At 45.9% G+C, this 115,343-nt stretch carries 127 protein-coding genes and 3 tRNA genes (2 of these 130 cut by a window edge); 46 read left to right on the top strand and 84 right to left on the bottom strand.

The window, feature by feature from the left end; translation table 11 throughout:
• The 4 genes in view from speA to H5647_RS16945 are tightly spaced (at most 37 nt apart) and all read left to right on the top strand, a layout consistent with a single transcriptional unit that may run on beyond the window.
• Window positions 1-1,866, top strand: partial view of a biosynthetic arginine decarboxylase gene (gene speA / locus H5647_RS16930; protein WP_045860237.1) — the 3' portion only. It extends 54 nt beyond the left edge of the window; 1,866 of the gene's 1,920 nt are visible here — the last part of the coding sequence; its start codon lies beyond the left edge, outside the window; the stop codon is at window positions 1,864-1,866.
• Window positions 1,867-1,877: 11 nt separating this feature from the next.
• Entirely contained in the window at window positions 1,878-3,077 is a 1,200-nt protein-coding gene (locus H5647_RS16935; RefSeq protein ID WP_045860239.1) for a saccharopine dehydrogenase family protein, read from the top strand.
• Entirely contained in the window at window positions 3,078-4,268 is a 1,191-nt protein-coding gene (gene nspC, locus H5647_RS16940; protein ID WP_045860241.1) for a carboxynorspermidine decarboxylase, read from the top strand.
• Between the two features lie 37 nt (window positions 4,269-4,305).
• Complete coding sequence (locus H5647_RS16945; protein ID WP_045860242.1) at window positions 4,306-4,989, top strand: GGDEF domain-containing protein; 684 nt, start codon at window positions 4,306-4,308, stop codon at window positions 4,987-4,989.
• A gap of 21 nt (window positions 4,990-5,010) precedes the next feature.
• On the opposite strand, the gene msrA is transcribed toward H5647_RS16945, so the two are convergent.
• Together msrA and H5647_RS16955 are read right to left on the bottom strand one after the other, a co-directional pair.
• On the bottom strand, window positions 5,011-5,571 hold the full coding sequence (gene msrA, locus H5647_RS16950; protein WP_408034006.1) for a peptide-methionine (S)-S-oxide reductase MsrA: 561 nt from the start codon (window positions 5,569-5,571) through the stop codon (window positions 5,011-5,013).
• A gap of 285 nt (window positions 5,572-5,856) precedes the next feature.
• Entirely contained in the window at window positions 5,857-6,495 is a 639-nt protein-coding gene (locus H5647_RS16955) for a class I SAM-dependent methyltransferase (protein ID WP_052692130.1), read from the bottom strand.
• Window positions 6,496-6,662: 167 nt separating this feature from the next.
• Here H5647_RS16955 and H5647_RS16960 point away from each other — a divergent pair, with 167 nt between their 5' ends.
• The gene (locus H5647_RS16960) at window positions 6,663-8,147 is read left to right on the top strand and encodes a Ppx/GppA phosphatase family protein (RefSeq protein WP_045860248.1); all 1,485 of its coding nucleotides are present in this window, start codon (window positions 6,663-6,665) and stop codon (window positions 8,145-8,147) included.
• Window positions 8,148-8,156: 9 nt separating this feature from the next.
• Window positions 8,157-8,897, top strand: coding sequence for a J domain-containing protein (locus tag H5647_RS16965; RefSeq protein WP_045860249.1), 741 nt, complete (start codon window positions 8,157-8,159; stop codon window positions 8,895-8,897).
• Between the two features lie 104 nt (window positions 8,898-9,001).
• Here H5647_RS16965 and H5647_RS16970 read toward each other — a convergent pair whose 3' ends face one another.
• The 15 genes from H5647_RS16970 to H5647_RS17040 form a co-directional block, all read right to left on the bottom strand.
• A complete protein-coding gene (locus H5647_RS16970; RefSeq protein ID WP_045860250.1) occupies window positions 9,002-9,409 on the bottom strand; it encodes an MAPEG family protein in 408 nt (135 codons plus the stop codon).
• Window positions 9,410-9,476: 67 nt separating this feature from the next.
• Window positions 9,477-10,754, bottom strand: coding sequence for a hypothetical protein (locus H5647_RS16975; protein WP_162926428.1), 1,278 nt, complete (start codon window positions 10,752-10,754; stop codon window positions 9,477-9,479).
• Window positions 10,755-10,768: 14 nt separating this feature from the next.
• Complete coding sequence (locus H5647_RS16980; RefSeq protein WP_045860252.1) at window positions 10,769-11,461, bottom strand: ABC transporter ATP-binding protein; 693 nt, start codon at window positions 11,459-11,461, stop codon at window positions 10,769-10,771.
• Window positions 11,462-11,471: 10 nt separating this feature from the next.
• Entirely contained in the window at window positions 11,472-12,707 is a 1,236-nt protein-coding gene (locus H5647_RS16985) for an ABC transporter permease (RefSeq protein ID WP_045860253.1), read from the bottom strand.
• Between the two features lie 9 nt (window positions 12,708-12,716).
• Window positions 12,717-13,952, bottom strand: coding sequence for an ABC transporter permease (locus H5647_RS16990; protein WP_045860254.1), 1,236 nt, complete (start codon window positions 13,950-13,952; stop codon window positions 12,717-12,719).
• Window positions 13,953-13,957: 5 nt separating this feature from the next.
• Complete coding sequence (locus tag H5647_RS16995; protein ID WP_236074948.1) at window positions 13,958-14,752, bottom strand: outer membrane lipoprotein-sorting protein; 795 nt, start codon at window positions 14,750-14,752, stop codon at window positions 13,958-13,960.
• A gap of 462 nt (window positions 14,753-15,214) precedes the next feature.
• Entirely contained in the window at window positions 15,215-15,694 is a 480-nt protein-coding gene (locus H5647_RS17000; RefSeq protein WP_045860255.1) for a DUF2799 domain-containing protein, read from the bottom strand.
• 75 nt (window positions 15,695-15,769) lie between these two features.
• Complete coding sequence (locus tag H5647_RS17005; protein ID WP_045860256.1) at window positions 15,770-17,131, bottom strand: tetratricopeptide repeat protein; 1,362 nt, start codon at window positions 17,129-17,131, stop codon at window positions 15,770-15,772.
• A 32-nt stretch (window positions 17,132-17,163) separates the two neighbouring features.
• Window positions 17,164-17,838, bottom strand: a complete 675-nt coding sequence (locus H5647_RS17010) for a hypothetical protein (RefSeq protein ID WP_045860257.1) — start codon at window positions 17,836-17,838, stop codon at window positions 17,164-17,166.
• Complete coding sequence (locus H5647_RS17015) at window positions 17,831-18,244, bottom strand: ExbD/TolR family protein (protein WP_236074950.1); 414 nt, start codon at window positions 18,242-18,244, stop codon at window positions 17,831-17,833. Before H5647_RS17015 ends, H5647_RS17010 begins: the two co-directional genes overlap by 8 nt.
• A complete protein-coding gene (locus tag H5647_RS17020) occupies window positions 18,231-18,635 on the bottom strand; it encodes a MotA/TolQ/ExbB proton channel family protein (RefSeq protein WP_045860258.1) in 405 nt (134 codons plus the stop codon). Before H5647_RS17020 ends, H5647_RS17015 begins: the two co-directional genes overlap by 14 nt.
• Before the next feature lie 9 nt (window positions 18,636-18,644).
• On the bottom strand, window positions 18,645-19,967 hold the full coding sequence (locus H5647_RS22230) for a MotA/TolQ/ExbB proton channel family protein (RefSeq protein WP_045860259.1): 1,323 nt from the start codon (window positions 19,965-19,967) through the stop codon (window positions 18,645-18,647).
• 10 nt (window positions 19,968-19,977) lie between these two features.
• Window positions 19,978-20,757: a DUF3450 family protein gene (locus H5647_RS17030; RefSeq protein WP_162926429.1), complete on the bottom strand. Its 780-nt coding sequence runs from the start codon at window positions 20,755-20,757 to the stop codon at window positions 19,978-19,980.
• Between the two features lie 540 nt (window positions 20,758-21,297).
• Window positions 21,298-21,888 (bottom strand): proprotein convertase P-domain-containing protein, encoded by a 591-nt coding sequence (locus tag H5647_RS17035; RefSeq protein WP_045860261.1) that lies wholly within the window; start codon window positions 21,886-21,888, stop codon window positions 21,298-21,300.
• A gap of 570 nt (window positions 21,889-22,458) precedes the next feature.
• A complete protein-coding gene (locus H5647_RS17040) occupies window positions 22,459-23,049 on the bottom strand; it encodes a PEP-CTERM sorting domain-containing protein (RefSeq protein ID WP_045860262.1) in 591 nt (196 codons plus the stop codon).
• 478 nt (window positions 23,050-23,527) lie between these two features.
• On the opposite strand from H5647_RS17040, the gene H5647_RS17045 reads away from it, so the two are divergent.
• The 3 genes from H5647_RS17045 (at window position 23,528) to H5647_RS17055 (ending at window position 28,492) form a co-directional block, all read left to right on the top strand.
• Window positions 23,528-24,022, top strand: a complete 495-nt coding sequence (locus tag H5647_RS17045; protein ID WP_045860263.1) for a TIGR00645 family protein — start codon at window positions 23,528-23,530, stop codon at window positions 24,020-24,022.
• Between the two features lie 402 nt (window positions 24,023-24,424).
• Window positions 24,425-25,912, top strand: a complete 1,488-nt coding sequence (locus H5647_RS17050; protein WP_045860264.1) for a glycosyl hydrolase — start codon at window positions 24,425-24,427, stop codon at window positions 25,910-25,912.
• A gap of 285 nt (window positions 25,913-26,197) precedes the next feature.
• Window positions 26,198-28,492: a YfiR/HmsC family protein gene (locus tag H5647_RS17055; RefSeq protein WP_045860265.1), complete on the top strand. Its 2,295-nt coding sequence runs from the start codon at window positions 26,198-26,200 to the stop codon at window positions 28,490-28,492.
• Here H5647_RS17055 and H5647_RS17060 read toward each other — a convergent pair.
• Window positions 28,470-31,007: a two-component system response regulator gene (locus H5647_RS17060; protein ID WP_045860266.1), complete on the bottom strand. Its 2,538-nt coding sequence runs from the start codon at window positions 31,005-31,007 to the stop codon at window positions 28,470-28,472. The two genes, H5647_RS17055 and H5647_RS17060, sit on opposite strands and share 23 nt — an antisense overlap.
• Before the next feature lie 424 nt (window positions 31,008-31,431).
• Between H5647_RS17060 and H5647_RS17065 the strand changes: the two genes are divergently transcribed.
• From H5647_RS17065 to H5647_RS17075, 3 genes are all read left to right on the top strand, one after another.
• A complete protein-coding gene (locus H5647_RS17065; protein ID WP_045860267.1) occupies window positions 31,432-31,890 on the top strand; it encodes a GNAT family N-acetyltransferase in 459 nt (152 codons plus the stop codon).
• A gap of 70 nt (window positions 31,891-31,960) precedes the next feature.
• Window positions 31,961-32,257, top strand: a complete 297-nt coding sequence (locus H5647_RS17070) for a putative signal transducing protein (protein ID WP_045860268.1) — start codon at window positions 31,961-31,963, stop codon at window positions 32,255-32,257.
• A 120-nt stretch (window positions 32,258-32,377) separates the two neighbouring features.
• A complete protein-coding gene (locus tag H5647_RS17075) occupies window positions 32,378-32,818 on the top strand; it encodes a YqaA family protein (RefSeq protein WP_045860269.1) in 441 nt (146 codons plus the stop codon).
• A 142-nt stretch (window positions 32,819-32,960) separates the two neighbouring features.
• Here H5647_RS17075 and H5647_RS17080 read toward each other — a convergent pair whose 3' ends face one another.
• From H5647_RS17080 to H5647_RS17125, 10 genes are all read right to left on the bottom strand, one after another.
• A complete protein-coding gene (locus H5647_RS17080; RefSeq protein ID WP_045860270.1) occupies window positions 32,961-33,227 on the bottom strand; it encodes a hypothetical protein in 267 nt (88 codons plus the stop codon).
• A 321-nt stretch (window positions 33,228-33,548) separates the two neighbouring features.
• Window positions 33,549-33,779 (bottom strand): hypothetical protein, encoded by a 231-nt coding sequence (locus H5647_RS17085; protein WP_045860271.1) that lies wholly within the window; start codon window positions 33,777-33,779, stop codon window positions 33,549-33,551.
• 76 nt (window positions 33,780-33,855) lie between these two features.
• Window positions 33,856-34,251 carry a DUF3465 domain-containing protein gene (locus H5647_RS17090; protein WP_045860272.1) on the bottom strand — a complete coding sequence of 132 codons (396 nt, stop codon included), beginning with the start codon at window positions 34,249-34,251 and terminating at the stop codon, window positions 33,856-33,858.
• A gap of 56 nt (window positions 34,252-34,307) precedes the next feature.
• The gene (locus H5647_RS17095; protein ID WP_045860273.1) at window positions 34,308-34,787 is read right to left on the bottom strand and encodes a GNAT family N-acetyltransferase; all 480 of its coding nucleotides are present in this window, start codon (window positions 34,785-34,787) and stop codon (window positions 34,308-34,310) included.
• Window positions 34,788-34,896: 109 nt separating this feature from the next.
• The gene (locus H5647_RS17100; protein ID WP_082087097.1) at window positions 34,897-35,400 is read right to left on the bottom strand and encodes a cytochrome b; all 504 of its coding nucleotides are present in this window, start codon (window positions 35,398-35,400) and stop codon (window positions 34,897-34,899) included.
• A 580-nt stretch (window positions 35,401-35,980) separates the two neighbouring features.
• Window positions 35,981-36,226: a hypothetical protein gene (locus H5647_RS17105; RefSeq protein WP_200911599.1), complete on the bottom strand. Its 246-nt coding sequence runs from the start codon at window positions 36,224-36,226 to the stop codon at window positions 35,981-35,983.
• A gap of 347 nt (window positions 36,227-36,573) precedes the next feature.
• Complete coding sequence (locus tag H5647_RS17110; RefSeq protein ID WP_162926430.1) at window positions 36,574-37,098, bottom strand: S41 family peptidase; 525 nt, start codon at window positions 37,096-37,098, stop codon at window positions 36,574-36,576.
• 488 nt (window positions 37,099-37,586) lie between these two features.
• Complete coding sequence (locus tag H5647_RS17115) at window positions 37,587-37,907, bottom strand: hypothetical protein (protein WP_045860279.1); 321 nt, start codon at window positions 37,905-37,907, stop codon at window positions 37,587-37,589.
• Window positions 37,908-38,060: 153 nt separating this feature from the next.
• Entirely contained in the window at window positions 38,061-38,807 is a 747-nt protein-coding gene (locus tag H5647_RS17120; RefSeq protein ID WP_045860281.1) for an SDR family oxidoreductase, read from the bottom strand.
• A 198-nt stretch (window positions 38,808-39,005) separates the two neighbouring features.
• Window positions 39,006-39,164, bottom strand: a complete 159-nt coding sequence (locus tag H5647_RS17125; protein WP_200911600.1) for a hypothetical protein — start codon at window positions 39,162-39,164, stop codon at window positions 39,006-39,008.
• Window positions 39,165-39,382: 218 nt separating this feature from the next.
• Between H5647_RS17125 and H5647_RS17130 the strand changes: the two genes are divergently transcribed.
• From H5647_RS17130 to H5647_RS17165, 8 genes are all read left to right on the top strand, one after another.
• On the top strand, window positions 39,383-39,712 hold the full coding sequence (locus tag H5647_RS17130) for a winged helix-turn-helix domain-containing protein (RefSeq protein WP_045860285.1): 330 nt from the start codon (window positions 39,383-39,385) through the stop codon (window positions 39,710-39,712).
• A 98-nt stretch (window positions 39,713-39,810) separates the two neighbouring features.
• On the top strand, window positions 39,811-40,260 hold the full coding sequence (locus H5647_RS17135; RefSeq protein ID WP_236074954.1) for a hypothetical protein: 450 nt from the start codon (window positions 39,811-39,813) through the stop codon (window positions 40,258-40,260).
• Window positions 40,261-40,738: 478 nt separating this feature from the next.
• Complete coding sequence (locus tag H5647_RS17140) at window positions 40,739-41,017, top strand: site-specific integrase (RefSeq protein ID WP_052692139.1); 279 nt, start codon at window positions 40,739-40,741, stop codon at window positions 41,015-41,017.
• A gap of 532 nt (window positions 41,018-41,549) precedes the next feature.
• Window positions 41,550-41,783, top strand: coding sequence for a hypothetical protein (locus H5647_RS17145; RefSeq protein ID WP_045860287.1), 234 nt, complete (start codon window positions 41,550-41,552; stop codon window positions 41,781-41,783).
• A gap of 66 nt (window positions 41,784-41,849) precedes the next feature.
• Window positions 41,850-42,800 (top strand): AcrVA2 family anti-CRISPR protein, encoded by a 951-nt coding sequence (locus H5647_RS17150; protein WP_045860289.1) that lies wholly within the window; start codon window positions 41,850-41,852, stop codon window positions 42,798-42,800.
• Window positions 42,801-42,890: 90 nt separating this feature from the next.
• Window positions 42,891-43,145 carry a hypothetical protein gene (locus tag H5647_RS17155; RefSeq protein ID WP_045860290.1) on the top strand — a complete coding sequence of 85 codons (255 nt, stop codon included), beginning with the start codon at window positions 42,891-42,893 and terminating at the stop codon, window positions 43,143-43,145.
• 52 nt (window positions 43,146-43,197) lie between these two features.
• Window positions 43,198-43,416 (top strand): helix-turn-helix domain-containing protein, encoded by a 219-nt coding sequence (locus tag H5647_RS17160; RefSeq protein WP_045860292.1) that lies wholly within the window; start codon window positions 43,198-43,200, stop codon window positions 43,414-43,416.
• A gap of 375 nt (window positions 43,417-43,791) precedes the next feature.
• Window positions 43,792-44,181, top strand: coding sequence for a transcriptional regulator (locus H5647_RS17165; protein WP_045860296.1), 390 nt, complete (start codon window positions 43,792-43,794; stop codon window positions 44,179-44,181).
• Here the strand turns inward: H5647_RS17165 and H5647_RS17170 are convergent.
• The 28 genes from H5647_RS17170 to H5647_RS17305 form a co-directional block, all read right to left on the bottom strand.
• Window positions 44,178-45,704, bottom strand: coding sequence for a tail fiber protein (locus H5647_RS17170; protein WP_052692141.1), 1,527 nt, complete (start codon window positions 45,702-45,704; stop codon window positions 44,178-44,180). The genes H5647_RS17165 and H5647_RS17170 overlap by 4 nt on opposite strands.
• Before the next feature lie 15 nt (window positions 45,705-45,719).
• Complete coding sequence (gene gpJ, locus H5647_RS17175; protein WP_052692143.1) at window positions 45,720-50,906, bottom strand: TipJ family phage tail tip protein; 5,187 nt, start codon at window positions 50,904-50,906, stop codon at window positions 45,720-45,722.
• Window positions 50,907-50,918: 12 nt separating this feature from the next.
• Complete coding sequence (locus H5647_RS17180; protein WP_045860298.1) at window positions 50,919-51,377, bottom strand: tail assembly protein; 459 nt, start codon at window positions 51,375-51,377, stop codon at window positions 50,919-50,921.
• Window positions 51,370-52,113, bottom strand: coding sequence for a Mov34/MPN/PAD-1 family protein (locus H5647_RS17185; RefSeq protein WP_052692146.1), 744 nt, complete (start codon window positions 52,111-52,113; stop codon window positions 51,370-51,372). Before H5647_RS17185 ends, H5647_RS17180 begins: the two co-directional genes overlap by 8 nt.
• A complete protein-coding gene (locus H5647_RS17190) occupies window positions 52,106-52,813 on the bottom strand; it encodes a phage minor tail protein L (protein WP_045860300.1) in 708 nt (235 codons plus the stop codon). The genes H5647_RS17185 and H5647_RS17190 overlap by 8 nt, the downstream gene beginning before the upstream one ends.
• Window positions 52,810-53,154 (bottom strand): phage tail protein, encoded by a 345-nt coding sequence (locus H5647_RS17195; protein WP_045860302.1) that lies wholly within the window; start codon window positions 53,152-53,154, stop codon window positions 52,810-52,812. The genes H5647_RS17190 and H5647_RS17195 overlap by 4 nt, the downstream gene beginning before the upstream one ends.
• 3 nt (window positions 53,155-53,157) lie before the next feature.
• A complete protein-coding gene (locus H5647_RS17200) occupies window positions 53,158-55,296 on the bottom strand; it encodes a hypothetical protein (RefSeq protein ID WP_045860304.1) in 2,139 nt (712 codons plus the stop codon).
• Window positions 55,296-55,667, bottom strand: a complete 372-nt coding sequence (locus tag H5647_RS17205; RefSeq protein WP_045860305.1) for a hypothetical protein — start codon at window positions 55,665-55,667, stop codon at window positions 55,296-55,298. Before H5647_RS17205 ends, H5647_RS17200 begins: the two co-directional genes overlap by 1 nt.
• 44 nt (window positions 55,668-55,711) lie before the next feature.
• On the bottom strand, window positions 55,712-56,020 hold the full coding sequence (locus H5647_RS17210) for a hypothetical protein (RefSeq protein ID WP_045860307.1): 309 nt from the start codon (window positions 56,018-56,020) through the stop codon (window positions 55,712-55,714).
• 2 nt (window positions 56,021-56,022) lie between these two features.
• Window positions 56,023-56,454, bottom strand: coding sequence for a hypothetical protein (locus H5647_RS17215; protein ID WP_045860308.1), 432 nt, complete (start codon window positions 56,452-56,454; stop codon window positions 56,023-56,025).
• A gap of 19 nt (window positions 56,455-56,473) precedes the next feature.
• A complete protein-coding gene (locus tag H5647_RS17220; RefSeq protein WP_045860310.1) occupies window positions 56,474-56,851 on the bottom strand; it encodes a hypothetical protein in 378 nt (125 codons plus the stop codon).
• A gap of 2 nt (window positions 56,852-56,853) precedes the next feature.
• Window positions 56,854-57,411: a phage tail protein gene (locus tag H5647_RS17225; protein WP_045860311.1), complete on the bottom strand. Its 558-nt coding sequence runs from the start codon at window positions 57,409-57,411 to the stop codon at window positions 56,854-56,856.
• Window positions 57,411-57,725, bottom strand: coding sequence for a hypothetical protein (locus tag H5647_RS17230; protein ID WP_045860313.1), 315 nt, complete (start codon window positions 57,723-57,725; stop codon window positions 57,411-57,413). Before H5647_RS17230 ends, H5647_RS17225 begins: the two co-directional genes overlap by 1 nt.
• Window positions 57,726-58,055 carry a DUF2190 family protein gene (locus H5647_RS17235; RefSeq protein WP_045860316.1) on the bottom strand — a complete coding sequence of 110 codons (330 nt, stop codon included), beginning with the start codon at window positions 58,053-58,055 and terminating at the stop codon, window positions 57,726-57,728.
• Window positions 58,056-58,149: 94 nt separating this feature from the next.
• Window positions 58,150-60,369 (bottom strand): head maturation protease, ClpP-related, encoded by a 2,220-nt coding sequence (locus H5647_RS17240; protein ID WP_162926431.1) that lies wholly within the window; start codon window positions 60,367-60,369, stop codon window positions 58,150-58,152.
• A complete protein-coding gene (locus H5647_RS17245; RefSeq protein WP_045860320.1) occupies window positions 60,329-61,843 on the bottom strand; it encodes a phage portal protein in 1,515 nt (504 codons plus the stop codon). The genes H5647_RS17240 and H5647_RS17245 overlap by 41 nt, the downstream gene beginning before the upstream one ends.
• On the bottom strand, window positions 61,840-62,037 hold the full coding sequence (locus H5647_RS17250) for a phage head-tail joining protein (RefSeq protein WP_045860322.1): 198 nt from the start codon (window positions 62,035-62,037) through the stop codon (window positions 61,840-61,842). Before H5647_RS17250 ends, H5647_RS17245 begins: the two co-directional genes overlap by 4 nt.
• Entirely contained in the window at window positions 62,037-64,040 is a 2,004-nt protein-coding gene (locus H5647_RS17255) for a terminase gpA endonuclease subunit (RefSeq protein ID WP_052692147.1), read from the bottom strand. The genes H5647_RS17250 and H5647_RS17255 overlap by 1 nt, the downstream gene beginning before the upstream one ends.
• Complete coding sequence (locus tag H5647_RS17260; protein ID WP_162926432.1) at window positions 64,024-64,533, bottom strand: hypothetical protein; 510 nt, start codon at window positions 64,531-64,533, stop codon at window positions 64,024-64,026. Before H5647_RS17260 ends, H5647_RS17255 begins: the two co-directional genes overlap by 17 nt.
• Before the next feature lie 117 nt (window positions 64,534-64,650).
• Window positions 64,651-65,010 carry a hypothetical protein gene (locus H5647_RS17265; protein WP_045860327.1) on the bottom strand — a complete coding sequence of 120 codons (360 nt, stop codon included), beginning with the start codon at window positions 65,008-65,010 and terminating at the stop codon, window positions 64,651-64,653.
• Entirely contained in the window at window positions 65,010-65,384 is a 375-nt protein-coding gene (locus H5647_RS17270) for a hypothetical protein (protein ID WP_045860329.1), read from the bottom strand. The genes H5647_RS17265 and H5647_RS17270 overlap by 1 nt, the downstream gene beginning before the upstream one ends.
• A gap of 3 nt (window positions 65,385-65,387) precedes the next feature.
• Complete coding sequence (locus H5647_RS17275; RefSeq protein ID WP_045860330.1) at window positions 65,388-65,618, bottom strand: hypothetical protein; 231 nt, start codon at window positions 65,616-65,618, stop codon at window positions 65,388-65,390.
• Between the two features lie 2 nt (window positions 65,619-65,620).
• Window positions 65,621-67,570: a hypothetical protein gene (locus H5647_RS17280; RefSeq protein ID WP_045860332.1), complete on the bottom strand. Its 1,950-nt coding sequence runs from the start codon at window positions 67,568-67,570 to the stop codon at window positions 65,621-65,623.
• Window positions 67,570-67,878, bottom strand: coding sequence for a hypothetical protein (locus tag H5647_RS17285; protein WP_045860333.1), 309 nt, complete (start codon window positions 67,876-67,878; stop codon window positions 67,570-67,572). The genes H5647_RS17280 and H5647_RS17285 overlap by 1 nt, the downstream gene beginning before the upstream one ends.
• Before the next feature lie 92 nt (window positions 67,879-67,970).
• On the bottom strand, window positions 67,971-68,198 hold the full coding sequence (locus tag H5647_RS17290; protein WP_045860334.1) for a hypothetical protein: 228 nt from the start codon (window positions 68,196-68,198) through the stop codon (window positions 67,971-67,973).
• 266 nt (window positions 68,199-68,464) lie between these two features.
• Complete coding sequence (locus H5647_RS17295; protein WP_045860335.1) at window positions 68,465-68,860, bottom strand: antiterminator Q family protein; 396 nt, start codon at window positions 68,858-68,860, stop codon at window positions 68,465-68,467.
• A gap of 12 nt (window positions 68,861-68,872) precedes the next feature.
• Window positions 68,873-69,745, bottom strand: a complete 873-nt coding sequence (locus tag H5647_RS17300; protein ID WP_045860336.1) for a DnaT-like ssDNA-binding domain-containing protein — start codon at window positions 69,743-69,745, stop codon at window positions 68,873-68,875.
• A gap of 129 nt (window positions 69,746-69,874) precedes the next feature.
• The gene (locus H5647_RS17305) at window positions 69,875-70,180 is read right to left on the bottom strand and encodes a helix-turn-helix domain-containing protein (protein WP_045860337.1); all 306 of its coding nucleotides are present in this window, start codon (window positions 70,178-70,180) and stop codon (window positions 69,875-69,877) included.
• 166 nt (window positions 70,181-70,346) lie between these two features.
• On the opposite strand from H5647_RS17305, the gene H5647_RS17310 reads away from it, so the two are divergent.
• On the top strand, window positions 70,347-70,751 hold the full coding sequence (locus H5647_RS17310) for a helix-turn-helix domain-containing protein (RefSeq protein ID WP_045860338.1): 405 nt from the start codon (window positions 70,347-70,349) through the stop codon (window positions 70,749-70,751).
• Entirely contained in the window at window positions 70,738-70,986 is a 249-nt protein-coding gene (locus tag H5647_RS17315; RefSeq protein ID WP_045860339.1) for a hypothetical protein, read from the top strand. The genes H5647_RS17310 and H5647_RS17315 overlap by 14 nt, the downstream gene beginning before the upstream one ends.
• Here the strand turns inward: H5647_RS17315 and H5647_RS17320 are convergent.
• The gene (locus tag H5647_RS17320; RefSeq protein ID WP_045860340.1) at window positions 70,983-71,297 is read right to left on the bottom strand and encodes a helix-turn-helix domain-containing protein; all 315 of its coding nucleotides are present in this window, start codon (window positions 71,295-71,297) and stop codon (window positions 70,983-70,985) included. The two genes, H5647_RS17315 and H5647_RS17320, sit on opposite strands and share 4 nt — an antisense overlap.
• Window positions 71,298-71,436: 139 nt before the next feature.
• Between H5647_RS17320 and H5647_RS17325 the strand changes: the two genes are divergently transcribed.
• The 19 genes from H5647_RS17325 to H5647_RS17415 all read left to right on the top strand — a co-directional run bounded on the left by H5647_RS17325 (window position 71,437) and on the right by H5647_RS17415 (window position 80,395).
• Window positions 71,437-71,778, top strand: coding sequence for a response regulator transcription factor (locus H5647_RS17325; protein WP_045860341.1), 342 nt, complete (start codon window positions 71,437-71,439; stop codon window positions 71,776-71,778).
• Window positions 71,775-72,017 carry a hypothetical protein gene (locus H5647_RS17330; RefSeq protein ID WP_045860342.1) on the top strand — a complete coding sequence of 81 codons (243 nt, stop codon included), beginning with the start codon at window positions 71,775-71,777 and terminating at the stop codon, window positions 72,015-72,017. Before H5647_RS17325 ends, H5647_RS17330 begins: the two co-directional genes overlap by 4 nt.
• A 19-nt stretch (window positions 72,018-72,036) precedes the next feature.
• On the top strand, window positions 72,037-72,291 hold the full coding sequence (locus H5647_RS17335; RefSeq protein WP_045860343.1) for a hypothetical protein: 255 nt from the start codon (window positions 72,037-72,039) through the stop codon (window positions 72,289-72,291).
• A 2-nt stretch (window positions 72,292-72,293) separates the two neighbouring features.
• Entirely contained in the window at window positions 72,294-72,875 is a 582-nt protein-coding gene (locus H5647_RS17340; RefSeq protein WP_045860344.1) for a deoxynucleotide monophosphate kinase family protein, read from the top strand.
• Entirely contained in the window at window positions 72,851-73,294 is a 444-nt protein-coding gene (locus H5647_RS17345; protein ID WP_045860345.1) for a hypothetical protein, read from the top strand. Before H5647_RS17340 ends, H5647_RS17345 begins: the two co-directional genes overlap by 25 nt.
• Window positions 73,295-73,417: 123 nt before the next feature.
• The gene (locus H5647_RS17350) at window positions 73,418-74,245 is read left to right on the top strand and encodes a hypothetical protein (protein ID WP_045860346.1); all 828 of its coding nucleotides are present in this window, start codon (window positions 73,418-73,420) and stop codon (window positions 74,243-74,245) included.
• Window positions 74,242-74,523, top strand: a complete 282-nt coding sequence (locus H5647_RS17355) for a pyocin activator PrtN family protein (RefSeq protein WP_045860347.1) — start codon at window positions 74,242-74,244, stop codon at window positions 74,521-74,523. The genes H5647_RS17350 and H5647_RS17355 overlap by 4 nt, the downstream gene beginning before the upstream one ends.
• A gap of 1 nt (window position 74,524) precedes the next feature.
• A complete protein-coding gene (locus tag H5647_RS17360; protein WP_045860348.1) occupies window positions 74,525-74,767 on the top strand; it encodes a hypothetical protein in 243 nt (80 codons plus the stop codon).
• 109 nt (window positions 74,768-74,876) lie between these two features.
• Window positions 74,877-75,119, top strand: a complete 243-nt coding sequence (locus H5647_RS17365) for a hypothetical protein (RefSeq protein WP_045860349.1) — start codon at window positions 74,877-74,879, stop codon at window positions 75,117-75,119.
• Between the two features lie 99 nt (window positions 75,120-75,218).
• The gene (locus H5647_RS17370) at window positions 75,219-75,515 is read left to right on the top strand and encodes a hypothetical protein (RefSeq protein WP_045860350.1); all 297 of its coding nucleotides are present in this window, start codon (window positions 75,219-75,221) and stop codon (window positions 75,513-75,515) included.
• 45 nt (window positions 75,516-75,560) lie between these two features.
• The gene (locus tag H5647_RS17375; protein ID WP_045860351.1) at window positions 75,561-75,788 is read left to right on the top strand and encodes a hypothetical protein; all 228 of its coding nucleotides are present in this window, start codon (window positions 75,561-75,563) and stop codon (window positions 75,786-75,788) included.
• A gap of 194 nt (window positions 75,789-75,982) precedes the next feature.
• Entirely contained in the window at window positions 75,983-76,288 is a 306-nt protein-coding gene (locus tag H5647_RS17380) for a hypothetical protein (protein WP_045860352.1), read from the top strand.
• 284 nt (window positions 76,289-76,572) lie between these two features.
• Window positions 76,573-77,145: a hypothetical protein gene (locus tag H5647_RS17385; RefSeq protein ID WP_052692149.1), complete on the top strand. Its 573-nt coding sequence runs from the start codon at window positions 76,573-76,575 to the stop codon at window positions 77,143-77,145.
• Between the two features lie 199 nt (window positions 77,146-77,344).
• Window positions 77,345-77,677: a hypothetical protein gene (locus tag H5647_RS17390; RefSeq protein ID WP_045860354.1), complete on the top strand. Its 333-nt coding sequence runs from the start codon at window positions 77,345-77,347 to the stop codon at window positions 77,675-77,677.
• 76 nt (window positions 77,678-77,753) lie between these two features.
• Window positions 77,754-77,957: a hypothetical protein gene (locus H5647_RS17395; RefSeq protein WP_045860355.1), complete on the top strand. Its 204-nt coding sequence runs from the start codon at window positions 77,754-77,756 to the stop codon at window positions 77,955-77,957.
• A gap of 84 nt (window positions 77,958-78,041) precedes the next feature.
• Window positions 78,042-78,374 (top strand): hypothetical protein, encoded by a 333-nt coding sequence (locus tag H5647_RS17400; protein WP_045860356.1) that lies wholly within the window; start codon window positions 78,042-78,044, stop codon window positions 78,372-78,374.
• A gap of 193 nt (window positions 78,375-78,567) precedes the next feature.
• Window positions 78,568-78,813 carry a hypothetical protein gene (locus H5647_RS17405; RefSeq protein WP_045860357.1) on the top strand — a complete coding sequence of 82 codons (246 nt, stop codon included), beginning with the start codon at window positions 78,568-78,570 and terminating at the stop codon, window positions 78,811-78,813.
• A gap of 113 nt (window positions 78,814-78,926) precedes the next feature.
• Entirely contained in the window at window positions 78,927-79,178 is a 252-nt protein-coding gene (locus H5647_RS17410; protein WP_045860358.1) for a hypothetical protein, read from the top strand.
• Between the two features lie 5 nt (window positions 79,179-79,183).
• Window positions 79,184-80,395, top strand: coding sequence for a tyrosine-type recombinase/integrase (locus tag H5647_RS17415; protein WP_045860359.1), 1,212 nt, complete (start codon window positions 79,184-79,186; stop codon window positions 80,393-80,395).
• Window positions 80,396-80,471: 76 nt separating this feature from the next.
• On the opposite strand, the gene H5647_RS17420 is transcribed toward H5647_RS17415, so the two are convergent.
• The 9 genes from H5647_RS17420 to thrS form a co-directional block, all read right to left on the bottom strand.
• Window positions 80,472-80,548, bottom strand: a tRNA-Pro gene (locus tag H5647_RS17420).
• A gap of 138 nt (window positions 80,549-80,686) precedes the next feature.
• On the bottom strand, window positions 80,687-81,046 hold the full coding sequence (locus H5647_RS17425; protein WP_045860360.1) for a MerR family transcriptional regulator: 360 nt from the start codon (window positions 81,044-81,046) through the stop codon (window positions 80,687-80,689).
• A complete protein-coding gene (gene ihfA / locus H5647_RS17430; RefSeq protein ID WP_045861497.1) occupies window positions 81,030-81,353 on the bottom strand; it encodes an integration host factor subunit alpha in 324 nt (107 codons plus the stop codon). Before ihfA ends, H5647_RS17425 begins: the two co-directional genes overlap by 17 nt.
• Window positions 81,337-83,730, bottom strand: a complete 2,394-nt coding sequence (gene pheT, locus H5647_RS17435) for a phenylalanine--tRNA ligase subunit beta (protein ID WP_045860361.1) — start codon at window positions 83,728-83,730, stop codon at window positions 81,337-81,339. Before pheT ends, ihfA begins: the two co-directional genes overlap by 17 nt.
• Window positions 83,731-83,891: 161 nt before the next feature.
• Window positions 83,892-84,881 (bottom strand): phenylalanine--tRNA ligase subunit alpha, encoded by a 990-nt coding sequence (pheS, locus tag H5647_RS17440; RefSeq protein ID WP_045860362.1) that lies wholly within the window; start codon window positions 84,879-84,881, stop codon window positions 83,892-83,894.
• A gap of 356 nt (window positions 84,882-85,237) precedes the next feature.
• Complete coding sequence (gene rplT / locus H5647_RS17445) at window positions 85,238-85,597, bottom strand: 50S ribosomal protein L20 (protein ID WP_045860363.1); 360 nt, start codon at window positions 85,595-85,597, stop codon at window positions 85,238-85,240.
• A 34-nt stretch (window positions 85,598-85,631) separates the two neighbouring features.
• Window positions 85,632-85,826, bottom strand: coding sequence for a 50S ribosomal protein L35 (rpmI, locus tag H5647_RS17450; protein ID WP_082087101.1), 195 nt, complete (start codon window positions 85,824-85,826; stop codon window positions 85,632-85,634).
• Between the two features lie 187 nt (window positions 85,827-86,013).
• Window positions 86,014-86,556 carry a translation initiation factor IF-3 gene (infC, locus tag H5647_RS17455; protein ID WP_082087102.1) on the bottom strand — a complete coding sequence of 181 codons (543 nt, stop codon included), beginning with the start codon at window positions 86,554-86,556 and terminating at the stop codon, window positions 86,014-86,016.
• Between the two features lie 117 nt (window positions 86,557-86,673).
• Window positions 86,674-88,587: a threonine--tRNA ligase gene (gene thrS / locus H5647_RS17460; RefSeq protein ID WP_045860366.1), complete on the bottom strand. Its 1,914-nt coding sequence runs from the start codon at window positions 88,585-88,587 to the stop codon at window positions 86,674-86,676.
• Window positions 88,588-89,024: 437 nt separating this feature from the next.
• Here thrS and H5647_RS17465 point away from each other — a divergent pair, with 437 nt between their 5' ends.
• From H5647_RS17465 to H5647_RS17485, 5 genes are all read left to right on the top strand, one after another.
• Window positions 89,025-90,548: a capsule assembly Wzi family protein gene (locus tag H5647_RS17465; RefSeq protein ID WP_045860367.1), complete on the top strand. Its 1,524-nt coding sequence runs from the start codon at window positions 89,025-89,027 to the stop codon at window positions 90,546-90,548.
• A 73-nt stretch (window positions 90,549-90,621) separates the two neighbouring features.
• The gene (locus tag H5647_RS17470) at window positions 90,622-93,144 is read left to right on the top strand and encodes an SLBB domain-containing protein (RefSeq protein WP_082087103.1); all 2,523 of its coding nucleotides are present in this window, start codon (window positions 90,622-90,624) and stop codon (window positions 93,142-93,144) included.
• A gap of 268 nt (window positions 93,145-93,412) precedes the next feature.
• A tRNA-Val gene (locus tag H5647_RS17475) sits at window positions 93,413-93,489 on the top strand.
• 108 nt (window positions 93,490-93,597) lie between these two features.
• Window positions 93,598-93,673, top strand: a tRNA-Asn gene (locus tag H5647_RS17480).
• A gap of 588 nt (window positions 93,674-94,261) precedes the next feature.
• Complete coding sequence (locus H5647_RS17485; protein ID WP_045860368.1) at window positions 94,262-95,536, top strand: SGNH/GDSL hydrolase family protein; 1,275 nt, start codon at window positions 94,262-94,264, stop codon at window positions 95,534-95,536.
• Between the two features lie 196 nt (window positions 95,537-95,732).
• Here H5647_RS17485 and H5647_RS17490 read toward each other — a convergent pair whose 3' ends face one another.
• The 18 genes from H5647_RS17490 to H5647_RS17575 all read right to left on the bottom strand — a co-directional run.
• A complete protein-coding gene (locus H5647_RS17490) occupies window positions 95,733-96,899 on the bottom strand; it encodes a nucleotide sugar dehydrogenase (protein ID WP_045861499.1) in 1,167 nt (388 codons plus the stop codon).
• A 432-nt stretch (window positions 96,900-97,331) separates the two neighbouring features.
• Complete coding sequence (locus H5647_RS17495; protein WP_045860369.1) at window positions 97,332-97,745, bottom strand: WbuC family cupin fold metalloprotein; 414 nt, start codon at window positions 97,743-97,745, stop codon at window positions 97,332-97,334.
• A gap of 1 nt (window position 97,746) precedes the next feature.
• Entirely contained in the window at window positions 97,747-98,964 is a 1,218-nt protein-coding gene (locus H5647_RS17500) for a glycosyltransferase family 4 protein (protein WP_200911601.1), read from the bottom strand.
• Window positions 98,949-100,079, bottom strand: a complete 1,131-nt coding sequence (wecB, locus tag H5647_RS17505; protein ID WP_045860371.1) for a non-hydrolyzing UDP-N-acetylglucosamine 2-epimerase — start codon at window positions 100,077-100,079, stop codon at window positions 98,949-98,951. The genes H5647_RS17500 and wecB overlap by 16 nt, the downstream gene beginning before the upstream one ends.
• Window positions 100,080-101,183: a UDP-2-acetamido-2,6-beta-L-arabino-hexul-4-ose reductase gene (gene wbjC, locus H5647_RS17510; protein ID WP_045860372.1), complete on the bottom strand. Its 1,104-nt coding sequence runs from the start codon at window positions 101,181-101,183 to the stop codon at window positions 100,080-100,082.
• 3 nt (window positions 101,184-101,186) lie between these two features.
• Window positions 101,187-102,221, bottom strand: a complete 1,035-nt coding sequence (locus tag H5647_RS17515) for a polysaccharide biosynthesis protein (protein ID WP_045860373.1) — start codon at window positions 102,219-102,221, stop codon at window positions 101,187-101,189.
• 3 nt (window positions 102,222-102,224) lie between these two features.
• On the bottom strand, window positions 102,225-103,670 hold the full coding sequence (locus tag H5647_RS17520; protein ID WP_045860374.1) for a hypothetical protein: 1,446 nt from the start codon (window positions 103,668-103,670) through the stop codon (window positions 102,225-102,227).
• Window positions 103,670-104,566, bottom strand: a complete 897-nt coding sequence (locus H5647_RS17525) for a hypothetical protein (protein WP_052692158.1) — start codon at window positions 104,564-104,566, stop codon at window positions 103,670-103,672. The genes H5647_RS17520 and H5647_RS17525 overlap by 1 nt, the downstream gene beginning before the upstream one ends.
• 56 nt (window positions 104,567-104,622) lie before the next feature.
• On the bottom strand, window positions 104,623-105,678 hold the full coding sequence (locus tag H5647_RS17530) for an EpsG family protein (protein WP_162926433.1): 1,056 nt from the start codon (window positions 105,676-105,678) through the stop codon (window positions 104,623-104,625).
• Window positions 105,679-105,727: 49 nt separating this feature from the next.
• Window positions 105,728-106,885, bottom strand: a complete 1,158-nt coding sequence (locus tag H5647_RS17535; protein WP_045860376.1) for a glycosyltransferase family protein — start codon at window positions 106,883-106,885, stop codon at window positions 105,728-105,730.
• Window positions 106,860-108,164, bottom strand: coding sequence for a lipopolysaccharide biosynthesis protein (locus H5647_RS17540; protein ID WP_045860377.1), 1,305 nt, complete (start codon window positions 108,162-108,164; stop codon window positions 106,860-106,862). The genes H5647_RS17535 and H5647_RS17540 overlap by 26 nt, the downstream gene beginning before the upstream one ends.
• Window positions 108,165-108,302: 138 nt before the next feature.
• Complete coding sequence (gene kdsB / locus H5647_RS17545) at window positions 108,303-109,034, bottom strand: 3-deoxy-manno-octulosonate cytidylyltransferase (protein ID WP_045860378.1); 732 nt, start codon at window positions 109,032-109,034, stop codon at window positions 108,303-108,305.
• Window positions 109,031-109,696 (bottom strand): HAD family hydrolase, encoded by a 666-nt coding sequence (locus tag H5647_RS17550; protein WP_045860379.1) that lies wholly within the window; start codon window positions 109,694-109,696, stop codon window positions 109,031-109,033. The genes kdsB and H5647_RS17550 overlap by 4 nt, the downstream gene beginning before the upstream one ends.
• On the bottom strand, window positions 109,683-111,302 hold the full coding sequence (locus tag H5647_RS17555; RefSeq protein ID WP_045860380.1) for an aldolase catalytic domain-containing protein: 1,620 nt from the start codon (window positions 111,300-111,302) through the stop codon (window positions 109,683-109,685). The genes H5647_RS17550 and H5647_RS17555 overlap by 14 nt, the downstream gene beginning before the upstream one ends.
• A 240-nt stretch (window positions 111,303-111,542) precedes the next feature.
• Window positions 111,543-112,592 (bottom strand): Wzz/FepE/Etk N-terminal domain-containing protein, encoded by a 1,050-nt coding sequence (locus tag H5647_RS17560; protein ID WP_082087104.1) that lies wholly within the window; start codon window positions 112,590-112,592, stop codon window positions 111,543-111,545.
• A 90-nt stretch (window positions 112,593-112,682) separates the two neighbouring features.
• Entirely contained in the window at window positions 112,683-113,024 is a 342-nt protein-coding gene (locus tag H5647_RS17565; protein WP_045860381.1) for a MarR family EPS-associated transcriptional regulator, read from the bottom strand.
• Window positions 113,025-113,122: 98 nt separating this feature from the next.
• Window positions 113,123-114,196: an undecaprenyl-phosphate alpha-N-acetylglucosaminyl 1-phosphate transferase gene (locus H5647_RS17570; protein ID WP_045860382.1), complete on the bottom strand. Its 1,074-nt coding sequence runs from the start codon at window positions 114,194-114,196 to the stop codon at window positions 113,123-113,125.
• Window positions 114,197-114,315: 119 nt separating this feature from the next.
• Window positions 114,316-115,343: the 3' portion of a mannose-1-phosphate guanylyltransferase/mannose-6-phosphate isomerase gene (locus H5647_RS17575; protein WP_045860383.1), read on the bottom strand. Its footprint extends 361 nt past the window's final position; the window shows 1,028 of its 1,389 coding nt (coding positions 362-1,389); the start codon falls outside the window, past its right edge; the stop codon is at window positions 114,316-114,318.

Consider the following 115,343-nt stretch of genomic DNA (forward strand, 5'->3'; position numbering starts at 1 on the left):
GGTGTCCGAGATTGGGGCGTTGGTTACTATGACGTCTCTGACAAAGGCCTTCTCACCGTTTCGACAGGTGACCCCGATTCACCCGTAACAGCACCGCTGCTGAATATAGTGCAGGACATTCGTGAGCGAGGCTTAGATGCCCCGGTACTTATTCGGTTTGAAGATATTTTGGAGCAGCAAATTGGCAGGCTCAATATTGCCTTTAAAACGGCAATCGATAGCGCCGGCTATAACGGCCAGTACCGTGGTGTTTTTCCTATTAAGGTGAATCAGCAATGCCATGTAATTGAAGAAATCGCTACGGTTGGCGCTCAGTACGGGCACGGCTTAGAAGCCGGCTCCAAGCCAGAGCTTATTATTGCGCTTGCACATTTAGAGTCGCCAGACGCTCATATTATTTGTAATGGATACAAAGATCAGGAGTTTATTGACCTAGGCTTGCAGGCAACAAAAATGGGTTACAGCTGTTTCTTTGTTATTGAAACACCGAGCGAGCTGCCCATTCTTCTCGAGCGCAGCCGTGCACTTAACATTAAGCCCCTGATTGGGGTGCGAGTTAAGTTAGCCTCCGTTGTTGGCGGGCATTGGAATGCCACGAGTGGCGATCGCAGTATTTTCGGTTTATCCATCGCACAACTCATTGAAATGATCGACACTTTAAGAGAAGAGGCAATGCTCGATTGCCTTCAATTACTGCACTACCACTTAGGCTCGCAAATCCCTAATATTAGAGATATTCGCTCAGGTGTAGTTGAAGCCTGCCAGGTGTACATGGAGTTATTACGCGAAGGCGCCGACATGCAGTTTCTAGATCTCGGTGGCGGCCTAGCGGTGGATTATGACGGTAGCAAAACCAACCATATCCATTCCAAAAACTACACGGTAGATGAATACTGTGCAGATATCATCGATGTTGTGATGAGCACTCTAGACCCCGAGGGTATCGAACACCCCACCATCATTACCGAATCGGGGCGCGCTACCATCGCCTACTCCTCGGTACTTATTTTTAATGTATTGGATGTTGCCAGTTCAGCACCCGGTGCTATTCCCGACAGTATCCCAGAAGACGAACATCCGCTGCTGCACAGCATGAAAGAGACGCTCAATAATCTTTGCGAGAAAAACATGCAGGAATGCTATAACGATGCGGTGTTCTACCGAGATGAAGTGCGCGATATTTTTAAACGCGGCCAAATTGGCTTACGTTCACGGTCACTCGCCGAGAATCTATTTCTGTTAGTGATGAATAACATTTTAGCGCTGTCAGAAACTGCTGCACGCCCATTGCAAGAAATCGACATTTTACGCGAGCAATTATCCGATATCTATTACGGAAACTTTAGTTTATTTCAGTCGCTACCCGATGTATGGGCTATTGATCAAATATTCCCAATTGCACCTATTCATAGGCTAGATGAACGGCCAACACGCGAAGCCATTATTGCCGACATTACCTGTGACTGCGACGGTAAGATTGATCGTTTCACTAATATGCACGAAACCAAAAAAACCATTGGCCTTCATCCCCTAAAAGACGATGAAGACTATTTTATTGGTGTCTTTTTAGTAGGCGCTTACCAAGAAACTCTCGGTGATTTACATAATTTATTTGGCGACCCCAATGTCGTTAGCGTGCGTTTACATACCGATGGCTCCTACGAATTTGCAGATGAAATTGAGGGCGACAGTATTAGCGATGTACTGAGCTATGTAGAGTATCAGCCGCAACAGCTACGTGAACGCTTTAGGAAAATTGCCGAGCGCTCCGTACGCCAAGGGCAGATCACCGCTTCTGAGCGACAAACCATTATGAAGGCCTTTTCTGCAAGCATGCAGGGCTACACTTATTACGAGAAAGATTAAGGAACTTACCCATGAGTAAAGTCATTATTGTTGGAGCAGGCGGTGTTGGTGGTGTTGTCACTCATAAATGCGCACAACTACCAGAAGTATTCACTGATATAATTCTGGTCAGCCGCAACGAAGCAAAGTGTAAAGCCATTGCGGCGCAAATAGAGCGCCCCATTCGAACCGCGCAAGTCGACGCCGACAATGTGCCGCAAATGACGGCACTGCTCGAACAAGAAAAGCCCGATCTAGTGATTAATGTCGCGCTGCCCTACCAAGACCTACACATTATGGATGCGTGCCTGAACGCCGGCGTAGACTACCTCGATACCGCCAATTACGAGCCTCCTGAAGAAGCAAAATTTGAGTACAAATGGCAATGGGCCTACCAAGATAAATTCGTTTCCCAACGCCGCATGGCATTGTTAGGCAGCGGTTTTGACCCCGGTGTAACAAACGTTTACACGGCCTATATTCGTAAACATTACCTCGATGAAATTCACGAACTCGATATCATCGACTGTAATGCGGGCGATCACGGCCAACCATTCGCAACCAATTTTAATCCCGAAATTAATATTCGAGAAGTCACTGCGAAAGGCCGTTATTGGGAAAATGCCCAATGGCAAGAAACGGATCCGCTCTCAGTAAAAGATACCTACGATTTCCCCGAAGGTATTGGCCCAAAAGATATGTACCTTATGTATCACGAGGAACTGGAATCTCTCACCAAGCATTTTCCCGAAATTAAACGTGCTCGCTTTTGGATGACTTTTTCTGAAAATTATTTAAAACATTTAGAAGTGCTTCAAAATATAGGCATGACCGGTATAGAGCCGGTAAATTATAACGGTACCGAAATTGTACCCTTACAATTTTTAAAGGCGGTACTACCAGACCCTTCTAGCCTAGGCCCTTTAACGAAAGGCCTTACCTGCATAGGCTGCGTTGCAAAGGGCATTAAAAACGGTAAAGAAAAAATCGTGTATATTTACAACATTTGTGACCATGAGAAATGCTATGAAGAAGTTCAATCACAAGCTATTTCTTATACCACGGGTGTGCCCGCTATGATTGGCGCAAAAATGATACTAGAAGGCAAATGGAAAGCGGACGGTGTGTGGAATATGGAACAATTTGACCCTGACCCCTTTATGGAAGACCTTAACCAATACGGTCTCCCTTGGACAGTCGTTGAACTCGACACTACAGGACTCGCCAGCTAAATGAGCCCATTATCACCTGCTAAAAACGAGCCGTCATTCGGCTCGTTTGACCCCTCTCGCGTTCCTAGCCCCTGCTATGTCGTGGATGAAGCCAAAATTGAAGCCAATTTAAAGATTATTGACTATGTGCAGGCCGCGAGTGGCGCGAAGATATTACTCGCGCTAAAAGCCTTTTCTATGTTTTCGCTTGCTCCGCTCCTTATGCGCTACTTAAAAGGCGTATGTGCCAGCGGCCTGAACGAAGCCAAACTTGGGCGAGAAGAATTCAATAATGAAGTACACACCTATTGTGCCGCCATTCGACCCCATGAATTTGACGAGTTATTAACGCTCTCAGATCATTTCATTTTTAATTCTGTTAGCCAGTGGCATCACTACCGTGAACGCGCATTAGCTTATCGTGAAAAAAGTGGGCGTACACTTGAGTTTGGTGTTCGCATTAACCCCGAACATTCGGAAGGCGAAACAGCACTATACGATCCCTGTGCGCCCTGCTCACGCATGGGTATTCGAGCCGAGGATTTCAGCCAGCTTAATCTCGAAGGCATTAGCGGTTTACATTTTCACACCCTTTGCGAACAAGAATTTGCACCGCTGGCCCGTACTCTCGATGCGGTTGAGAAAAAATTTGGTGAAACCCTACACCGCTTAAAGTGGGTAAATTTTGGTGGCGGCCATCACATTACACGTGCAGGCTATGATGTTGACGCACTTATTGAGCGAATTAAACATTTCCAAAGCACTTACAATGTACAAATTTATTTAGAACCAGGAGAAGCAATTGCACTCGATGCCGGTGTACTTGTAACCGAAGTTTTAGATACACTCCATAACACGATGGATCTCGCGATATTGGATGCCTCTGCAACCTGCCATATGCCTGATGTTATTGAAATGCCGTATCGCCCAAGACTCACGGGTGCCGGCGAGCCCAGTGAAAAAGAACATACGGTACGCCTAGGAGGCCCAAGCTGTCTTGCGGGAGACGTAATAGGAGACTATAGCTTTGACCAGCCGCTGGAGATTGGCCAACGCCTATTATTTGAAGATATGGCTATTTATACTATGGTCAAAAACACAACATTTAACGGTATAAACTTACCCTCTATTGCGGTCTGGAATAGCGACAATAATGCACTAAAAATAATAAAACATTTTGGCTATACCGACTTCAAACAACGCTTATCCTAACCTTTTTCTCATAAAGAATAACGCATGAAAACGAGCTATGAAAAATAATAATAGCACTGAAACGCCCGTACAATGCCCTAATGGTACAGACCTTTGCACGCTCGCTGAAGAAGTTACCACGTTGCGCGCCACCGTGACTCGCCTGGAGCAAGAAGCGCACACCGATAGCCTAACAGGGCTATACAATAATCGTCATTTCCAACAGGTACTACGACAAGAAATTGAACGAACTCAACGCACAGGGCAACCCACAACATTAATATTAGTTGATCTTGATCACTTTAAAAAAATTAACGATACGTGGGGCCATGTGGCTGGCGATAAAGTATTACAAAAAATCGCCAGTATTTTTACCGAATCTCTTCGTAAACTCGATATACCCTGCCGTTACGGTGGAGAAGAGTTTGCGATTTTACTTCCTTCCACGCCCATACTGGTCGCGGTACAAGTGGCGGAGCGCCTGCGATTTAAAATACAAGACAGTACTTTTATGCATGGCGAACAAATAATTCCTGTTACTGCCAGCATGGGTCTCGATAGTTTTACAGAAAAGCACCCGCCTTCGCCGTTGGATTTTGTAGAGCGTGTCGATCATTGGCTTTATCACGCAAAAAATAGTGGTAGAAATTGTATTCGCCACGGCACAATACTCCACCGAGAAGCCCTTTCGGTAAGCGCCTCCGAAAAAGAAGCTTTACATCAACCGTTAGATAAGAAATAGCGTTATTGGAGGCAGAGCAATCTACTCGCCATACGAAACACCTGTACCCCCCAACCCGCAGTAGCCCCTTGGGTTTTTGGCAAGATACTGCTGATGGTAATCCTCTGCATAATAAAAGGGGCTCGCTTCTTTTATTTCGGTCGTGATTTTACCAAAATTGTTAGCCGCTAATGCTGCACCGTAAAGTGCCCGTGACCGCTCAGCCACGGTCTGTTGCTCCGCCGACCCCACATAAATACCCGACCGGTACTGAGTGCCCGTATCGTTACCTTGACGCATGCCTTGAGTGGGGTTATGAGACTCCCAAAAACACTGCAACAGCTTTTCCAGCGGGAGTTTTTCAGGGTCGAATACGACCAGCACTACCTCGTTATGGCCCGTATGCCCGCTGCACACCTCTTCATAGGTTGGGTTTTGCGTATGCCCCGCTGAATACCCCGCGGCAGTCGTAAAAACGTGGTCTAGCTGCCAAAATTTACGCTCAGCCCCCCAAAAGCAACCTAAACCCAAAATGATGGATTCAAGACCCTCAGGGAAAGGCGGTGTAAGTGGGGTTTTCAGTACTACATGTTGATGGCTCACAAGTATATTGCTCTCTATTACGGGCAAACATCGCCTCGTTTGATTAATACCACGATTTAGAATAAACGCTTACTCTCGGTATTGAACGTTGATACTGAAAACCAACGTTCAAAAGCGCAGTGTTTAATAACCAGTGCTTAATAACCACATTTTCACCCGAAAGCAGCCTCATTCGAAGACATACACCCGCGTGCTCGCGCTTTCATTCGACCAGCATCACCGATTGGAGCCAAACCACAACCGATACTCCAGTGACGGACTAAACCCTACTATCGATGACACACATCAACTCGCTGGAGCGCAATCAAAAACCCAACCAGACGCACGATGAGGGTGTGGCGCCGACCACGGCTCTAATAAAGCGTCGAAGGCCTCTACGCAGCGTTCAGCCATGTCTTCAAATGTTGGCCTTCCTGGGTCTGTTATAACCACCCGCACGCCCTTCGCCTGCTGTGTTCTGCGTACTAGGTTAGCTAAGGGCGTAACCATTTCATCCCAGAAGCAAATGTCTGCCGCTATCACTACGTCAAATTGCTGCAAATCAACTTTACGTATTTTTTCGTAACGACATCGCCAGGTTTCTACCTTCACCCCATTTAACGCAGCATGATGCTCGCAATACGGAAACACGGTGTCGTCAGCGTCCAAACAGGTAACCTCGGCTTTAAACGCTTTTGCACAAAAAATGCCGGCAAGGCCCCAACCACATCCTATTTCCAGTATACGCGGTGGCCGAGATGGCCCCGATACACCCTGCAACAAGGGGGGAAAGGCGCTTAAGTAGTCAATCAATAGCAGGGACGATTTCCAGAATTTGTTGCCATGAATATTGGGTATTCCGGTCGCATGGCGTAAGCGCTTGATGTCTTTGTGACTGTTGGTCAATATACGCAAACCAAAAGAGTGTCGCTCATGAATAGGCACGAAACTAATTCCTCTGTTAGGGCTAAAATAACAATGTTAATCAGGTAATATTGTGTCAAAGTCACCCCAAATAGTGAACAACCGAAACAGACAATCCACAAGTGTCACCCTTACCGAATAATTCGCTCAAACCATAACCAATAACAGCCCGATCATTGAGTTTATTTATGCCACAATTTGAATCACCTTATTTTGCCGCTATCGATCTCGGCTCAAACAGCTTTCATATGCTCATCGTGCGCTTCACCGATGCGCGAATAGAGATTATTGATAGAGAAAAGCAAATGGTTCAAATTGCGAGAGGCTTACGCAATACCGGTAACCTCGATAACGAATCTCAAACTCGCGCCATAGAGTGCCTGAACCGTTTCGCCGAACGCTTGCGAGATATACCCAAAGCGCAGATACGCGCAGTAGGAACAAAAACGCTGCGCTCTTCGCGCAATTCTAAAGAGTTCTTAAAAGCGGCTGAAAACGCGCTTGGTATACCCATTCAAATTATTTCTGGCTACGAAGAAGCCCGCCTCGTGTACACGGGGCTATCCCATACCATTGTCGACGACGAGCAACAACGTTTAGTAATCGACATTGGCGGCGCCAGTACCGAGTTTATTATTGGCCGAGCTTACGAAACATTTTGCATGGAAAGCCTGAGTATTGGCTGCGTTACCTACACCGAAAGCTTTAAACTCGACCCCGACAATTTAAGCCGCACGGCTATGCACCAAGCCTATTTAAGTGCTTGTGGAAAACTCGAGCAAATACGCAGAACATACTTACAACAGGGCTGGAAAATCGCCTACGGCACATCTGGAACCATACGTGCCGTAGCCGAGCTATTAAACGCGGATGAAAACTCAGGCGTGATTACCCGTAAGGCGTTAGATCGCTACATAGAAACCGCATTATCCGCCGGCGCCATCAACGCCCCTGGGGTTGCAAAATTAAGACGCAATGTTTTACCTTCCGGCCTCGCCTTGCTTCAGGCAATTTTTGATCAATTCAAAATAGATAAGATTCACGTCGCCGATGCCACGTTAAAAGAAGGCCTAATTTACGACAGTATCGGCCGATTCAGCAATCACGATACACGCGTACTCACCGTTTCGCAGCTCCAAGAAAAATACCGTATTGATACGCCCCAAGCCGACACTGTCACCGAGACAGCCTTGCATTTATGGGAGCAAATCGACAGCAAGCGTCTAATCAACGGCGTTTCGCGTACCAAAATTTTAGGGTGGGCGGCCAAACTACACGAAACCGGCATCAGTATTTCGCACAACAGCTACCATATGCACGGCTATTACATCTTGCGGCATTCAGACCTCGCCGGGTTCAGCCGATACGAGCAATACATCATGGCAAACCTCGTACGCTTCCACCGTAAAAAAATTCTTCCCGAACGTTTTGTGGATATGGACAAAGAAGCGTTACGTGCATTCACTCCTGTACTGTTATGTTTAAGAATCGCAATTCTATTGCACCGTAGGCGCGAGCTAAACTCCATTTTACCCATCTTTACGCGAGCCAAGCATCGCTATGAGCTAACGCTCGATAAAGAGTGGTTAAACAATCACCCCTTAACCCGTGCTAGCTTGCAACAAGAAATTCATCAAGTGAGTAAAATAGGCCTCGAACTCACGTTTCAATAGACAACCACTATGCAATTTCGATTAGTTTTAGCACTCTTAATTATTGTCGGCGTATATTGGTTGATGGCGAAGTACCGCCGATTACCCGCGAATAAGCGCAAGCAATGGTTATTTAAGGTGGGCGTGGGTACGGCTATAGCGCTAGTCTTGCTTGCCGTAGTCGCAGGTCGTGTTCATTGGTTAGGCGGTGTGGCCGCAGCGCTCGTAGGCTTTGCAAAATTTGGCGTAACACGCTTACTGCCTCTCATGAGAATAGTTAATGGTCTCGGCGGTAACCTTAAAAACACGCCCTTCGGTAACCCCGTTTTTTCGACACCGTTTCTGCGGGTGCAGCTTAACCTACACATGAAAAGCATGACCGGAGAGGTTATTGAAGGCCCGCACAAAGGCGCCTCGTTAGCGCAATTAACCCCATCAGAACTGACGGAACTTGAAGTTCACTACGAACAGAAAGATGCACGCTCATACTACTTAATTCGCGCGTTTAGACAAACATTTAACCAGAATAAGTCGCAACAACCCCCGCCGTATAATCCGCCATCGGTAGGCGAACCCACCTACCAGGAAGCCTTATTGATACTCGGGTTAGACAGTTTTTCTGAACAAAATTTACCCGATAAAAAAACGGTGACGCTGGCTCACCGCAGGCTCATGCAAAAAATTCACCCCGACCGAGGCGGAAACGATTACCTAGCCTCTCGCGTGAATATCGCAAAAGAGGTAGTACTAAAAACATTAGCTAAAGAATAATACCGGCCGATTCTCTCCAGTGTTATAAGCAACATTACGTGTTTAACTGTTACCGGTAATACCACATTCCTTACCGCCAATAATGGAACACTAAAACAAAGTTTTTATGTGTTCAGGTAGTGTACGCAATACATTAGCCACATCCCCAATACCGCTGAAAAATTGACTGAAAACACCAAACCTCTTAGCCGAATATTCGTTGTCAAAATCTGAACGCCACTATGTACAATTCGGCCCGCAACAAAAACCCAAGCCAACCCCACATACCAAACGCTGTTAACCACCTCACTCGCCAAGACAATAACGCCTATCACATAGAAAAACATAGGCCATTCGAATTGATTAGAAAGGTTAGCGCTGGTTCGCTTTTCTATGTCCGTTAACGTGTTTTCATAATGTTTACGACGCCCCACGCCCCATACCGCAGGTGCGCGCAGCAAGGTAAGTACTACATACAAAACGACTGTCCAGATCATATGAACAAACATAGGGAGAAACAGAGGGTGTTCCATTGTTATAATCCACTTTAATGGGGTAAAACTGAAATATGCAAAAGCAACAACTAAGGGCGTGATGCCTTTAAAAATACCACGCTAGCTGCGCTGTAACGCTCGGCCCTCGGCTTAAAGGTTGCCCGATCAATGTCGCGTTTATTCCACCGTACTCAGTGCCCTCATTCCCCGTTGGTACATTGGCGGACAATAATAGCCGCGCACTTTCATGAAGGTCATGCGAGGACAAAAATTGCAGCATAGCCGAATGGTCCTCTATATTTACGATGAACAAGGGCGTGAGTAGCCATAGAGGATGTAGCTCGACGGTCGCCGACATTCCAGCGTAGTGGCGACCAATATTAAACACTTCGCCGCGCGCTAAACGCTGGGCAAGTGCGGGATTTTGCATGATACCTACGGTGGAATAATCGCCCTGTTCAAGGCCATATCCATTGAAGTAGTATTCGCCCGAGGCGGATACATTTTTGCCCATCATATTCCAAGAGTAGGAAAGATTTGCAACGGCACTAAAAACCGACTTTTCTTCTCGATCAGTTACCACAACATCTGCACGCGCAATAGCCCCGCCAATACTCCAAACCGTACCGAAGGCTGCCACCCCTTCACCGAAATGCTCGGCCAACAAAAGGTCGAACTCTTGCACGCCCCAAAAGCCGTGATACTTCACGGCCGAAGAGGTTACGTCTTGGGTTACTGCATGATCTTCATCTCGGCGCGCAACCCATACCGCTTGCACATCATGCCCTGAGGGTAATAAATACTGGCCATAGAGCATATCATCACCGGTTTTATACTCGGTATCGATAGCAGTGGGGTCGAAGGGATTCACAATATCCATGGGATTAAAAATAAGCCCATTCCCCCAACTGATAGCTTGCCTCCCCACTTTCAAAACCGTGGACTCGCCGCTGTAGGTTGCCGAGAACCGATCAATGCGATGCGTAACGGTGCTTGTGTCGTTACGTACCATAGTATCGGATAACGTCATTAAACGGTGGGCGTCTTCAGTATGTAAACTCGAGGCATCTCGGCTCTGCTCACCAAGGAGGGTGAGAGACGGTTCGTGGTTCGCATTCGCTTGATAGTGGAGCGCATAGCGCCAATGCCCATGAGACACATCGAGGGTAAAACGACCTACAGCATTATGCGTATAAGAAGGTGAAGTACTTAAAAGCCGGTAAGCGCTATTGCTGGGGACTATCGAAACCGATGGTTGATATTTTAAAAAGCCCGACCATTCTAATGATGGTTCCTCTGCAATACTGCTACACACTCCGCCGCACGCCAGCATCAATATACCGGCGAAAAAAAACCACAAGAATGGTCGACTTACAGCTCTCATTAACGCGCCCTACATTATGAATTTTTCTGACATGTATCGTTAACGATCTTGCCGTCTTCCATCGCGACGAGACGTTTGCAGTGCGCCATGACGCGTTGATCGTGAGTAGCAATCACAAAGGTGACAGTGCGGCGAGCATTTAATTCTGAAAATAATGTCATAAGCTGTTCGGCCGTTTTTGAATCCAAATTTGCGGTAGGCTCATCGGCCAATACCAATCTCGGGTTACTCGCTATGGCGCGAGCAATAGCGACACGTTGTTGCTGGCCACCCGATAGCTGCGAGGGTAACCTATCCCCCATTCCCGCCAACCCCACCTCTTCCAATGTTTCACTTACCCGTGCAACGCGCTCAGCCTTTGAAGCGCCCTGTACTTGCATTACAAACTCAATATTTTCACTCGCACTTAACACAGGAATTAAATTGTAGGCTTGAAAGACAAAGCCAATATTATTGAGACGCATATCGGCTAGTGCAATTTTACTGAGCAAGTCGATGCGTTGCCCGCCCACCCACACCTCACCGCTATCGGGCGTATCCAAACCACCCATCGCATTTAGCAGTGTTGTCTTTCCCGAACCGGAGGGGCCCGACAAGCAAACAAATTCGCCCTCTTCCACGCCTATAGAAACCCGATCAAGCCCCACAATAGTGGCTCCACCTTGGCTAAACGTTTTGCATAGTTCTGTACAGACAATCGCGGTCATAGAGACGCCCTTAATGTTTATTTAACGCGACAATCGGGTCGTAGCGTGCGGCTTTCCAAGCGGGCAAAATACTAGCGGTAACGCCCAACACAATAACAACTACGTTAGCGGTAATAAGATCCTTTGCCGACAGCACGGGCGTTAAGATACTATTGGCGCCCATCATCTCCATTCCTGCAGCCACCGAAGAAATATCAATGCCCGATTGAAACGGCAATACCGTTAATAATGCAGCAGCATTGCCAATGCATAACCCTATCATCAATAGAAAAAAAGCCTCGCAAACTATTTGCAAAATTATTGCCGTAGGCTTCATTCCCAATGCTTGCATTAATCCAATTTCTCGAACGCGCTCAAAAACCGCCATCACCAACGTGTTGACCAAACCAAATGACAACGCCACAAAAATAACCAGCACCCAAATAAGAACAAAGCCGTCCATTACCTTCATCATGGTGCCCAGGTAGGGCTCTGCTTCGCTCCACGAAAGTACCGACACATTACCCTCCGCTAGGGGCGAGGCCGACACAAACGAAAGTAAAGGCTGCGTATTGCGATAATCGCGGCCTTGAAAAACAATTTCGGACACACGGTTTTCGGCCTTCAGGAGCGTTTGCAATGTTCTTAACCCGCCGTATACCGTGCGCTCTTCGGGCAAGGCAACATCGTTCGCTTCATAAATACCCACAATACGAACACCGCGTTCTGCGATGGCATTGTGAATATCTTGGCTCATCACAACTACGCGTTTACCTAAACCTGTTTCCAAACGCTTAGCCAGCTTCGCGCCTATAACAATACCTTGGTCATTAACACCGGTTAGCCAGCGCCCCTCTGTTATTTGGCCTGTATCAAAAGAAAGTGCCACTTCGTTCTTGGGCTCTACGCCTAAAAATGTTACCCCACGCACGTCCCGTTCGCTGGACACAACTGCCGATACTTTTAAGCGCGAGGCAATATGAACAACTTCGTCATGAACTAACTCTTTTGCCATCGACGACGTTAAGGCCGCTATAGAATGCAGTATATTCGGATCGTCTCGGTAAGCGGCATGCTGAACTTGTACGTGACCAGGCAATTGACGAATACCGCTTTCAATCATATCGTCGACCATTCCCCGCATTAAAGCGGACATAACAATCATCGCCCATACACCTATGCCTATCGCCGACAACATAATTAGCGTACGACGATAATTTCGCCATAAATTTCGCCACGCAAGTGTAACCGTTACTGACAATGTCATAGCTTCACCCTAAACAGCACGCATAGCCATAACCGGCTGTAACGTGTGGATTCTCCCTGCGGGATAAATTGACGCGAGCAACGACCCTACAAAGACAAACGACGGCCCTAGCAATAAAGACAAAGCACTCACGGTGGGGAAAATTTCACTCGGCATATTAAATTTACTCGACATTTCTTCCATGCCTGGATAGGTAAAACCACTGTAGCTCAAAAATAAAATGAGACAAAAACCTATTAACACACCGATGACTAACCCCATCAACGACAGCAGTAATGTTTCACTTACAACTAACAGGCTAATCCGACTCGACCTTAAACCCAGCGCCAGCATAATGCCAAATTCTCGAGTACGCTCAAGAACAGACATCAACTGCGTATTTAAAACACTGAACGCAACTAGAATCACCAACACAAAATACATAAAAGCAGCACTCGACATGTCGGCCTTTATCGCCTGCTTTAGGCCTGGCTGCAGCTTATCCCAATCGAGTACAGCTAAGGGCATATCGGCGGCCAAAAGAGACTGCACCTCGCGCTGCCACAAAGGCACTATAGGTAAATTGGGTGCGGCAATAACAAGGCTATGCCCTGCGCTTCCCATAGAAAATACCGTTTGGAATGTGTTAAGCGGTAATTGCGCTAGAGAGCGGTCTAAATCCTTTATTCCGGAATCAAAAACACCAACCACGGTGACAATATCGGCCGCAATAGAACCATCATACCCTCCCCCCAATAACGTGATTTCGTCTCCTACCGTCACATTTAAGTTACGCGCAAGCACCGTTCCTATAACAATTTCGTGAGTATTTACACCGGTAAAATAATCTCCCTCTTTGACCAAACCGGGAATACTCGACACGAGTGGTTCGAACATGGGCTGAACACCGGTAACCTGAATACCAAAAGAACGCTCCTCACTCGAGGCCATGGCAAACCCTATCGCTCGCGCCGCGACCGTATCGGTGGACAATTGTTCACGCACTGTTACGGCGAAATTTTCAATATCGGGCACTACCATGCGCATTTTTTGCTCTTCTTGATAACCGTTTGCCTGCACTTGTATATGCCCACTTAAGGCGCGCAAGCTGTTATCAATCATCATGCTGTAACTGCCCTGTTGGAGTGCAATCATAAAAATTAGCAATACATTGGAAAAGACCATCGCACCCAGTGTTAGCCACGTACGACGGCGGTGTCTCCACAGGTTTCGCCATGCGAGTCGAAGGCTGATATTTGTCGCCATATCCTTTACCTAGGGTTACGTAAATTCGACAATGTAAAAAGACTTTCGGCCAATTCAGTATCGAATTGAATTGAGAGGGTATTCATTTCTGTCCATTCGTTATCGCTTTCGGTGTCCGCCATTCGCATGCGTTTTGCGACCGGCCGGCCACCCATTTCCACCACTTCAAGCGTCGAAAGTGTTTTAACTAAACGATTATCTTGGTCCCAGAATTGTTGTTCCATTACGATAAAATCATCACGCACCCAATAGAGTTCACGCCCCCAGACAACGGCCGCATCTTCATGCGGAATAGCTTCTACCAGATAAAGCGTGCGCTCGCCCTCACGACGAACATCCAACAAACGATGATCATACTGGTCCAGTACGTCGGTCGATTTACTAATATCCTTATTGGTAAAATCACTGCCCATCCAACTTTGGCCCATCATCGAGGAAGGAATTTTAATAACGCGATTTATTTTCGGTGAATAACTCCAAAGCGCGTCATCAATCAGCAAGGTACCATTGCCCACATCTTTCTTCGGGCCCGTTACACGGACTAACGATTGACCTTCGCCCTTTGTCCATGCCTTCATAGACATGGTTCGCTGCCACCCAACGCGCTTTATCGTCATTTGTAATTCGGATATGGAAGACGAACCGCGCCATAAATTCATAGCCTCACGAATAAGGTTCTTCGCATCAACACCCTGTGCTGAAGGCGGTAACACGTGTGGTGTTGCAGGTACCGATTCAACAGCAAAAGACGCCGGCGCAACCAACAGAACAAGCAAACAAAACATTCGTGCGCAATTCACAGAGTTCTCCAGACCTTAATAAGAAGCGATAGTTTACCGTTCGATGGTACCACAAGCATAGAATCGGATTGAGATCGGTTACTGGATTTAAGCGGCAAACACGCGTATTGGCGTTTATATAGAGGAACACACACATTCATACCACCCATTACTAAAGAGCAAACAATGAAGGTGATAATGACAGTAGGCTGTGAAGGGGCCAGAGACGAAGGGTTAAGAAACAGCCCACATTAAACGCAGAAATGATTAGACGACAACGGTTTCGCAATCGACACGACACGTTCGAAACCTAACCTTATAATCTACAGACCTTAGCAAATAAAGGGCTACGAACAAAAACGTACTATAAACAATTAAGCGCTCAACCTTGAACAGACAAACCCCTAATACATTACGAGCATCGGTCTGGCCAAGCTTGAGCAACGACAGTTTGAGGCGATTACACCTTCGAGCTACGAAAAATCAATGCTCGGGAGAATTCGGCGACCGAACGCTCTCATCCATCCCTCCGCCGCGCAACCGATTTTCATTATCGTCCTGCTGCCGATGAAGCTTCGCCAATCGCTCTCGTAATACCGCCGCGCCTCGAAGGTAACCTTTATCAAACTCCGCTCTAATTTCCAGAGGGCAACTGGTAGGTTTTTCAATACTTTCCAAGCCCAACTCATAACCATTATTAAAGGTGCAGAACTCAAATATACCTTTCGTGTAACCTTTCACAAAGGCCGTTTGCTGTGGTTTGCCGAGGGTACTGCCACACGCCGCTTTAAAGGTGTCAAAAGTTCGTACAGATTTACCTTTTAACGCTGTTTTATAGCCAACCTCTGCCCAATGGTCTTCAGTACCATCACACACCAGAGACTGTTTTATTCCACCACCGCAGGCGGAAACAACACTAATAACGCCACCCATTACTACACATATTAACGCTTTTTTATTCATATTAATTTCCTCGCATCAGGCCAATAACTTCACCTGACTAACATTAATTAAAACACCACCTTTACAACACCCCACCTAAATTTTTATACTTTTATTCGCGCGAATAATATTTTCCATTATTTCAATATTATCGCGAACACCTGGGCTATCGGGGTATAAGGTTAATACATTCCTCAGCAAACCAAGCGTAGATTCGTATTCTTTAGACAGTAGATAAAGCTGAGCACGGCCTAACATCGCACGCTTTTCACTTCCCTCAATTCCTTCTGCGCGACTATAGAGCAACTCGGCTCTAACATAGTCTTCGCTATCAATTAAATATTTAGCATACAATAATAATGCCTCACCGTTTGTTGGGTCGAACACTAAAGATTGTTCAAAAAATACTTTCGCCTCTTTCGAACGAGATTGAATCGTTTCGATACGGGCGCGGTGCATATAAAAGATACTTTTATCATGACTATCCAACGCCTTTAACCGGCCTTCTAACTCATTCAATAGCTCCGCGGCCTCGGACCAATACCCCACTTGGCCCAGCCATGTTAAATATTGATTGACCGTTGCAATATCAATTTTCGATCGGTCGACACTGTCTTTCATCAATGCGTAAGCGCGATCATAGCTGCCTAACTGCAAATGTAACTGGGTTGCCGTACGTATATTTTTGGGCGCGGTATCACCGAGCAGCATCGCCATTTCTATACTGGCTAACGCCTCTAAAGAGTTCGATAATTGTAAGGCTATGGCAGCCTTATTCAACCAGAGCGCGCTATCATTTGGCCGGGCATTTAACATCTCTTTTAGCAGCGCCTGCGCAGATTCATACATTTCAGCTTGTGATAACGACGCTAACAACCCTTGTTGCCACTGAATGTTTTCTGGCTCTAACGCCATTGCCTGTTGATACTGGGCGATAGCACTAAAGGCACCGTGCAACGTTAAATTCAAATACCCCAATTGGCCATGAATAATGGCTTCATTCGAGCCCAGAGATATAGCTTTAGCAAAATGCTTTCGAGCCTTAACGTAATCCTCTTTCACAAGATAGAGTTGACCAATATCACTGTGCGCGCGAATCAGTTGCGGCTTACGTGCCAGCACAGCTAAAAATGTGTCTTCCGCTTGGTCAAGCATCTCTAACGAGAACAAAACCTGAGCCTTGAGTATTAGCATTGCAGCGCTTAATTCTAGATCGTAAAATTCATTCAACTTTACCAGTACAGCGGCCTTATCTTTTTTATCCAATAGCTCTCGAAGTGCATCAGCCATCTCATACTCTTCTGGGGCAATCGATGCGGCGCGGTCGCTATACGGGCCCGCAAAAACCGGCAACACAAAATTCGGATTATCGACATTAATCTCTAACTGAATATTTGAGGCTTCAACTGTACCTATTGCCGTAAAAACACCAAGAAAACACCATTTTATCCACGCCATAATACGTCCTTTTTCCTTGTAGGCTATTGTGTTTACACCCTAACAATAAACTTTATGGTATAGAGATATACCGCTTGAACCGGCTGACCATTTTTTGTAGGAATAGTAAATTGAACACCGGCCACCCAATCTCGAATAACCGACATCATTTCGGGATAAACCGGATCAACAATTTTTTTAACGTACGCTTTTCCTTTTTGATCAATTATTATTTCTACCTTCGTATCAACACGTTTAATCCCACGGTTAACGAGCGATCGCGGATAAATAACACGCTTATAAGACGTTGCTTTTGGTACAGAATCCAGATTCTCTACCGCCAAGGTAGGAATTTCGAATGACAACGTTTGCCTTAAATCGAGCGGATCCAAATCCATGGTGGGACGCTCTACCGTCTGCATGTTACTCACACTCAACTCAGGCTTATCGGAAAACTGCATTTGCGGCCCAGTACTAGACCCCATTAAATCAATGCTAGGCATGGGTGTATTGTCTTGCGGGGGTAACAACGGGGGCGGAGGTGGCGGAGGCGGTGGAAGCGCAACATCGACCTTTCTCACCGTAACGGTTTCTTCTTGAGTAAAATCCCCCGTTTGTAGCAACAACATAACAAAAAATAAACCCATAACGGCTCCAACGCTAATAACCCACGCCAGTAACGACCGAAGCGTTAGGTAGTCGTCTACCACATCCGCCGCCTTACTCATTGACCGTCGCGATGCTAACACTAGAAACTCCCGCGAGCTTAGCTTGATCGATAACGTTCACTAGAAGCTCAGCAGACACTTTTTTGTCGGCTTGAATCACCAGCGGCCGCTCGCGTTTTTTAATAAGATGCATAAGCGTACTCCTAACACCTTTTACGCCAATATTACTCCCTGCATAAATAACTTCACCCCTATGGCTTATAGCCAGTAATAAAACCGATTTTTCCAATTTTTTACTCGAAATAGCCGTGGGTTTATCAACCTCTATACCGGTTTCGCGTACAAACACGGTTGTTACGATAAAAAATATGAGTAAAATAAAAACCACATCCAACAGCGGCGCAAGGTCAATTTCCTGTTTACCGGCGTCTTCAAACTTCTGCTCTATTCGGCTATGCATGTTCATAGAGTAATTTCCATTTTTTTCGACGAGAATTCAAATAGGCCAGCATTAACAAACCAGGCACCACCATCACTAATCCCATTTGCGTTGTAAACATAGCCTCAGCTATACCCCCGCTAATCACTTCCTGTAACGAAAACGATTTATCAGATGCAATATTTAAAAACGTTTTTAAAAGCCCACTAATGGTGCCCAGCAACCCGAGCAGCGGTAACGTTGCCAACATCGTTTTTAAACTGCCCAGCCAGTTCTCCGTTCGCTGGTACCACTGTTCATTAGCGCGTGCCATAAAGCAGAATTCGATCAGCAGCCCATAAGCCACAATTGCGACGAGAAAGATTGCCCACACAACAAAATTGTTCAGTAAAAAAACATGATCACTTAGCGGCTCCATCTCACTGCCTCACAATGCAATTTTACTAAGCTTCACAGCTACCGTTTCTAGGCTTGCACTGTAACTGCGTGTTTTTCGCGTGAGTAATGCACTGATTATTAACGACGGAATGGCCACAATAAGCCCCAGCTCTGTTGTTACCAATGCCTCACTAATGCCTCCAGATACCGTGGAGGCATCGCCAGCGCCAAATATAGTCATCATTTTGAATGTGCTGATCATGCCAGATACCGTCCCTAACAATCCCAATAAAGGCGCAATAGCCGCGACCGTCGCAACAACGCCAAGGTAGCGCTCAGTATGGTGCTTGCTTTCCATAACACACGCGACCAACAGATCATCTCTTTGAGGTGACACTGTTGAGCCCACCAATATTTCAATCAGCCTTTCTTGCGTGCCCTGTAGTGACTTGCATAATGCTACGATGCGATTATTTTGTTCTTCTACCGGCATTTTTGTTAACGCTATTAATCTCTCAGGGAGCCGTACATCCACCTTTGGCAATTTTAAAAACTCAATTGCTTTGAGTATGGCCACGATTAACGACAGCGCACCGAAAAACAAAATGGGAATAGCCCAGACACCGCCTTTCCCGACATGATCTGCAATAGTGTTGTTGTGCTGACTCAGCTCATAGGCATTGCCTAACGTGGGGTCGAAAACTAAATAACCTGCACCCGACTCGTTTAATAATTGCAGCTCGCCCGACTCTTTTCGGCCGAAAATACCGCGCAGTAATGGTTGCTGATTAAGCGTTTGAACCAGAGGGCCCGCCTCGCCTGTACCGGGATTAAACGCGACCTGAACAGGGCCAACCGATAACGTGGGAAGCGTTAGAAGGCGCCCCGACTCCATCACAATATCTTGCGTGCTCCAGCTCGGTTGAAGTAACTCATTTACTGCGGCAAGAGCACTATCCAGCATAGAAGCGTCAACCTTTAATGCGCCTTCGTGCACCCATTGATCACTAACAATGAGCTCTGACACTTCCACAAACGCCGCTAACAGGTGTGCTTGATACTGACTCTGCGTTTCCCATTTTTCTACACGCGATTCAAGCACTTCCAAGCCAAGTGTTTTTTCTTCTGCTGCGCGTTGCACTGCTGCAGCATTTTTACGTAATACCGCAATCTCGCTTTGAATAAGGTCTAGCTTTCGCGCATAGGCGCGGCTTTCTTGCGTAATCGTTGCTTCGATTGCGTCAAGTTCTTGAGTCGATGTATCGATACGTGACAACAAGGTTTTACCGAGGTCATCATTCGTCGCATGGGAGGCAGTGCTGGCAAACAACATCACTGTGATGAGAAATACAAGCGTTAGGCTAGTCGACATAGCTTTCTCCTTAAAGCTTAATGGGTAGCGATAGATAGGCGGCGGCCGTCGGCGTTTCAAGCATATTTTTCAATGCCACAATATCGTCTACCTCTAGCGTTCGCCCCAACTCTTTAGACGCATCACGGCCTTGCCACCACTGCCAACCCAATATCGTTGAGCGGCCATAACCATAGACCGTCGCATCGTCACTCACGTACCAAGCCTGGTTAACACCCAAATACATTTGGTTGACGACCACCTTCTGCGTTTCCGTATCCGTTATTGCGGCCTCAATAACAGAACGATGCATGGCAACCCGGCTATTAAACTCTTCCGCCGATTGTAAAAGTTGTAAGAGGCGTTCTAGTTTTTCGCTATTCGATACATTTTCTTCACCTAACAACGCCATTTTAGCCACCCACTCTTGTTGCAGGGGCGGTGGTAGGCGCTTCGCCATTAACTGTAAAGTTGTGCTCGCTTTGGCAATGGATGCACTTACAAGGACCTGCTCTTGCTCTAACTTTTCCTGTGCACGCGCAAGCTCCATCCGCTTAACATCGACATCATTGCGAACATTGCCCGCAGATTCGATCACTTTTTCCAATGCTGTTTTTTCTGCGTCAAATAAACTAATTTTTTCATCTAATTGCTGCTGGCGTTCAGACCAATTTTTTTGCACGTGCCCCTTTTGGCTTTCCAAACTTAACCATGTGGCCATCAATTCATCGAGAGGCGCTCGCTCCGCCTGAACGGTTAAAACGGCAAACAACAAGCCTATAACCGTAAACACATTGAATGTTAGTCTCACATAACCTCCCTGTTTTATGACCGAAGCCGCATAAGAATATGATGCTCAACAGTCAAGTACGATAAGCCTCGTACTATTACACAAAAAGTTGTGATCGCAAATGGAATTTACAAAAAACTAGTTTTATCGTGACAAGATCACTCTAGAAAAAGAGTGCATAGAGATGAGTCAAGACGGATTGTGTGCCATACGTATCTTTTGTGCGTTACGTAACGCCCGGTTAGTGCTTTTAGACATTTATGTTTAAGGGCAAGGTCCCACAGCTCAAAAAGCCCCGCCATTCATTTTTATCGCTTTACCGGCAATGACAATAAAATTTGGCGCATTGAAGCAGCCCCTATATCACAGTTTGAATTGCCCAACATATTCGCCACAGCCAGCCTTTCCCCACAGTTTCTCGGGCTACACGTGAGCGAATAGCCCCAGCAGCACAGGGGGCTTACGAGAAAATAGCCTAATGCCCGTCACACACAATACAACATCATGTTTAGTCGTTAAATATCGCATGGCCGCTAGTGCAGCCACGCTTATTGCGCCGGTTTACATATGACGCTTTCGCGCCAAGCTAATACCCAGAAGACCCAAACCGATTAAAACAAGGTTGCCAGGTTCTGGAACATCGGCCGTTTCACCACGAATACCCCAATTCCATAAAGTGCCTACATCGGCATGGTAATTATCGACAATCGTTAGCTCCCAAACACTCGCTAATGAAAGCCCGTCAAAAGCCGTTAAGGACTGAACACCACGAAAAGTCCCCGGCCCAAACGGCGCATCGGCACTGGAAATAACCGTAGCCGCTTCGTCGTCAAACGTAACACCGGTAATATCATTACCGCTACCACCGTGCTGATCAAATAAGTGGACAGTGGTGCCGGTTAATAAGTCGCTGATATAAATATCCAGATCACCTGTCCACGTATGATCAATATCCACATAAACATTTAAGTCTGAAATTATACCTGCGGCACCTATCGTCATCATATAAGAATAAGTATTCCCCAACGTAGTCGTGGGGTTTTCCGGGATATCTTCCGGCACATCATGTGAATTAAAACTAAAAGGCAAAGCCGATGCGCTATTCACGCACCCGACCAACAGCAAGCCCATCACCACTTTAATCATCTGCATCACTTAACTCCCTCGTCGTTTAAATATGCAAACGAGGTAGAGCACAAAACAAGCCAATAATACTTTTGCCTTAACTCTCATAAACTTACAAATACATTAGAGAAGGGTAATTCATTAAACTGTATTTTTTACCGACACTTAATTAATTTTAGCGCCACAACGATACCTTCAATAAGGCTATAACGGCCTGACTGATCTAAAACTAAACAATAAAACTAGGGGCCAACGCGCGGCCTTAATTGCTCGTGAGCACTTGCTCCCATAAAAATTATTACAATTGAAGCAATATCCCAGCTCTAAAATCAACCAACCTTACTTTGTAGTGGCTCACCCAAAATCGGCTGAGACGTGAGACGGACGCTCCTACGTAGAAATCGCGCCCATAAAAAAAGCCCCCTCTTTTTATAGAGGAGGCTTTTATAAGGAGTAAAAGCAGTGAAACAATCGTTAGCGCTCTCTCAAGCAAATAGAGTATCTCGACAACATAAACTAAGACGTACGCCCCTTGCCCACTACACTTACTCCACCGTCACCGCTTAGCAATCAATGACGGCGAATGTACACTCAATGCTACACACGCTTACGACGAGATAACCCAAGGCCAACAAGACCAAGACCAATCAACGCCAAACTACCTGGCTCAGGTACATCCGTAGCGTCACCACGAATACCCCAGTTCCATAAGATACCAGTATCCGCCGTATAGTTGTCGACAATCGTTAATTCCCAAACACCACCAAGAGACAACCCGTCAAATGCTGACAGAGATTCAACACCTTGGAAAGAACCAGGACCGAAGGGCGCTGAAGCACTTGCGATTGACGTTGCTGCTTCATCATCAAATGTAACGTCGATAATATCGTTGCCGCTACCACCGTGCTGATCAAACAACTGAACAGTAGTGCCGGTTAATACATGGCTAATAAAAATATCAAGATCAGCTGTGTACGTATGATCAATATCAAGGTATACATTTAGATCAGTAATCTGACCAACAGCACTAATACTCATTAGGTATGAATAGGTATTACCACTGGTAACCGATGGATCTTCAGGAATGTTTTCCGGAACATCGTGTGAATCGTAACTAAAAGGAATGGCTAAAGCACTGGACATAGATACGGCCAGTACAAAACCAACGGCTATTTTTAACATTTGCATAAGTAAACTCCATTTGGCACTCAATATTGCATATAGCTATTAGCACAAACCAAGCCAACATTTATTTGTTTATGTATTTCAATAACTTATGGTGTTCGCCAGATTTGAATAAGTGCTTAATGTAAGTTCTGCCGACACGAGAAAGTCTAACGCGACACGGCAAGCCATACTAAAGAGCCATTAATTAAGGGATAAATAAAACATAACGAATACGCAAGTGTTGCGCGTGCCACACCTAAATAATAAGTGCCAAATTTAGCCGACGCCGTCTTACCATTGGTTCACCGTAAATGGGACAACTGCACGCGCCATCCACTTCAAGCCCGGGTTTAGCTCTTCTACCCACTACACCAACGCGAGGCTTTCATGGAAAAGCCTCGCCGCATGCTTGAATTTGGTCAAGCGACCCACATATCGTTCGCCTCAGTTACATTTACTACACATTCACAGCGCCAAAGAGCCAACGGCTGGAGATAACATGGAAAAATTCTTCGAAACGCTTATGTATCGTTCACGATGGGCACTCGCCCCTATCTATCTCGGGCTGAGCCTCGCGGTTATTGCGCTCGGCATAAAATTCTTTCAAGAAGTTGCCCATTTATTACTGCATATATGGGAAATGAAAGAAGCCGACACAATTCTCGTGGTGCTATCGCTCATTGATATCTCAATGGTGGGCGGCCTCTTGGTCATGGTCATGATGAGCGGTTATGAAAACTTTGTAAGCCAGCTCGATTTAAGTGGCGAAGAAGAGAAGCTGAGCTGGCTAGGCAAAATGGACTCCTCGTCACTCAAAGCCAAAATCGCAGCATCTATTGTGGCAATATCGTCTATTCATCTACTTAAAGTGTTTATGGCAATTCAGCATACACCCGACAACAAACTCTATTGGTACGTTATTATCCACTTAACCTTTGTCGCCTCTGCATTTGCCATGGGCTTTTTAGATACTGTGTCGAAAAAATCCAATTAAACGGCTCCCGACTCCACACGCGCGCTAACCCCCTGATGGGCGCATAATAACGGCCCCCATCAGTTCTAACTCAATGGTTTTTCCTTCCTCTATATACACCCTACGCTAGGTAACCATCAAAATGTCGTCGCAACATTACTAAACAATCCCGCCACCCATTCGTCAAAAGCAACCTGTAAGCTAGCCAAAGGAACACTTCTGACGTTATATTGACGTACAAAAACGTACTCTATTAATAACGTTGCCTTACCTTAGCGTCAACTTACGCAGCCGACTGTAACCGGTTACTTTTTTTGACTTAGCCTATCGATTTTTATTCGGTCAAAGTATACACTCCTAAAAAGATTGGAACGCCAAATGACTACCTGTCGGCCCATTACACCTATAAAAGTGAGTAAATGAATGAAACCCAACCTGTTGGCCCTATTAATAACGTGCACCCTTGTACTTGCAGCCTGCGGTGGCGGCTCCAGTGGTGGCAACTCGAGCTCTAGCTCCTCTTCATCTAGCTCATCTAGTAGCAGTTCAGAAAGTAGCAGTGAAAGTAGCAGTGAAAGTAGCAGTGAAAGCAGTTCAGAAAGCAGTTCAGAAAGCTCTTCTAGCAGCTCTAGCGCCCCTGCTGTATTTATTCCAAATGCTGACTCCTCTGGCAGGCCCTATTGCCGCTATTCAAATCCGGCGAGCGGCTGGGGTTGGGAAAACGAGGCGACATGTGTTGTGTATCAATCATCTGTTGATCCCGGTGTAGGCACGTTAAATAACTGCAGGATTGGGAGCGACGCTATTACCTTTTGCGCAACCGATACCGGCAACTGGGGCTACGAAAACAACGAGTACTGCATTAGTGAAAGTTTTTGCCCCGGCAAAATTGAATCTACCCAAACGGCATTATCCGATACCTTAGTAAACAGCAATGCTGACGCAACTGCGCAAGCGGTTTACACCTACCTTAAAGGTATTTGGGGCAACCACATGCTCTCGGGCCAGCAAGACCTGACCTGGAGCGACTCTACCGACATGTATCAACGTGTTATAAACGATACCGGAAAAGCTCCTGCCATCATGGGTTACGACTACATGAATTACGGTGTTTACAACGGCGGTTCTGGTTTATCACAAACAGAAGAGGCCATCGACCACTGGGACTTAGGTGGGCTTGTCACTTTCTGCTGGCACTGGCGTGACCCTTCCGGTGAGACTAACAATTTCTACTCCAACCAAGACCAAGATAGCAAGAATACGGCATTCGAAATCCCCATGGCCAATGGTGCACTCGATACAAACAGTGCGGCTTTCACTGCAATTACCGCCGATATCGATCTTATCGCCGGTGAACTACAAACCCTAGAAGATGCCGGCACAACCGTTTTGTGGCGTCCACTTCACGAAGCCGCTGGCGGTTGGTTTTGGTGGGGACGTAGCCGAGCAGACGATGCGCCTGCGGGCTACGCACAAATTTTATTGTGGCAATATATGTACGACCGCTTAACCACGCATCACGGCCTAAACAACCTTATCTGGGTTTGGAATGGACAAAACGGTTCTTGGTACCCTGGTGACAACTATGTCGATATTGTCAGCCATGACATCTACGACGGGCGCAACAATTACGCATCGCAAATAGGGACTTACAACGCTGCGAAAGCCTACCCTTCACAAAGCAAGCTAATCGCACTTAGTGAAAACAGCAATATCCCTGACCCAGACGCAATGCAAGCCGATGGTGCCTGGTGGTTGTTTTTTGTTGTATGGAATGATGGCTCCGCTGGTGAAGGTGTAACCGATCCTAATAATTTTTGGACTGGTGAATACTTCAATTCTGACGCACACAAGAGCCACGTTTACAATCACGAACTCGTGATTACATTAGACGAACTACCTGCGTTTTAATGCCACTGCTACAGTGAAAACACCTAAAGCCTGGCATTCGTGTCAGGCTTTTTTTGTGTAATTGAATGTTGTGACGCAATCGCTTCCCCCTCTATAACCCCATAAAGTCAACTTGAACAACACATCGGACTAGCCTCGGCCACCTGCAACGCCGCCCGGCCTATAAACGGTAATAGTGCTCGAAAACGCCCCGCCCCCTCCCAAAAGTACGCGCCAACACTCAAAAAAGGTCTACACTGGATAAACGAACGGACTCAACAGAGGAGTCTTACGACTTGGTCAATTATGAGGATCAATAAACTCCGCCCCCCCTCATTGTTAACATTTATGCTGTGTATCGGTTTAGCGATCGAAACCCTGTCACCCCCTGCGTGGGCATTTAGCCGCGATGAGATAATTGCGTCCTACCTCTATAATTTTATCAAAACGATTGAATGGCCCGAACAGGGCACATTGCAGACTATTACTGTGGGCGTTTATAAACCCATAGACCCACTCTTACCTTCACAATTGCAAAACCATTTTAAAGGCGCACTGATTCACGGTCTCCCCATAAAAATTGAATCTATCTCAAGTGACGAACGCCTAGGTAGCCTGCAAATGCTCTACATAGAGGAAAGCCATAACAACGCGCTAGAATCGCTGTATAGAGCACTCGGCAGCTCTTCGACGGCTCTGGTAACCAACAACTACCCGGCCAAACAGTGGGTAATGATAAACCTCTCAACCACACCAGATAACCGAATTCAATTCGAAATAAACAAGGCCAACATGCTCGTTCAAGGCCTAACGGTATTACCTGACATTATATTAAATGGTGGCTCCGAGATTGATGTTGCTCAGCTATTTAAGGCGGGGCAGGCGTCGCTCATTAAAGTGCAACAAAACCTACGCGATAGAGAGGCCCAATTAAAACAACTCGAAACCGGTGTAAAAACACTCCGCTCAGAAAACACCAGCTTAAATACAAACCTTAAGGTACTACAAGATAATATTAGCCACACACAGGCTCTGCTTAATGAACAAAAATCGCTTATTACAAAACAGCGCGCAACACTAGAGAAAACTAATCGAGAACGCCTACGCTTAACCGAAGACGTAGAAAAAAAGTCGCAACAATTAGTCAATCGTCAGTACCTTCTAGAGGACATAGGCCAAAAAATTGCCGCCCGAGAAACTAAATTAAAAGACCTTAACGACACACTACTCAAACAAAAAACAACCATTATTGAGCAAGACGACACCATTACCACACAAGGTATTGTGGTCAACAATCTCATCGCACTCGTATTTCTCGGCTTAATATTGGTGGGCGTTGCAGTATGGGCCTATGTCAATAAGAAGAGAGATGCCGAACGGCTAGAGTTACGCGGTCGCGAATTAAGTGTCGCACGCGATAAGCTAGCGACGGCTAAAGCACGAGCAGAAGACGCCAATCAAGCAAAAAGCGAATTTTTATCATTAATGAGCCACGAGCTTCGCACGCCCTTACAAGCTATTATTGGCTACGCCGATGTCGTGATAGAAGATCTAAAATTAGAAGGAAAAGATACGCACGCAACCGATTTAAACCGCGTTATTACTAACAGCGAACGATTATTAAGGCTAATTAACAGTGTTTTAGACTTAGCCAAAATAGAATCTGGCCGGATGGACATCAATCTTCGCCCCGTTGACCTCGAATCTATTGTAGCCGACGCTGTTGCCAATATTCGACCACAATGTGCTGCCAAACGCCTAGAACTTATTGTAAGCGCTAGCAATGGCATTGCCTTGCCCATTGCCGACTCCGAAAAACTATTACATATTATTCTTAATTTGTTGAGCAATGCCTGTAAATTTACTAATTCAGGCGTTATAAAAATAGTGGCAGAAAACCGCGAAAAAGCGATTTATATTTCTGTTCAAGACACCGGCCCCGGTATTAGCACACAGCAACTCCCGTTCGTTTTTGACCGTTTCCAGCAAGCCGACGCCTCCACCACTCGACAACATCAAGGTAGCGGTTTGGGCTTAGCCATTACCAAACAATTTTGCGAATTAATGGGTGGGAACATTGAAGTTCACAGTGAGCTTCTTATGGGAACAACCTTTACTGTTCTTATACCTCAGCCTATTCACACCGCCGAAGATGTAAACGAATTATCTTCGGCAAAGATCCGGGAAACAATTAAAAACGAAAAAATAATCAAGGGAAACGATACTATCGGAACAACTATTCTGTTAATTGATGACGACGATGAATTTATCAATATAATGACTCGAACATTAAGCCATGAACACTACAGCGTTTTTTCCGCTAGTACGGCAAATGAAGGGTTACTCTTAGCAAAAGAATTGAATCCTAGCATTATTATCATAGATCTATTACTGCCCGACATGCATGGGTGGGAACTATTTAAAGCACTAAAAGAAACGCCTATGCTTGCCGGCACACCGCTACTGGTAGCCTCCGTTTTAGATGAAAAATTACAGAGTGAATTGATGGGAGCCGACGATTTTTTAACGAAGCCGGTTTCGAGAAAAACGATTGTTAAGGCGGTAAAAAAATATACCACTAACGAGGCAGAACACCCATGACATCTAAATTATCATTACGGCTGTCATAAGTCATGTAGGACGCTAATACGTCGTCAACTGCAAGCGCCTTGCCAATATAGTTGCCCTGCACGTAATCTATACCGTACTCCACTAACAACTTCATCACTTCTTCATTTTCAACATATTCAGCAACTGCTTTTTTACCCAACGCTTTCACTACTTGAATCAACGATTTCACTAGGGCCTTATCCACGTCATCTACATGCAACCGGCAAACAAACGAGCCATCCAGTTTAATAAAATCAGCCGGCAACTCCTTTAAATACGAAAAGCTACTAAACCCAGAGCCAAAATCATCAATGGCAAAACTACAACCAATATCGTGCAACTGATCAATCACACGCGTTGTTACATTTAAGTTAAACAAACTTGCGCTCTCAGTAAGCTCGAACGTAATCGCAGAGGGATCGACTAAATTGGCAGACAGCGACTCTTTTATAACCGGCACCAAATTATCATCATTAAACGCTTGCGCCGAAAGGTTGATGGCAATTTTTCTAAGGCTTGGGGTTTTTCGTAACTGCTCGACGGCGAGCTTTATCACCCAACGATCAAGCAAATGCATTTCGCCCGTTTGCTCCAACGCCGATATAAATTTTTCGGGGTAAATTAACGCACCATTTTCATCAATCAACCGAACTAAGGCCTCGTAATACCCATACTCTTCTTTTTTTACATCAAAAACAGGCTGAAAATGCAGTACAACGCGATTACTCGCAATCGCTTGCCGAACACGCTGCGCCCAATTTATTCGGCTGCGTAGCTCCTCGCTTTCGTTATCCCTAAGATCATAAGTATGAACAATATTGCGGCCTCGACCTTTTGCCACATAAAGCGCAATATCGGCCTGCATCAAATACTCTTCAGCACACCCCAACTTACCGTCCATAAGGGATACACCAATACTACAGCCCATATTCACCTGATGGTTTTCACCATGGTACGTATAATCATTTACGATTTTTTGAATGTCCTTCGCAATATCATATAAACCTTGCTCATCGATATCGTGTACTAATACCGCGTACTCATCACCTCCTATTCTGCATAGCATATCGGAGGCCCTAACCCTTCGGCTCATAGATTTCGATATTTCCCTCAATACATTATCGCCTTCGCGATGCCCGAAGGTATCGTTAATCACCTTAAAATGGTCAAGATCAATATACAACAGCCCGTGCTGGCGCTTACTTCTAAGCGTATCTGCATACAAATGTTTTAAAGATTCTTCAAAATAATGACGGTTGAATAACCCTGTTAAAGCATCGTGCATTGCAATATATTCAAGCTCTTCTTGGGCCTGCTTACGCTTTGTTATATTATCTAGGCAGATAGTCAACGAAGATATATCGCTATGGATAACTCGCCGCACCTTCATTTGTGCCCAAAGGCGCTGGCCACTATCATCCAACAAGCATAATTCCAATTCGTAGCTCAGTATTTCGCCCGTTAACACACTGCACAATTTTTTCTGAAGCGCTACATAATCCTCTCGATTTTCGGTCGGTAAATAGTCACAAATAGATTTACCTATTGACGCTTGAATGTCATACCCCATCAACACTTTCCAAGGATAATTGAGGTACGTAATATTCAATTCATCATCAAGTTCCATAACCACTGTTTGTAAGTTATGCAATAATTGCTGGTGTTTCTCCGAAATATTTCGGTATTCCCGCTCACTTTTCTCTAGGTATTTAACTTGATCGGAAAATTGACGATTACTCAACATAAAATCTTCTCGCCTTACCGCTAACTCACACACATGCCGTAGCTGCTCTGTGCGAAACGGTTTGGGTAAAAAATCTGTTGCTCCTAGCAGCATAATCTTCTCGGCGAGATTACGGCTTGAATGTGCGGTCATCAAAACCACCGCTTGTTCAGCGTTTATCGCCAATATAATCTTAAGAATCTCCTCGCCAGACATATTAGGCAACATATAATCCAACAACACCAAGCTATGTCGATACTGCTTCCACAGCTGGATACCATCCTCACCATTATCAACAACATCAATCCTATACTGGCGGTCCAACACTCGCCGAATAAGATCGGCAGTATCAGCAGCATCTTCGATGACCAAAAGTCGCGGCTTGTTAAACTTACTCGGGCGATCAGATAGACACTTACCAACCTCCTCCGCTATAGCACTTACATCACTATAAGCTAGCAGTCGATTGACACCATATTCACGCGCTGTGACTTCCGCAATACGCTGGCTCCAGACATCGGTCAGCACAATGATAGGCATGGACGCGTTACAATTTAACGCGCCACAACGGACAAGACGGGCCAATCGCCAGCCATCGAGATCGCTTAAATCCATTGTGGTCACAAGGCAACGGATGGCGTGCGCGTCCAATAACGCTAACGCCTCTTGGGCTGAACGTGCCAGATGAACGCTACGGTAACCGCCATCGTCCAAACGGCTCACCATTAGGTTCAATGTTTCTTCAACATCACACGCGACTAATATCTGGTTATCCTGATGCATCAAAAGGCTTTCCCTGCGTCATAAATAGCGCCCACTCAACGGTGGGCCTCTTTAAGGCTCGATATTCTTTAGCTTAGCCCAATCCATGGGAAATACATGGCACCTGCATTTTTTAAGTGACAAATAACGCGCGTGTTTATTTGATTAACCTATTCATCTAAAACCCGTTAGAACACAGTACGAACCCTTGTATCGCACACTGTAGTGACCAATATCACACGCATCGTTACACCATGGTTACATCCAATCTTTACGCGATAAGGCGCACTACCATCACCGCCAACACTGTCAATGAAAAATTGGCATAATGCTGTCAACCATAACCCCTTAACTGTCACCAATATTCCTTGCTTCCGTCCGCGGCTAGGCTGCGTACGCACCGTTTTTCGAGGATATTCTTGTCTAAAATTAAGTGAAAAACACCATGGACATAGCCATAGACGATTTAACCAACGCTAACATTATTGCCTTTTTACAAGAGCATCTTCACGATATGCACGCAACCTCACCGCCCGAAAGCGTGCATGCACTCGACTTAGCAGCGCTTAGTGCTACCGAGGTCACATTTTGGTCGGTATACTCCAATCAAAATATCCTGCTCGGCTGCGGCGCCTTAAAAGATTTGGGCGCATATCAAGGTGAGATTAAATCCATGCGTACCGTGAGCGCCGCACGAGGAACCGGCGTTGCCTCAACCCTTTTACAGCACATACTTACCATAGCCCGCACCCGAGGCTATAAAAAAGTATTTTTAGAAACAGGTTCCATGGCCTTTTTTAAACCCGCTAGGCAACTATATAAAAAGGCAGGGTTTACACCGTGCGAGCCTTTTGCAGACTACACGCTAGACGAGAACAGCGTATTTATGACGCTAGACTTATAACAATCGTCAAATCACAATGTTTGCGCGCTTTCCCCAATTAAAATCACGATAACTGTACTCAGGAATCAGCATGAAACTTGTCTTTACCCATGAAAATAAAATAATTGTAGAAAACGCCAAAGCTTTATTACAGGAACAAGGGATCGAAGCCATTATTAAAAACGAATTCGCCTCAAGCGGGCTAGGTGAACTTTCAGCCATAGATACCTGGCCAGAAGTGTGGATACTAAACAACAGCCAACTCACTGCAGCAACAACGCTAATAGAAGGTCTATTAGCCCCATCTAAAGGCGAAATATGGCAGTGCAAGCATTGCGATGAGCAAAACGAACCTACCTTTGAGATATGCTGGAATTGCCAGCACTAACACGTCTTGTGGCTTACCCTGCACCCTCTATACGCACAGCACACAACTACACGAGCATTCGCCAGCCCTTACAAAAGGGTTTGACCGAACGACAGCAACCTACTCAAGCCACAGCCTTTTATGGAATTTTTTACAGAACACGGTTACCTCGGGCTTTTTATCATCTCTTTTTTAGCCGCCACACTACTACCTTTAAGCTCTGAGCTCGTCTTAGTGGCCCTATTGCTCACCGGCATGCACCCCGTTGTTCTCATAGCCGTGGCTAGCACAGGCAACATACTAGGCTCCATAACAAACTACACGCTAGGCTACTGGGCGAGTACCGGCTTAGTACCCAAATGGTTACGTATGTCAGAAACCGAATTCGCGCATGCAAAAAAGCGATTTACACGATACGGCATGTTCTCGTTATTACTGGCCTGGGTGCCCGTCATTGGCGACCCGTTAACGGTAATCGCCGGTATTCTACGCGTACGCTTCCATTGGTTTTTATTGCTAGTGAGCACCGGAAAACTGGGCCGCTACTGCGTAATCACCTACATTACGCTGTACGTAAATTAGAGAATCACTAACAAACCCCAGCGGGGTTAAAGACGGTTCATCCGCCCGCAGTCTATTCTCGATCAACCATAAAAAAAACCTCGTGATTTAGGCCTAAACCACGAGGTTTCTGAGTAACGCACATCAATGTAATTTGGGCTGATCAACCTAAACAACGGATAAAGCGTTTATAGCTTTTCATCCAGGTTTTAACCGCAGCGCCATCCTTATATTCTGTATATTTTCGCGTTTCATAGCGATACCGCACACGGTCCGATCCTCGGCCCATACATCTGTTTTCGTAAGCATTACTCACATCTGACTCATAAGATTCCACAACATCATACGTTGTACCGCTCACACCACCGGCCTGCACCCCACACGCGGCAAACGCTAACAGAAAAAAAGCAATTCTCATTTTAGTATTCATCTTGGCCCTCTCCTAAAGATACGCTAAAGGTAAAAAACATCGTCGTTACGACTCACATACCCTATTAGACGGACACCATAAGAAAAGTAACCATGAATACTGTAGAGAAACTAAAACACTTCCAAAGACCACCTCTTAAAGGCCTCCTTTCAACGTCTCGCGAATAGCATAGCCTGTACCATATAAACCAAGTCAAAACTCAACAGCTACTGGGTTTTACGTAAAGACTGAGCATAGCTAGAAAAGTATAGTGGAACGCCTTTATTGGAATCACCTAAAAGTGGCGATTGACGAGCAGCATTTATCACCAAGACAACTGTATTACTGTACTGCGGTTACACCCTCGCCATTACCGTAGCTTTCGATTGAATCTAAAATGGCCACATACATAAAAAATGGGCTCGCACTGTATGGCCGGTTTTCCCATACATCGGCCATATCCCAACATTCGAAAGGAATAATGCTAATAAATATAGTTATTCGAAAAAAGAACATCAACGTAATTAAATCCACTACGAGAATAACAACCCTATCCCCCTGATCGTAAGTCAATACCTTCCCCTGTGTGGCTACGTTCAATCACCGTTAAATAGTACGAGGCCTGGTATTCGTGATATTTTATGGGTGACTATTCGTATTTTCTGGTGTTATACCGCAACCAGCCACCCACATGTTTATTATTCGGGTCTCGATGTGTCCAGTGAATTACACCGCCTTTTGAGTTCCATTCATACTCGCCATAAAATTCAACTACATCAGTCTCTTTTAATGCCTTCAACCTCGGCGCTAAATCGATATTGTGCGCGATCAACAATGTATGGCCACTATCAAGTCTCAGTATAAATTTTTGATGTCGACTGCCCTTCGTATCATCTGGTAGAACCTTTACCACTACACCCCTGCCAAAAACCTGAACATCACTTTGCTGATTATCATATAGCGCCGCTATGGTAGTATCATTGCCCCAACAGTAGGCCACAATAAATAGCATTAACACTAACAACACTCTCAATATACTTTTCATAGGCTGCCATTTATAGATGTCATTTAACGGCTAGTGTAAACCGTATATCTAGACCTTTACGCGCCGAGCTTCTTTTGCATATTAACACCCGTTACTTCGTAACCAAGTTTGCGGTAAAGCGCTTGAGCCGCTGAATTAGCACTAAAAACATGCAGCCCTATACTATCAATACCCATACGAGCAGAAACAATTTCAAGTTCGCAAAAGGCCGCAACGGCATACCCTCTTCGGCGACATTCAGGTTTTATTGCTATGTCGTATACGAACATAGATTGATGCCCATGCTTTTCTTCGGTTGCCGCCCAAAGATAACCGACAGACAAATCATTACTCAATGTTTTTATATCAAACAAATAGTGACCGGGAGTTTCTAACCCCTGCGGCAGATTACTCATTGTTTCAGCTCTGGATTTTTTTATGGACTCATTTACGGTCCAACGCCCCGCATCTACCCCCTCCTGAGCATAACCCGCTACCGCCGCTTCGATAAACAAAGAGTAGTCGGCCTCTTTCATTGGCTCAAGTAAAACGTTCATAAATGGCTCATACCCCTAACGGCTTTCTCAGTTAAATTTGAGTTGTAATGAAACTTCTGGCCCGTTTATGCTATAGACATCCAAAACCCGGCACACGATGACAAGTGGCTCAGCCCCTACCCAGCATTCGTTTTAATGTTGAATCTTTATCAAATAAATGGTGCTTAAATGCTCCAGCAAAATGAAGAACCACAGCCACGACCATTATATGGTCAATCCAAGTATGAAGTGCGTAGCCAATATTCATCCAATACTTGTTATAGGGTTCTACATCACTCGGTAGCCTACAACCTAGAGTGTCGAGCGAAAACGTCTCCACAAGGTTAGCTGGAACGAGGGTGATTAATTTAACGATTCCAAACCCGTGCCCGCTAGCGCCTGAAGCCAACATACCGAATATAGGCTGTGCAACAGATCCAACCAAGAGTATCCAGTGGGTAATCTTGGCCAATTTAAGCTCATAGTGGTTATGCTTGCCCACGGGTTCTGGCCAACCCTTCCTAACTCTCCAACCATTATTAGCCCACCAGCCAATTGAAAGATGATTAGCAATGCGACTAACCAATGGAAAATAACGGTGCCTCGACGAAAGTTTGACGGTGTATTCATACAAACTTCTCGTTACAAACTAGTGATAACGGGAGACTAACACGAATATTTAAGCCTCTGTTCTGGTCAACTTATGGGGATCTGGGAATAGACATCTAAATACAGAAGGCAGTGAATCATGGAATAAGCGAGTGTTAGGCAGAAAAATGCCACTCCAAAAGCAGCGTTTGGCATTCTCTGAACCCAGCCTCTAATCGTTAACATTGCGCAAATTACCTACATTGCGAAAACCACTCATTGCATAAAGTAATTTTCTATTCATTAAGCCTTGTAACGAGGCTACACCCGCGCAACTACAGAGCTGGAAAACTAAGTTTTTTAGGCTAGCGTGATGAATACAGGGAAAGTGGCGGGTACTTAAATCGTTGAGTAAGAACGTTTATTTGGCAGAATGGCCGCATTTTAACCGACCACCATCAAAACCAGTCACTCAATGTCTAGGCCATTTATCCCACTCATGTCGGGGCTCCTATGTATTCAATGTATAACGCTGCCCTAAAAGAGCTATCTAGAGCGAAGCGGCGTTGAAATAAAGCGCAGCGTAACAACATTTCGAATTTATGGCCTTGTGAGCAATTTTCAGTTTAATTAAACTGTATAGGTTCTCCGCCTCGGTTAAACGCCACATATTTTGACAGGTCTCCTCCCTGCTGTACGGTTTCCACCATTTTTTTCAAAGAAAATTCCACCTCTGTGGAATCTGGTACAACGCCATTCCTACCCGAAAGGCAGGCTATTAATACTATTTGCCAATCTTGTTCCAGCGACTCCGACTCCTTCACCAAATCAGAGAATACGCCCAATTCTTCCAGTGTTTTATCTACACACATCACAGGCTCTAATGTGCCACCCTGACCAGAGTCAAAACGACTTTTTTCTTCATCTTTATGATCTGCAGGTAAAGATGCCTTTAAAAAAACAAATAATAGGCGTTGTGGCTCGGTTTGTTGGCGAGCGGCATTTAAAAGAGAGTCGTAATCGATAATATTAATTTTTTCTTACTCCTGTATTACGGTATAGGTACTAACCACAAAAAAAGTAAACCCGAATTAGGCGTACTCATCGTGACAATAATGTTCATACGCAGCTGTACGTACAACGCCACTTATTTTACCCAATATATAAAAAGAAGAAAAACCACATTGAATACATCCTCAAGTATCGTATAACACTGTATTCAGCGGCTAGCCCCCTGTAATGCGGCATTATACGCAGTTTTTCTACCCGCGATATCATTTAAAATCCACTCCAATTGACGATCATTATTCTCGATATAATCGCTTATAGAATGCTCAATCAAAATATCCGGGTATAAAGCATCCTTATCGTCTTTTGTTAAAATGATACAAACGCTTGGAATAAGTAACTTTAAGCTTAGAGCTGGGCAGCTTAAACTGCCCCATATCTTGGTAGCCGCACCCGCTGGCTCGCCCACCAACTGAGCATTAAGCAATTGAGGAAATTGTGCAGCATTACGCATGGCAGCCGAAAAAGTCACATTATCAATAAGAACATAAACACCCGTTTTCCAATCGATAGCGTCCGTCAGCACCAACAACTGAGCAAGTTTTAGCCCAACAAAAAAATCCCCTCCATAATTATATCTAAGATCAATTATCACATTTCTAGAACAATGAGAGTTAATAAACGCAAGCAAGGCCATCCATTTTGGGCATAGCTGTATATCGGCGAAATTTGACATAGACCGTTTTATTATCAACTGATGGGCCAAACCACAAACCTGAATTAACTTTTTTGTACGGTAGAAAATTTTTTCCTGCCGGTAAGATAAAACCTCACCCACTCAGTCATTGAAAATAAATCTAATAAATAGAGTAGAGCCAGTGCCAATACCTTTTTTATCATTGATCGAAATATTTCTTAGCAACGTGACCATCTCATTTCGTTTTGGCAAAACCATGTTTGGCGAATTTAAATTATTTAGCTGTACCGCTTACACTCAGACTGCCAGCTAGCCTGGCCTTCACACGGTTGCCTATAATAAAAGCATTACCAACACTTACAACCAATACCGTAAAATGCGGTAACCAACAAGCCCCAACATGCGGCTATAGTAAAAACACCAAAAATCAAATTCGAAAAATCTACACCACTGCACAGCGGCCATAGTGTAGGCGCGAAGCGCCGGAACGGAGGCACAACCCCAAACGCCGGCTAAACATGTTAAAATTAGTGATGCAAATAAACGACACCACAACGATTACCATCTCCCTCTTTATACCCGATATTCAGAGGCTCTCCAGTTGCTCTGGCTGCTAACAACATTGAAAGCCATTCTTTTCCAACTGTATCAGTCGTATTAAAAGTATAAGGCCAACTCGAATCGCTACAACCTTCGGGAAGAGATACAGTATCTCCAAGCTTAAAAAGAACAACAGCATCTTCTCTTACGTAAAGTTTAGTTACCTTGCCTCCAGATTGAGGTGCAGCAAATGAAAAAGAGGATATTAGGGTTACCGTCCCCAATATCAGTTTAAATAATTTATTCACTCTTACTCCTTTTAGTTTTAACGCCGAGTCAACCGAACCGACCTATTTTGGCAGATTTTCCTATTATGGGCGCTGCCCATGCAAGATTTTCCAAAAATAGGTCGGTTCCAGTGAGCATGTTATTGCGAACGAGGTTGAACGCTTTGTTCGGCATTACCGGCCGCCAGAGATCTCGATAAAAGAACCAGTTGTATAGCTCGATTTTATAGACGACAACCAAGATATTGCTTCCGCGACATCCTCAGGCTTTCCACCACGCTTCAGTGGTAAATTACTTTTCAGGCGATCAACTCTATTAGGTTCACCGCCACTTCCATGCATTTCTGTATAAATGAGTCCGGGTCGAACACCATTAACACGTATACCCTGATCTGCAACCTCCATAGCAAGCCCAATGGTTAACGAATCCACTGCACCCTTTGATGCAGCATAGTCAATATATTCATGTGCCGAGCCAATACGGGAAGCGGCCGATGAAACATTCACTATGACCCCACCACTACCTCCATGTTTATGAGACATCCTCTTTACCGCTTCCCTACAACACAGAAAATAACCAGTGACATTAGTTTTGAGTGTGCTGTTAATTCTTTCAGCAGTCATGCCCTCGATATCCGTTTGAGCAAATAGTATTCCAGCATTATTAATAAGGAGATTGATGGGCCCTAACCTAGTGTCAATCATACTGAAGAGACCCTCAACTTCATTCTCTTCCGATACATCAGCTTGAACGGCTAAAGCGATACCACCAGATCTCTCAATTTTTGAAACGATACTTGAGGCTGATCTTTTATCGGAAAGGTAATTTATACAAACTGAATACCCTTCACTAGCAAGTTGAATTGCAGTTGCCGCACCTATACCTCTTCCTGCCCCAGTCACTAATGCTACTTTAGTCATTAACAGCTTCCTACTTTAGCCGAACGCCCCACTAATCTGCATTTTTTAAGTGGATAATTTTGTGTTATCAAACACAAAATTCGGAACGAAAAAATGCAGATTAGTGGCTTGTTATATTTTCCCCATATATTTGAAGTAATGATAAACCCAGCCAAAAATAAAAAGTAGGCTGCGGACGTAAATATTACCTCAACTAAGTTAATATTTCCGAATATTGATTTCGTATCCATGCCAGCAATCATAACAAAAATCACCATAGTCGAGTTTTTTCTCATATTTTTCTCCATCGAAAATTTCCCCACCGTGTCCGATTATTTCATTTCGGGTCATTAACATGGGTGTCCGATTATTTCCCATATCCTACTCAACCAACCAGAGTTTACTAACAGCAATTTTAAAACTATTAAGCGACTTCCGGTTACCGTTAACATGGGTGTCCGATTATTTCTGGATGCAGTGGCCCTGATTGGGTGACGCATCAATATGATTAAATAACCACCCACCTATAGACATACCTACAAAGTAGGTATATAAACCTATATTGTAGGTTTTATCACCTTGATAGTAGGTTATTTATGATAGAAGCAATCGTTGGCTCTACCAGCGCAGAACGGGTGTTGATGTTTATCACCGCTCGTGAGTCGGGGTATGCAGCCGAAATAGCAAAAGCTTTCTCAACGGATCTAAGCCCAATTCAAAAGCAACTGGATCGACTGGAACGGGACGGCTTACTCATTAACGAGAAAATAGGCAGAACGCGGTTGTATAAGTACAACCCGCGCTACCCTTTTGTGCCTGAACTAAAAGCGCTTATTGAGAAATCTCTAACGATGGCTCCCGAAGCCCTACAAGAAACACTGCTCTACGATCGACGACGGCCACGCAAAAAAGACAAGCCACTATGAAAAACCTAAAAGGATTGTCTCGCTTAGAATAGGCCGCACTCATTGCAGCGGAACTTAGGGCCAAAGACATCGATGTTGTGCTGTCGGGAGGCTCATGTGTGTCTATCTATTCTTCCGAAAAGTACGTTTCCAAGGACTTGGACTTCATCGATATCAGCCTAAAAAGCAACCGACAAATTGCAAACGCCATTCACACCCTTGGCTTTGAAAATCAGCCAAAGAATAGCCGACACTTTGTACACCCAGATACCGAATTAACGGTAGAATTCCCTTCTGCTCCGCTGACCGTTGGCGATGAGCACATCCCTTCGACAGCCGTACACTTCATTACAACAGATCAAGGCACATTACGACTGCTCACCCCAACCGACTGCGTAAAAGATCGCCTAGCTAACTATTACTACTTCCGAGATAAACAGAGCCTTGAGCAAGCCGTTTTAGTTGCAAAAGCTCACCCCATTAACTTCAAATCGCTTGAAACATGGCACAACAACGAAGGGCAACAAAAGGGGTATCAGCAATTCCTAGAGCGATTGAAAAACGCCTAACCCTTCCGCTGCAAGTAAATTTAGACCGATTAAACAACGTAACCACTGCTTGGAGAAACATACTCAAAGCAGCCAATATTGATGCGTATTCCGACCCAAGCTGATCCCGCGTTGCGATTCAACCTGATCAGTCATTGCGATTGAAAGTGATCACTTTTCGACAGTTATCGCAATGGTTGACCACCATCACTTACCACCTCATTTCATGCATTGAAATTTATCCTGTCATGCACGTTATCGTTGCCATTTTTGCACTGGGACGACGATGCCAAACACAAGATTATCAATGCGACATATCAAAGGAATTCTTCGCCTTAAGCTTGAGGCAAAGCTCAGTCACAGGCAGATCGCTCGCAGCCTCGGGGGCTACGGCAAGCGCGCGTCTGCGCTGGGCCTTACAAGCTACTCCACGAGCTCATCAACAGAGGCCGCAACTACCGCAGCCTCCTAAATCAACATAAAGCAACATAAAGGCCAGATGACAAAAGAAAGATTCGCTGAGCAGTTTCGGGCTGCACGTAACGCAACGAACATATGGAACGACATATCAGAGAACAAAACACCCCCTACATTCCACGAGATTCGATCACTCGCCGACGCGACAGAAACAACCGCCGGCTACCAAACAAGCCAAATTCAGCTAGCAATGGCCCATAGCGACGAAGCACAAACGTTACAATATTTGGCAGAGCACGAACTAAAACACGATGCAGTAGAAGTGGTATTGGCTGAAGGTATGATCGGCGGGAAGTTTTAGAGAAAGAGTTTTTCTACGGGGTTTTTCTACGGTTTTTCTACGCTTAGTAACCGCTAACCCCGCAAGGCTGGGGAATTGGTCGGAGTGGCCGGAATTGACTCGGCGCGTCCTGCGCCTCGGGCTTCGCCCGCCCTGAAGGGCGCCCAAATTCGTTCCCGACGAATTAGTGACCCGAGGTCTAAGAACGAAAGTCCCTCACTTCTGCCGGTTAAACAAAAAAGGCCACCCATTAGGGTGGCCTTTTTTGTTTAATTGGTCGGAGTGGCCGGATTTGAACCGACGACCACCACACCCCCAGACTGGACAGTAGAGAAACACAACCCCTTGTTTTTATTGGTTTTACTCAACATTAAGCCCGACCGGTTTCCCAACATCAGAAGCTAAAGCCCACACAAGCCACAACCAAAAAAACAGGCGCCAAACTCAACAAACCGAAAACATACGCTTGAACCGATCCGGTTCTAGCGTATAATTGTAATCACTGGAGGCAATAACGCCGACAGGTAAATCACGAATTGAAAGGTGAACGAAATTGAAAACAACACAATTTGAAGATTCCGAGAACGCAAAAACTAGAAAAACTGATTGCGTGGATACCGCAATCACCCGGGCAGTAAAAGAGCGTTATGGAAAAAACGCGGAATGGTTCGAGAATAGTGAGATCAGCAACGAAACTAGAAAATTTGGACAGATTGGAAAACCCTGCTCAACCGGCGGCTACAATATGATAACGAAAACCACCTACATTGATGTAGAGCCTGCATAACAACCGATTTTTTTACCCAAGCCCCCGCAAGGGGCTTTTTATTCTCGAAACGAAAGGAGAACCGAAATGCAACCTCGACCACTCAACCACCTAAATGCGGCCGCAAAACTCTACCCGAACGCGTGGAAACAAATCGAAACATTCCGCAGCAGCAAAGGCCGCGACCTGCCAGACTGGCCCAACTGGTGCTTTCTGCCGTTCGCCGCCTGGTACGCAATTGTGAGCGAGGGCGGCAACATGCCAGCCCATTTACTGCCCGATGTTTCGCGTCTCGCGGCGCTGGGGACATGGCGTTACAGCCAAGGCGTTTACACATTCAACGAGCACGCACTAGCCGCAATTGCCGAAACGATTCCCAGCGGTGACATGCCGTGTGATGTTTTGCACCGGCTGCCAGAGTGGTGCCTCTACATCGAGACGCCCCAAAAAAAATGGTTAGGCGATACGCTACACGGTTTTTTTGCCAGCCTCGAATTTGACATAAACAAAAAAACGCCCGAATTACGGCTATTGCTCGACACCGAAACCGCGCTAACCCCTCTGCCCATCCATATGGGCCCATGGACAATTACCGAAGGCATCGACCGCGCAATACAACAATCGCAAGATTTTGGAGCGCCCAATATTGGCGACATCACAACCCCCATCGCTGCCGATGTTTACGGCCTAATCTCGCTATTACTCTACATTTGCAGCGACGAGCCAGAAATTGACAACGACAAAGAGCCGAACGCAACCCCACAAAGACCCAGGCCAAAAAAAACAAAACGCGGCTGGCAATTATTTCCCGCGAAAAAACCACGCATTTGGAAAGTCGGCGAGAAAATTGGGGAAAATTTAGCGAAGGAGCACACGAACGAAGGCGGGGCAAAATCGCCACACCTGCGCCGCGCGCACTGGCATGGCTTTTGGAGCGGCCCACGCGAAGGCGAGCGGCGCTACCACTACAAATATTTACCCCCCACTTTTGTGCGAGGGTCGAAAAAACAGGCGCAAGAATCAACAAATAAAGGATAAACACTTGAACCGATCCGGTTCTAGCGTATAATTGTAATCACTGGAGGCAATAACGCCGACAGGTAAATCACGAATTGAAAGGTGACTAACATGAGCAAATTTATTCGATCAATTGGCAAGTGCGCAGTAAACGGTATCGGTTTTGATATTTACGAAAACAAAAACGGCAGCGCTACAATTAGACCCACAAAAATGAACAGTGATCTACCCAGAAAGTTTTGGAAAACTTTCGACGGTGCAGACAAACTAGAGTCATTTATTGATCAACACGACAATCAACATCTCACCGGGGCCGGCCTTGTTCAAGCGTTAAAAGACGGCCCATTCTCCTGGATTTTTGATTAAGCCGCAGCGACACCAACACCCAAGCCCCGCCAGGGGCTTTTTGAGATAAAAAATGACAGAAAAAACCCAAACAACCCTAGCCCGCGAATCGCTCGAATTAGAGCGTGACGAAATGGCCGCAGCCCTAAACGTTCACCGCATGACACTAGCAAAATGGGAGCGCGGCGAACACAAACCGCCGGCGGCAGCAGTGCGCGCTACAGAACTTTTGCAATTTCTGCACAAAAAAAACTTGCTGCGCGAGTTTATTGAAACACAAACAACTAACTAGCCGACAAAAACAACCGCTCGCTCACGCTCAACCGCTCGCAACAAGCAACAAAAACGCTCACGCGAAAACCACTGCGGCTCCCGCCCTGCGACACAAAACAAAACCCCCGCGCGACACAAAATCAACCGACTCTCGCCACTTAACCGCAACTCAAACCGCTCGCCCGCCAACTCCATTGACATACAACTATTTGCCACCCGCCTCTCTCCTGAAAACCCCTACACTATCCTGCGCTAAGACCGCTTAGCAGCGAAAAAAAAATATTAATAGCCATTGACGCTAAAAACAACAAGCAAAACACCGCACTTTTGCCAATACTGCAATATATAGATAAATAGTTTTGCATATTCTGCAAACCCCAAACCTACACACAAAATGAAAACACCACACGAATTTCTACGTACAGAACGAATGCGGCAAAAACTATCGCTAAAGGCAACAATTTACAAAATTGAACGGCGCTATACAGGCGAGAAACCCCTGCGGATTTCAGCCTCAAAATTAAGCCGAATGGAAAATGGACTACTCGAAATATCCACCCGCATACTGCAACCGTGGATGCTGGCACTAAACGTAACCGCAAATGAGGTTTTCTACGATGGCTGGGACGACCAACAAACACTATTACCGCCCGCACAAATCAGCCCAAAACACTGGGAGCTACTAATACAACTAACAGACGACGGACGACAACACATACAAATCGTCCTCGAAAACTTTTACCAATTCTGCAAAGACAACGACCGACTAAAAAAAAACCATTAACCCGTGGCAGACACCGCAATATAACCACCAGAGCTGAGCGTCGTCGTCGCACCACTACTCGCCGCCCACCTCAACTGCAAATCACCCGCCGCAGCCAAATAAATCCAACCTTTGACCAGCACAACATGAGAATAACTATTATTCAAAGTCACAGTAACAACAGAGGTTGCAGACACCTGCTCAATATCAATAACTTCGGAGGACATACCCAACGCCGTATATGTCATAGCACTATCGCCCACATTGCCGCTGTGCGAAAACTGCAAACGCACACCCGTAGCGCCAGCAGCAACACGCAACAACCCATCAATCCACACGAAACCGGCCGACATCGAATAATTCGCCAAGTGCGGATCGGCCGTTAGCGTAGTAGACGCTCGAGGCGTAGACTCAGGCTTACGCTTAAAAACCGGCCCCCCAGCAATAGCATCAACAGCCGACCCAATATCCCCCACAGTACCAGCCAAAACGCCTAACGCATCATTCACCGCCTTCACCGCCGCAGGCGTGGCCGCCAACGTGCTCGACGTACTGCCTGTAGACGAACTTAACTGCACTACACCCTTGGCGCCGGTACTGGCACTCGGCAAGTCACCCGTGCTGTGCGAGTGCGAACTGTTCGCTTTACTCGCCGCTAAATCATAAGCTGATTTTACTGCGCTTGGCGTAGCCGCTTGCGACGTTGACGTACTGCTCGTAGACGAATTTAACTGCACCGCACCCTTGGCGCCGGTGCTGGCACTCGGTAAGTCGCCCGCGCTGTGCGAGTGCGAACTGTTCGCTTTACTCGCCGCTAAATCATAAGCCGATTTTACCGCGCTTGGCGTAGCCGCTTGCGTCGTTGACGTACTACTCGTAGACGAACTTAACTGCACCGCACCCTTGGCACTGGTGCTAGCGCTCGGCAAGTCACCCACGCTATGCGAGTGCGAGCTGTTCGCTTTGCCACCCAGCGCATCCATTACCGCCTTTACCGCCGCAGGCGTGGCCGCCAACGTGCTCGACGTACTGCTTGTAGACGAACTTAACTGCACCACACCCCTAGCACTGGTGCTGGCGCTCGGCAAGTCACCCACACCATGCGAGTGGGAGCTGTTCGCTTTGCCACCCAAGGCATCCATTACCGCCTTTACCGCCGCAGGCGTGGCCGCCAACGTGCTCGACGTACTGCTTGTAGACGAACTTAACTGCACCACACCCTTAGCACCGGTGCTGGCATTCGGCAACCGCGCCAAGGGCACCGCTCCCGCATTTAAGTTATTAGCATTGCGATAATACGATGACGATTGCCCCGCAAAAGTACTCACATTAATATTATAAGTGACCGCCAACGGCCCCCAACTACCGCCACCCTCGCTCCAAATCTCAAAACGATTATTCGCAGCACTCCACCGCACACACCCGTCAGGAACACCACTATCGCTGTCAAACACCATGCGCGCAACAGACCGAATCTTGCCATTCAAAATACTTAACACATCAACTTTTGGCGTCGCCAGCACCGGCTTACTAAAATCAACCATTCCTAAAACTCCACATTAATAACCACTTGCCGACCAACTAAAATCACCCGACACACGACCACCATTACTATTAAACAAGTACACATCAAAATACTCTGGATTGGGCGTATCAGAAAAATCATAAACCGGCACAATAGACTGCACACCCCGAGGTGAAACAATAATGGATGTCACATCAATAAAAGGCGTCGAAAAATACACACGCGTACCAGCAGAATCGGAAGCGTTAGCCACCCCGCCCCCTGCATCACTGCGCAATTTCCTATCTAGGCGCACCTGAATATCTTGTATTTCTACAAGATCATCACCGTCACCACTAAATTCACCCCGAACTTTTACATAACGAAAATTACTACCGTACACCTGCAACTGGTTAACATCGCCATCTGTCCACGTGCTACCGTCAATGCTATAACTCAAGATCACACTGGCACCCAACGTACCACTAACCAAATCCGGCGATGCACTAACAGTAATCAAACTACCGACCAATAACGCACCGTAATCTATAACTTTCTCATAGCTACCCACGCTAGGACCCGGCAACGCAAACACATTAAAACCTGCATCCACCTCGGCCTGCAGAGTGGCATACCCATTACCAACATAATCCTGCCACGTTTCAGACACATCCACAGGCGCAAGCATAGTGTTATCCTGCGTTAAAACCGCATCACTAAACGTACCCTCCCACCCCTGTTCACGCTCCGAAAAATAGGCAAACAAAACATAATCGGGCGGCTGAGAAACCGTTGCAACCGTGGAAACCGCATCCCCCTCATTACCCGCAGTATCGACCGGCACCAACCAATAAGTATAAATACCCGCCGCACTCTCAAATAATGTGGTAAACGTAGAATTGCCCGCCTTTACCGCAAAAGGCACAGCCGAATCCAACTCGGCCCCCCTTTTTAACTCGTAACGATCAACCGGCAAACTACCGGCATTCGCGCCGTAGCGAAACAGCACATTATTATCAATAACCTCACTCACAATACTCGCAGAAGAGGGTGACACAGGGGCAACGGTATAACGCCCAACCGCGCCCGCATTACCCGCCGTATCATACGGAGTTACACTAATCTCACGCGCACCAACCCACCCCACTTCAGCAACAAAATTTGGCTGCGTAACACGACTCAACTCCACGCCGTTTTGCACCGCATAATACGCAACAGGCAAGTCACCCGCACCAACAGGCCAAGCCAAACGTATATTGCGATCAACAAACGCGCCAACAATATCCGGCGACAAAGGCAACCCAGGGCTAACGGGTACAACAACAACACCACTAACATTACCCACGGCATCAACAGCACGAAAACTAAACTCCCGCGAACCCTGCCACGCCACTTCAAGTGACCAACCATCAGCCGCCACCGACGCCAGCAACACTGCCCCATCAAACACCTCAACACGATCAACCGGCAAACTACCAGCACCAACATCTATTAAAAAAACCACTCGCCCAGCTTCAAAAACATAACCAACATCCAGCAACGCTGGCGGCTCAACACCCACCACCACCGCGCTTTCAACACCACGGTTACCCGCAATATCAACAGCGGTAACACCAAAAGTTTTGCTGGCACCCCAATTAACCGGCAGCGTAAAAACAGTAGCATCCACCTGCGCTACAACCACACCACCATCGCTAATATCGAAATAACTAACAGGCAAAGAACCCGCCTCGCACGACCACGACAGCACAAGATCGCGCCCCTCAAAATCAGCAGCAACTAACGGCTGTGACGGCGGGTTAACAACAACCGTCGCTACAGCCAAATTACTCACACTACCCGCCGTATCGACAGACCGCACAGCAAACTGCCGAGCACCCACCCAGCCAATTGCAAGCAATAAAGATTCTGCATTGACGCGATCAACCACAACCCCTTCCGAGAGCACCTCATAGTGTTTTACAGGCAAATCTCCCGCGCCATTCGACCAACTCAACCGCACCGAACCACCCTCTATAGCGGCCGACAATTCCGGCACCAAAGGCCCGCCAACCGCTACAGACAACACCCCAGCATCACTGGTATTGCCTGCGGTATCAAACGCAAATACCTCAAAATTTTTAACACTACTCCACGTAACAGGCAGCAACAGCGTTGCAGCACTCAACGTTTCAATAAGCTCACCACCCACCCACACCTCATAGTGCCTTACAGGCAAAGACCCCGCACCACTCGACCAACTCAAACGAATATTAGCCCCCTCCAAAACAGAGGCGACAACAGGGGCGCTAGGCGGCACAACAGCAACAGACACGCTACCACGCGCACCCTCATGCCCCGCAACATCCACAGCCGTAACGCCAAGCGTTTGCGAACCACCCCAGCTAACCGACAACCAACAAGCGGTACTCACAACACGCTCAACCTCAACGCCAGCACGATCCACAACGTAATACTCAACAGGCAAATCCGTGGCAACATCACCCCAACTCAACCCCAACCGCCCAGCGTTAAACACCGCCTCCACCGAGGGCTGATCCGGCGGCGATACCTGCACCTCTACGCTCGCCACCGCACTCCGATTACCTGCAACATCCTCTGCAATCAACGTAAAGGTGCGCGCAGATTCAAAATTAACCGGCGCACGAAAATGCGTTGCCAACGTCTCGCTAAGCACAACATCGTCATAACGCAGCGTGTAATGTCGCACCGCAAAACTCGACGCAACCGGCGACCATTCCAACACCAGATCGCCCCCCTCAAAACGATGCACGATAACCGGCTGCGCTGGGGCAGCAACATCAACAGCTATAGAAACAGGCTCACTGGCACGACCGCCCGTGTCATAATCTACCACCCACAACGTATAACTACCCGCCACCACGCGAGCCCACACGTACTCGCTGGCAGCACTACGGTGCAACTCAACAGACGACTCATAATCACCGCCCAAGCGCCAAACCGTTTCTTTATAGTCCACATCCGGCGACGGCTCTTTAATTAGCCGCACACCACCTTCTGGCAAAATAACCGCCTGCACCGACGCTGGCAGCGTAGGCGGCACCAACTTGCCTTGCACCTCGTAAACGTCACCACCCAGCCAGCGGCTTCTTTGACCAAGCCGAGACACCGCCCGCGCGCGCACCCGTATACGCTGACCATCTCGTAACTCTCGCAACTCCAGCAACGGCGACGAATCAACCGGCCCACTTTGCCAACCTGCCTCATCGGCCAACGCATATTGAAATTGGATATACCCAACACGCGAATCATCCGGCGCAGTAACAGAGGCCGTAACCGCCGTTTTAATCGCCGCATTATCACGATACAAGACCTCATAAAAAGAAAGATTACTAGGCACAGAAATAGGCCCATCGGGCAGCAAAGTAAAATCGGGGTTATCAAACACCAACCCCTGCTCTATACGAGCATATTTACTAGGGTCGTAAAAATCAGCCTCTACCGAATACTCACCACCCTCACCACGCACCAACGAACGCACGCGGTACAAGGGCAACTCAACCTCAGCAGCAGACAACACCCACATCGCCCCTACAACCACATCCCCCAAGGCCTCATCAACCGTTATTTCTCCGGCAGCAACATCAACACCCTCAACAGCACGCTCATTAAGCACGCCATCTGCACCCACATAGCGCAGCACATAGCTATACGCCAGAGGCAAATCACTAGGCAAACTATCGACCGTCAACACCAAGCCGCCAACAGAACGTACACGACCCCCCAAGCGCAGCCCCGCCACCATTGGGTCTTGCACTCCTATCACATCGCCCGGACGCACAAATAACTGATCCAAACCACAGCGATACGTCACGCTGCGCGCAACAGACTGCCCCGCATCAACTTCAAAACGACCCACTCGGCGCGCCTGCCCCGCACTGTCACACCCAAACGCAACAATATCTTTTTGTCGCCAACCAAAACGGGCAACCGCATCCGAATCTTCCCAAATATCAATGGCGGGCCGCCCACCATCAGCAGGGTTGCTGTACGTCGTCAATACCGCTGTTGGGCGACTCTTTAAACTTTTACTGCTATAACGAAATTTACCCTCAACCACATTGGCCGGCATCACAACGCCCACTGCATCCGAAGGCGCATCTTGCGCAAAATTAATGGTGCCACTGCCGTAATAATTAACGGCACGAAACGCACTGGCCACTTTGCGCAATAGCGTGTACGCCTCATCCTGCGTGCGAATTTGCCCATTAAACGTGTAACGCGGTTGCTGCCCACCCATACCGTCATCGACCAATTCATCATTGTATTGGGCAATTTGATACAGCGACCCTTTATTAATGCGCGCCACATCCACGTACGCCCCCAAACCGTAACGATCATTTGCAATAAGGTCGTACAGCACCCACGCGGGGTTATCTGTCCACGCAAGCTTAAACGTACCATCCCACACACCACTGTACTCTCGCGTTTGAGGGTCGTAATTCGTGGGCACCCGCACAATCAAGCCGCGCACATCATAACTACGCTTTGGCACCTTATCGCCGAACTGGTCGGCATCAATAGTAACGGCGTAGTACGCACTGCTGGGGTAACTCAACTTAGCGTCGATAATTTCCGTGTAACTGGAAAAAAACGTTTGATCCTGAATAGCCGCATCGTCACCATGATCATCCGACACCCGCCGCAAACGAAACAACCACGGCACACCACCCACAGGCTTTTCAACCCTAAACTGACGCTCGTAATCAGCCGTAGTCTTACCCTGAATCTTGGCCTTTATCGCCTCTACCCAAGCGCCACCATTAGCTTGCACATCTACCGCAACCTGCACACTGTAACCATGCAAATCACCATCATCTTTATCTTGTTTGGTTAGCGCCGGTATAACCAACTTTACTCGCACCGCATCTATATCAACATCCGTTACCGTGCGCTCCACTGGAGCGGCCTGCAGCACCTCTTGATCAACTACCACCTCACCCTCTACGGCCGAAAACCCTGCTACAGAGGGTTGCGACAAGGCGCCCGTGCGCTCATCTACCTGCACACCATCAAAATTAAAACTGCCATCCTCATTTTGTACAGGTACACCGTCAAAAAAAACCGACTTTAAACCATCAACTAACCCTACAATCTCGCCTTCCGAAACAAAATCCATAATGCGAGCCGTTGCCACACTACGCAGCGTGTTGGGGTCTTCCTCTGCTGCACGCGCAGAACCACCGCCACTTTTACCACCCTTTGCACCGACTAAACGCATACGAAAATAACCCTAACCACTATAGCTTACCTGTTCACTATTAATGCCGGCCGAAATAACAGCCGACCCCGCATCACGCACCCGACCATAAATTAACGGCCGACAAACACCCTGCTCTGTTGTATTTAACGCACCACTAAATAAAGCCGATAAATCACCCTCTCTATCCTCGTACGCGCTTGCGTTAGGCGCCATAGCACCTGCATCATACCCCGCTTTTCGCCCTTGCACCTGCGGCAAGATATGCAATTGCGACTGCCCGCCAAACCCCAAACGCAAACAATTTTCAGTAATGGGTAGCGCATCTTTTTCGAGCGCCAAAAAATAACGGCCCGCCCTAAATTCTTTTTTAAAGCCCGGCAAAACAGACTCCAAAAACAACACCGCATCCAACGGCGCCTTAACATCTATTACATGCACAGCACCCTCAACCAACTTGGCCAAGCCACCGTAAAAAAATACTTTAATCATGGCGCAACCACATTCTTATTTTGCTTTTCCATAAATGTAACGGCCCACGACGCGACAAAAGCGATTCGCTATACCCACCTCGAATATCCCCCACTTGATGGCCAATTAAACCGCCACCCTCATAAACACCTGCATGATTAATAACGGCACTACGCCCAAACTGAGCCAAAAAACAATCCCCTTTTTGCACATCACTAGACTGAATCTCATAAAAACCTTGCGACTTAAAATTTTGTGTATAAAGGTCTTGACCGCCCTGCCACCAATCCCAATCACGCGGAAACTCATCAAGCAGCAAATTACGATTAAGACGAAACCAATCACGTACATAGCTATAACAGTCGGTAATGCCGTGCTGAAAAGGCCGCCCAATAAGCGGCACAATAGGAAGAGAATCACCCCAAAAAAAAGGCTCCACCGGGGAGCCTTTTTCAACATAAATAATTCCCCAAGGCACACCCCAATCGAGTTGCCCGCGCATATCGGATGCACTGGGATAATAAGGGCCATCGGGATGGGAATGAATAACCGCCAGCACTTGGCCACGGTATTTTTTGACTTGGTGGCGCGCCACCGAAAACGACGCGCGCGGATTACTGGCAACATTTTTTAGCGGTACATAACCCTGCTTAGTAACAAAGCCAACGCTTTCATTTGGGTACGACGCCTGCGCATGAGCCATGGCAATTTTTATTGCCTCGCTATCAAACTCACCTTTATTATTTACGCTAGCCATTTTCACGCACTCTCGCGGCACCGGGGAAACCATCAAAAGGCAACTCTGCATGCTCACCAAAACGCAACCGGCAACCACTCAACGTTTTCGAGCACTTATCATCTACCGCCGCGCACGGGGCATTCTGCTCATCAAAATAATTCTCCCCAACATAGGGGCACGTAGCCTGGCTATAATCAAACTCGCTACTAACATAACGCCGATACCGCGCAACACACACATCACGCAATATTTGCCTGCGCGGCAATTTAACGCCACGCTGATCGAGCATAGGCGACAACTGCCAACGCACACTAACGTTGCTCCATTCCTGCAACTGGTCGATAACAAAAAATTCATCGGGCAACCGTTGATCCGGGTCGGGCGTTGCCCCCGCATCTAAAAAATCGGCAAAGGTCTCAATAACCGTTACCTTTGCACCCACCCAATCGTCCAACGCCAACAGAGCCGAAATAAACTGCCCCTCAATATTCGAAACTTCTAGCACTGGTCGCGGCATACCGCCCTTGGCAGACCAACTTAAACCGCTTATTTTTAGCGGTATTGGCACATACAACTCACCATCAAACGACACCGCAGCACCATTAAACGGCGCTGGAGCCAAACGCATTACCTGCCCCCCCAGCTCGGTTGCATCAATAATTAACAACTGCACTTTTGCACCGTAAACGCTCTGCTGAATAATGCGCTCTACCGTCATAAATCAAATACCCGCTCAAAAGTACACGTTAATTCTGAATGGGTTGGCCCTATTTTTTTAGGGCCACTATAACCCTTACACAAATAAGGCGTAGCGGCGACATTGGGCGGCCCCCACAAAAACGGCTCTACACCCGCGTGCTCATCCAAAAAAGCCACCACACTCGCAATATCGGCGTGCGGCAACGCAAACGTAAGTGGCCAAACAGTACGCCGCGCATTTAAACCATCTTGTGTACGCTGACTATAACCATCACCAAATTGCACACGCCGCGTGCGAAATTCAATACTAGGATTAACGCCGCGACGCGGCACGAAAGGAGGGAACGATTGCAAAGGCATAAACTACACCGCATAAGAATTTAACAAACCACCCGGCTCTTGCTGCAAAGCAATTTCATCATGCACAAGACCACGCACCAACTGACGAATAACCACCACTTGCTGGCCATTTTCTTCGTAACTTTCCACACTATTTTTAACGCCTGCCGCCTCGTGAATATGCACCACAACACCAGCAGAAGACTTTTTACGCTCAGAAATAAAGCGGGTAAAATCGCGGTTTTGATTGGGGCTAAGCACACGCTCATTACGCTGCAAAACGTAGGTGCTTTCTTCTGGCACATTGGTTAAACCACCGTGCGCAATACCGGCCACTTTCGCCCCATAGGTAGCACCCGTTGCCAACACAGCCCCCGCCGCAATTACACCCAACGCAGGCCCAACATACGGTATAGCGGCCATTGACTTGTACGCTTTTATCGCCGTTTCATACGTGTGAATAGCAATTTTTTTTATCGAATTTCGCTTTTCGTCATCTAACAGCGTTTTACCAATTTGAATCGCCAAGCGCGCGCGACCCGCTTCTTTGGAATTGACACCATCGTAATAAGCCCCAGCAATATCGAGCATGGATTCCATACCCTTTGCCAGCGATTTACGGCGCTCATCGTCGGCCTTTTCCTGCAACCTCTGCGAGAGATCGGCGTAACGCGCCTCGGTAATTAACTTGTTATCGAGTGCGCTTTGTAGCATTTGCTGGCGATTCGCATAGGTTTCAGCCAGCTTTTCCTCTTCGGTTTTTAACTCACTTTCAAACGATGCTATTCCGGCCAGCAACTCTGCATTGCCCGCAAGCTTATCCAGCTCGGCCTGCTTGGCAACTAACAAATCAATTTGCTTGGGCACCAAGCCTTCAATTAAACCGTTCTCCAATTGATAGCGCAGCCGCGCCGCTTCTGTGGTTTTACTATACAAGGCAATTTGATCGGTTAACGTTTTGGTAAGCTTTTCGTACTCGCCCACCACACCAACACCAGAACCCGCATCACCCGCACCAGAAACCACACCACCAACAGCCGAAGAACCCGGCTGAACTTTTGGCGGTTTTATTGGGGCCGCCAATTCTTTCGACAAACGAATACGCTCACGCAATAGCGCCAACTCTTTCTCACTATTGGCCAACTGCGATGCTACACCCCTATCGTTAGGACGAGACTCAGCAACCCCGCGCAAAATTTCTACAGCCTTAGCAACCTTTTCATACCGCTGCTCTAAACGTACCAAATCACCAATTGCAGGCCCATGAACTTTGGCCGCCAAACTTTCAGCCATGTGCCGAACAACATCAACAGTGCCGGTCACCGCCTTAGTGACCGCAGCAAAACCACCAACCAACGCATTCGCCAAAGAAGCCGCCGCCTCTTTTGTTTTTTCATCTTGCAACAAAAGCGTAAGCTGCTCGATATTATCGGTTGCACCGGCAAGATTATCGGCCTCTAACAAATCACCCGCAGCATTTCCTAACGATTTTAATGCGCCCCCAAAGGTATCGCGCGCAGCGCGTGCCGAACCACCAAACTGTACCTCTAACTCCTTTAAAATAACTCGCTGAGCTTCTGCCGATTTGCCCGACTCCCATAACGATTTAATAACCGCCTTTTGATCATCGGAAAATTGAATACCGGCCCGCGACAACGCCCCTAAATTCGCAACAGGATCATTTAACGCCTTAGCCAACTGCACCGTTGCCGACGTTAAATCAGTTTCCATGCGCACAGCCAAATCGGCTGCTGCTTCTGTGGTACGTAAAAATTCATCACCCGTTATGCGCGTAAACGTTGCCAGCTTCGATTGAGCACTTAAAAATTGCTCATCACCAAAAGAGGTGACATTCTGCAATTCAGCCGCGTGCCGCGTTAACTCTTGCAACGTAAAACCCACTTGACTACCCGTGGTTTTTAAACCCTGCTCCAACTGCTTTACCGCACGCTCCTGCTCGATAGTGGCAGCAATAACCTTGCGCTGCAACGTAACCACACCACCAACCGCCAAACCGGCAGCCCCCGCAACCGCAAGCTTGCTAATACTCATTTGCCAGCTTTTTGTTGCCTGCACATTCGCCTGCAACTTACGACGCATTTTTGCATCATCAACCGTAAGCTCGGTTACCAGTCTTTCAATAACTTTTTTTGGGGCGCCCATTAACTCATTCTCGCTTTTGCACTTTCGACAATTTTACGGTCGTAACACTCCGCTTGTTCCGGTGTAAGCAGGGCATACTGTTCGCAGGTTAACTTTGCATAACCCACGTACACCTCCCTCTCTACCTCGGACAGCCGTTCAAACTCTTGCAACGATAAATCACCCGTTTCAAACGGATCACACTGCATTAAACTACGCTCGTGAACACCATCTTTAAGACCACCCGTTGCGCCCATCACATTCACCGCCGTGCGGCTATGCAAATAATCTTGACCCTCAAAATCCCACGGCATTTGCCGATAAATTTCTCGCCATTGCGGCCACTCTTCGGCTGGAATAATTTTACCTACCGCATAGAGCGGGCACCGCATCAGAATGGCCAGCTTTACACGTAGACGATAATCGCTATCCAGCCTCAGCTTTTTTTTGGGTCGTCTTCTCCTGCAGACACACAACCATTCACCCGCATACCCGCCTGATAAATTTGGACAATCTGGTCGGCACCAATTTTACTTCTGAGCGCACCCAAGTCTTCCGACGTATGACTGTAATTTTTATCATTCACAAAATACAACGCCGCTTCTTCTACCGTTAGCTCGCCCACTTTAGGCAATAACACCTCACGCATATGGTCAAAACTGAACCGCGTAATCTGCACCGGGCTGGACAACCCCTCAATAGGAATAACAGCGGGCTCTAACTCAACTCTATTTAAAAAATCCATTTTTAACTAGCCTCCGTCCATACAGATTTCCCGCTTTGCTTAGCGTAAACTTTCATTGTGTTTTTTTCTTTACGTTGCGCCGCCGCCATTTTTTTACCCAACATCAACACCGGAACAGTCGCCACATCACCTGTTTTATAGGTAACGCGCATTTTTACCGTTTCCTTGGCATCAACCAAACCCATAAACGCCTGGTAATCCACTAACGACGGAATATGGTTAAATGAATACTCTAAATCTGCTCCCGCTTCTGGCCCAGCCGAATAAATATCCGTCTCATCAACCAGCGCCGACACATCATTAGCATCGCTAACTTCACCCACTTCACCAATGTCAACCACGTTCGGCAAGCCAACATAACTATCCGGCGTATCTGGATCTTCAAACGCAAGTACAGTACCCGCGCCAAATGTAACACCTGTTGCAAACGGCATCGCTTAACCCTCTCTTTAATTAATCAGAATAAATAACTGAAAATTGCAAAACTAAACTACTAAATTGACCGGTTTCATCGGATGAGTACTCCCAATCCCCCGCAAAAACACCCTGTAAAATACCGGAAAAATTACCCTCTGTTATTGCGGGTAAAATTTCACTCGCCCACACATCCAGCTCATCATCGGATTTATGCCGCGAATAAAGGTGTATTTCAAGATCTGCCGTGCAAAAAGCATCGACACCTTTATCCTCAACCTCACCGCGAACCAACGACACCACCACAGCATTTTGCAGGTCGGTTAAATCTGGCTGGCGCGTTGTAAATATTTCACCAATATAAACACGCTCCAACTCGCGCTTAATCGCATCTCGTACTGACTTACGTGCCGACATAACTACCTCGTATACTTTTTTGTTCTATAGCGCAATTCATGCAATAATTTTTTTCGCAACACCGTTTGCATTGCTTTTGCTGAATGCGCTTTCATTTCACGTTCCGCTTCACGCTGAAGCGGAATTTTTACAACCTCTAACGGCAACCGCGCCAAACCCTCTCGCCGATAAACTTGAAATCGACCACTGGCACGACGCACATTAATAAACGCACGATTAAATTGCCGCCCAGCGACGCGCACACCTCTACGATTAGTACCGCGACGCACATTTTTTAACAGTGTTGCACTGCGCATTAAGCTAACTGCCGAAACCGGCTGAGCATAGGCATACAACTTACTTATTTGCTTTCGCGCCGTGGCGCGTGAGATAAAAACTTTTTTACGTATATGCTTGCTTTGAATTTTTGTACTTTTAGCAACACCGCGCACAACCTTGGTACGCACAATCTTTATGGTATCGTTTAACGCTTTCGCCGCCGCGCGCGGCACTTCTTTTTTAGCGATTGCATTTAATTTTTTTTCTCGCCTTTTTATTTGTTTTGATAATTTATCGGCCATTAATATTTACGCACAAACGCGGCAGCCTCTATGCCGTCGTTACCATCTAACGCGGCAATACGATAACGCTGCCCCGCCTGAATATATTCATCATCCACTTTTACCGCGCCCACTTCAGCCACTAAAAAAACCGCACGTATCTGCGATACAACGCCCATGCCGTTTTCTGCAGGCGTAATAAAATCTAAGTCGATCACGGCTTGCGCATTACCGTGTACAACTTTCGCACCCCGACGATACACACCTAGCACAGCCCCCAGCAGGCCGAACGCCTGCCGAGAACCCAAAGCTGTAAGGTCGTTAAACCCCACCATTTACGGACACAACCGAACAGACGCTTCTGTTGTACCGGCACCATAGGCCTCAAGAAAATAACCAATCTTAGTGTTATCCGACGCCGCTGTTGTTAAACGACTATTGCCGTCATCCCAATAAGCCGCAGCATAAGCTGCTGGGGTATCAGCCGAGGTTTTGGGCAGGGTATAACACTCCACCACAACAGCCTCACCCTGCTCACCCGACAAAACATCAGCTTGCACCACACCAAACAAACCAGCAGTACCCAACAACACACCGTCACCACCATTTAAATCTGCGGCGGCTGTAAACGTTAGAACATCGCCTTTCTGTACATGATTTAACATGTGCTATCCCCCTTAATTAAATTAAAAAAACAAAAAAGGCCGCACAGTGGCGACCCCTTATATAAAAAACCTAAATCGCGTTAAACCCTAATAATTAGGATGCAACACCCGAATTTTTAACAATGCCACGACCGCCAATACAACCCACACCAAAATCATGTGCAATTTTAAGGCTCATGCCGTCGGACTCGAAACCGTACTGCGTTTCCAACCGTGGGTTTTCTTCACCTTGCAGATACGCATATTCAAACACAGGAGCCTCATCAACTGGCGCCAACAAATAAAACGGATTGTTAGTAACACCATCAAGCCGCGATTCTGCTAATAGCGACAAGCTGTTACTGTGAATATTCACATCGGCCGCCTTCGTGGCCGCCACCGCCGCCAATTGCTTAAGCGCCTCTTCTTCACGCTCCGCACTTACAATAAGAATCGCACCGATCAAATCTAACTGCTCACCGTCCAAATCTGTTTGCTTACGCATCGCCTGCTTCATTTTTGCCAACGCAGCTTCTACACTGGCACCAGCATTTACCAGGGTATTATTGTTTGCGGCATATAGGCTTGAACCGTTGTATTTGAGAGTTGATTTAAACAAATCCCAAAATATTTTTTGCTCTAACGCCGCCGCTTTTGAGCCAACGCTTTGCATAAACTGCGTAAGCGAATTCAAATCATCGTTAATCATGTGGCGACGGCCGAACTTAAAGATGCGACCAAAACTATCTAACGAATAGCTATTACCCGCTTCGCTGAATTTACCCGTTTTGTATTCACCACTTTCACCCACTTTCGACAACTGAGAGCCAGCCCCCATGGTAAGCACATGACGTTCTTTAAAATCGGTAACACTTGCACGGCGGGCAACACTGGTAAAACTGCGCGATTTTTTCTTGTATGCCGATAACATTTCTTTATTACCAACATCAGCCAACATTAAAGGAAAATCACTGGCCGAACTGTATGCTTTGGCCATAACATCGTTTGGCGAAATACCATTAACACGCTCACCTTTTACAGATAGATAGCCCTTTGCCATTTCCATTAATGAATTGTACGCAAATTCGCGCGAAGCCTCGGTATGCTGATAAACAGAAGGATTGGACCGCACCAACATCGCTTGCACCATGGCGGCACTCAAATCACTACCCGACGACACTACACGAACCCCACCACCAGCAGGCATACCACTCTCTTTTCGAGCGGCCACCTGCTTAATAGCATCCATACTGGCATCTTCAACGCTAAGATTTTTATCCAACCAACCCTTTACCACAGTTGCATCCAATTTAGCTTCGGCAGCAATTGACGCCAAGCGCACAGCATCCGCCTGAGTGGGAACAGCCGCCGGTCGCTCTTCAGCCCAATCAACACCCAACTTGCCTGCAACCACTTTTAATAATTCATCATCGGCCGATTGCGCACCCGATAAAACATCAACCGTAAGACCCTCTACGGCCAACCCTTTAACAGCATCGTCGGCAACGGTATATTCAGCCACTAGTGCTGCCGAAATTAGCAACGCTACTGCAGCCGATGTGCCGCCATTTTTTTTGGATTTTACATTGAACAACATAGTGCTACCCTTCTTCGCTTTTTGTGTTTGTGCGGCGGCTGCCGCAGTATGTGAAACTTTTTCTTTATGCTGCAACAACGCGGCTTGCACTTTTTCACCAACGTGCAATTTAGCCGCTACAGGAATTTCATAATCAAATAACGCGGTAGCAAAACCCGCATCTACCGCTTCTTGGCCTATATAAAAATGATCTTTACCATCGGCCAAAATATCTTCTATTTGCTCGACCGTTTGACCGGAACGCTGCGCTAAAATATTGACATAACCGCGCTCGATACTCTCTAGCTGCTCGGCAGCATCGCGCAAGTCGTTAGCATTACCACCTACAGCGTAGGCGCCCGTATTCACCTTATGCAGATGAAAAAAACCATTAGCCGGTATGTGACGCTCTTCACCCGCGAGAAACAAAGCCCCCCCCATGCTGGCGGCAATACCATCTATATGCGTTATCACTTTTTTATTACTGCTGCGCAACGCGTGATACATAGCCAAGCCTTCCATCACATTGCCGCCATCAGAATTAATGCGAACAACAATCACACCACCCTCTAACGCTTCAATTTCGGAGACAATGGTTTTTGCATCCAAACTTTCCCACCAATCACCAACATCACCGTAAATTAATAACTCACCTTTGGTATTAATTGAGCAGTGCGCATTGAGTGCAATATTTTTTTTACCCAATTGCGCAAAATATTTATGCGGCATCATCCTCTCCACTTTTACCTGTAAAGTCATCGTTGGACGCACCCTCTTGAGGTACGCCTTGCAACTGACCATTTTTGTTTGTTGTGTTGGAATCTGAATCTAAAATAATATTTAGTGATTCAGCCAACGCACGATCTTCTGCAATTTCAGCCAATACGGTTTCAACATCCAAACCCCACTCTCGCAACTCTCCCTGCAACGAACCTAGGCCCGCCCGCATTTTTTGAATAATGGCTGGAAGCTCATTTTTAAGATCTAGAATTTCTTTTCGCGGGGGGCTCCACGCAAAGCTAATACCCGAAAGGTCGTAACCTTTTAACGCTGCAGCCTCTAACCACCAGCGTTCAATTTTTTTAATCTGCATAGGCATTAACATGCGGCGACGGCGGCGCGATGCCGCCAGGTGCATACGAATAGCCGCCATTTTTTCGGCCGCAAAATTACCCTCGCTATAATCGCCTGTAAGCGCGCTGTAGGTAACTTCGTAGGCCGTTGCCATTAATCGCTCTTGATTTTTTGCAAAAGAATCCTGCCCGCTAATGGTAGGAGGCGTACTAAACGCAATACGATCTGTGCCCGCTAGCCGCGCAGCAAAGCCCGGTTCAGCGGTTTCAGGAATGATCGGATCGGCTGCCCCACCGGTTCCATCCTCTGAATAAATCGCAAAACCAAAACAGGCGGCCATGCGCTGTAACTCGATAAACGCATCATTAAAATCATCCATGCCTTTCATGCGAGTAAAAACGCTGTAGCCTTTTGGTAGACCGCGCAGTTGCCCAGGCCTTAAAATTTCGTAAACATGCGCAACATAATCGGCATCTACAACCTGTGATGTTAAATTTTTCCCTGCCCTATCCCCCGGATGAGAATTAAATAACCAGTACCCAGAACGACGACCACCCGAAAACCGAATGCCCTGCATATTGCCAGCACCATCCGAAACGCCCGAGTCTTTACTATCGTCTAAATAATCCCCCTCAAGCAGTTGCAAACGAAGCGGCACTGACAAGCGACGGTCAGTTGACAAGCGCCCAAGCATTAGCGCCTCGCCACTTAGCGCCACTCCTCGCGCGGTTGCCCCCTGCAAACCAAATAAATCTAATTGGCCATCAAAATCAATTTCTGGATTTTGCATCCAATCGCGCATAAGCGAATCGGCCAATGCAATTTTTCTTTTTGCTTTTTTGCTTTTATCGGCATGCTTAGCTTTAGGTGTGATGCCAGTGCCAACTGTATACGTGTCGATAGCATTAACAGCATTACCTACATACGGGTTGTTGCGCTCTAATTCGCGCGAAGCATCACGCAGCGCCTTTAAACTTAAACGCCCTTCGGCATTTTGACTTGTACCCGCACCACGAAACCAACGCCGCCCTTTACCAGCGCCATCGTAACCAGCCGCCGCACTCATCGCCTGCAAACGCGCTGTTACCATGCGCGCATACTGACGCTTTTGCGCACGCTGCGGATCAAGAGCAAGGATTGCCCTGTCTAAAAAGCTCATTGGTAACCCCGATTAAAACCCATCATTAAAGGCTTAGGTTTACTGCCGCTAAGTTCAGACTTCATGGCTGATAAGGTTCGCCTCATCTCACCAAGGTCGCGGTATTCAATTTCCCGATCTCCTCGCTTGGCTTTACGCGCACCGCTATAAATAGCCTTTTCAAGATCATTAATATCTTGTTGAGTTACAGCCATTAATCTCGCCTTTTAAATGTTGATTTTTTAACGGTGTACCGTGGCGCATTATCTTTAGCCGGAACCAAGGGCACCGCCTCATTAAATAAATCGGATTGGGTAACGGCCACTTCAATCTTGTCCCATTCCGCATCGGTTGTGATGTGTATTTTTATCGCTCGCGCTGCATGTTCTGCGTACACCTCACAATCCCAAAATTCACAAGGACAGCCCGGTTTTTGCTTCCACACCAAACGCCCAGTTTTATCTGCGACTTTGGCCTCGGCTACCAACTGCTCAAAATAATCTGCACGCAAATCGTTCGCGCGATAAAAATGGAAACGCCCTTCACCCCGAGCATTAAGCTTGAGCTGATCCGACAAATAATCTTTTGCTTTGTTTGTGCCCACCATGTAAAGCTTGACGTTTTTTCGGTCGGCTTTCGTGAGCTTGTCTGGGTTTTGAAAATTAAGCACTTTGCCCGCAGGAGGGGGCGAAAATACAGGCGGATTTGTTCGAGAACTCGAACCTTTAATCGCCATTATTTTTACAGCCGGGTATTTTTTTTGCCGCGTTGTTACCCACTCATATACAGCGTCAGTAGCATGCCCACCAGAGTCAATAGAAATGGCACCGGCATATAACGACCGACCGCTTTCATGCTCAAACGCTGCAAACACGATGCGATCCAACTCTACCCACACTGGATCATCAATACTGGTTGTGCTGACTTTTGCATAAATCTCATCGGCATACATCAACCAAGAGCGACGCCCCCGACCATGCGCGCGTATAAGCACAGCCAAACGGTTATCTTGCACATCGATGCCAACTGTTATTTTTAAGCCACCACTAGGGCAAACTTTTTCTGCTCGCTGCGACTCCGAATCTTCTTTTGCGTGCGCCAATAATGTTTCTGCATTGTCGCGCCCATCTTGATACTCGTAAGGACGACCAAGCTTGGAGTTAATAAAAACAACTTGCTTTGATGTGTCGCCACGCGATGCGTAGTACTCAGCCTCTAAATAATCTTTTACTAGCGAATGAACACCCACCCCATTTAAACAACTGTACAATTCATTTAAACAGGTAAACCCTGCAACAGTGGTTGTTGGTTTAGTTGCAACCCACCCACAAAGCGGGTCACCTGCGGCCATTGCAGCGGCCACTGTTGCACGTATATTTTCCTTTCGCTGATAATCGTCCCACGGAGAACCGCAGTGCGGGCATACATAGACAGCCAAATCAGGACGATTAAAGCCGAATATTTCATGGCGCTCACCGCTCTCACTATCAGCCTCCCAACCGTGAACATTTTCAAAATCTAAAACGTGCAGTTGCTTACATTCGTGGCAACCAATAGGTAATACGCGGCGGTCAGACAACCGAATATATTCATCAACACGCGAAAAACCTTTTTGAGATGGCGTTCCGCCCAGTATTTTTTTTGGCGGCACAGGCGAACGTTTTGTTCTCTCAAACAATAATTTAATCGAGTCGCCTTGGTTGCCAACATCCTCGTTAGCATCATCAGGCTCCTCAACAAAAACAAAACTCGCTGTGGTGCTTTTTACATTGCCTGGGCTATTCGACCCAAACAACTCCAAAAAACCACCATCAAACACTTTTCGCAGCGTTGTATTACCATCACGAGTCGAACCACTAAAACTCATTCGCTCGGCTACTGGCTTGGTAGCCAAACCAACGGGCTTCATTTTTGTAAGAGCAAATTTTTTCGCGGCACTTTCACTGGCAAACATCCCAAGAAAAACACCCGCCTGCGTGCAAATTCGTTTAAATATGTATGCCAGTAATGCGGTCGTCCACAAAACCTGCGCCGCCTTCATGCAGTATATTTCTTCGATTTTTGGATCATCGAAGGCCGCAAAAATCCCATAAAGGTGGGGGCCATACTCCAGCGAAAATTCACGCTGACAAGCACCAACCTCCTCCGGCAACTGTAAATATTTTTGCGACCATTCAGCAGTATTAACGGGCGGCTTAGGCTTAATATCCTCCGCCACCTGCAAGAAAATCCTCCCCAAGTTTTTCCGCATTTTTTGCAACGCGTCTGGATGCAGAGCGCACAGGTTCGTCGATGAGATCATCCTCAAATTCCAAATCTTCAAATTGAGATCGAAACTTGGCTTTTACAACCGAACCAAGCTCACTAATCGCACCGTTAACCTCTCTCGCAAACACACTAGCAGCCGCCACAAACTCTTCTGCAGGAGCCAAGATTCCCATCTCTTTTAAATTCGCTAAACGAAGCGCCAACGTCTTTTCGGTTGACTCCTCTATACGCTGCTCAGTAAGCGTCTTCTGAGCATCACCACCCCGCCCAGCCGCCTCCGAACGCAAATCATCTATATAAACCTTCAACCATTCACGGTAGGTGCCACCGCGTGAAAGCAACCCCTTTTCGACACGCTTATTAATCGCTTGTTTAGTGCAACCAACCAGGTCAGCAAAACCCGATTGCGTCGCCGCCGCGTCCAAATCAATTACACTAGACAAAACAACCCCCAATAAAAAAGAGAGATCAACGCGTCCACGTCAACCCCCCTTACAAACCCCCAACTAACGAAATTTCGCGCACTTGCGTACCGTACTGGATACCCCCATGGGGAGAACCTATAGCAGGGGGGGGGCTACTTGCGACCTCACTACCTCAATACCTACGCCACGCTGATACTTTCGACCATCATCAAACTCAACACGATTAACCAATTGATACAACCCCTCAACCGGTGCAACCGAAAGCAAAACAGCATTAGCAACAGAAAACGACCTACCCGAAACATCATCCGTAACCATCGCCGCATGGTTTTCACCCCGCACTTCCCAGCCATCAGGCAACAACCACTCGCTAAATGAGAGTGACGCCCCACGCACAAGATCATCCCACGCAACCCAAACCCAATCCTCATCGCCAGCGTCCCAACGCTGCTTAAACACCGGGGTAATAACACCGTCATGCACAACTATACTCATTATGCAGGATCTTCAATTTCTTCATCGTGCGCCGAAATCGTTACCGTTCCGCCGCTCGTTAATGTTTGCGTTGCACAGGTCGTTACCCGCAACAGTGTAGTGCCGTCATCACGCGCAATATGAGTAGCGTCACCGTTAGCCGTGATGCTCAAATTTGCTTGTTGCGCGATAGTGAGCTTTCTACCACTCACATCACCGTTAGCGATAACGTAATCGCCATTACCCACCCCAGCAACCAACGTTCCACTGGCCAACACTAAGCCCGAAATTGCCGCATAGTTAGCAGGCTCAGCAGAGCAAACCGTTATAGTTATACATGTTGCGCTCTTGTTATGCGCCGCATCTAGCACGTCATCGTGTACCGACTTACCCATGACCTAACCCTCTGTTGACACTGTAGTTGTTGCCACTTTGCGCGGGGCCACCTCGACATGATTAGGATTTAACGCTACCGCCTCACCCATACCCTCGGCTTTTACAAAACCAGCACGGTGCCACCGCTCAACGTCCGACACTTCGATGCCCTGCAATTTATCGCTGTCGTGCCTGTTACCCACTTCAAACGAGACGTGGCCCGCTTTAAATTCGTTCATCACTTCAAAATTCATGCTCAGCCCTCGACCGATACAATGCGATCAATTTTTTGAATTAACACCACACGCTGCCCTCCGCGAATATCGACAACATGCCGCCCACTGAATGACCCACCGCCAATCACAATAGAATCGGCTAAATGCAAATGCTGAGAGTCATCAATAACAATAAAACTGTTTTGAGCCAATTCCGGCTCCTCGATAATTAACGCATTAATTGATTTTTGAACAACTAAAAACGTTTCGTTGCTTAGCGTTGGGGCACCCGATAGACAGCCATGCCGCACACTATCAGACTGCACAGAAAACGAAATAAATAGGCTGGGGGTTTCGCTGCTGTGAGTATGCGAGCCATCAACAACACCCAAAACATGAGCCCGCGTCAAGACTATTTCACCCACCGCATTAGCATATAACACCGAATCAACATCCAGTATCACACCAGAACTCAATACAACCGCATCAGACGCATGACCGTGAGTAATACGCGTAACATCAATAGTATTGTTTTGAATTAAATTAATAATTCCCGCGCGGTGCGCACTAATTGAATCATTAACGTTAATTTGGCCACTCTGCACCAGCACCGATACTTCAACAAACTGAGAGTGAGCTACATCGTTAACAATTAACAATCCCGCACCCGTTAGCGTTGCAACCTCAACGTTGTGAGCGTGCAACGCTTTAGCAATCGCCAGCACGCTAGACTGAGTAAACGCAGGAGACTCGGAATTATGATCATGTAGCGCGGCGGCCGCAGTTATAGCTGCAGCCGAAAACAAATTAATCGCACTCACACCCTGGGAATGCGTCGCCACGTCAACCGCCAAAATATTTGCCTGAACTAATCCCGCAGCTTGCGAACGATTAACATGCGAAACCTTGCTTGCCGCTAACAAAAATACCGACGGGATAACGCTAAACGAGTCAGCAACGGAAATAGCCACCCCACCCACCAGAGCCGACGCCGGAATAGCAATACCATCAATAACATCGCTTACCGAAATCGAATAACCCGCAAATGCAGGCAGCGTAATATTTATCGTTTTACCGTCACCGCTGCGCGTAATATTCGCCAACGGGACCGCATCCCGAACAACATCATTCCAACCCCCAACAGGGCTCAACGACGCCGAAATACCCGCACGAATATCCGCACGGACAGCATCAAATGTAGCACCGGCTGTCACCCACTCATCGCCAGTTAATGTTAACGTTAAGAACCCGCCTCCTCCTACAATATCCAGCTCGCCAGCACCCGTCGCCAGCGAGCCACCGATCGTGACACTCGCAGCTAACACAGTTGAAAAAACAAGTATGGCCCCAGCCAAACCACTCGAATCAACACTACCCGTCTGCGTCGCTATAGACGTTTTAATTCCCGTTACGCCATCGTTGGCACTAGCAGCAAAATGCGACATATCGAAATACCCGCGCTCACCCGCGTAGTCCGACGTTAACCCATTACTATACGAAACAGATTTTGGATTATCGATACCACTACCATTTTTACTCACGACACAGCCCCACACAAACATACGCCCCGCTGACACAGAAACGGTCGCACCAATATCAATCGTTGAACCGTTAGACGTCGCACCATCGTCGGCAAAATCGGAATCGAGCAATACCCACTGATCCTCACCAGCCTCAAGCTCGTACTCGAAAATTGTGAGACGCATGGTATTAAAAGTACCATCGTCACACGTGAAAGACACCGGCTCAGACACACCCGCAACTTTAAAAAAAACAGACGCTGATCGACGATACGAACCATCGGACTGAGCAGTAGTGTTCGCCACCTGATGAACCCAGTCATCACCAGTAACAACATGGTCACCAGCACTGCCCCCCGACCGCTCAGACGTGCACGCTATAAGCAAGCTACCCACTAACGGAGCGCTAGAGAATACCGCTTCTGAAGGAGACCCCCACGACCCAACCGCCACTTGCCGTAAAATTGCCACTAGCTATTCCAATCAACACCAGCAGCAGAGGCTAACAACGTATCGTAATTTTCTATCAACGACACGAAAACTAAATTGCATGCGTCTGCACGCTCAATCGCCACCTGCATCGATGACGCCCGCTCAGACTCTAATGTGCTCTTGTAAATCGCAACCTCGGCCTGCGCAGACGCCTTACTATCGTAAGCTGCCTGCAGCTCATCACGCGCCGACTGCAACTGATTCACAATTGACATCGCGCGCGAACGAAAACGCCCCAAACCCTGCTCCGAACTGGTTAGCGCATTATTTACATCGACTAGACTCATCAACCCTCTCTCCCGCTTTATTTCGACCGATTTCGATCCCAGTTTTTCACTCGCAAATATATCGCCCGCAGATTCTCAAAGAGAACCCGAAACTAACCAACATCATCAGACAAACCAGAACGCATAATTTCAAGCTGATCCTGCTTAAATTTTTTATCTAATGCATGCCGCCAGCGCACACCCAAATACTGGATAGTCAAACCACCCACAACACCCACAACGGCAACAAACAGTTGCGGGTTGGAAACCACCGCCGCACCAAATGTACTAAGCGTTGCCCCCATTCCAAATTTCTGTAAAAACTCTGGTAACTTTTCCATAAATAAAAAAAACCCGCACAAGGCGGGTATCAATTAGGAGTATTAGGAAATCCAAAGAAAAAAAACCCCAACCGAACGGCTAGGGTTTTTTACATCAGGGAAAATGTTTGCGCACCAATCGAACAATGCAGGAAAACTATACCCTCGCTGTGCCCAACTTTTCAAGCACAAATATTAAAATAAATTAAAACAACAAAAACCCCCGACAATAAACCACAAACAACCGACAAAAACCCCCAAATAAAACGCAAAATAAATTTAAAAAATTACGCCGCCAATTTCGCCACCCCATTAAAACGCAACGCAATACCACTCATAAAACCCCGCGCAACAAATACCGAACCCGCCTCCAGCGCCACACCCACCCAACGCCGATCAACCCCCAACTTTTCTGAAATCTTCACCTTCGACATACCGCGCCGGTAAAACATATCCATCACCTGGAAAAAATCAGGCTGCCAATTTTTTAGCGCAACCATTTCGTCACAAATACACATCGCATCATCATCGTTTAGCATCGAACGCCCAACTCCACCACCGGCCACCACGGCATACACTGACGAACGCCTATGCCCCAGCCGCCCAAAATTACCCGCATCGTTTACCCACAGTGCCCACTCACGCAACAAATTATCAACCAACCCATAATGAACCTTACGCATACAACCCCCTAGTTAAACAACCGATTTCACACCATAATTTTTGGTATACCAAACAAACACATCATTCCAATCTCGCCGAACATCGCCACGCTCACGCCAGTACATGCGAAACATGCGAATATGCCACGCAACATTCGGATCATCACCACACAAACCCAAACCGGCCAGCACAGCAGCATCAGGCATCCAGTCATCACCCATCGGTACTGGCAACCTAGCAACCCCATCACCGCCCACCACACCTTGGTAAACAAAATCCCCATTCTCAACACTGTCAACACTAGCCACAAAATCAACAACACTGGCACTGTTATTGCTACGCGCGTTAGGAGTTATATATTTAGTTTTATTTACTAAGTAACCAGTGATAGTGCGCTCCTCGCCATTTTTGATTGTGCGCTCCTCGGCAATTCCGAAAGGCGTGTTACCTATGTTTTTTTCTTTTCTTTCAATAGCTTGCACATCTTTTCCACAACCCCCATTCAATGTGCGCTCTCTATGTGCGTTTATTGTGCGCTCCTCCTGAGCACGGATTAATCCCGCAGTAGCCGCAAGGGGTAAAAAAAAGCGCATAGGATCTCTTCGTTTTTTTTTTGGAAGAGCCTGCAACAAACCACACCGCTCTAGCGCCCCAATCTGACGCCGAACAAAATAACGATCGCGCCCTTTTTCACCGTAATGACTACCCGCTTTAGCCGAACGATAAAGCAAGTCGCCCAAAAACGCCTCACTAACCACACTGCCCGCCGTCACACCGACCGTCGCGGTTGCATAATCCATACGCCGCCGAAAACCACTCACATACAAAATAACAGCAAACGGATAACCGTCCTCATAGAGCGATTCAAACACGCCCAGCTCCTCATCATCTAAACGAATTGGCATAAACAGACCTGTACTAACATACAGCCTAAAATTTGTGATTAAACAAAGGCAAAACCCATCTACACTAAATACCGCCTAGCATTAAAAAGGATTCAACATGCAAACGCCGAAACACCAACAAGCCCAGCACTACGCCGCCAACGGCTGGCCGTACACATCCGGCCGCAAATCATGCGGACCTAACTCAACCCCCAAAATTTTTGCCGCTCGCACAGCCGGGCGCACATACTCAGCAGGCAAAGGCTTCTCTTTCAGCTTAGGATCATTAGCCCAACCCCAAATCACATTCACCGCCAACGGAACAGGCTTGCTACTCACAGCCAACCCCTCTGCCAACCACAACAAATCAATCGCCTCATTAACGCGACGAGCAAAGCGCGCATTACGCCCATGCCCCTCACCACCGACAATACCAATCACTCGCAATCTATCCATATATACCACCTATCAAAAATTAACCTAAAATCAAAATTAACATAAAGCCGTTATTTTTAATGTCACCCAATAATAACAGCTAAATGTTATATATCAACTGATTTGTTTTGCGAAAAATACCAAGACGATAGTAAAATCAACCAAAACCAACTAAAGCAACACCTCCATGCCAATCAACCCACCCAACCAACCATTCGACCCCGCCACATGGCTCAACATGAACCTTGGCCGCCGCCTCGCATGGGCCAGAAAACACATAAAAGTTACGCAAGTCATACTGAGCCAACTATCAGGCATAGGACAAAGCACCATCACAGGAATAGAAGCCAACAATAGAGAATCCAGCAAATACGCAGCACAACTAGCAAAAGCCCTCGATTTAAACCTAGAGTGGCTTGTGGACGGCACAGGCCAACCCTGGGGGAACCCAAATACAACAGCAGACCGCGAACTAACGCCAGAAATGAAAAAACTTGAGCCAGAAACGTGGGCAATACTCACCCAAATGGCCAAGCAGCTTAACCTTCTAGAGAGCACCCACAACAAGGACGATAACAATGGAAAAAACTAAATTAGACTGTGAAAAATGCGGCACAGAAATGAACAAAACATCGCGCAGCGAGCACAACTACGGCCTGCAAGTACTGGGGGTTATACTGTTTATTGTCGGTGTTATTTGCCTTTTTATCGTACCCATTGGCACCATTATTGGCGTTATCCTTATGATCCTTAGCGCCCGCCTAGGCTTTAAAAAAAGCAAAGTTTGGCTTTGCAACAACTGCGGTTACTTCTTCAACCGCGCCTAATCATCAATCTGCTCTAGCGCCTGCATCAACTGCCAGCGCTCATCACTATCTAACCGTGCAACCAGCGCGGCAAACCCCTCCTCGGGCACCCATTTAAACAGCCGTGCGGCACCGCGCCCCGTCGCCAACCAACGCGCCGAATAACCGCTAATATCCGCCAGCAAAAACAAATACTCCAGCCGAATATTGGCCGTCTCGCCAGTTTCCCACTGCGCCACCGCGCTACCACTGCACCCCAAACGCTCACCCAACTGCCGCTGAGTTAACCCTACCGCCTGCCGCGCCTTTACTAATCGCTCATATCTAAACATGCCCAGCAGATTAAGGAAAAGCCGCTAAGCATACTTAGCAAATAAAAAAATATAGAAATCTATTGACGAAATAACAGGATAACGTTATTTTAGATAATAACAGTTTGATGGTATTTTTAATCGCAAAAGGAATGCGACCATGCATAACACACAGCCACAGCTTTACGCCCCACTGGGCAAGCGCGAACTCGAAATGCTAAAGCTGGCCGTAACAGGCCACAGCAACAAAGAGATCACCAACATAATGAACATTAAAATCAGCACGCTATACAAAATGTGGGGCAGCGTATTTTACAAGCTAGCCGCCAACAACTCGCGCCAAGCCATTGCCGCTGCACAGCAATTAAACATTGTACACATCGGCATGATAGCTCTACTCACATTACCCGCCATTGCGCGGCCACGCAGCCCTATGCGCCCATTACCGCGCCCCGCTAGCACCGCCCGCATCTACAGCACACCACTAGGAACTCACGCATGAGCAATATACACCTACTCCCCACACAAAAAACGTTTAGCGCCGCAAAACAAATTCAAGCAACCACCGGCCACACCATACGCACAACAAAAAACGGCCTACTAACGCTAGAGCAACCACGCAGCACCAGCGAAGAACAACCCGCACCCCGCAACCCTATCACCATAAAAAAAATACGCGGCATGTGCGCACACACTTTTGTATTTAACCAACCCGAACCCACGCCGCCTGCAGCGGCGTAAACCCAAAAGGCGCACCAGCATGACAACACGCACGCAACTTATACAACTCATTAGCGAGTTAAATATTGAAGAATGCAACGGCACTTTTCAGCTATTAGTGTGCGAGCGTGCCCAACACTACTGCGCCCTAAAAAACAAACCGATTGGCGAGCTTACCTTAAACGAAACACTCAGCATTATTAGCGCTGCCACAACAGAATTTAACAACAACACACAGCTAGCCAATAAATTAATGCACAATTTTTTACAACAAGAAAAAACAAACAGGAACTAAACATGACATACATAATAGGCATAGCAGGCATTAGCGGTGCAGGAAAATCTACCACCGCCGACATATTAAAAAGCGAACTAAACCTACCTGAATTTACACTCGCGCACCCCGTAAAATCGGCCTGCGCCAGCGCCCTTGGCATAAGCTTAGAATACTTTTTAACAATCGATAAAAAACAATACCTCTCGCTTATCGGCTGCACCGTGCGCGAATTTATGCAAAAAATGGGCGACCTACTACTACACCAAAACCCCTACGCACTCACCACCGCATGCGGCATACGCATAACCCAGCATAAAAAACAAAACCCCAGCAGCAACGGCCTAATTATTTCAGACCTACGCACAGAAGAGGAATGCGAATGGCTACGCAATTTAGGCGGCGTTGTCTTTCACATAAAAAGTAACAGCCAACCACTACACCCACACCGCACCGAAGCTGCACCACCAATAAAAGTGGGCGACAGCATTATCGACAACACCACCGGCGACATAGACGACCTACACGAAAAAGTACTCGCCATCGCCGACCAAATAAAAATATTAATGACCGACACGGCATGCAACCAAAACACAGCAGCCTAAACGAAAACCACCACCACACCGTAGCCGAAACGGCTGCGCAGTGCCGTGTATCCACCAAGCGCCTGTACAACCTACTGCGCGAAGAGGCGTGGCTACACACAGGTCGCCGCGGCGACTTTAGAGACTACATACACAACACACCCAAACGCTGGGCCGAAAAAGTCGGTCTAATTTTTGGAGAGCAAATTAAATACAAAAAAAAGGGCACCGAAATTGAACGCTGGGAAACACGGCCACTAATAACACCCCTAGGCGCACGCACCCTAAAAGGTTTTTTTATAGAGGGCAAAGCACTACCCAGCGAACCCAGTAAACCCATTAAACCGGCATTCAACACAACAGTGCAAAAACTAAAACCCGCTAACAACGAAAAAGCCAACGTTAGCCTAAAGCGCATAAAGGATTTTTTAAATGATTAACCCAAACGCCCTAAAAAATTTAGCCATCTTGGCGCTTGTGATTAGCGGCATCATTTACGAAAACAGCGCACACGCTCCTCCAGCCCCGTTAGGCTCGCTAACACAGGAGCCATTTTTTACAAAATGAACACGCTAACCAACACACTCACCACCACCGCGCTCGCCTGTACCGCCACCGCCGCCTGTTTTTTTTCAGGCTGGCTAACCGTGCAGCTCACGCAAAGCCTGCAACCGGGCATCACCGCCACAGGCATAGGCATAACACTACACGCCATGCAATACACCCTTGCCGCCGCCACCAAAAGCCGTCACGCCCACCCAACCATAAAAATACTCGCCAGCGCAATGGTTGCGGCCCTACTGAGCCTTAGCGTGTGCGCAACAGTCGCCTTCATGGAAAGCGGCTACCAAAACAGCACCGCCACCCAAGCCGCACACCAACGACAACTTGCTCGCGCACAACTGCTAGATAAAAGCGCCAGCACACGTCTAAACATTGCGCAACGACTAGAAAGCATTAAGCACAGCACAGACGCAGGCCAACAACTAGACGCTATCGAAACCAGTCTTATTGCTGCAAACACGCTCGACAGCAGCCACACAAGCAACACCCACGAATTTACCGCCAGCGTTCAACTCGCCGCCAACGCACTAAACCTAAGCGCCCACCACATCCGCCTAACAGCCTTCACCCTGCTTGGCCTGCTCTTGGATACAGGCGCCTTTCTCGCACTGCTTTTCTTGCTGAAACCGGTGCAACCCACACATGTTGCACCACCTGCAAACGTGCAACCCAGCAAAAACCTACAAGAAACCATTATTCAACAACTGCAACAAGGCGTATTTGGCTGCAACCCCAACGTTACCAACATAGCAAACAAAACCAAAACATCTAAAGCCACCGCGTCACGCGCACTGGCGAAATACATGCAACAAAAGGCACCAGCATGAACACACACACAACGCCCAACGGCCTCAGCACCGTTTTTATATTAATGGCCGAATACCAACAGGCCGACATACCGCTAGACATTATTGCCGAAAAATATTTCGCGCACGATAAAGACAAAATGCAACGCTACGCCCGAGGCTTTAAATACCCCTTCCCCGTATTTCGTGGCGGCACCCAAAAAAGCCAATGGCTGGTAAACGTTAACGATCTAGCGAACTGGATAGATCAAAAACGCAGCGAAGCCCAACACCAACAGCAAACACTAAGCGCCGCCTAACATGATCGACACCATAAGCCAAAGCGGTATCGCCCTCACCGGCATCACCGCCATCCTCATTACCCAAATAGGCCAACCACACTGGCAAAAATACGCCTGCCTATTTGGCCTTGCAGGGCAACCCTTCTGGATAGCCAGCGCCACCCAGCACCAACAATGGGGCGTACTCATACTCACACTCGCCTACACCGCCGTATGGTGCCTTGGCCTACACAAACACTGGCTAAAGCGAGGCGCAAAATGAAACGCAACCAACAACTAAAACGCGCGCGCAAAGACAGGTAAATCCTAACCTCTAAATCAAGCATCGCCGAAATCAGATTTGGCGGGCCACCATGACGAGAGACTAAAAAATGGAAATACGCATTTTAAAAGCCGCGTCAGTAGGCTGGACAACAAGCCTACCGCATTACCCTTTACCAAAAAATGGCGGCTTCAAGAAATTAACACCGGGCGAATCTTGGTATCGCAAAAACATACTCAAAGGATCAACCCCACCAAGAGGCAAAGTCTACAAGCGCGGTAAGCAGCGTTTTGAGGCGCGAACATGGCAAAAAACAGAGGGCGGTAGAATGGAGTTTTTGCCAGCAACATAACCTCGTTTTCTGGGGAGAGCGAAACGCAGTGGAGTGAATCCGCTGCAAAACATTTGTTAGCTGCAATACCGACAGCACAGTTTAGATCAGGAGAATATTATGAAATCAACAACAACTATTTTAGTGGACAATCTAGAAAAAGTATCACTTTACATCGTGCATAACGAAAAAGACGGGAAGCATTTCATAGTTAAGTCCGGCGGGATTACAACACCCGAAGCTCTTCGGGTGTTGCAGGTATCACTCGATGCAAAAGTTCAAATTGACGTTTTGCCCGGTGAAAATAGATTCACTCACGCCGCAAGGCACTACGGCTGGAAGATCCTCAAAACAAAGCATGGAGATTTTCCATTTATTGAAGCGATGATACAACTAGGCAGAAACGCGCGAGCGTAGCGAGTCCGATTTAATGCGTTTGTTATGTGATTACTGGATTTAATTATGGCATTACCATACCGAAAAAAGCCATGCCCTGACTGCCCTTTTCGTAAGGACAGTTTAGAGGGATGGCTAGGCAAAGCGCGAATGACTGAAATATTGAGTGAGGACTCTTTTGTTTGCCATAAACGCCATGACCTGCAATACGGCGGACACATGATTATTAATGGTAACGATAATGGTTTTGTGAGACTAGCAAACGGTGAAACGCTTATTTTTAATACTAAATAGGATTGCATCGATCACCACACATAACCTTTTTGTTTTGCGGCGCACGTTAGTGCGTCCGAAACAACTGGTTGTTAGCTGTAACCTTGCACACTGTTTGAATTTAAGTTGATTTATGTGTTGCATTTATTATTGATAAACGTATACTGTATTCAAGTTGAGCAAAACGCGAAACTAAATCAAAAAGGATTAATGTTATGAACAATTTTATTTTAAACAGTGTTGACACAAACTCTTCTGAAATGGGTGAGACCAGCGAATATGAAAACCCCGTTGATCGTTTTGTGATTTGGGCAGTAGTAGATTTTGATATAAACGACCAAAACTATAAAGAAACCGTTGTTTTTGATTCTGGCGTACAAGCTGACTCAGCAATATGGGAAAACTACGACAACAGCTTATTTGACGTTAGCAAAGAGCAAGATAAATTTCTTGAAGACTGCTTACAAAAAGCTGAAAAAGCATTGGCTAGTTTAAAAGCGGCGCTTGCTGACAGTGAGTAAACAAGGCGGAAAACGCGAGGGGGCTGGCAGACCAGCCGCCCCTGACGCTCTTAAGCGAAACACGATGCCTGTTAGGTTGCCCCAGTGGTTAATTAACGAGGTTGACAGCAGAGACGGCAGTCGTGGCGAACAGGTGGAAGCAGCACTAATTAAGCTTTACAAGCTGCGGCCACCGAGAGTGTGACTGCTAACCTTTGGCTTAACGGCTGCGCGATTAGCGCAGTCCGAGTGAGTAAAACGAACGATTACAGCCGGTTGTTATACGGCAACCGCAGAGGCTTAAAATGAAAGATGTGGCAGTATTTTTATTTGATTTAACAGGGATTATGGCGGCACCTTGGCTCGATGCGGGATATACCTGCTATATCGTTGATATACAGCACCCAATGGGAATAACCCACGACGATAAAAGGCCAGGGCTGGTAAAAGTGGGTGCAGATTTAAGAGGTGGATGGTTGCCGCCATCAGAAATTGTAGGCCGCATAGCATTTGTTGCCGCCTTCCCTGAATGCACAAACGTGGCTGTAAGTGGAGCGGCCCACTTTTTGAAAAAGGGCGCGAGGGCATTAAGCCTAAGCCTTGATTTGTTTGCGACCAGCAAAGAGATTGGCGAATGGTGCGGCGCGCCGTACATGATTGAAAACCCGATAAGCACATTTAGCACCTACTGCGGAAAGCCGGACTATATATTTAATCCATATGAGTACGGCGGATACCTGCCAGAAAACGACAGGCACCCTCGCTGGCCAGAATACATAGCGCCACGCGATGCGTACCCTAAAAAAACGTGCCTATGGACGGGCAACGGCTTCGTAATGCCCCCCCCCCGAACCAGTTACACCAGAACCAGGGTATAGCGCACAACACAAAAAGCTAGGCGGAAAGAACCTTAAAACGAAAAATATTAGATCGGCAACACCGAGAGGTTTTGCAAAAGCGGTCTTTGAAAGTAACGCGGCACAAGAGTTTAAGATTGCCGTATAACCCCTTGCTCAGCGAGCGCCGAAGGCGTCCGCGTGGAGTGAGGAACGAACGAAACAACTGGAGCAATTTGTTATGTTTGAGAATTCAGGAATGGAGCTAAAAGAGGCTATAAGAATAGCAAAGCTTTGGAAGGCAGGAAAAATGATCGGCTACCAAGAGGACGAGGTTACAGTGCCGCTGCTCAACGAAATTGAGAGAATCAGAGAGGCCATTTTCCCAATTATGGTAGACATGAAAGGGCAAATAGAACACTGCCACAACCACGGCGATAATTGGGAAGCAGATTTTTTAGATAAATATTTCTCAAAACTCGCAGCAATATTCCCAGACTTATTTATTACATCTGGCGTAGACGTAGCTGCTGACCGGTTTTCAGTAGAAGTTAAAAGATGGCACGACGCTTAAAAACATAACCGCGAAGTTAAGCGGCAGCCCATTAGGGCTGTCAGATTGAACGATTTGTTATGTTTTGGAGATGATTATGAAAAGTTTAGGTGATGCGCTGCCAGAAGAGCAAGCAAGAGTCCGAGAGATTTTGGGGTATTACAAAGAGATAGGGCCAGTCGGTGCGTTTGGGGCGGCGATGATTGAGCAGAGCCTAAAGGCCGCTGATAAAGCGATTATTAGTGGCGATGCTGCGGCAATGGCTTCTGCATATAAAGACCTGCAAGAAATTACAGGGTAAAAATATAACCTTGAGCGCAACGGATTGAGAAGCGCAGCGTACGAAATTCCGATTGCTGCGTGTTGTTATATTTTGGAGTTGAACATGTTCAGAAACGCACATTTTAAAAACTTGCCTATGTCAGATGCGGTTAAAATCACACTCACTGAGCGAGTAATTAACGACTTAACATCGGTATATGTAGACGACTTACAGCAAGACGTTATGAGCATGACTACTAAAGACTGGCTCTTGTTTTTACTACTGCCAATTAAGGTTTTATTCATGCCGCTTGCCAGCTACTTAGAACAAAAAGACGTTAAAAGACTGAATAAAGAGGATTGCGCATTAAGGTTTACAACCTATAGCCATTTTATCTTGTACTGGCGTAGCTTTGATGATTTTGAAACAAGGCCGTACAGGTGGAATGAAATATAACCTCGCAATAAACGGTAGCCGCTTGCGGCTGTCCGGTGAGTGAAACGAGCGCATTTAATTGCCTTGTTATATTTATTACGCCCCTTAAGTGGGGTTTTTCGGTGCAAGCAGAGGCGGACTGCACCGGAGTCAGTGTAAATCACTAGCGGCTAAGATGGGACAACAATTAAACGCATTATTTTTTGGAGGATACATGAAAAAAATCGACTTATGGTTTTGGGCTTTAGCTACATCGTCAAAAGGCAACCCGTTTGTAGCTGTCATTACTATTATGTGCTTTTATGTGATGTTTGCGTTTGCCGAAGCGTCAATAGAAACTCTTTTTTTTGGGGAGCATTTTTTGCACTGGCTAGACCCTATTTTCGCGCTGGCTTTTATGACTGCCGCAGGCTATTCGGTTTGGCAGTGTGCAAAATACCAAATGCACAAAGAAATATAACACAGGGGTTAACGTACCAATGACCAACTATTCCGCCATATATCTAAAAAAAACCTTTATTCGTTAATCATTAATACATATATCAACAGAAAATTCAAAACAGAGAAAAAACAGTGCAGCTAATCAAAACAACAACACTAAACCAACGCTACTTTACAAAAGGCTCAGGCCCAAGCACTAGCGAATGGGCCGACATGATCGATGAAGGCACGATTAACGGCAAAGTCATGCGCACAAAAAAATTATTGGTCTGGATTGATTTGGACGATTTTCTAAGCAAAGACACATTCCTCACGCCAGCAGCCAATGACGAAACACCCACAATTAATGCTACAGTTGCAAATCTACTCAACAGACCGGCGTAAAAAAAATGGCCAGACCCAAAAAACCACGACTATTTAACGGCATACAGCTGGCCAACAACCTCTACCCCGACCCCAAAAAACGGGTAAACCGCTGGCAATACCTCAGACCGGACGGAACCAAAATGGGCTTTATAGCGGATACTGCTCACCAAGCAAACGCTATCGCCGAACAAGCCAACGCAGAAAGAGCCAGCTACCAGCCCGCGACAGAAATAAAAAAAGGGCTAACACCGATCGGCGCCCTCGTAGACGATTTTATCGTCTACCGCGAACGCAACAGCCCCAACCTGAGAACAGCACGCAGCTGGAAAAACCGCCGATACGCGCTCCAAAAATTTGGCCGCGAATTCTCAATGCCACCGTCCAGGCTCACACGACCCGCAATACAGGCGTGGTGGGACCAACTAACACACAGTCAGCAAAAACTGCGGCACGCCGAATTTCGCCGAGCATTCAATTACTGGCTGGGACGCGACCTATTTAAACAACTCACATACAACCCATTCACAACCGCCGATGACCGACCACGGCTATACTCACGCGAAAAACCCGACAGAGCGCGGCTACGCTTAGAGCTAAAACAGTTTTGGGCAATCTATCAAGAAGCTGGGAAACTGGGATACGAGGGCCTGCAGATCGCCATGGGCATATCGCTATTAACATTTATGCGCGAGGGCGACATTCTCAACCTGAGAATCGACCAACACATCAATGACAGTATATTAAAAACCGTCATCAGTAAATCAGCAGCACAAAAAGGCCACACGAAAGCCACCCGGCTACAATGGGACAACGAGCGACACACCCTATTGCGCAACCTTACAAATCGCGGCCGCGAGCTAAGCATGAAAAACATGCGGAGCCCGTTCTTGATCTCCTACATATCAAAGCGACGCGACCGCGAATACAGAAGCAAGCTAAAAATCCACAAAGGCCAAATACCCAAAGAAAGATTTGCAAAACAATTCAGAGACGCCCGAGACGCCACAGGTCTCTGGAACGACATCCCCCAAAACAAAACCCCGCCCACCTTCCACGAAATAAGATCTCTGGCAGACGCAACAGCGAAAACCGCTGGCTACAAAACCAGCCAAATTCAGCTTGCAATGGCGCACAGCGACGAAGCACAAACGCTGCAATATCTAGCCAACCACGAGCTGCCACACGACGACGTTGAAGTGGTATTCACAGAAGAAATGATTGGCGGGAAGTTTTAGAGAAAGAGTTTTTCTACGGGGTTTTTCTACGGTTTTTCTACGCTTAGTAACCGCTAACCCCGCAAGGCTGGGGAATTGGTCGGAGTGGCCGGATTTGAACCGACGACCACCACACCCCCAGTGTGGTGCGCTACCAGGCTGCGCTACACTCCGATTTGTTCTGCGTAGGTAAGTACGCGAGGCGCACATAATACGGATTAAGAGGGTTTATGCAAGACATAATTAGGCGTTTTATCGATTCTTCTTTTAACGTGAAAAAGCGCCTGTATTTTGAGCTTTTTTAAGCTGCTATTAGGTTTTAAGTACTTCTAACACTTCTTCTAAGTCTCGGATCATTTCCGCTACTATTTTCGATAGTTCAGTGCTGCTTTCAGGTTTATTTACGTCGCTGGTCATTTGCTGACGTGCGCCACCAATCGTAAAGCCTTGATCGTACAGTAGTGATCGAATTTGCCGAATGGTGAGTACATCGGCTCGCTGATAGTAGCGGCGATTGCCTCGGCGTTTAACCGGTTTCAACTGGGGGAATTCTTGCTCCCAGTAACGCAATACATGCGGTTTTACCGCGCATAGCTCGCTAACTTCTCCAATAGTGAAGTAACGCTTGCCTGGGATTACGGGTAATTCGTCGTTATTACTCGGTTCCAGCATACGCTTCGACTCGTGCCTTTAGTTTTTGACCAGGGCGAAAGGTTACCACTCTTCTCGCAGTAATCGGTATTTCTTCACCCGTTTTGGGGTTTCGGCCAGGTCTTTGTTTTTTGTCACGCAAGTCAAAATTGCCGAAACCGGATAGTTTGACTTGCTCATTTTGTTCCAGCGCATTCCGAATCTCTTCAAAGAAAAACTCAACGAGCTCTTTGGCTTCACGCTTGTTAAACCCTAACTCTTCGTACAGGTTTTCAGCGAGGTCGGCCTTTGTGAGGGACTCTTTATCGATATTATCTAAGGCTGGCATTAAATTCATCCTCTAGCCGCTTAATAATGTCGGCCACCGGAGTGTTAATTTCATCTTCGTTAAGAGTGCGTGAAGGATGCTGAAACGTCAAGTTAAAAGCCAGACTTTTTCTTTTAGGATCAATACCTTCGCCGCTATATACGTCAAACACCTTTAAGTTTTTGAGGTAGTCACCTGCATTTGCTCGAATTTCGTCCAATAGCACTGCAGCGTTGACGCCCCTATCTACAACGATAGCTAAATCTCGACTAACTTCAGGGAATTTTGACAGTGGCTCAAAAACGGGAACGGTGGTGGAGAGTACTTTTTGCAACGCCACTTCGAATACAAATACCGATTTAGTGATGTCCAGCGCCTTTAGTAGCTGAGGGTGGATAGCACCAACAACGCCAACTGACTCACCCTCTACAAACACTTCTGCACTTTGCCCTGGGTGTAATGCGGTATGTACCACAGGCTGAAAGGTGATTGTTTTGCTGGTAAGCGATAACAACGACTCGAGGTCACCTTTTATATCGTAAAAGTCTACGTCGCTCTTTTCTGCTACCCATGAGGCTTCGTCTCGCTGGCCGTATATTAAGCCTGCAAGGCCCGCTGTTTGGGCCAAGCCTTGTGGTGTAGGTATGAAGCGCAAACCTTTTTCGAACAAGCGTACACGGCTATGTTGACGATTAAGGTTACGTCGAAGTGTTTCGACGAGCCCAGGCAATAACGAGGTACGCATGACGCTCATATCTGCGCTAATAGGGTTAAGTAACTCTACCGCTGATGCGGTATCACCAGCCGTAAATAATGCCTGTATTTTCGGGTCGATAAAGCTGTAGGTTATGGCTTCTTGGTAACCCCTGCCAATTAATTGCCGCGCTAAGCGGTCTTCTGGTAATTGGGAATCTTTAATTTTAGGTAAGGATGCTGGCACGCGCATTTCGGTGACTGGTAGCTGGTTGTAACCATAGATACGCGCTAGCTCTTCGAGTAGGTCGGCTTCTATTGCGATATCGAAGCGATAGCTGGGTACGCTGAATGTCCAACGGCTATCGGTTTGGCTGCTTAAGCTTAAACCGAGGCGAGTGAGTATATCGACCACTTCTGCGTCGGGAATGGCTAAACCCAAGCCAGATTCTATACGGCTACGCTGAAGCGTTACCTCACGCGCAGGGGGTAATGCCTCGGTGAGTTCACTCTTAACCAGTGGCCCAGCGGTTCCACCCACAATATCTAACAATAAGGCTGTCGCGCGCTCGAGGGCGCTTTCGGCTCCGTTATAATCCACTCCCCTTTCAAAGCGGTGAGACGAATCTGTATGTAAACCGTAAGAGCGTGCTTTACCGGCAATAATAATAGGGTTGAAGAACGCACTTTCTAGAAAAATATCGTGTGTATTGCTGGTTACAGAGGTTGTCTGCCCGCCCATCACGCCGGCCAATGCTATTGGCCCGCTGTTATCGGCAATAACCAATGAGCCTGCGTTTAGTTTTATTGCTTGGCCGTCGAGTAACGTTAATTGTTCGCCTTGCTCAGCTAAACGCACACGAATGCCGGTGTTAAGGGTTGCGAGGTCGAACGCGTGCATGGGCTGGCCCAGCTCCATTAAGATGTAATTCGTTACATCTACCACGGCATCTATAGAGCGAACACCGCTGCGCCGTAAACGTTCTACTAGCCAATGAGGGCTAGGCTTGCTGACATCAACCCCTTGTATTACTCGCCCCACATACCGCGGGCAAGCATCGCCAGCGTCTAGGCTAACGGGGAAGGTCGCATCGCTGGTATGAGCGACAGGAAGGATTTCTACGTTATTAACGGACACTTTATTCAAGACACCCACCTCGCGCGCAAGGCCTTTTAGGCTTAAGCAGTCGCTACGATTAGGCGTAAGGTCTACCTCAATAATGGTGTCGTTAAGATCTAGGTATTCACGTAGATCGGTGCCTACAGGTGCATCACTGGCAAGCTCCCATAAACCGGTGTCATCATCGCCCGCCTGTAACTCGGTTTGCCCACAGAGCATACCTAGGGATTCCACGCCGCGCAGTTTAGCCTTTTTAATTTTGAAGGCTTTGCCATCATCGCCGGGCGGTAAACTTGCGCCAACGAGTGCAAAAGGAATTTTTATACCTACGCGAGCATTTGGTGCACCGCACACCACTTGTTTAGTACCTTCGGGGTGGCCTGCAACTTGGCATACTCGCAGTTTGTCTGCATCGGGGTGCTGTATAACTTCGAGAATTTCTCCAACAACGACGTTGCTAAATTCACCGGCTACGCTGTCTATGGCATCGACTTCTAAACCCGCCATTGTGAGCTGGTCGACCAATTCTTGTGTGCCAACACTGGGGTTTACCCAAGTTCTTAACCAAGATTCGCTGAATTTCATGTATCGTTTTATCCGTTGCGGGCCATGAGCCCGATAGTCGTGAGTAATGGTGTGCGCTCTGGAGTTACACCCCTACATTCGCACTTTCTTGCTGGAAGAATAGAGGCTTTCCACTCTATTCTTTACCCTGTTAATTACGCTTTTATCGTTAGGTTTTTTGCTTAGAACTGTCGTAAAAAATCTAAATCGTTTTCAAAAAACAAACGCAGGTCGTTCACGTCGTAGCGCAACATGGCTAGCCGCTCTACACCTAGGCCAAAGGCAAAGCCGGTATAGGCTTCTGGGTCTACGCCACTAGAGGTCAAAACATTAGGGTGCACCATGCCGCAACCACCCACTTCTAGCCAACCGGTTTTACTGGCTTCCCAGCGAATATCGAATTCAGCAGAAGGCTCTGTAAAGGGGAAAAATGAGGGGCGAAAACGCACTTCCAAGTCGTCGTCTTCGAAAAACACCCGCAAAAATTGCACGATAGTGCCTTTTAAATCCGCAAAGCTTACGTTTTTATCAATGACCAAGCCTTCTACCTGATGAAACATTGGCGTGTGGGTCATATCTGAATCGCATCGATACACTCGGCCAGGGCAAATAATGTAGATGGGCGGCTCTTGGTTCTCCATGGTTCTGACTTGAACAGGAGAGGTGTGTGTACGCAGTACGTTGCTGTCATCGATATAGAATGTATCGTGCATGGCACGTGCGGGATGGTGAGCTGGGATATTGAGGGCGTCGAAGTTATGGTAATTATCTTCGATTTCGGGGCCCTGTTCGACTTTATAGCCTACATTGGCAAATATACGCTCTATGCGATCAAGTGTGCGCGTAACGGGGTGCAACCCGCCGGCTTCTGCTCGACGCCCAGCCAATGTTACGTCTATTTTTTCTTCGGCTAACTTGGCTTCTATGGCGGCATTTTCCATTTGCTGCTTACGCGTGTTTATGCACGTTTGCACGCTGGCTTTGGCTTTATTAATTTCTGCGCCCGCAGCGGGCCGCTCTTCGGCGCTGAGTTTACCCAAGCCTTTTAATAAACCTGTTAATTGGCCTTTTTTGCCAAGGTAGTTTACGCGCACGGCGTCTAGCGCGGCTAAATCGTTGGCGTCGTTTACTAGATTAAGGGCTTCGTCGGTTAATTCTTTTAGGTTTTCCATAAGTCACTTAAGAGCGTTTGCTTCGCTTACTTTTGGAGCGGCCATTGGCCTGCTGGATTACTGAGCGCTACCGGAGATAGCGTCTAGAGAAAATGCCTTTTTTATACGTTAGGCGAATGTCTTGTGCTGCTGTTTCGGTATTGCCGGCCTAAACAATACTGTACCCGCCGGATACCGTTCATCCTGAACCCGGCTCTTGTGCGTCCTGCACCCGCCGGATACCGTTCATCCTGAACCCGGCTCTTGTGCGTCCTGCACCCGCCGGATACCGTTCATCCTGAACATAAAAAGGGAAGTGCCGAAGCCCTTCCCTTTCTGATTGTTTTACAAAAACACAGGCAAGCCTATGATTTTGATCAAGCAGCGAGTGCTTCTTTTGCTTTGTTTACAATAGCTGCGAAAGCAGCTTTATCGTGAATGGCCAAATCGGCCAATACGCGACGATCTAAAGCAATGTCGGCTTTCTTCAAACCAGCGATCAATCGGCTGTAGCTTACGCCTTCAACACGAGACTGAGCGTTGATACGAGTGATCCATAAAGCACGGAAATTACGCTTTTTATTGCGACGGTCGCGATAAGCGTATTGACCGGCTTTGATGACGGCTTGTTTTGCTACACGAAATACGCGTGAACGCGCACCGTAATAACCTTTTGCTGCTTTTAAAACTTTTTTGTGACTTCGGCGTGCCACTACACCACGTTTTACACGGGCCATACTAATTCCTCATTCAAAAATGTTGTGGGGCCAATTACTTGGCACGCATCATACGATCTACCGCTGGAACATCAGCTGCGTTAAGCATGCTGGTGCCACGAAGCTGACGCTTACGCTTGGTAGTCATTTTGGTGAGGATGTGGCTCTTGAAAGCGTGTTTGTGCTTATAGCCAGATGCAGTTTTTTTGAACCGCTTGGCTGCGCCGCTATGTACTTTAGCTTTTGGCATTGTTACTTCTCCAATAAAAGGGCTAATAAAAGTGGCCCTCTGGGTTTTACTTTAGAATCAACTAGGCAGCTAAATAGCCCGATGACTCGCGCGAAACGGGTAAAAATTACCGGTTTCGTATCTGCGCTCTTGAAAACCAAGAGCGCTAGATGGGGTATTAACGCAGTTGTACGCTATTTAATGCGCGTTACTTACGTTTTTTAGGGGCCAGTACCATTATTAATTGGCGGCCTTCCATTTTGGGGTATTGCTCTACAGTTGCGATCTCTTCCAAGTCGACTTCGATGCGCTTCATCATCTCCATACCTAACTCTTGGTGAGCCATTTCCCTGCCACGGAAACGAAGCGACATTTTCGCTTTATCACCGGCTTCGAGAAAACGCGTAACATTGCGCAATTTAACTTTGTAATCGCCCTCTTCTGTACCGGGGCGAAACTTCATTTCTTTTACTTGCTGCTGCTTCTGCTTCTTTTTGGCCGCGGCTTTCTGCTTTTTAATCTCGAAGAGATGTTTACCATAGTCCATGATCTTACAAACGATGGGTTCAGCATCCGCCGCAATTTCGACTAGATCTAAGGTGACGGCCGCAGCCGCTGCCCTTGCTTCTGCGATGGGGACGATACCAACTTGTTCTCCGTCTGCACCTATTAGGCGTACTTCCGTGGCTTCAATTTGATCATTGATTGCCGCTTTCTTAGAACGCCCTTTGGCATTATCACGATTGTTAATGGCCTATCTCTCCTGTGTTCATTAACCACTTTAATGTGGCGGGTGTCGGCAATGCTGTTGCATCTACCAACGTATTAGGTGCTTTCACCGAGCAGTTGCCTGCGCTCTACTCCATTATCAAACCTTTCCACGCTTGGCGACTGCGTCTGCCAAGAGTGTAGCAAAGTCATCTAAGGAGTATGTTCCTAGGTCTTTACCTTCGCGTGTACGTACCGCGAGCGTGCCGTTTTCCATTTCCTGATCACCGACGACCAAGAGGAAGGGAACCTTCTGAATGGTGTGCTCGCGAATTTTAAAGCCGATCTTCTCATTTCTCAAGTCAGAAACGACTCGGAAGCCTTTGTTTTGCAGGGATTTCTCAACTTTTTGTGCATATTTAGCCTGATTGTCCGTAATATTCAGAATTACAGCCTGCTCTGGCGCCAACCAAGGCGGAAATGCACCTTCGTAGTTTTCGATCAAAATACCAATAAATCGCTCAAAAGAACCCAAAATGGCTCGGTGCAACATAACAGGTACTTGGCGAGAACCGTCTTCGGCGACATATTGCGCATCTAAACGGCCCGGCATAGAGAAATCGACCTGAATCGTACCACACTGCCAAACACGGCCTATACAATCTTTCAGTGAGAATTCAATTTTGGGACCATAGAACGCCCCTTCACCCGGTAACAACTCATAAGGCAATGCTTTGGCGTCGAGCGCATCAGCCAAGGCCTTTTCGGCTTTATCCCACACTTCGTCACTACCTACGCGCTTCTCTGGGCGCGTAGACAAGCGGATAATTACATCGTTAAAGCCGAAATCGCGATACACCTCATACAGTAAATCGGTGAAAACCGACACTTCTTCTTGAATGGCTTCTTCTGCGCAAAATATGTGCGCATCATCTTGCACAAAGCTGCGCACTCGCATAATGCCCTGCAGCGTGCCCGAGGCTTCATTACGGTGGCAAGAGCCAAACTCTGCCAGGCGCAACGGCAAATCGCGGTAACTTTTCAAGCCCTGATTAAAGACTTGGATATGACAGGGGCAATTCATGGGCTTAACGGCGTAATCCCGTGATTCGGACTCGACAGTAAACATCCCCTCGCGAAATTTATCCCAATGGCCAGAACGCTCCCACAACGATCGGTCGACCACTTGTGGGGTTTTGATTTCCTGGTAACCATTGTCGCGCTGTACTTTGCGCATGTACTGCTCGATTTCGGTGTAAATCGTCCAGCCTTTGGGGTGCCAAAATACCATGCCGGGCGCTTCTTCCTGCAAATGGAACAAGTTAAATTTCTTGCCCAGCTTGCGGTGATCGCGTTTTTCAGCTTCTTCCAATCGATTCAAATAACCTTTTAAATCTTTTTTACTGCTCCATGCAGTACCGTATATTCGCTGTAACATTTCGTTGTCTGAATTACCGCGCCAATAGGCACCAGCGACCTTCATCAACTTAAAATACTTTAACTTGCCGGTAGAAGGCACATGCGGGCCACGGCACAAGTCTTCAAATTCGCCCTGTTTGTAAAGGGACAAGGGCTCGTCTGACGGAATACTTTCAATAATTTCGGCTTTGTATGCTTCGCCTATTCCCCGAAAATGAGCGACAGCCTCATCGCGCGGTAAAACACGCCTTGATACAGGGAGGTCGGCCTTTGCCAGCTCAGACATTTTCTTTTCGATAGCGTCTAGATCTTCTGGGGTAAACGCGCGCGAATATGCAAAGTCGTAATAGAACCCATCGTCAATAACAGGGCCAATAGTAACCTGCGCTTCTGGAAAAAGTGTTTTTACTGCTTGAGCAAGCAAGTGCGCGCTAGAATGGCGAAGCACTTCAAGCCCTTCGGGCGATTTCTCTGTGACAATGGCTAAGGCGGCATCGGCTTCAATCGTAAAGCTAGCGTCAACTTCCTTGCCATCAACTAAACCGGCCAAGGTGGCTTTTGCCAAGCCGGGGCCAATATCAGCGGCAACATCAAGTACAGTAACTGGGTGTGGAAATTCGCGTTTAGAGCCGTCAGGCAACGTGATAACAGGCATAGAATGACCTTCTATCAGTGGTGACCCCTACCAAAGGCCACGTGAACATTACAGCAATAGCCATTGCTACTACCAAGAGATTAGGCGCGGAATTATATAGAGGAAGGTGAAGAGAGGAAACCTTTGGTTTATTTAATAGCCCTTAAACCTAAGCGAGTAGACCGTCAAATAACTCGCTCGAATAAACGCTCTTCGCAACACCTTAAACCGTTCAGCCTCTATTACGCCCCTTTTACGCCCTTTTTAAACGGCAATGTAACGCTCAGCCATTGACTGAAAACTAAAAGCCCTTAACATGCAGCTACTTTAACGGCACGCTACAACCCTTCACATGGGCACCACAATCGTGTCGTTTGTTTTATGTACACGCTCTGTCAGCGATCGCTACAGCTATTATTTATAGGACGCTTCCTTCACACGAAGCCTAAAGGGGATAAATGCACAAGGCAGCATGCACACAAGAAAAAGTTGCCAGCGCAAAGATTAAAACGCTGCGCGCCCACACCATTTCTACTTTGCTGTGTGCCATAGCCACGTTAACGCCCGCGACCCATGCCGAACCGTGGGTAAACACAGGCGATGATCGCACCCGACACCACCTGCAAATTTTATCCGACACGCAAAAACTGACGATTCCACTCACTAGCTGGCCGGTAATGTGGAGCGGCATAAAACAAGGGCTGGATGCGGTAAAAATAGAGCAGTTAAACGATTCCGAACTTTGGTCTTACCGGTATCTACAACACGCGCTAGAGAAAGCCATGCGCAGCAATGCCAGCATTACTTTACACGCTAACAGCCATTCTGCAGCAGGGCTTACACACTTTGCTGATACCGCAAAAGATGGCTCTTATGCTTCTTTCACCGGCAACTTTACCTCAAGCCATTTTGCTGGCCAACTGAAAACAAACTACTCTGCAGACCCCGATAACACCGACCCTATTCGCTCAAACCCTCGTTATTATGATGGCACTTACCTTGCCACAACCGTAGGCAACTGGGCGCTCGGCGTAGGCGCTATTGAACGGTGGTGGGGCCCCGGCTGGCAAGCCAGCATGATACTGGGCAACAATGCTCGACCGGCTCCCAGTTTATTTGTTCACCGAAAAGACACCTCTTCCACTAATGCTCATACTGCATGGCTGCCGAATTGGGATTTAAACGTTTTTGTGAGCGAACTTCAGGACGACCGCTACCGAAAGGGGGCCAAACTTAACGGTGCCCGCTTTACGGTCAAACCGTTCACTTTTTTGGAAATAGGTGTAAGCACAACCCAAATGAGTGGTGGCGATAACCCAACGCTCATCGATAGTACCCTAGACGCCGACAGCGCAGCACTCGACACAGCCCCCAACGCAACGCTTGGAACGCAAGAGAAACGCAAGAAACACTACGCACTCGACAGTATCGATTGGCGACTAGGCCATGCAATGGGTGCCACCCAATTAGCGCTGTACCATCAAATTGCCCAAACACACGACAGCAATCAAACACTTCAGGCCGCACTTTACGGGGTAGAAGTTAGCGCTCTCATCGCTAATGTCAGCAGCCGAATATCCGCTGAATACCATACAACCGAAAACGACGGCCACTCAATATACGACAATGAAGACTATAATAGCGGCTATCGCCATTACAAAAAATCGATTGCGACCCCCATCGATTCAGCCTCCAGCGCCACCACGCTACAAGGCCATCATTTCTTCGACTTTGGTCATCAATTCAATTGGCGACTAGGCAGCAGCCAATTAAACACTGATAATATCGTGCTTGATCCTCCGGCGGGCCACCCGTATGGCAAAAACACTATAGATCTCCAACACCTAGAATTTATTTATAAGCTGCCGCTCAGCAACCAGTTACAACTAGATATTGGCCTTCAGCATTACAGTGAATCGCTGTATTTTTCTGGTAAAGAGATTTCCACCGGCGGGCACCTACAGATCCACTTTGAATTTTAAACAGCCTTAATAAACGGCAAAGATACCATCGCGCTTTAACCGAAAACAAAACCAGGAATTGAATACGCGTCTTATGATTAATCGATCGCTTTATCGCTCAAGACTTAATGCCCTCCTCAGTTCAACCTGTGCAGCATTACTCTTAATACCGTTTATGGTCTCGCCAACCCTTGCAGCAACACCTTCCGCTGCACAAATTGAACAATTCAAGCAAATGTCGCCCGCGCAACAACAAGCGCTCGCAGCCTCAATGGGCATTAATTTAAGCGACTATGCAGGCCTGCTCGGCAACAGCGGCGCAACCCCTAACGCGGCCCCCACGCAAAGCGCCGTTTCCGGTAATCGCCACCTGCGTGATAGCGGCACCTCCGATCTAGAAGAAACCGCCCAAGAAGCCGTGGACTCCCTTAGCCTTAACGAAGACAGCGAAAGAGAAACGCTTAAGGAAGAACTGGAGCTTTTCGGCTACGACATATTCCGTTTCGGTGCCGATAGTTTTGCACCATCTACCGATATACCTATTCCCGCTAATTACATTATGGGCCCCGGCGACAACCTGGTTATACAACTGTACGGCAAAGAAAACACCACCCATAGCCTAACGCTAGATCGCGACGGGCAAGTAATGTTTCCCAATATTGGGCCTGTTACATTAGCCGGCATGAGCTTTGAGCGCGTATCAGAAAAAATTGAAGAAGTGGTAAGCCAGCAAATGATCGGCGTAAAGAGTTCGGTCTCTATGGGCGCCTTACGCACTATTCGCATATTTGTACTAGGTGATGTGAATGTGCCTGGCTCCTACGTTGTAGGCTCTCTTTCAACCATGACCAACGCCATATTTGCGTCTGGCGGTATTACCAAAATTGGTTCGTTACGCAACATTCAACTTAAACGTCGTGGCGAAATTATTACCACCTTGGATTTATACGACCTACTCTTAAATGGCGACACCAGCAAAGATTCGCGCTTACTGCCCGGCGACGTTCTTTTTGTACCCCCCATAGGAAAAACTGCAGGCGTTGCCGGCGATGTAAAACGCCCTGCAATCTACGAGCTTCGCACTGAAACCAGCGTGGCCAGTGTGATTACGTTAGCCGGCGGTCTACTGCCCACCGCCTACCTACCCGCCTCGCGCATAGAACGTATCCTAACCAAAAGTGGCGAAAAAACGCTCGTAAACTTAGATTTATCTACTCAGAAAGGCAAAAACTTTAGCGTTAACGACGCCGATGTGATCCAAATATTTTCAACGCTAGACACCATGCGAGACATCGTAAAACTCGATGGCTATGTTAAGCGGCCAGGCGGCTTTGCATGGAAACCTCAAATTCGCTTTACCGATGTGGTGAACACCGTCGACGACCTACTACCCAACCCCGATATCGATATCGCCCTTATTCAGCGAGAAGAAAAATCCACGCGCAAAGTTCGTGTCATTACCTTCTCCCCTAGGCTCGCTTTTGAAAACCCCAACAGCGAACACAACCCGCTATTAGAGTCGCGCGATACCATTACGCTATTTGACTATCAATCAGACAGAAGCCCACTGCTCAAAACGGTTATACAACGCTTAGAAACTCAAGCCAATATCACAGAACGGGCTCAACTGATTAATATTCAAGGTAGCGTTCGCTTCCCTGGGCTATACCCGCTTACTCAACACATGGTAACGTCAGACGCCATAAACCTAGCCGGCGGCCTAACCGAAAGCGCGCAAGGCACCGAGGCCGAAATTACCCGATACGACCTCAACGAAGTACGCTCCACCGTTGTCATGCATATCGATTTAAACCTTAAAATTGATGACCCCATTTTGCAAGCTGGCGATTCGCTTCGCCTTAAACAAGTACCCCTTTGGCACCAAAAAGAATCGGTTACCCTTGCTGGCGAAGTCGTACACCCTGGCGACTACTCTATTCTTCCGGGCGAAACCCTAATGGACGTATTGCACCGTGCTGGCGGCATGACCCCCCACGCTTACCCCGAAGGTGCGATATTCTCCCGTGAAGACCTCCGGCGCCTAGAGCAAGAGCGCCTAAACGACCTTAAAGATGTGATTGCCGCCGATATTGCCGCCAACAATTTGCAAGAAAGCGCACTAAAGAAAGGCGGTGTTGATTTAGAGGAAACCAAACAAATACTCGACAATATAGACGGCGTTCAAGCGTTGGGCCGTATGGTTATCGACTTACCCTCCATTATGGCAACCCCAACCACCTACGACTTTCAACTAGAAGATGGCGACACACTTACCATACCTCGCTTTAAACCCTCCATTACCGTAGTCGGAGAAGTGCAATTCCCTACCTCGCACTTCTTCGACACTAGACTGACGGTAAAAGATTATATCGATCGCTCTGGCGGCACTAAATTCAATGCCGACAAAAAACGTATTTACATTGTTAAAGCCAATGGCCGCGTATTTCTCCCGAGCCAGTCGGCATGGTTTCGCTCCAAAAGCCAAAAACTAGACCCAGGCGACACCGTGATAGTACCAATTGATACCGACCGAGTAGACAAGCTTACCGTCTGGAGCAGCGTCACACAGATGATGTACCAAGCCGCACTGGGTGTTGCCGCTATTGGCTCCCTGTAGCTTTGCTGAGTTAGCCATAGTGCCGTAATGGCTAGCGTTGTACTTAGTCTCGGCCTACCCCCAACACAAAAGGCGCTCCTGTAGCGCCTTTTGTAATTGTGCAACGTTTAACCAAGCCCATTAACACTCCCCCCTCCCGCCACCTACAGTGGCGCGATTACTGCAATATAACCGTTAAAACAGATTGCGCTTCAGGGAAAAACCTATAAAATACGCGCCCTCTCTTCGGTGATAGTCCTGCAGTAAAGGCTATGCCGTGATAGACGATAGGACCATAGCTCAGTTGGTTAGAGCGCTACCTTGACATGGTAGAGGTCGGCGGTTCGAATCCGCCTGGTCCTACCAATTAAACCCCAATAAAATCAAAGAGTTAAATTTCTTTATTTGGGGTTGACACATAAAGAACGCGCCAGTAATATACGCGCTCTTTCGGGCTACAACCCATTAGACAATTCCGCCTTAGCTCAGTTGGTAGAGCAAATGACTGTTAATCATTAGGTCGCTGGTTCGAGCCCAGCAGGCGGAGCCAAATTTTAAAAAACCGCAGGTTTAAACCTGCGGTTTTTTTTCGCCTAAAGCCTGAAGAAAGTGCCACCGCTACATTCACCCGTTTATACCCGCCACGCCTCACCTCAAATATTCCAGAACAGTTAACCCGATAATAAAACAGTGCGCAGCAAAAGTAACAACACAGTAAACCTTACCCAACACCCAACCAATACTCAACATCACACTTAGCTACAACCTCTCCAGCAACTCGGCACAAAACAATAACCAAAATTTTGCCGGGTCGTCCACCAACTAGCTCTCACTAACCTCTTTACCTATACATTTATGTCGTGAAAATTGCTCATCGCTCGGCATATTGTCAGAACAACAATATCCTAGAATAAATAACCATATTTTATATAACGAAATAGACTACTTTTAGCGTTCACCCCTACTTTTCAATCGTTTATTTACCTACTATTATTCTGGCAGCTGCTTTTCACGTAAAAATTCCCCTCCAAAAACAAACCTTTTAAACAATAGAAAAGAACAACATCGATAAAGGAAGTCGAGGTAAAAACTAGGCTTAACGCCGAATTTTGTGACAATATAATAATGGAGAATAAAAATGTCGCTACAATCGTTTTCTATACGCCAAGCAGGTATTGCTACTGGTCAGGCCTGTAAAAATGTTTTATCCAACACTCTGCTATTTTGCGTATCGTTATTAGTAACCTTGCTCATCGCCGAAATCATTTTTTATTTTCTCAACCGGTATAACCCCGTAACACCGCCCGATATCGCCACATTCCAAGGGCAACCCAACCAAGAACGGTTAGACTTTTTTCAGTACCACCCCGTATATGGGTATGCAGGCATACCCAATGTAAGCAAAACCTTTTTAGGCAAAACCATTACACACAACAGTAGGGGCTTGCGCGGCCCCGAACTCCCCTTTAAAAAGCCCGACAACGTTAAACGTATTGCGTTTATTGGCGACTCTCAAACATGGGGCTGGGCCGTTAATGACGGAGAGACTATTCCCGAACTCACCAGCCGTGTTTTAAATAAAGAGCTACGCGCTGGTACTGTGGAAGTGCTTAATTTTGGCGCCACCGGTTACGGGGTAGACCAATCCTACTTACGCCTCATAACCGAAGGTTTAAATTACGACCCAGATGTTGTTGTGTTCACCTTTTTTGCCGACAACGATGTCTGGGAGTCAACAGAGAAAGAAGCTTGGGGGGTAGAGAAACCGTACTTCTATGAAAAGCCCAACGGCAAACTCTGCGTATCTAACATTCCCCCTAGACGAGCAAGCGGCTGGCCAGCCGATAATATCAATCATATTATCGAAAATAAATTTAACCTCTCAATTAAACCGATTCAAATCTCCGCCTTAACGGTTGATCTTGGCGAATCCAACATTGCACGTTATTTTAAGCATCGCAGCCTTAACGGCGCACTGCTTAACCTGTTCGGAAACGCTTCGGGAGACCCTCTCGCAGCCATTGAAAAGCATGTAGGTTGCCTAGAAAAAGAACCGGGGCCATTGCTAAGCAGCCGCGCCGCAAAAGTGCGGCATACGCTTAACTTAATAGCGCTTACGCGCGATACCGTAGAAGCAAACGGCGGAGAGTTCTACGTGATAACCAAGCCACTGGAAGAAGACTACCGCAATACACACCTAAGCTTAGAATACAAAACGGTTCTCACTTACTTACGCCAACACGGTATCGCGCTTATCGATCTCTATAGCGAAGCACAGATGGTTCAACTAAACCCCAACAGCATGTTTATTGGCTACGGCCACCTTTCACCACAGGGCAATTATCTGGCCGCCCGTAAGCTCGGAGAACGCATTAGCGGCCTAAACGGAGAGCCGACACTGGCTGGAGAGTAACAGCCTTGGTGGCGCCTAAGAAGCACTGACGCTTGGTGGTAACGGGGCAACAGCAAAGAAGAATAGGTAGCCCCCGCAAACGAGGCCTACACCAATAGAAGAGAAACGAGTTGCAACCTCATTAGCATGAGGTTGCAACACCGAAAAACGAACAGCATACGCAAGGGTTAAAATGCTAAGGAATTAACCCTTTAACTTAATCGCTATTAAACAGATCGCGGGTATACACCTTATCGGCAACATCGCGAATATCGTCAACCATACGGTTAGCGATAATCACATCACAACGCAACTTAAACTCATTTAAGTCGTTTACTACCGCTGAGTTAAAGAATTCAGCCTCGCTTAACACAGGCTCGTGAACGATCACCTCAATGCCCTTCGCCTTAATACGCTTCATAACCCCTTGAACCGACGATGCACGAAAGTTATCCGAGCCCGCTTTCATTATCAAACGGTAAACACCCACCGTTTTCGGCTGTTTTGCGATAATGGAATCGGCAATAAAATCTTTACGGGTTTGGTTCGCGTCAACAATTGCGCGAATGAGGTTATTGGGTACTTCGCTATAGTTCGCTAGCAACTGTTTAGTATCTTTAGGTAAACAATACCCACCATAACCAAAGGAAGGATTATTGTAATGGCTACCTATACGCGGGTCTAAACACACACCATCGATAATTTGCTTGGTATCCATACCGTGCGCCTCAGCGTACGTGTCTAGCTCATTAAAATACGCTACGCGCATGGCCAAAAAAGTATTCGAAAATAACTTAATCGCCTCTGCTTCGGTGGCGTGAGTATAAAGAATATCGACATTCTCTTTAATCGCACCCTCAGCCAACAGCCCTGCAAATACCTCCGCTCTAGCAGAACGCTCGCCCACAATAATACGAGAAGGGTAGAGGTTATCGTAGAGTGCACGCCCTTCTCGTAAAAATTCTGGTGAGAACATAACGTTATCGGTAGAAAATGTCTCTTTTATCCCCTGAATGAAACCAACCGGTACCGTAGATTTCACCACCATAGTAGCCGTAGGGTTTATGGCTAAAACATCACGAATAACGGACTCCACCGAATTCGTATTAAAATAGTTCGTTTCCACATCGTAATCGGTAGGTGTGGCGATAATAACGAACTCTGCGCCTTCGAAAGCGTCGTTTTTATCGAGTGTAGCGCGTAAATTTAGCGTTTTATTTGCAAGAAAATCTTCTATTTCTGTATCCACTATTGGTGAGCGCTTATTATTAATAAGCGCTACCTTTTCTGGGATGAGATCTAACGCCACCACTTCGTGATGCTGAGACAGCAACACCGCATTAGACAGCCCCACATACCCCGTACCCGCAACTGCAATTTTCATATTCGGTAACCCGTTATCCGTTAACTTTTTAGCGATGGCCATTCTATCTGAAATAACCCCTGCGGGAAAATAAACCGGATACGCTCACAAAGCCGCTAAGACTGTTAGAACGGGGTACACGTAAAGGCCGATACGAAAATAAGTAAAAGCTTTCGACACTTTCGATGCTTTCGATGCTTCAAGGCTTCAAGGCTTCAAGGCTTCAAGGCTTCAAGGCTTCAAGGCTTCAAGGCTTCAAAGCAATATCCACTCTCGCAACACTATCTCAACGCGCGTTCAGTGCCTCTAAAGAAAATTACAACATACACCGCTACAACACGTTTCTAATATTGCCCTGTAATCCCCCCCCAACATTACACGCTGCGGATAAAAAGGTTATGCATCATTGGGTTGACGTACTGTTTGGTTGAACTGGTGCCGACCATAGCTCTCCTATTTATCTCTCCAATGAGGAAAAGATTTTGCAAAAATAGGGTTAAACGGCCCTTCTTTTACTTCCAGCATCAAAGCCCTTTCAGTGACACATTCAACACTGTGAATATCGTTGGGCTGAAACTCTATAGAATATGCCTCTTGCCCCTCCCCTACCAAAAACTGGCTCAATACTTCACCATCGAAGCGATACAACTTAACCTCTATAACCCCCCTTAATACAGAGAAAGCTTCCCATTGATGGTCGAGCTCATGGAAGTGAGGCTCTACGTAACTCCCTTTTACTAAAGCTATAAACAAACGCTGAACTTTTTCCTGATGACTACTATGGATATTTAAGTGAGCTCTCTTTCTAGCGGATTGCTCAGCCTGCTCAAATAATTCCTGAAAAAAAGAGGTGTCAAATACTTTCAATTTATTTTACCCTTAGATAATGACAAACCGTTTGAACCGCCCTAGCTACTGAAAACTCCCTTTCCAACAATTCAAACGCAGCTTTTCCAAGCCCATCTCTAACTGGCTTGTCATTATATAGTTCAATAGCAGACCCCAGCAAATCGTCATCTTTACCGTTTACATGAATACGTCCTGCTGAACTATTATTAACTAGCTCTTCAAGATCATTCCCAGGGTTCACACTCCCCAAAATAGGAAGGCTTTGAACCATATACCCCAACAGTTTACCCGGAAAATTATGAGCCGTATGTTTTTCTGAAAGAGAAAATAATCCAACATCAACGTCTGAAAGAATCTCTTTAAACTCATCTTGTGTAACAGAAGGAAGATAAGAAAAATTTGTTAACTCCCATTTATCAGCCAGCTCATGAATCAACCCAACTTCATCACCTTGCCCAACAAAAAGAAAGTGGGCATTCGGATAAGGTTGCATGCCCTTTGCCAACCGCATAAGGTTCGTCATATCTTGCGCATGACCAATATTTCCACCATAGAAAAAAATCACTTTATCTTTTAGGTTAAGCTTTTCTCTAGTTGTTATTCTTTTTGGTCTAGCAACATGTGGCGTAAGAGACGCCCAATTACGCAAAACATGCGCTGAAAATAGCGATTCAGTACATGTCTCGAAAACATCCAAATTATTTTGGGACATCAAACCAATCGCATCAGCTTGACGGTAAGAAAGGTTTTCAAAATAACGAAAGTACTTCTCAACCAGAGAACCAGAACGGACAAGCCCAGAATCGATAACCCATTGCGGAAACAGATCACGTAAGACAAGGTAAGAATTACAATTGCAACGCCTCTTTAATTTCATCACCAATCCTCCAAAGAAGATCGATGGCGAGTAATATACAACCCCATCAAATGTATCTTTTTTTACTCTACTTCGTACCGCAGACCACGCTCTGAACGAAAGCAACGTTTCATTAATGGCTCTGACAACTTTACCAACATCCTTAATTGGAGCGGAGCTGAATCGCCAAACTGAAACTCCTTCAATATCATCAACAACTAGCGATTCTCTTTGCTCTATACCTGGCGTAATTACCGTTACGTGATGACCATCATTTAAAAGTTCCAACGCGAATTCGTGAAACATCTTTGCTCCAACACGAGTGCTATAAGGCAAATAATCATCTATCACCAAAGCTAAACGCATTAATACTCTTTCCAAACAACACGCTTAACATAGTCGGTGTAGGAATGAATGATCCGAACAAGTTTGTCAGACACATTAGGCATGCTATAGTCATAAACAGGCCGCAGCAGGCGCGTATCACCGCTTGGCTGCGAATCCAAAACCTGCAAAGCCTGCATAACTCTCTGCGCTTCCAAGCCAACCATCATAACAAATGCCTCCTCCATACCTTCTGGCCTCTCATGAGCCTCCCTTAAATTCAACGCTGGAAAATTCATAATAGAAGATTCTTCGTTAATAGTGCCACTATCAGACAAAACCGCCTTCGCATTTTTCTGCAAGTGGTTGTAGTCATGGAAACCAAGCGGCTTTAATAACTGAATATTGGAGTGAAATTCTATCCCCTGCGCCTCAATGCGATTACGAGTGCGAGGATGAGTGGATACAATAACCGGACAATCATAATATTCGGCAACAGTATTTAACGTCTCTGCCAGTTTTAAAAGCTGTTTAGGAGAATCGACATTCTCTTCGCGGTGAGCACTCACGACGAAAAAGTTACCCTTTTTAAGACCCAAACGAGCTAATACATCAGAGCCATCGATCTGTGACATATAGTGATGCAGAACCTCAAACATCGGGCTACCCGTTTTAATCACCCGATCAGAAGGTAAACCTTCCGCCAACAAATAGTCACGAGCAATAGTGCTATACGTTAAATTAATATCAGCCGTATGATCAACTATCTTACGGTTGGTCTCTTCTGGAACCCTCTGGTCAAAACAACGATTTCCGGCCTCCATGTGGAATATTGGTACTTTCCGTCGTTTTGCTGGGATAGCAGCGAGACATGAATTTGTATCGCCTAAGACCAACATAGCTTCTGGCTGAACGTCAGCAAGTACTTCATCAACTTTGATAATAACCTGCCCGATTGTTTCTGCTGCATTCTTACCTGCGGCATTTAGAAAGTAGTCTGGTTTTCTCACACCCAAATCAACAAAAAAAACTTCATTGAGTTCAAAATCATAGTTTTGACCGGTATGCACCAAAATGTGTTCACAATGCTCATCCAGTTTGGCTAGCACACGCGAAAGACGAATGATCTCAGGTCGCGTTCCCACAACCGTCATTACTTTTAACTTTTTCATTTAAAGGGGTCTCACAAAAGTATCTGGCACATCTCTATCGAAAATTTCATTTGCCCATAACATCACAAAAAGCTCATCGTCGCCAATATTCGTAATATCGTGCGACCAACCGGGAACAGTTTCAACAATTTGGGGGGAATCGGAGGTTACCGTAAGCTCATAGCGCTCACCAGTAACAACATGCTCAAACTTAAATAGGGCTCGCCCTCTAATCACAAGAAACTTCTCATTCTTACTATGATGATAATGGCCACCTCTGGTAACTCCAGAATGAGCAGTAAAGAAAGAAAATTGACCCGCATCCTTAGTTTTAAGCATTTCACAAAAAACGCCGCGCTCATCGCCATAACTTGGAATACTATAACTAAATTGCTTAGGAGTGAAATAGCTCAAATAAGTAGAATATAACGCTCTAGTTAGCCCCTTGCCTACACGCTCAGTAATAAGTGAGTCACGGCTCTCTTTAAAACTATAAAGCAAGTCAGCAACCTCGCCAACAGTTGAGGAATACTCCGGTTGAACTGAACGCGTTCCAGAATCGGTGCCACTACCTAAGAGAGCAACGAGGTCATTACAGACATCATCGACATAAACCAAGCTTACGATAGCGGAAGGGTCATTAATGGAGATCTCAAGATTATTCGCAATATTGTAGCAAAAGGTCGCAACAAAAGAGTTGTAATTGGGCCTACACCATTTACCAAAAACATTTGGAAAACGATAAAGATAATGACATGCCCCTGCCCGCTGCGAATAGGCTTCAATAGCTTTCTCAGCTTGAAGCTTACTAACACCGTAAGCATTATCTCGCTCAGCCTGAATTGAAGAGCTCAACATAATGGCTGCGTTATTGCCCGCCCTTTCAAGCTCTGAAACAATAAACATTGTTAAGTCAGCATTACCAACCTGAAACTCGCTTTCATTCTTCGGGCGATTAATGCCCGCCAAGTGAAAAACAAAGTCAGCAGTAGCAAGATAAGATGTTAATTCCTCGCGGGAGGTTTCCTTATCAACCCGAGCAAAGTCAGTGTACCCCAACTCCTCTAAACGGACACATAGATTACTACCAATAAAACCTTTAGCGCCTGTTACGACAATATTCATAATTTAAGCATCCAATTCATAGTCTTCACCGGCACACATGGCACGAATAAAAGGAAGCTTTAACAGTAACTGCTTCATTCCTTCAACATCTAGACGTTCCGTATTATGAGAATTATAATCTTCAACCTGAGAGATACGCGAATCGCCGCTCTCAACATATTTCCCATAATTCAGATCACGGAGATCAGGTGGTACGCGATAATAATCACCCATATCTTCTGCGGCAACCATTTCTTCACGGCTTAATAATGCCTCATAAAGTTTTTCGCCATGTCGTGTGCCAATAATATTAATTGGATGATCGTTAACCTGCAGTAATTGACGTAATGCTTCGGCAAGATCTTCTATCGTAGCGGCTGGCGCTTTTTGAACAAATATATCGCCATTAGAACCATTCTCAAAGGCATATAAAACCAAATCAACCGCATCATCTAGAGTCATCATAAAGCGAGTCATATTAGGGTCTGTAATCGTGATTGGCTTTTTAGCCCTTATTAGATCAACAAACAAAGGAATCACCGAACCGCGAGAGGCCATAACATTACCGTAGCGCGTACAACAAATAGTTGTTTTTGATGCATCCACATTGCGAGACTTAGCCACTATAACTTTTTCCATCATAGCTTTAGAAATACCCATGGCATTAATTGGATATACAGCTTTATCTGTACTTAAACAAACTATTCGCTTCACGCCATTGGCAATAGCAGCCTCAAGTACATTTTCAGTACCTAACACATTGGTTTTAACTGCCTCCATAGGGTGAAACTCGCAAGACGGAACCTGCTTTAATGCCGCCGCGTGATAGATGTAATCAACCCCACGAGTAGCACTTAAAATGCTATTATAATCTCGCACATCACCAATATAAAACTTCAGCTTGGGGTTGTTGTATTTTTTACGCATATCATCTTGTTTTTTTTCATCGCGCGAAAAAATACGTATCTCTTTAATATCGGTACTTAAAAAACGCCTTAAAACAGCATTACCGAAAGAGCCCGTCCCACCAGTAATAAGTAGCACTTTATCTTCAAACATTTTCTATTTACCCTCTAAAATCAACGATAATTCTTCTTTTAAATCACTTTCACAAAACACCTGCTTAATCCCCTTTGCCTGCAGCGAAGGGAAAAGATGTTCTACATAATATTTATCTTTTGAGTTCTCTAGATATGCAATAGAGATAGAACCATTAAACAATGCCTCTAGCAGCACCGTTGACTTTCTTGCCACACATATACGATTACAAATAGCGTCAACATAATCATCAATAAATATCAGATTAAAACCTATGTGACTATAATTGCTTTTTGAATCCTTGGGATGTAACTTTACCGAAAAATCAACCCCCAAATTATATAAGGTTTTTACAATACTCAAATTCACATGCGTATCCCTGGACTCGGAAAAATACACAACCTTTTTCCCCTTACCCTCATTGTCAACCGCCAAACAAGCCCTCGAAAAGATCCTATTCATCAATGCCTGGTCATATACAAATTTAGTGGTACCATACAGTTTATTCAAGCACTCCGCTGAAACTTGGCTCGTAGAATAGAAGATATCGCCAGCAACACCACCAGGAAACTTAATAGAATATTCAAGTCCATGGGGAATACAAATAAGCTCTTTATTGTTGTTGCTAGCAATACGACTCTCAAGCATCGCATACCGATCTTCTTTATTTCCTGTATATATGCTTTTGACAGAGCCTAGTCTGCACAATTCGATAAAAGTAATTTCATAGATAGCTTTAACCACAATCCGCCTAGAAAAATACCAAACTATATCACCGACACACTGAAAACCAAGTAGAATATAGGCATCTCTTAAAATTGAACAAAAATCACGCCCCACAATAAAGGGGATTTTCAAAACACTATAAAAAGAAGCATTTACACTCAATAGAGAAAACATCGAACTCAAATTTGTCTTCTTATACGCTATATCCTCTGCGTATAAATCCATATTAAGATCATCTTTTATCAAACACATTTTGGAATAAGTTGCGCTAGACCTTACGATACAGGCCCTTGAAGACAAACTACCTCCCTTGCCGAGCATAAATGTTTGCCAAAGAACATACATAGGTGACAACAAGCCACCAATAACAACAACAGAAAATGCCATTATAGTCAAAATAACACTTCTAAAGTAATCTCGAATCAAAGTATAAACAGGTAACCCACGCCTACCCTTTAACATGCTTCGCCACAACACGCCTTGTACGCCACCTACACCAGTTTTTATATCCTCGCAATGCAGATCATCCAGCTGAACACTCCACTCACACAATTTGAAGTAGAAAAGCAAATAAATCTCATTGGCATAATCTGAACCAAGACCGAACCCAGCAACTTCTGACGAAAGTTTATCCGTTAGCGCGCTGATTTTTTTGCTGTCAAAGCCGACAACCGTTGATTCACCATTAAATGAACATTCAATCTCACCGGTTCTAAGTAGCTTGACCTCTTTTTTTTTGTTCATCAAGCCAGTTTTTTCCTGATTTTATTGATGTAACCAATATAGGGAAATAGAAGAAGTTTGAGAGGACTATAGACAAATTTGAAATACTTTCTCATAAACAACGTATTCACCTCGGGCGCCACAGCGTCATCAATTGGAAACCCCTCACCAAAAACAGAGGTATCATCCCCGCTTTTGGATCCACGGTGCGTTCCCTCATCACCTATACCAATATTATTGATAAGGTTTTGCTTGGGGACCACATGCAACATTTTTTTTGATCGAAAATATAGATCGTATGAATACGCCCACGAATTTACCATTTTGGTTTTCATTAGGTTATGAATACCCAGCACATGATTTTTTTCAGCAAAGGATAACTCGCGTAAGCCAATACTTTTCAAAACATCTTTTTGATAACCAAATTCAACATCAATTCCCCTAACCCTATCCGCCCAACTCGCCCATCCCCAGCAGAAGAATTTACTAGAAAAAAAATGACTTTCTTTACCAAATTTTGACAATTCATTTCGTCCGGCTATCGAAGCGACGGTTTTATCAGTTTTGTATTTTTCAAGCATTTTCTCGCAATATTCGAAAAAAAAAGGGGATGGAATACAATCATCCTCGAGAATAATTCCCCTATCAACCTGGCTAAAAAACCATTGAATCCCCTTGCTTACAGCTAGCTTGCACCCTAGATTCTCTTCTGAGAACAAAGTGTGAACCTCACACCCCCAATCGATAGCATTAAGAACTTCGTCCCGTATTTCAAATATGACTTCCTGCTCAGCAAGGCCTCTAGGACCATCAGAAGCCAAATATATAACCTCTGGCTTCACAGCTTTTAAAGCACCAACCAACCTAACAATAGAGTCTCGCCTATTGAAAAACAACAACAATACTGGAATATTCATAGGATAATAACCTTGAGTGAAACAAGCACAATCACTGCAGTCTGCATATAAATCGGTCAAAAAACATCTATAAACAAAAAATCTTTTAACACTCTGGACACAAAAACCAGATTAACCGTAACAAAAATAAAATACGTCAGCACATTTAACACCTTATACCTCCCCACTTTACTCCGCTCACAAACAAAAGAAGTTACGATAAAAAACATAAAAACAACAAATGCATCAGCGATCCTATCTACCCACAAAAAACCCGAGAAAAATGACGTAAGAAAAACCCCAAGAAGACAAACCTTAAGCGGCCCAGTCATTCTTTCAAAATCGCTAGTTTTGTAGATAACCACAGACAAAACGACAACATTAAACAAAAACCGAAAAGAATACCCTGACTCAAACTTAATATTATCAATATAATACGTATATCTGGACAGAAAAGAGAGCAACTTGATATATTCAAATATCTTTAAGATTATGAAGTCGGTCAGTCCAGTGTAATACAGAACAAAAGAGACAAAAAGAAAGCTATAACAAACATACCTCTTTAACTGCAATTTCAACAAAGGCAAAGATAAAATGACCAGCAATATACTTTTATGGAAAAAAGGGGCTAGCGCAAAAACTAAAAAAGGAGCCACCTTCTTACCTCTATACAAAAGACTGTATCCATACAAAAAAACAGATATCGCCATACCAACCCGCAAAAATATAAAGTTAACAGAGAGACCATAGAACGAAATATACGCAATCAACCCCAACGAGACATTAAGGCCTAGATTAACTAAAGCCAACCTTACCAACATGACATTAAACAAAGCAATAGATAAGAAATATAGTATGTGACTATCGAAAAAAAGCTTAATGAGCTTACCGAAAACCACAAAGCCCATCTCCTGCCCTATATATTGCATATCCAAAAGAGACGAGTTATACAATTTAAATAAGTCAAAGTACTCTTTTGTATCTGGAACCAATATATTCCGATAACCAACGATAAAAACAAAAACAAAAACCACTAGAACCTGATAAAACCACGTATCCCTTTTAGAAACCAACACTAAAAATGCCATCAAAAGCAAAAAAACTGCGTATAATAAAAATGATATGTCTTGCAAAAGAACCTCGAAAACACAAAGTGTATGCACAAGAAAATGTATATAGTTATTACTGAATAAAGGAACCAAAAGACAATATCATCTTCCTTTTACTTAACGATTCTCGCGCTTCAGTCAACGCCCTATCCCCAACCTGCATATCAGACACTACCTCTATCGCCTCAACGAGCGCTCTACGATCAAGCGAAGTGCAATTAACACCAACTTTGTATTTATTAATAAATGAAACTACCGAAGAATTTTTTGGCCCATGAAACAACACCTTTACGCTCGAAGCGATATATGCAGACACCTTCCCAGGAAACGAAGTTTCGACCACTTCAGCTTTTTTAGGAGAGAACCAATAAGGTACATAACCAATATCTGATACCGACAATTCGTCCAAAACCTCTTCCAATTCTACCTGACCTCGAAATTCAATCCTTTTATCACGCAAGACGCCAAAACGAGGTAATCGACCAAAGTTAACAAGCTGAATATTTTTATTATTTACCTTGAAATCCATATATTTAAGCGCGGAAACAAAACTATTCCATTCACGCTTCGCGTATATTGATCCTGCAAATACAATTTTTATACTTTTTGATTTTTCAATGGATCGCCTCTCAATGACACCCCGCTGAAACTCATTACTATCAATTCCATTTCTAATAACAAACGTTTTATCTGCGTATTCAGAGCATAGCTTTGCTCCCATTCCCTCGTTGATAACGGAGATGTTTTCTGCCCCTTTCAATGTAAAATCAAATGATTTTTTAACCAAACGGTAGGTAAATGGGTCTAAGTTTAAATTCCCCTTTAAATAAACTGGTGAATCCCAAATCGTGACGTAAACGGGTATTTCAGTTTTGGCGAGCAGGCTCTCCGCAAGAAAAATTAATTCTGGACTTGATAGTACCACCCAAATTTTATCTACCTTCTCACAATTAATAACCTCAACTATAGTTCGAAATATCCTTTCCCTATAAATACACCTAAAAATCAATAAGAGTAGGCTTGACAAGATAGGTAAATGACTTTTAAAAACCCCATATTCATAACAACTAAAATTAAGCCATTTTTTTATTTTACCCAGCCTTGATCGCTTTACTACGGACAATCTTGCAATACTACCATCAGGTTGTTGAGAGCAAATATTTTCTAAGTAGATATCACCCACCCCTTTACTGCCCGCCGGTGTACTAGTTATTAACAACGTCTTTTGCACAAAAAAACTCCTTTGCAATTGAGTACAACGTAAAAGTTTCAATAATAAGAGTCCAAAACACCATTATATAAAACGGGTTCACCTCAATATCCATCCATAAAAAAATACAAATGGTGACTAAAACTGCGACCGCCTTGACAAGTAGATAACCCGCTACTTTCTTTATCTTACCCACTGCCGAAAGTATCGTCACATGAACATTTGTCCACATGAGCAATGAAAAGTAGAAGCTAGCTGACACAACAACACTTTGCTGAAAAGTTACTTCTGAGTTAAAAACGAAAGAGAGAACAGCACTACCGTACGAGCACCCTACAACGATGGTTAAAAATAGAACGCTAAGCACGTATTTCAACAGCTTCGAATATACCCCAATAGCCCAGGTATAACTTCCTTTTGAAACACTCTCTGTAATAGCCGGAATCAACGGTAAACAGACCATGGAGACCAAGCCGCTTCCAAGTAAGATTATTTGATTTAGCGCAGCATATTGAGCAGCAAAATCCGTGCTATAAAAACGACCGACAATCAGTACAGGCAATACATGCAAAATTAAATTTGCAACGGAACCGGCAAACAAAAAATTTTTACCGTCTGACAGTAACTTTTTTACCTGCGGCTTAGATATCAAACTCGGATTGAGGTTAACATAACCTTCAACACAAATAAGTCTCAAAGCATTTATAAGTCTAAAGGCAACGATTGGCCCTAAAATAATTAAAAGCAGATGGCTGACTAATGCTATATTTTCCCCATAAATAACAACAAACACTACACTAACTATTGAAGATAAAAATGAAAACGAATTAGTTATATATTGCTTTTGCGATGCAAGAACGACAGCATCTGTTACGGTACAAAAGTTCTGCAAAACAAAAATAATTAAAATACAATAAAAACTGACGTTAACATCTATTGTCGAACTGACATTGGTAGACATAAAAATAGTATTAACATCTACCAACGCTAGCAATATTAGCGCACCTAGAAAAACTACTAAACTCACAAAAACTGCTATAATGAGAGCGCTTGAAAACCAACTACTTCGATCTTTCTTATAACGCAATGGCGATATAATAATGGTAATCGCTGGGCCAACACCGATACTTGACAGCATCAGCCACCCCATAACCCCCATCATCATTGAATATACAACAAAGCCCTCGGCACCCAACTGCTTGACAGCCAACGGCATTGCAAACAACTGTAATGCTAACGTTGACACTTTCGATAAGACTGAGGTGATAATCGAAAGCTTTATTTTTCGCTCTTTGGGCATCGTAGGTCTGTCTGTATATCAAATTAACTCTATTGATAAAATCTATTGTTAGCTAACAGCAGATATTTACCTACTTAAAATACCTCGACTTATGCGAGAACGGATATTTTACAACCTTGTATTATGGCTTAATTTAAATCACTGCTGCATAGAGAGAACAACGCGAGCCACATCATCAGGAATATCCACAGCGATAGAACCACTCCCTACTTCGACCATGTTTACCTCATAACCAGACTCTAAAAATCGTAAAATCTCAACATCTTCAACCTCTTCAAGAGGTGTTTTTTTCTGCTGGCTTAAGAAAAACTCAAGATGCTCTCTCGAAAAAGCGTAAATACAAACCTGCTTTAAGCCAAACTTAAAATCCCCCTCTTTTGTCAATGGGATCCCAGATCGACTCATATACAATAGCTTTCCAGACTGATCACATACCACTTTCGGAACAGTTAACGAACGGAACTCCCTTTCGTCTGAAATCTTGCACATAGCGTTAATAATCGCTCCATCACTATTAATATAAGATTCAATTACATTTTTAATATGTTCAGGAGAAACAAGTGGTTCGTCGCCTTGAACATTAACAATAAAATTGCAATTTAAAGTCCGATTAGCCTCTGCAAGCCTATCGGTTCCAGTGAGACAGCCGCTACTTGTTCTTATAACCGAACCACCGAACGTGTTGACCGCAGATTCAATTCGATCATCATCGGTTGCTACGAACACCTTTTCGCCCCCAACTGCTTCACAGCATCGCTCCCAAACATGCTGAATCATAGGTTTACCGCATATATCTACTAAAGGCTTACCTGGAAATCGACTCGACTCGAATCTAGCTGGAATAACTACCGCATAATTATCAACGTTCATATTTCTTGTATTACCTCATCAAAAGAATCTATGACTCGATATCCTTGATCTTTACACAGACCTCTCATTTTTGATTCAACCCTAGAAAAAGGACTGTAAAAAATGAAATCAATTGCATTGGCTCTTGCAGCTTCTAGGTCTGAAATTGCATCACCGATCATTACAGCTTTAGACTCTTTATGCATATCCAAAATGTTGGAGACATTAACTGATTTCAGTTCTGGGGAGCCCATAATTCCATCAAAATAGACATTTAACTGTCGAGCATTAAAAACTCTTCTCAACTCATCTTGTTCTGAACCACTAGCAACATATTTAACCGCATTACTTTTAGTCAGCAACTCTTTTACAAATGGCGCCAAATTAGCTTTTAAGTATAACCTTTCACACTGATACGAATAAGATGCGAGAACTTCGCTTTTAAAGTCCTCAACTATCAAGCCTCTCAAATTTAGCAAGTGGCTTGCAAAATAGTCAACGTGATAAAATCTAGATTTCCCGAAGTTTTGACCAAAAAAAGAGGTGCATGTATCAATATCAGAATTCGTTATGCCGTACCCCCTTAAAGCTATACCCATAGCTTTAATTTTTAGGGCATTTGAGTCGAGCAGAACGCCATCACAATCAAATATAATTACATCAAAACAACTAAACCGGTGCATAGATGGAGCCTTGCACAAGAGGATAGGTCGTTGGCGTTAATGCAATGAGCCTTTTTGATATTTCAAGACCATTCATCATAGAAAAGATTTCAAGCATCTCTAATTGTCGAGAGTCGGCACTTTCATACCCATCAAACCCGGCGAGAAACACTCCTTTCGGGTTCATCGTTTCAACAACACTAAATGCATATGCTGCTGTAATATCAAAAGGAACAACACAGTATTCGTTTTTAACGGAAAAACAATTATGCTTAACTTCAAACCCATAATCGATTAATTGACAGCTGCCAGAAAAAAGTTCTAGTTCTGAATCCTTGAATCGGTGCTTTGGCAATATAACCGGCTTTTTGAGCGTATTGTATATACCACGCTCTGAAAGAAATTTATTGTTGTGGGATAGACAATAATAATCAATATATTCTGCCAGCTCTTCAATCACATTTATCCCAATAACAATTGGCTTTTTGTTTCTAATATACGCTTTAATGTCCCTTAAATATCTTTGTAAACTTGAACCATTTGCTACAATTAAAACATCTCTTTCATGTGCAACACTGCACAACTCTGGCGAACCACTGACCGGCTTTCCCTCACCGGAGAATGTCAATGCGGCTTTGTACACATCTCCATTGTAGGACGTTCTATTTTCCTGCTGACTAAGAAATTCTATCGCACCAACAATTTCATCCGTCCCAAAATGGCTATCAGAAAGCATGTTTTGTATGTAAGTAGGGTGAAGATTATTTTGAGCGCCTAAGAAATAAAGTAAATTGCTTCCCCAGCCACATTCTTTCTGCATCGGCTCGAAATGACGTATTGCCAACTCATATACTGGAGTTGTTACATAACTATCGCTCTCTTGACTAATAACAGCTAATAAATTTTCAGTCTGCGAATTACCTGCACCACGCCCCATACCCGTAACCGTAGCATCCAGCCACTTCACCCCTGCTGCTTTTGCGACCAAACAATTATCTAATGCTCTAGCCATGTTGTTGTGAGTATGGATACCTAAGTCACCAGACCAGCATTCACGCAATGCCGAGATTATTCGTTTAACCTCCCCTCCATCCATATTGCCAAGTGAATCAGCGAAATATAAGACATCCACCTGCCCCCAAGAAGCCACTATCCCAGCCTTTTCTGCCAACTCCGCTGAGGGTTTACCTCCGGCTTGCATCAAGTTATATCCAACAATATAACCCTTGTCTTTCAAGCATTTCACTATCGCCTCTGATTTTTCCACTTCATCAAAGTGAGCTGCAACTCTAACAATAGACACATGACTGTCTTTAGAATCAACAAATAAATCATTAACTGTATCGCCAATAGACTTAGGGGAGCCCATAATCGACTTAGCATTAACCATTACACCATAACTAGGCCCATTGGGTAATCGCAAACGATTAATAAAATCTTCGGTTGTGTAAAAGAACGCACCGTGAAAACCTTTTTGAGGCAGCTCACGCAACCCTAATTCGACGTAATCTACTTTAGCTTTAGCCATGGCTTCAATGTATGCTTGAACAACGTCAGGATCAAAATCCCAAAGATTGTAATAACCACCATCACGCAGTGTGCAGTCTAAAATTTTAACTTCATGCATAATAAATTCTTCCTAACTAATTACTACATACCTAGATTAACACCCATATAAACCTGTTTTTTCAACAGAAAATCCCACAAACACCACTAATTTAAACATTGATTTGAAGGTCTTCCAGCACGAAAGATTAAGATTCTTCGAAACCTAGCTAACGCGGATCAATGGCCAAAAAACAATGGTATTGGTTATTGCAAGTAAAACAGAAACCCAAATCTAGTAATCGTCTTTTTTGACCGAGACTCACTGACCTCGGAAATACCGAACAAACACAATCAAAAACGAAAACATCCCGCCCAACAAAACACCAAGTACACAGATTAATGCTCGTTTTGGCTTTGATTTTATTTCAGCTACTTTTGCTGGACTTAACACTTTAAATACGTACTCATCACTGACTTCGGCCAGCATTAACGTTTTAGTCTGCTCTTCAACTAATTGGTAAAAAATGGATTGCATACCTGCAATATTTGTTTCCTGAATTTTTTTCTTTAGGTATTCGATGCTTTTAGAAGCCTCGTCTTTGTCATGCCTTTGAATATGAGCATTAATGGTAACAACTAAGATGTCAACCCATGCTTTAGCCGTATATGGAGAATAGTGCTCAACGGACAAGTTTACTAAACCCGTTTTTTCATCTTGAGAAATACTAATGCGGTCTCTAAGCTTTTCATAGAGCTTCCAACTGCTTGGCTCGGCTGCTTCCCCTTTACTCGGGTCAAATTCCCTTACCCAGCTTTTGTTTACACTGTCATAAATATCACTATCATAAGTTAAGGTGTTAGTTGAACGGTTCCAGCCGTTGGCAGCATAGACCGCAACTTCAATATTATTGTCTCGGATAAACCCATCGAGGAATCCCCAAGTCTTAATTATTTCAATAGCAATAGTCGCTTTATCACTTACACCGCCCCCACCTAGATTAATTCCAGCTAATGAGGCCAGGCCACCAAATTGCTTAGCCATAACAGCTAAACCACCGCTAGCTCCCTGCTCAGCCGGCACTAGCAATACTTCCGATTTATAAACATTGGGCAATGAAAGCGCATAAAACACAGACGCAACAGTAAAAGCAAAAGTTGTAGCAATAATAATCCACTTGCCCAGCCAAATAACGTTCCACAGCTCCCGCAAATCGATCTCGTCGGCATTCACCTGCGCCTGATAACTAAGCTGCTCACTAGGTTTTAGAATGGTCGCTGCAGTAACAGTGCCTAACTGCCGCTCTATCCGATCGAGTTGTTTTTCAAAATTCGCGTCCACCCCTGAATCTATAGGTATTTTTTTGTCCATAAGTTGCTTTCTGCTCTTTTCAAGATTAGATTTTTACAGTAAAGAGCTCTATACTCCGTTACTTAAAATAACAATTCAACTATTCTTACATTATTTATTTTGAGCGACCGCCTCTTTTTGTAACACGGCAATTTCCTGTTCTAACTGCTCATATAAGAGCTGTTTATTTTTCAAAAAACGTACGGTTACTGCCGCTTTTTCGCTTAACCCTTTTGGAGTTAAAACATAAGCGTAATTTAGCTTGCGGTTAGAGCGGGCGAAATTACCTACCTTTACCCAACCTGCATCTACCAACGCTTTTAGGCAGTAGTTAGTTTTACCTAAACTTACACCCATCATGCTCGCTAGCTGCCGCTGGCTAATATCAGGATTTTCCTCTAGCTCTTTAAGCAGTTGGTAGCGTAACTCGTCTGATAATATTGTTTCGGGCATTACTTTATAAACCTACGAATGATCCCTGTTCACAGGGTGAACACTATCACTCTAAAAAAGCGGCCAGCAGGCCGCTTTTTTAGAGTGATATTACTAAGTTACGCTGACGCTTCTGCAAACAAATTTCGTTTACTCCAACGTATAAAGCGCCACGAGCGCCTCATTAACAATTGATAGCCCGTTACAAAAACCACTGCCAACAAAAACGACAACCAATCTGGCTGCCCAGCATTCATTAAGGCTATGCCCGTAACCACAAACAACCCTTGCGCTACTAACATAATGTAAAGCGTGTGCACTTTTGAGAAGCCCGCGCGCATTATAATATGGTGTATATGGGTTCTATCTGGTGCCATGGGTGAGCGGCCGCGTTTTATTCTGCGGTACATAATGGTGAACATATCCGTCATGGGTAGCAATACGAACCATAGTGCGGTAACGGGGCTGAAGGCGGCTTCATTGCCCTGCGAGCCCGCGACCAGGAGTACGCCCAGCGATAGCCCTAGAAACATACTGCCAGCATCGCCCATAAAGATTTTTTTGAAGCTTTTGTGTGGGCTACCCCAGAGGTTAAAAATTAGGAAGGCGGTAATAGCGCCCACAAAGCTTAAGCACAAGTACTGGAAGGTTTGATTCCCGTTATAGCCGAACAGCGCTATTAGGCCAATAAACGCTACCACCACTAGAGAACCTACGAGGCCATCCATGCCGTCTAGCATGTTGATAGCATTGATTACGCCCATCAAGCTTAATACGGTTAACGGAAAACCTAGCCAACCCGTTTTTAGTTCGCCTAAGCCGAAGATATTACCAAAAGAGTGAATGTGTACTTCTAAGCCGTACACAAAAATACCCGTAACAAGCAATTGGCCGGCCAGACGAAAACGTGCCGACAGTTCGTATCGATCGTCTACCATGCCCATAAACACGATAAGCCCACCGGCCAATAAGAAGAGGCGTATAAAAAGGGGTTGTTCGATAAACAGGAAGGTAGTAAAGAAAACGCCGAAATAAATAGCGAGGCCACCAATAAGCGGAATTAAACCATCGTGATTTTTGCGGCCGCCGGGCTTATCGACAAGCTGAAAAGAATAGGCGATTGGCTTGAGTATTTTTACCATTACAAAGGCTATTGCGAACGCGATAGCGAGCATTCCGAATCCTTGCAGCATTTATTCTCCTACCCCTCTTACTCGTATACAAATAATAGATAAATCCGCATTTTTCTGAACGCGAAAATTATACATTATTCATGAAAACCCTTCGATAGTAATACCGTTAAAAAATGTTGTTACCAACGCACGATATCATCTTCGTTTAAATACTCACCGCTACGCACTTCTATTAAATTTAGCGGAACCTTCCCTGGGTTGGATAAACGATGTTTTTCGCCCAGCGGAATATAAACAGATTCATTTTCAGTGATTAGGAATGTTTCGCTGCCCCGCTCAACCTTAGCGGTGCCTCGCACTACCACCCAGTGTTCAGCACGATGATGGTGCATTTGTAACGACAAGCTGGCACCTGGATTAACTTTTAGACTTTTAACATCGTATCGATCGCCCGAATCGATTGAATCGAAACTACCCCACGGCCGGTGTACTTCACGATGATGCTGAAACTCGGTTCTATTTTCTGACTTTAACCAGTCGACGACTGACTTTACCTCTTGCGTGCAGTGACGGTTGACCACTAGCAGTGCATCGTCCGTATCAACTATAGCGATATTTTCGAGCCCTATTGCAGCAACAAGACGTTCTTTGCCGTGTATCAAAGTGTTTTCACAATTTTTTACAAACGCATCACCAAAGGTGACGTTTCCGTTCTCATCTTTCTTACTGGCTTCCCAGAGGGCGTCCCAACTGCCTAGATCGCTCCACTGCGCATCAAGAGGAACCATCCATGCTTTTTTTGTTTTTTCCATGAGCGCGAAATCTATCGATATATCGTCGCACTCGGCAAAATCACTTTCGTTAAGCCGTATAAAATCTAGATCTTGCTCTGCATTCGCTAGCGCGTTTTTGCCACAACCTAACCAACCCGCGCCACAGGCTTCAAGCTCACTCAATAGAAGCGTACTGTTAAATACGAACATGCCGCTATTCCACGTAAAAGTGCCTTCCGCCAAATAGCCTTCTGCGGTTTCTTTATTGGGCTTCTCTACAAACTGGACAACTGAGGCGCCAGCACCCTCCAAGCTTTTTTCGGACTGAATATACCCGTAACCCGTTTCGGCATGAGTGGGCACCACACCAAACGTAACAAGTTTTTGCTCTGCTTGCGCTAAAGCTATTTGCAAGGCTTTATTAAAGGCTTCTG

The organism is Teredinibacter purpureus (assembly GCF_014217335.1).
GTDB lineage: Bacteria > Pseudomonadota > Gammaproteobacteria > Pseudomonadales > Cellvibrionaceae > Teredinibacter > Teredinibacter purpureus.

Bases quoted from the DNA above. Each gene is read 5' to 3' on its own strand.
- H5647_RS16935 (WP_045860239.1), top strand. From the start codon at position 1,878: ATGAGTAAAGTCATTATTGTTGGAGCAGGCGGTGTTGGTGGTGTTGTC.
- nspC (WP_045860241.1), top strand. From the start codon at position 3,078: ATGAGCCCATTATCACCTGCTAAAAACGAGCCGTCATTCGGCTCGTTT.
- H5647_RS16945 (WP_045860242.1), top strand. From the start codon at position 4,306: ATGAAAAATAATAATAGCACTGAAACGCCCGTACAATGCCCTAATGGT.
- H5647_RS16960 (WP_045860248.1), top strand. From the start codon at position 6,663: ATGCCACAATTTGAATCACCTTATTTTGCCGCTATCGATCTCGGCTCA.
- H5647_RS16965 (WP_045860249.1), top strand. From the start codon at position 8,157: ATGCAATTTCGATTAGTTTTAGCACTCTTAATTATTGTCGGCGTATAT.
- H5647_RS16970 (WP_045860250.1), bottom strand. From the start codon at position 9,409: ATGGAACACCCTCTGTTTCTCCCTATGTTTGTTCATATGATCTGGACA.
- H5647_RS16975 (WP_162926428.1), bottom strand. From the start codon at position 10,754: ATGAGAGCTGTAAGTCGACCATTCTTGTGGTTTTTTTTCGCCGGTATA.
- H5647_RS16980 (WP_045860252.1), bottom strand. From the start codon at position 11,461: ATGACCGCGATTGTCTGTACAGAACTATGCAAAACGTTTAGCCAAGGT.
- H5647_RS16985 (WP_045860253.1), bottom strand. From the start codon at position 12,707: ATGACATTGTCAGTAACGGTTACACTTGCGTGGCGAAATTTATGGCGA.
- H5647_RS16990 (WP_045860254.1), bottom strand. From the start codon at position 13,952: ATGGCGACAAATATCAGCCTTCGACTCGCATGGCGAAACCTGTGGAGA.
- H5647_RS17000 (WP_045860255.1), bottom strand. From the start codon at position 15,694: ATGAATAAAAAAGCGTTAATATGTGTAGTAATGGGTGGCGTTATTAGT.
- H5647_RS17005 (WP_045860256.1), bottom strand. From the start codon at position 17,131: ATGGCGTGGATAAAATGGTGTTTTCTTGGTGTTTTTACGGCAATAGGT.
- H5647_RS17010 (WP_045860257.1), bottom strand. From the start codon at position 17,838: ATGAGTAAGGCGGCGGATGTGGTAGACGACTACCTAACGCTTCGGTCG.
- H5647_RS17015 (WP_236074950.1), bottom strand. From the start codon at position 18,244: ATGAACATGCATAGCCGAATAGAGCAGAAGTTTGAAGACGCCGGTAAA.
- H5647_RS17020 (WP_045860258.1), bottom strand. From the start codon at position 18,635: ATGGAGCCGCTAAGTGATCATGTTTTTTTACTGAACAATTTTGTTGTG.
- H5647_RS22230 (WP_045860259.1), bottom strand. From the start codon at position 19,967: ATGTCGACTAGCCTAACGCTTGTATTTCTCATCACAGTGATGTTGTTT.
- H5647_RS17035 (WP_045860261.1), bottom strand. From the start codon at position 21,888: ATGCAGATGATTAAAGTGGTGATGGGCTTGCTGTTGGTCGGGTGCGTG.
- H5647_RS17040 (WP_045860262.1), bottom strand. From the start codon at position 23,049: ATGCAAATGTTAAAAATAGCCGTTGGTTTTGTACTGGCCGTATCTATG.
- H5647_RS17045 (WP_045860263.1), top strand. From the start codon at position 23,528: ATGGAAAAATTCTTCGAAACGCTTATGTATCGTTCACGATGGGCACTC.
- H5647_RS17050 (WP_045860264.1), top strand. From the start codon at position 24,425: ATGAAACCCAACCTGTTGGCCCTATTAATAACGTGCACCCTTGTACTT.
- H5647_RS17055 (WP_045860265.1), top strand. From the start codon at position 26,198: ATGAGGATCAATAAACTCCGCCCCCCCTCATTGTTAACATTTATGCTG.
- H5647_RS17060 (WP_045860266.1), bottom strand. From the start codon at position 31,007: ATGCATCAGGATAACCAGATATTAGTCGCGTGTGATGTTGAAGAAACA.
- H5647_RS17065 (WP_045860267.1), top strand. From the start codon at position 31,432: ATGGACATAGCCATAGACGATTTAACCAACGCTAACATTATTGCCTTT.
- H5647_RS17070 (WP_045860268.1), top strand. From the start codon at position 31,961: ATGAAACTTGTCTTTACCCATGAAAATAAAATAATTGTAGAAAACGCC.
- H5647_RS17075 (WP_045860269.1), top strand. From the start codon at position 32,378: ATGGAATTTTTTACAGAACACGGTTACCTCGGGCTTTTTATCATCTCT.
- H5647_RS17080 (WP_045860270.1), bottom strand. From the start codon at position 33,227: ATGAATACTAAAATGAGAATTGCTTTTTTTCTGTTAGCGTTTGCCGCG.
- H5647_RS17090 (WP_045860272.1), bottom strand. From the start codon at position 34,251: ATGAAAAGTATATTGAGAGTGTTGTTAGTGTTAATGCTATTTATTGTG.
- H5647_RS17095 (WP_045860273.1), bottom strand. From the start codon at position 34,787: ATGAACGTTTTACTTGAGCCAATGAAAGAGGCCGACTACTCTTTGTTT.
- H5647_RS17105 (WP_200911599.1), bottom strand. From the start codon at position 36,226: ATGTGTGTAGATAAAACACTGGAAGAATTGGGCGTATTCTCTGATTTG.
- H5647_RS17110 (WP_162926430.1), bottom strand. From the start codon at position 37,098: ATGTCAAATTTCGCCGATATACAGCTATGCCCAAAATGGATGGCCTTG.
- H5647_RS17120 (WP_045860281.1), bottom strand. From the start codon at position 38,807: ATGACTAAAGTAGCATTAGTGACTGGGGCAGGAAGAGGTATAGGTGCG.
- H5647_RS17125 (WP_200911600.1), bottom strand. From the start codon at position 39,164: ATGGGAAATAATCGGACACCCATGTTAATGACCCGAAATGAAATAATC.
- H5647_RS17130 (WP_045860285.1), top strand. From the start codon at position 39,383: ATGATAGAAGCAATCGTTGGCTCTACCAGCGCAGAACGGGTGTTGATG.
- H5647_RS17140 (WP_052692139.1), top strand. From the start codon at position 40,739: ATGACAAAAGAAAGATTCGCTGAGCAGTTTCGGGCTGCACGTAACGCA.
- H5647_RS17150 (WP_045860289.1), top strand. From the start codon at position 41,850: ATGCAACCTCGACCACTCAACCACCTAAATGCGGCCGCAAAACTCTAC.
- H5647_RS17155 (WP_045860290.1), top strand. From the start codon at position 42,891: ATGAGCAAATTTATTCGATCAATTGGCAAGTGCGCAGTAAACGGTATC.
- H5647_RS17160 (WP_045860292.1), top strand. From the start codon at position 43,198: ATGACAGAAAAAACCCAAACAACCCTAGCCCGCGAATCGCTCGAATTA.
- H5647_RS17165 (WP_045860296.1), top strand. From the start codon at position 43,792: ATGAAAACACCACACGAATTTCTACGTACAGAACGAATGCGGCAAAAA.
- H5647_RS17170 (WP_052692141.1), bottom strand. From the start codon at position 45,704: ATGGTTGATTTTAGTAAGCCGGTGCTGGCGACGCCAAAAGTTGATGTG.
- gpJ (WP_052692143.1), bottom strand. From the start codon at position 50,906: ATGCGTTTAGTCGGTGCAAAGGGTGGTAAAAGTGGCGGTGGTTCTGCG.
- H5647_RS17180 (WP_045860298.1), bottom strand. From the start codon at position 51,377: ATGATTAAAGTATTTTTTTACGGTGGCTTGGCCAAGTTGGTTGAGGGT.
- H5647_RS17185 (WP_052692146.1), bottom strand. From the start codon at position 52,113: ATGGCTAGCGTAAATAATAAAGGTGAGTTTGATAGCGAGGCAATAAAA.
- H5647_RS17190 (WP_045860300.1), bottom strand. From the start codon at position 52,813: ATGACGGTAGAGCGCATTATTCAGCAGAGCGTTTACGGTGCAAAAGTG.
- H5647_RS17195 (WP_045860302.1), bottom strand. From the start codon at position 53,154: ATGCCTTTGCAATCGTTCCCTCCTTTCGTGCCGCGTCGCGGCGTTAAT.
- H5647_RS17200 (WP_045860304.1), bottom strand. From the start codon at position 55,296: ATGGGCGCCCCAAAAAAAGTTATTGAAAGACTGGTAACCGAGCTTACG.
- H5647_RS17205 (WP_045860305.1), bottom strand. From the start codon at position 55,667: ATGCGGTGCCCGCTCTATGCGGTAGGTAAAATTATTCCAGCCGAAGAG.
- H5647_RS17210 (WP_045860307.1), bottom strand. From the start codon at position 56,020: ATGGATTTTTTAAATAGAGTTGAGTTAGAGCCCGCTGTTATTCCTATT.
- H5647_RS17215 (WP_045860308.1), bottom strand. From the start codon at position 56,454: ATGCCGTTTGCAACAGGTGTTACATTTGGCGCGGGTACTGTACTTGCG.
- H5647_RS17220 (WP_045860310.1), bottom strand. From the start codon at position 56,851: ATGTCGGCACGTAAGTCAGTACGAGATGCGATTAAGCGCGAGTTGGAG.
- H5647_RS17225 (WP_045860311.1), bottom strand. From the start codon at position 57,411: ATGGCCGATAAATTATCAAAACAAATAAAAAGGCGAGAAAAAAAATTA.
- H5647_RS17230 (WP_045860313.1), bottom strand. From the start codon at position 57,725: ATGGTGGGGTTTAACGACCTTACAGCTTTGGGTTCTCGGCAGGCGTTC.
- H5647_RS17235 (WP_045860316.1), bottom strand. From the start codon at position 58,055: ATGTTAAATCATGTACAGAAAGGCGATGTTCTAACGTTTACAGCCGCC.
- H5647_RS17240 (WP_162926431.1), bottom strand. From the start codon at position 60,369: ATGACTTTACAGGTAAAAGTGGAGAGGATGATGCCGCATAAATATTTT.
- H5647_RS17245 (WP_045860320.1), bottom strand. From the start codon at position 61,843: ATGAGCTTTTTAGACAGGGCAATCCTTGCTCTTGATCCGCAGCGTGCG.
- H5647_RS17250 (WP_045860322.1), bottom strand. From the start codon at position 62,037: ATGGCTGTAACTCAACAAGATATTAATGATCTTGAAAAGGCTATTTAT.
- H5647_RS17265 (WP_045860327.1), bottom strand. From the start codon at position 65,010: ATGAGTATAGTTGTGCATGACGGTGTTATTACCCCGGTGTTTAAGCAG.
- H5647_RS17270 (WP_045860329.1), bottom strand. From the start codon at position 65,384: ATGGGTAAGTCGGTACACGATGACGTGCTAGATGCGGCGCATAACAAG.
- H5647_RS17275 (WP_045860330.1), bottom strand. From the start codon at position 65,618: ATGAATTTTGAAGTGATGAACGAATTTAAAGCGGGCCACGTCTCGTTT.
- H5647_RS17285 (WP_045860333.1), bottom strand. From the start codon at position 67,878: ATGAGTCTAGTCGATGTAAATAATGCGCTAACCAGTTCGGAGCAGGGT.
- H5647_RS17290 (WP_045860334.1), bottom strand. From the start codon at position 68,198: ATGGAAAAGTTACCAGAGTTTTTACAGAAATTTGGAATGGGGGCAACG.
- H5647_RS17295 (WP_045860335.1), bottom strand. From the start codon at position 68,860: ATGCGTAAGGTTCATTATGGGTTGGTTGATAATTTGTTGCGTGAGTGG.
- H5647_RS17300 (WP_045860336.1), bottom strand. From the start codon at position 69,745: ATGCCAATTCGTTTAGATGATGAGGAGCTGGGCGTGTTTGAATCGCTC.
- H5647_RS17305 (WP_045860337.1), bottom strand. From the start codon at position 70,180: ATGGATAGATTGCGAGTGATTGGTATTGTCGGTGGTGAGGGGCATGGG.
- H5647_RS17310 (WP_045860338.1), top strand. From the start codon at position 70,347: ATGCCAATCAACCCACCCAACCAACCATTCGACCCCGCCACATGGCTC.
- H5647_RS17315 (WP_045860339.1), top strand. From the start codon at position 70,738: ATGGAAAAAACTAAATTAGACTGTGAAAAATGCGGCACAGAAATGAAC.
- H5647_RS17320 (WP_045860340.1), bottom strand. From the start codon at position 71,297: ATGTTTAGATATGAGCGATTAGTAAAGGCGCGGCAGGCGGTAGGGTTA.
- H5647_RS17325 (WP_045860341.1), top strand. From the start codon at position 71,437: ATGCATAACACACAGCCACAGCTTTACGCCCCACTGGGCAAGCGCGAA.
- H5647_RS17330 (WP_045860342.1), top strand. From the start codon at position 71,775: ATGAGCAATATACACCTACTCCCCACACAAAAAACGTTTAGCGCCGCA.
- H5647_RS17335 (WP_045860343.1), top strand. From the start codon at position 72,037: ATGACAACACGCACGCAACTTATACAACTCATTAGCGAGTTAAATATT.
- H5647_RS17340 (WP_045860344.1), top strand. From the start codon at position 72,294: ATGACATACATAATAGGCATAGCAGGCATTAGCGGTGCAGGAAAATCT.
- H5647_RS17345 (WP_045860345.1), top strand. From the start codon at position 72,851: ATGCAACCAAAACACAGCAGCCTAAACGAAAACCACCACCACACCGTA.
- H5647_RS17350 (WP_045860346.1), top strand. From the start codon at position 73,418: ATGAACACGCTAACCAACACACTCACCACCACCGCGCTCGCCTGTACC.
- H5647_RS17355 (WP_045860347.1), top strand. From the start codon at position 74,242: ATGAACACACACACAACGCCCAACGGCCTCAGCACCGTTTTTATATTA.
- H5647_RS17360 (WP_045860348.1), top strand. From the start codon at position 74,525: ATGATCGACACCATAAGCCAAAGCGGTATCGCCCTCACCGGCATCACC.
- H5647_RS17365 (WP_045860349.1), top strand. From the start codon at position 74,877: ATGGAAATACGCATTTTAAAAGCCGCGTCAGTAGGCTGGACAACAAGC.
- H5647_RS17370 (WP_045860350.1), top strand. From the start codon at position 75,219: ATGAAATCAACAACAACTATTTTAGTGGACAATCTAGAAAAAGTATCA.
- H5647_RS17375 (WP_045860351.1), top strand. From the start codon at position 75,561: ATGGCATTACCATACCGAAAAAAGCCATGCCCTGACTGCCCTTTTCGT.
- H5647_RS17380 (WP_045860352.1), top strand. From the start codon at position 75,983: ATGAACAATTTTATTTTAAACAGTGTTGACACAAACTCTTCTGAAATG.
- H5647_RS17385 (WP_052692149.1), top strand. From the start codon at position 76,573: ATGAAAGATGTGGCAGTATTTTTATTTGATTTAACAGGGATTATGGCG.
- H5647_RS17390 (WP_045860354.1), top strand. From the start codon at position 77,345: ATGTTTGAGAATTCAGGAATGGAGCTAAAAGAGGCTATAAGAATAGCA.
- H5647_RS17395 (WP_045860355.1), top strand. From the start codon at position 77,754: ATGAAAAGTTTAGGTGATGCGCTGCCAGAAGAGCAAGCAAGAGTCCGA.
- H5647_RS17400 (WP_045860356.1), top strand. From the start codon at position 78,042: ATGTTCAGAAACGCACATTTTAAAAACTTGCCTATGTCAGATGCGGTT.
- H5647_RS17405 (WP_045860357.1), top strand. From the start codon at position 78,568: ATGAAAAAAATCGACTTATGGTTTTGGGCTTTAGCTACATCGTCAAAA.
- H5647_RS17415 (WP_045860359.1), top strand. From the start codon at position 79,184: ATGGCCAGACCCAAAAAACCACGACTATTTAACGGCATACAGCTGGCC.
- H5647_RS17425 (WP_045860360.1), bottom strand. From the start codon at position 81,046: ATGCTGGAACCGAGTAATAACGACGAATTACCCGTAATCCCAGGCAAG.
- ihfA (WP_045861497.1), bottom strand. From the start codon at position 81,353: ATGCCAGCCTTAGATAATATCGATAAAGAGTCCCTCACAAAGGCCGAC.
- pheT (WP_045860361.1), bottom strand. From the start codon at position 83,730: ATGAAATTCAGCGAATCTTGGTTAAGAACTTGGGTAAACCCCAGTGTT.
- pheS (WP_045860362.1), bottom strand. From the start codon at position 84,881: ATGGAAAACCTAAAAGAATTAACCGACGAAGCCCTTAATCTAGTAAAC.
- rplT (WP_045860363.1), bottom strand. From the start codon at position 85,597: ATGGCCCGTGTAAAACGTGGTGTAGTGGCACGCCGAAGTCACAAAAAA.
- rpmI (WP_082087101.1), bottom strand. From the start codon at position 85,826: ATGCCAAAAGCTAAAGTACATAGCGGCGCAGCCAAGCGGTTCAAAAAA.
- thrS (WP_045860366.1), bottom strand. From the start codon at position 88,587: ATGCCTGTTATCACGTTGCCTGACGGCTCTAAACGCGAATTTCCACAC.
- H5647_RS17465 (WP_045860367.1), top strand. From the start codon at position 89,025: ATGCACAAGGCAGCATGCACACAAGAAAAAGTTGCCAGCGCAAAGATT.
- H5647_RS17470 (WP_082087103.1), top strand. From the start codon at position 90,622: ATGATTAATCGATCGCTTTATCGCTCAAGACTTAATGCCCTCCTCAGT.
- H5647_RS17485 (WP_045860368.1), top strand. From the start codon at position 94,262: ATGTCGCTACAATCGTTTTCTATACGCCAAGCAGGTATTGCTACTGGT.
- H5647_RS17490 (WP_045861499.1), bottom strand. From the start codon at position 96,899: ATGAAAATTGCAGTTGCGGGTACGGGGTATGTGGGGCTGTCTAATGCG.
- wecB (WP_045860371.1), bottom strand. From the start codon at position 100,079: ATGAAAAAGTTAAAAGTAATGACGGTTGTGGGAACGCGACCTGAGATC.
- wbjC (WP_045860372.1), bottom strand. From the start codon at position 101,183: ATGAATATTGTCGTAACAGGCGCTAAAGGTTTTATTGGTAGTAATCTA.
- H5647_RS17515 (WP_045860373.1), bottom strand. From the start codon at position 102,221: ATGTTTGAAGATAAAGTGCTACTTATTACTGGTGGGACGGGCTCTTTC.
- H5647_RS17520 (WP_045860374.1), bottom strand. From the start codon at position 103,670: ATGAACAAAAAAAAAGAGGTCAAGCTACTTAGAACCGGTGAGATTGAA.
- H5647_RS17525 (WP_052692158.1), bottom strand. From the start codon at position 104,566: ATGAATATTCCAGTATTGTTGTTGTTTTTCAATAGGCGAGACTCTATT.
- H5647_RS17540 (WP_045860377.1), bottom strand. From the start codon at position 108,164: ATGCCCAAAGAGCGAAAAATAAAGCTTTCGATTATCACCTCAGTCTTA.
- kdsB (WP_045860378.1), bottom strand. From the start codon at position 109,034: ATGAACGTTGATAATTATGCGGTAGTTATTCCAGCTAGATTCGAGTCG.
- H5647_RS17550 (WP_045860379.1), bottom strand. From the start codon at position 109,696: ATGCACCGGTTTAGTTGTTTTGATGTAATTATATTTGATTGTGATGGC.
- H5647_RS17555 (WP_045860380.1), bottom strand. From the start codon at position 111,302: ATGCATGAAGTTAAAATTTTAGACTGCACACTGCGTGATGGTGGTTAT.
- H5647_RS17560 (WP_082087104.1), bottom strand. From the start codon at position 112,592: ATGGACAAAAAAATACCTATAGATTCAGGGGTGGACGCGAATTTTGAA.
- H5647_RS17565 (WP_045860381.1), bottom strand. From the start codon at position 113,024: ATGCCCGAAACAATATTATCAGACGAGTTACGCTACCAACTGCTTAAA.
- H5647_RS17570 (WP_045860382.1), bottom strand. From the start codon at position 114,196: ATGCTGCAAGGATTCGGAATGCTCGCTATCGCGTTCGCAATAGCCTTT.